Source organism: Candidatus Amarolinea dominans, from assembly GCF_016704685.1.
GTDB classification, from domain to species: domain Bacteria; phylum Chloroflexota; class Anaerolineae; order SSC4; family Amarolineaceae; genus Amarolinea; species Amarolinea dominans.
Window position 1 is genome coordinate 1 of sequence record NZ_JADIZS010000018.1, and the last position, 115,343, is coordinate 115,343.

Consider the following 115,343-nt stretch of genomic DNA (forward strand, 5'->3'; position numbering starts at 1 on the left):
GCCCGGCCGTGGCGAGGACGATGGCCGAGTCGGCGCTCTCCTCGCGCAGAACGATCACACCCAGCTCAGTCAGCTTGCGCTGCATGACAGCGTTGCGCCAGGTGACGGTGGTGCGATAGACGCCGGAGCCAGGCTGCTGTGAAGCCGCTGATGGCCTTGCCTCTCCGCGCTCCAGCGGCCAGGCGCCGGCCACCGGCTGCAGCGGGCTGAGCACAAGGACGATCAGAACGATGATGGTCAACGAACGGAATAGTGGATGATGCGATGACATGAGAAACCTCCTCAACATCCTCGACGGGTGGCGGTAACGCAGGCGCGTGTTTCAACGAATCCAGGCGATTCGTGAGCCGCCACTGTCATTCTACCACGCCCCCGCGCCAACCGTCAATTTTGCTGACTAAAAAACGATGTTGTACAACATTGATAACTATAATAACCTGTCTTCTCGCTCTGTGATCACATCCAGGCGCATATTGAACGATTACGTAACCGCTGGGCCTGCCTGGAATTCAGACAGGATTCACAGGATTGACAGGATATTCGAACTCTCGTGCCGATAGTTTTGCACACCACAGAGCAAGAATCCTGTACATCCTGTTCATCCTGTCCAAATCGGCCTGCAGGGTGAGCAGTTATTAGGATTCACAGGATTGACAGGATATTCGAACTCTCGTGCCGATAGTTTTGCACACCACAGAGCAAGAATCCTGTACATCCTGTTCATCCTGTCCAAATCGGCCTGCAGGGTGAGCAGTTACCAGGATTCACAGGATTGACAGGATATTCGAACTCTCGTGCCGATAGTTTTGCACACCACAGAGCAAGAATCCTGTACATCCTGTTCATCCTGTCCAAATCGGCCTGCAGGGTGAGCAGTTACACGATTACCGACAACTGTATGCATATGGTAAAATGGCGCTGCGGGAGGGTGACATAGTAAGATGTCTGGCAAAGGAGTGCAACCCATGAACCAAAACATCATGCGACGCGGCGTGGATTACATCGGCGTGGGCGTGGGCGCGGTCATTCTCGATGACGGCGGCCGCCTGTTCCTGGCCCTGCGCGGACCCGCGGCCAAGAACGAGCGCGGCCTGTGGGAATTCCCCGGCGGCAGCGTGGAGTTCGGCGAGCGCCTGGCCGATGCCCTGCGCCGCGAGATGATCGAGGAGTACGGCGTCGAGATTGAAGTGGGCGACCTGCTCGACGTGGTGGATCATCTCCTGCCCGCGGAAGGCCAGCACTGGGTCTCCCCAACCTTCATCTGCCGGCTGGTTTCCGGCGAGCCGACCATCCGGGAACCGGGCAAATGCGCCGCCATCGGCTGGTTCGCCCTGGATGAACTCCCCGCCAACCTCACCGTCGTCACGCAGGCCAACCTGGCCCACTACCGCCAGCGCCTGCAGCAGCGACCACTGGATTCGGAGGCCGCATGACCGACATCGTCACCCCTTCTGCGCGTGCGCAGGCAACCAGCCTGGCCCTGGCCGCGCTGACCAGCCGGCCGCTCTACCTGGACACCGAAACCACCGGCCTCGGCGCCTATGATGAGATTGTCGAAGTTTGCCTGCTCGAAGCCGACGGCAGCGTGCTGCTGACCTCGCTGGTGCGGCCGCAGCGGCCCATTCCGGCCGATGTCGTGCGCATCCACGGCATCAGCGACGCCGAGGTGGCCGCCGCGCCCGCCTGGCCCGAACTGTGGCCGCAGATTGCCGAACTGATCGAAGGGCGCCGCCTGGCCATCTACAACGCCGATTTCGATCTGCGCATGATGCGCCAAACCCATGCCGCCTACGGCCTGCCCTGGGAGCGCCACGAGCGCCAGAGCCTGTGCATCATGAAACTCTACGCCCAGTTTCGCGGCGACTGGAACGCGACCTACCGCTCCTACCGCTGGCACAGCCTGGAAAACGCCGGCCGTCAGTGCGGCATCCCCCTGCCCAACAGTCACCGCGCCCTGGACGACGCCCGCCTGACCCGCGCCGTCCTGCACGCCATCGCCGGCCAGGATTACCACACGAGCGACTCCCCCGCGTAAAGGCAAGGCTTTGACTCTCATCGAACACGCCGTCCGCAGCGGCAGCCTGGTGCTCTACAAGAACCGCCCGGCGCGGGTCGCGCAATTGGGCGACAAGCTCGACCTGGACCTGCCGGGCGGCGAGTCCGCGCATGTGCGCCCCAAAGACATCGTCCTGCTGCACCCCGGCCCGGTGCAGAGCCTGGGCGAACTGACCCCGCAGCGGGGCGACGTGCAGTCGGCCTGGGAACTGCTGGCCGGCAGCGAAACCACCCTGCCCGAACTGGCCGATCTCATCTACGGCGCGTTCACGCCCGCCACCGCCTGGGCGGCTTGGCAGCTCGTCAGCGACGGTCTCTTTTTCCGCGGCACGCCGGCGCAGATCACCGCGTGCTCGCCTGACGAGGTGGAGCACAAGCAGCAGGCGCGCCGCGCCGAGGCGGCTGAAAAAGCGGCCTGGGCCGAATTTGCCCAACGCGTGCGCCAGCAGCAGACCGCGCCCGGCGATGCCCGCTTCCTCAGGGAGGTCGAAGCCGTGGCCCTGGGACGCCAGCCCCGCAGCCGCGTCCTGCGCGATCTGGAGCGTGAGGAGACGCCGGAAAGCGCCCATGCCCTGCTCCTGGAAACGGGCTTCTGGCCGGTCACCGTCAACCCCTACCCGCAGCGCCTGACCCTGCCCACCGCCTCGCCTGACCTGCCGCTGCCCGCCCTGCCGGACGAAGCGCGCCGTGATCTGACGCACCTGCCCGCCTTTGCCATTGACGATGCGCGCACCACCTCGCCCGATGACGCCATCAGCCTGGACGCGGACGGTCGCATTTGGGTTCACGTGGCCGACGCGGCCGCCCTGGTGCAGCCGGATGATCCCGCAGACGAGGAGGCACGCGGCCGCGGAGCCACGCTCTACCTGCCGGAGTCCGTCATCTCCCTGCTGCCCTGGCGCGCCACCGAGCTGCTCGGCCTGGGCTTGCAGGACATCTCGCCCGCGCTCTCCTTTGGCATCGGTCTGGACGCCAACGGGCAGATCAACAGCCTGGAGATCACCCCCAGCCGGGTGCGCGTCACCCGCCTGACCTACGAAGCCGCGGACGCGGCCCTGGACGACGAGCCGCTGGCGTCCCTCTGGCGCCTGCTGCAAGGCTACCACGCCTGGCGCCAGGCGCAGGGCGCGGTCGAAATTAACCTGCCTGAAGTGGACGTTTTTGTGCAAGAAGGGACGGTTGTCATCGAACCGGTGCCTTCCCTGCGCAGCCGCAGCCTGGTCGAAAATGCCATGATCCTGACCGGGCACGCCGTCGCCCGCTTCGCCCTGCAACATGACATCCCCCTGCCTTTCGCAACGCAGGAAGTGGGGGACGAGGCCACGCCGGCCCTGCGCCGTGCGCACACCCTCTCGCAGATGCTGGCCCTGCGCAAGACCATGCGCCGCAGCCAGTACCGCACCGTGGCCGATCCGCATGGCGGCCTGGGATTGCCCGCCTACGTGCAGACCACCTCGCCCCTGCGCCGCTGCCTCGACCTGGTCGTGCATCAGCAGCTGCGCCGTCACCTGGCCGGGCAGCCGCTGCTCAGCCAGGCCGACATCCTGGCCCGCATCGGCGCGGTCGAAGCCGTCAACAGCAGCCTGCGCGAGGCCGAGAACAAGTCCAACACCCATTGGACCCTGGTGTACCTGCTGCAGCACCCGGACTGGCAGGGCGAGGGCATCCTGGTGGACAAGCGCGGCCTGCAAGGCACAGTCATCCTGCCCGAACTCGGCCTGGAGCCAACCGTTCACCTGCCGGGCGACCTTCCGCTCGACACCCGGCTGGTCGTACAAGTGCGCAGTGTGGATCTACCCAGGCTTGACGCAAGATTTCGTATAGCGAGGTAACATGACCACAACATCTCCATTTCCTGCCAAACGCGCTTTGTTGATCGGCATTGGCCGCTACGCGCATCTGCCGCCGGAGCGCCAACTGCACGGGCCGCCTGCGGACGTGGCCGCGCTGGCGGACCTGCTCACGAATGCCCATGCTTTCGATCACATCACCACGCTGGTGGACGAACAAGCCACCCGCAAGGCCATCCTCGACGCGTTCGCCGACCTGGTGGACGCCACGCAGCCCGGCGACCTGGTCCTGATCCACTACAGCGGGCATGGCTCGCGCGTGCCGGACATTCACGGCGACGAGGCGGATGGCTGGGATTCGTCCCTGGTGCCGCACGACGGTCGTGACCCGGACGGCCTGGCGCCAGACATCCTCGATGACGAACTGAACCCGTTCTTCGGCCGCCTGGTCAACGAACGGCAGGCCGGCGACCTGGTCTTGATCTTCGATAGCTGCCATTCCGCGGGCATGACGCGGGCCGATGGTGATGCGCCTTTTCCCGCCTGGTCGCGCAGTCTGGAACCGCCGACCCCCGTCGCAGGCTCACGCCTGGTGGAATCCGCCGCGGCCGCGTCCGCCGCGCCCGCGCCCATGTGGCAGCCGGCCGGCGAACAGTTCATTGCCTTCTATGCCTGCCAGGGCGCCGAATCGGCCTTCGAGCTGAAGCTGACCGCCAACACCGTGCATGGCGCGCTGTCGCACGCCTTGCTCACCGCGCTGGCCGGCGGCGAAGTGAAGACCTACCGTGATCTGTGGGAAAGCGTCAGCCTGCGCGTGGCGCAGATTTCGCCGCAGCAGCGGCCGCAGGTCGAGGGCCATCTCGATTACACCATCTTCGGCCGCGAGGCGGTGCGCCAGATGTTCTACGTACCGGTTCTGGGCATGACCCCGTCTGGGTTGGTGCGCCTGGGCGGCGGCTTGGCGCTGGGGCTGGATGTGGGAGATCGCCTGCGCCTGGCGCCGCCGGGCACGCGGCGCCTGAGCCAGGTCGGCAGCGGCGCGTTGGTCGAAATCGTCCCGCTGGGCCTGACGCTGCACCAATGTCAGGCCGCGATCGTCAGCGGCAGCGGCGGGCAGGCCGGGCAATGGGCGCTGCTCGAAACGACGCGGCCCGCCATGCAGCTCCGCGTGGCGGTCAACCCTGCGGCGGCCAACGCGCCGCTCATCGCCAAGCTGCAAAAACAGCCGCTCCTGGCCGTTGTGGATCGCGACGCCGCGGTGACGGTCGAGGTCAGCGCGGCCGAGACGCGTTTCCTGGATGACAAGGGTCAGCCGCTGCTGCCCGGTCTGCCGCGCAAGGATTTTCTCTGGCAGACCGACGTGGTTGAAAGGTTGGCCGGCCTGGCCTGGCAGCGCAATTTCCTGCGCCTGGCCAATCCAGACAGCCGCCTGGCCGGTTCTTTGCGCCTGGAGCTGACCGACGCGGCCGGCCGCGGCCTGACCATGAGCAGCCCGCAGCAGGCCGCCGCGGAGCCGGGCGCCGTTGTGCGCCTGTCTGTGACCAACACCTGGGCACGCGATCTCCATGTGGCGGTGCTCACCTGCCAGGAAGGCGCAGAGCCGGTGCAGTTCTGGCCGCCTGGGTCAGGCGCATCGCTGCCGTTGACGCCGGGCCGCCCGCTGACGCTCGAACTGCCGCCGGGCCAGGCGTCCGTGGTCATCAAGCTGTTCGCGGCCACCCAGCCGATCCCCTTCGAACTGCTCACGCACAGCCGCACGCGACGTGAGGCGCCCGCTGCACTCTCTGCGCTGGGCCGAGCGTCCCTGCAAGCGCAGGGTGTTCCCGCACCGCCGCCCCCGCCCTCTACTCCGCCTCCCGGCCAGACCCGCACCGTCACCGAACCAAGCCGCCGCCGCGACGACGATGACTGGATCGCCGTGCAGGTGGTGGTGGCGAGAGGGATGTAGAATAGACGGAGTGGATTGGAGACCGGAGATTGAGATGGGGATCGGAGACTATGCAACATAACGAACGCGTCTCGGGGCTGTTGAACGGCTTGATCTTCGGTCCCACCGGAGTAGCGCTCACCCAAGGCGCTTGCAGCCCGCACGAGGTATTTGCCTGTGGCACATCACCCCCCTGCCCCACCGCGTCAATCACTGGCAGCCAGATCGGCGTCAATCTCTGCGATCATGGCTTCGCAGAGCGCCAGTTCTTCCTGCTCCTTTTCCAGGTCATTCTCGGCCTCGATGACCAACATCTGGTAGACATCCACCTGGGTTTGCCAGGTTTCACGGCCGGCCTGGTCCTGCGCTTTGCTCAACAGGCGTTGGGCATTCATCTGTTCATACTGCCACCGCGCCAACTCAGGTTCGATGGTCTCCCAGATCTTCGTCTGCGCTTCGATGACGCGTTCTTCCCATGCCTGACGCACCTCTTGTTTCAATGCGTCCATCTTGTCCTCCTTGCTTTGCTTGCGATTGAAAGGGTTTACACTTCCACCCACACCAGCCGGTCGAACCCCAACGACACGACCGCGTAGGTTCGCAGGCGCAGGCGCTCGCCGTGACGCGCCAGCAGACCCGCGCGGGTCCGCGGCAGGATCGCCAGCGCTTCCGCCAGCCGGGCCTTGACCAGCGGCAGCTGAGCCACGGCATCTGCGCTGAGCGCGCGCGGCCGCGCCGGTCAGCTCCGCCTCTTTCAGGGGCACGTACTTGAACTCCAGCAGGATGTCGAGCAGCTCATACTGGCGCATCTCCGGCCGCACGATCATGGTCAGGTCCGCGTAGGTGCGCGCCAGCGCGGTCTCCGAATCCATGATGTAGGCGATGTCATTGAAGAGCAGGGTCAGGAACGTGGTCTTGACCGTCAACTCGTTCGCCCAGCGGTAGTCCCGGTTGTCGAACACGGGGTAATAACGCCGCTCGATGAAGTCGCACAGCGGCTGCAGATTGCCGGTTTGGCAGAACAACTCCGCTGCCTGCCGTCCTTCATCCAGGGCGCCGCGATCGGGCAGCAGCAGGTCCTGGATGCGCTCCACGTACAACCTGCGCGCCACCAGGTTTGGAATCGTCAGCATCAGCTGTCCGGAGGCCGTGCGTCCGCCGAGGGTGAGCACGCCGAAGTAGGTGAGGAACGAGGCCATGAACGGCGCGTCCTTGACCGCCATCAGCATGTCCTCCACCCCAAAGCGGTCAGCCAGGGCCGAAACCGCCAACACCGGCGCGCCGTTGACCGCGTCGAGAATGATCTGGCCGCCGCCGGGCAGGCTGGCGATGTACGCGATCTTGCCGCGATCCATAGCCAGGTTGCTGTCGAGCATGTTTTCGGGATAACCGCAGGCGCGCTGGAAATGTTTGAAGAAGTAGAGCGCCAGGGTGGGATTGTAGATGCGCTCGGCCGCCATGTTCGTGGTGAAACGATAGCCGTTGTAGAAGGTGCGCACCATCTCCAGCGCCTCATCCGCCTGCGCCGCGGCCCACCCGCAGGTCGCTGTGATCTGACGCAAGGTGGCGGCGATTTCGTCCTCACGAAAGCCGCACAGGTCGTTGAACTCCGGCTGCAGGGTAATCGTCTCCGAGACGTTGTAACCGCTGGTGAGATCGCTCAGAACCACGGGCGAGACGCCGGTGATGAAGACGCGGTCCACGCCAAAGCCGCTGGCCCCGCCCTTGACCGCCTTGAAGAGGGTTTTGAGCGCGCCTTCTCCGCGCAGCAGTGCGTCGTAGCGTGCCTTGCCAGCCGGCTGGCCGCCCATGGCCAGTTCGTTGGCGAAGTTGTCGTACTCGTCAATCAACAGGTAGAGCTTGTAAGGAGTGTGGCGCATGGCTGTCAGCGCCGACTGGAAAGACGCCACCGCATTGTCTGGATAGATTTCGATGGCTTGGGTTAGCCAGGATTGGTAGTAAACAGCAAAATCACGAATGCGTTCGTTTACATGATCGTGCAGCGACCGGGCGATCTCGCCAGCGCCGCCGTACGCGGCTACCAGCGAAAAATCCCAGCGCATGACAAAATACTGATTGTGTAGCGGGGTGGGCGCGCGGCCGATCGCCAGGCGACCGAACAACGACTCGAACTGATCGGCGTTGGCCACGTCGTAATAGTTCGCCAGCATGGAAAGCAGCAGCGACTTGCCGAAGCGCCGCGGGCGCAGGAAGAGAAGCTGGTCGCCCAGGTCTTCCAGCAGCGGGATGCAGTCGGTGCGATCCACATAGAAATAGCCTTCGCTCATCACCTTCACGAAATCACTGATACCATACGGAAACTTCATGGCTTCCTCCTCATCTCTCTCACCCCCATCACGTCTCATTTCCCTGGGGAAGCCGGGGTTTCTGGAATTATACCAGCCGCAGGAAAACGGTACCAAAATCGGGCGCGCTGCCAGCCTGACTCAAAATCGTCATGTGGACTGTTACGGATGGGCGTTATGCTTGAATTGTGTTTCCGAGACACAAAGAGAATCTACATGTTTTGGAGGGTACAAGTGAAGGGTTTCATTGCGTTCATGAACAAGTGGGGCGTGATCGGCCTTGCCATCGCCGTCATCATCGGCGGCAAGCTCAACGCCTGGGTGTCGGCGCTGGTTGAGGACATCATCATGCCGATTCTGACGTTTTTCATTCCCGGCGGCGCTTGGCGCGATGCCGTGTGGAACCTCGGCCCCATTGCGTTGAAGATGGGTCATTTCATCGGCGTTACCATTGATTTCATCCTGATTGCGTACTTGGTCTATTGGTTCTTCACGCACGTGCTCAAAGACGAGGCAGTGGCGAGCGCAGGCAAGAAGTAACCTGCACCGCCTCGTGTAAACGAGATAGCAGCCGAATCGCAGGTGCAGACAAGAACAGGGAGCGTCGCGAGACGCTCCCTGTTCGCGTGACGCGCCGTTGGATTCGCCACAAGGCGTGTTTTTCCTACGGTGCAGATGGACAGGGCGCTGCGGCCCGCTTGATGACCGCTCGGCGCTTTCCTGACAAATCTGTCAGCCTCATCCGCGCGTTTGTTATCTCAATCGTCATCTTGCGCTGGTACCATTCGAACTGTAGATTCCCTAATTGGAGCCCCCTGATGGATCAAGAAGCTCCCCGTATGATGTATCGTAAGCGAGAGGGTGCGCATATTGCGCACCCTCTTTCGTTTGCGTACGGTCCGTCCTCCCCTTGCGCAGGCTGGCTGCCGCTCGAATCGCCGGGCAAGCCGACAACGCCCTCCCCGGCACCCGCTCCTTACCCGGCGGGCCTGCGCAAGGTTGGGCGATTGTCCGGCCAACAACCCTCGCAGGGGCCAATGGACTTCACGACGTCAACCCGTGGCAGCGTCGCGTGCCTCTGAGGTCGTCATCTCGCCGCCGCCCTGCGAGGGGAATCCCCGCTGGATGCTGTTGCGCACCCGGTGGCCGATGCCGTCGCTGGCCGGCACCCACTCGCGGTGATTACATTCGAGACGATAGCCGAAGTCGGTGCTGAAGCTGGCGAAGGCTTTGCGCGGCCAGTCGCGCAGCGGATGGCGCATGAGCTGGCGCAGGCCGCGGCTGGCGATGCCGTTCCAGCCGTACAGTTTGCGCGACAGCCAGTCGTAGCCCTGGGCCAATTGCTGATGGGTCATCTGGGCCGGGTAATAGGTGACATGGTTGGTATCGTACAGTGACCAGGGCACGCCGGGAAGCAGGCGATTTTCCTCGATCCACTTGGCGCGCTGCGGCGTGCCCACGTAGGGCGTCAGGACGGTGATGCTGAAGCTGTCAAGATCGCTGCTGCGCATGAAGTCATAGGTGCTTTGGAAGATCTGCGGCGTGTCACCATCGAAGCCGAAAACAAAGAGGCCCACCACGCCGATGCCCGCGTCGTGGACGCTGAATGACCTCGCGGTAACGTTCGACGTTGCCCTTGGCCTTGCCGCCCAGTTCACGCCGATTGTTTGGATTGGCGCTCTCGAAGCCAATGAAGAACTTGTCCAGGTGCGCCTGTCGCGCCAGTTTGAGCAGGTCGGGATAATCGCCCACCAGCAGCTCGGCCTGGCAAGTCCAGCCGTGCAGCGGCAGCCGGGCCAGCGCCTTGAAAAGCTGTTCCATGTACTCAGGATGCAAGCGGAAGTTCAGGCCGAAGTTGTCATCGGTCAGGAAAAAGCGCTTGATGCCGCGGCGCTCGATCTCTTCGACGACTTGCTCCACCGGGCGCAGGCGCATGACCGCGCCCGAAACCCGGATGGCGGTGCAGAAGGTGCAACTGCGCGGACAGCCGCGCGTAATCTCCAGGTACGGCGTCCAGTAGCGACGTTTTTCGTCCACCTGGCGCAGCACTCGGTCGGCCAGGGGCGGCAGGAAATCGAGGTTGGCCCATTCTGTGTCCACGTAGGACGACTGCAGTTGGCCCCGGTCGAAATCGGCAATCATCTGGGGCCAGGTGCGATAGGCTTCACCCACGGCAACGCAATCGGCCCAGGCTGCCACTTCGTCTGGCGCCAGCGTGGCGTGCGCGCCGCCGATGATGACTTTGGCGCCGCGCGCTTGTGCGCGCGTGGCGATCCAGCGCGCCCGGTCAATCTGCAGGGTTTTGGCGGTGATGCCCACCAGGTCTTGCGGCCCCAGTTCGTCGAACGGCAGCGGCTGCAGGTCCTCATCAATGATCTGCACCTCCACCGCGTCCGGGACGAGCGAGGCCAGGCGCATCAAGGTGTACGGCGCCATGGTGCCGGCCCAAGAAGCGCCCATCGCGACCGGGCTGCACAAGATAAATTTTGCGGATTGGCATGAACGAATCTTCCTGTGGTATGAATTCCTGAACCGCCCACGGGGCTGGCGATTGTCTGTCCAGAAAAAGCTCGATCATCTGGACAAGCAGAGGATATCGCCCGATTATAGGCAGAGAGGGGCAAAAGTCAAACGAACCTGGCCGGTGACAGGCGAAGTGCTGGAGGGAGCAAAGTGAGAAGGTAGGATTACGGCTTCAGCCAGGAAGTCAAACGGTTGCGGATGCGCGCAAGTCGGTCAGGCGAGATACTACCCAACCGGGCTTCGATGATGGCAGGATCTACAGTGGCAAGACGGGCAAGGCGAATCACAGAACGTATTTTGAGACGGCTGAGGGGAAAATCGGGATCCGTGGGTTGAATGACCTCATCGAAGCCTGGAATGACCTGGTGCTCACGCGAGGTCACTAAAGCCAACAAAACGTCAGAGTACGGGCCAGGTGCCAACGCAACAACCAGGGCGGGACGGAGCTTTCCGGTCCGCAGGTCGGTTTGGGGAAAACGAACGAGCACGAGGTCTCCCGGTCTCATTGGACGTACACCTCTTCGGCGTCGTTGATCGTGTACTCAACGTCGCCGTCTGCATCTCGTAGAAATTGGCTAAGCGCCATCGCCCGCCATTGCCCCTCGGTCCACTCGAGGTATGGCATGGGAAGCCGATGCCTGGCCAGAATGAAGGCTGTGAAGTCAGCGATCTCAGCGACGATGTCGTCGGGCAGCTCGTTGAGTTTTCGGCTCAGTTGTTCACGGATGGAAGCTGTGCTCATGATAGACCTCGCATTGACACCCTGTTCGCCTTATTGGTGGGCATTATATCTGGTAGAGACGATTTTGGCAATGCTCTCGTCCGTCGCCGACGTGGCGCGGCGCAAGCGCACGGACGCGGAGATCGCTACTCCCAGCAGTTCCAAATGTAGCCATCCATGTGACTGGCCAGCGCCAGGCCGTCCTGGTGGGCGCGACGCGTCCCGTAGGGACACCTGACCTTAGCCATCATCGCACGAGCCGTATCCGTCCCGTAGGGACGGTTGAATCCATCCCCCGCGGTCGTGGTATGGCGACGGATTGCGCTCGGGGCGGCCTCATTCAATCGTCCCTACGGGACGACGGGTGTGGGGGGGGCATCGCTCGCTCAAGTCAAGGCGCCCTTACGGGGCGCCGCATTTCCAAATGTAGCTTTCCAACGCCCACAATCCCTCTTGCTGCCCACCTATCTCAGGGATTTTGGGCCAAAACCGCCCGAACGAGGAGCGCAGGCCCATTTACGGGCAGCCATTCCGGGTACATTTGGAATTCCTGCGCAAGCGCACGGACGCGGAGAGCGCTACTCCTGCGCCGTTCGCCGCGAGACGGTCAATATGGTATACTCTGATCGCTCGGTTGATGAGATATTGATGGTGATCAAGGTGAGGTGTAACAGTGCCACAGAATATTCTACCAGAGGTAAGCCAACCAACTGTCCTGGAGCGCCTGTTGCCCGTCTTGCACCAGGCACTCACCGATTCCCTGGGTGCTCGCCTGGATCGGGTGGTCCTCTTTGGCTCACAGGCGCGTGGTGATGCTGGTCCCGCGGCGGACGTAGATGTGCTCGTGGTCGTGAAGGATGAACCAGACTATGGCGACCTGATCCGCCGCACATCCAGGCTCATTGGTGAGCTGTCTCTTGGCTTCGATATCGTCATCTCGCGCGCCTTTGTCAGTCGCGAGCGTTTCGAAAACGAGCAGAGCCCATTCTTGATCAACATCCGGCGCGAAGGAGTGCCCGTATGAAACGAGAGGTCAAGCGGCCCTCCGGCGTGACGGCGCTCTCTGCTCAAGGTGCGCTGAGGCGACTGCGCACGTAGAGATTCTCAACCTCGGACCCAGTGCGCCGATCGCTCCACAAGGCATGCGGACGCCCGTCCGGCCCCACGATCAACGAGGGGAACTTGACCTCCACACTCTCCAGATCAGTCACGAACTCCTGCGCGCTCCAGGTCAGCCCGCCGTCGCTGGAGTATTTGCCGGCAATGTCCGCGCAGCGCTCAGGCTCCGGGCAGGCGGGCGTCAGGAAATCGCGCTCATCCTTCCAGAAAAGCCAGATCACGCCGTGCGGATTGTCCGGCGCCCAGAAGGGGAAACGGCTGCTGGCCTCGGACAGGGTGACGCTGGCGCTCCAGCTCTGCCCCTGGTCCGTTGAACGGCGGTAGTCCACGCTGGCGTGGGGGGGATGCGTGGTCATGATCCCCAGGTGAATCACTCCGCTCGTGTCCACGATCGCCTCCGGGTCCCAGTCACGCTCGGCCGTGGCCGCACCGACGCGCTCGGCGAAGGTCTGCCCGCCGTCCGTCGAAACCGCCACGTAGGTATCCCAGTCCGGGTTGGCGCGGTTGTCGCGCCAGGCAATCGCCAGCAGGTTGCCGTTGACGCCTTCCACAGAAAAGCGCGGGAACGCGGCATGGCCACTGCCCTGGTTGAGCTTTTGACGGGCGCCGAAGGTGCTGCCGCCGTCGGTGGAGCGCATGTAGTAAATCTCGGTGGGCGCCGTGTCGGTGCTTGGATCGCCGTAATGCCAGGCCAGGTGCAGGCGGTTCTGCAGATCGAGCGAGAAGCTGAAGCTGCCAACCTTGCGGGTGGACGCTCCGGTGAGGTCGCGCGGCGCCCCCCAACTCAAGCCGGCGTCGGTCGAACGGCTGTAGTACAGACGATCTGCGCCGCCGCTGCGCCGGTCGTGCCACATGCTGTGCAGTGTGCCATCTGGCCCGATGACCAGGTTGGGACCGGTGGCCGGGAATGTGCTGTTCGCCACATCCAGCGGCGATGACCAGGTGACGCCGCCATCGGTGGAGCGGCTGTAGAGCGCGTCGTAGACAGTGCCGTTGATCTCGCCCCACATGATGTGCAGACGATTAGCGGCATCTACGGCCAGGTTGCGCCCGACGACGCCGCTCGCGATGTGCGTGCTGAAGGTGGCCTGATGTTCCGGCCCCCAGTGCGGGTCCACGCCGTGACTGCCCGTCGGCGTGGGCGTCGCGGTAGAGCCAGGCGCATTGGTGGGCGTGCGGGTCGGCGTAGATGATGGCGTCGTCGTGGGGGTGGCGCCGGGCCAGGACAGGTTCCAGCGGCTGGCGACGATCGGCAGGTAGCTGTGACAGGCTGGATTGACCGTCGTGCCCATGATGTCCACGATGTCACCGATGCCGTTGCCGTTGACATCTACCACGCAGGTGGTTTCGTCTGGCGTGGCGGTTGGCGTGGCGGTCGGGCCCGGCGGCCGTGGCGGTGGGAGTACGCGTGGGCGTCGCGGTCGCTCCGGCGGCAGTTGGGGTGCGCGTGGGCGTGGCAGTTGGCGCTCCAACGGTTGCCGTGGGCGTGGATGTGGCCGCGGCGCCGTCCAGGCCGTAGATGTCTACCTCGGCCCGCTGCATGTAGCCGGCAATGAAGCGCTGGCGGCTGGCGTCGAGGCCGGTGTAGGGCGGCACATAGGTCAGGCTGCGCAGATCGGTCTGCGAGATCAGGCTGAAACTGCTGGCGTCAATCGTGTAGAGGCGCCAGACCGAGGCGGCCGCGCCGGCTGGCTGGCGCGGGCGGCCGGTCAACCGCGGGCCGCGGACGGCTGCCTGGGCGCTGGTTGTTGCGACGTCCAGGGTCAACAGCCGGTTGTTGGCTGCATCCAGGTCAACCACAATGCTGCCGCGGCCGGCCGGCAGCAGGCCGGTCACAGTGTCGGTGGTGGTGTCAATCAGGATGGGGCCGATGTGCAGGCGGTGACGGCTGCTGTCCGCGAAGATGACATGATCGGCGAACGCATTGCTCCAGCCCCATTGCTGGCTGCTCAGATCGAGGGTGCGCAGGTAGGCGTAGTTGGCGTTGCCGTCGAAAACATCCACCTTGTGCTGGCGTGACACCAGCACGTAGAGCTTGTTGAGGCTTTCGTCCACGGCCGGCTGCAGGTGCCCGGGGCCGGCGGTACCCTGCGGGCTGTAGGTGAAGCTCGGCACATCGCTGATGGTCGCGGCCACGCTCAGACTGCTGCCATCCACGATGACTACCCGGTCGCGCTCCGGATGCGTGGTGATGACACGGTGGTGCGTGCTATCCACAGTCTGATTGCTCAGCGCGTCCTCGGTGTCGGTCAAGCCCAGGTTGACGCTGCCCAGGAGCGTCGGGTTGAGCGGGTCCGGCGCCAGGGCATAGGCGGTGACGGCGCCGTCGTAGTGGCTAAGGACGAAGAGTCGGTTCAGCGCGGTGTCCACATCCACCGCGGTGGGCCAGCCGCCGGTGGTCAGTTCGTTCCAGGCGCCGCTGCCGGGCCGGTAGATCATCAGCGTGCTACCGCCCAGGCGGTTGGTCAGATAAACCGTGCCGTCGGTGGGCGCGACCGCGACATCTTCGACCGCGTTGCCGATGTCGAGCAGGCCGTTCAGGCTGACGGTCAGCGCGTTGACCACCGCGACCTGGGTGTACTCCATGCCGGCGGTGTAGATTTTGCCGGTGGTGCGGTTCAGCACCATGCGCTGCGCGCCGCCAGTCTGCAGGTCAAGCTGCTGTTCGAGCGCGCCGGTGCTGGCATCGAGCACGGACAGGCTGCTGCGAATGGGGGAGATGCCGTCGCGGGAAACGACGTAGACCTTGCCGGTGGCGGTCCAGAAGCGGGGCTGCTTGGCGTCCGCGGGCAGGAGCGTGCTGGCAAGCTGGACGCCGCTGCTGTTCAAGATGAACAGGCGGTTGGAGGTGGTGAGGAAGAGGCGGCCGCTGGCCGGGTCAACATCCACGAAGTTGAAGGGCGCGCCGCCGGCGTTGTTGACGGTGAGCGACGGTAGCTGCGCCAGGGTGGCGGTGTTGATGACATAGAGCGGAGTGGCGGCCGTGGGCGCGCTGCTGTGTACCACGTACAGGCGTTGGGCCGCGCTGTCCAGGGCCAGGCCGCCGATGCGATCGGCGCCCAGGTCAACCGTGGCGAGCAGGGCCAGGGTGGTGGCATCGTAGACGGCCACCTTGCCGGTGGTTTGCAGGCTGACGAAGACGCGGCTGGTGGCCGCATCCACGATCACGCCTACCGGATCAGCGGCCAGACTGGCCTCGGCCGTGACGGTGTTGGTGGCCGGGTCAATACGGCGCAGGATGTGGTTGCCATAACCGGCCATGTAAAGCATGCCGTTGGTGGGATGAACCGCCAGGTAGGGGCGATTGAAGTCGTTGTCGCTGCCGCCGCTGCTCAGGCTGCCGATCAGGGTGTCGGTAGCGCCGTCAATCACCGCGATGCCGGCGGTCAGAATGCCCTGTACGTAGATGCGATTCAGGTTTTCGTCCAGCGCGACATCGAAGAGCTTCAGATGATTGCCCTGCGCAGCGGTCCAGCCGTGCAGGCCGTTGATCGAAACCGTTTCGCTGAGGATCGGCGGCGCGGGTGGGGCCAGGGCCGGCGCGGGTCGCCCGGCAGCCAGGGTGGGGAGAAAAGTGAGGGAGAGGGCAAACAAACCGCAAGCCCAGAGAGAGATGCGCAACCTGGTCATGATGCTGTTCCTTGTTTCAAGTGGTGTACGTCTGGGCGCCCTGGGCGTGAGCACGCATCGTGGCAACAAAGAACAGCGAAGGGGAGGATTCTGGCAGAGGGCAGAGATCGGAGATTCGAGATCAGAGATCGGGTTTCGTGGAAGGCGAATGGTCTCCAATCTCCGGTCTCCAATCTCCGGTCTGCAGAGGGCAGAGATCGGAGATTCGAGATCAGAGATCGGGTACGTGGAAGGCGAATGGTCTCCGGTCTCCGGTCTTCAGAGACCAGAGACTTGTTGTAACCCCGAATTCATTCGGGCGCGGCCGTGCGCGAATCACCGCCAGTCTATGACGTTCTTAACGAACCGGCATTCTAACACCCGAACCTGCTTCAGCAGGTTTTTCATACCAGACGCCGAATTCATTCGGTGGAATGACAACGAGGCCGCGCCCGATTGCATTACCAAATTTCATCATTCGGGCGCGGCCGTCGGATCACCGCACGCCCCGTAACCCCGAATTCATTCGGGGGCAGCCTGGAGCAGGCTGAGCGGCTCGCCGTAGAGGACGTAGGCCAGCCAGGTGGGGTTGTTGGGCGCGGCGTCGCGGATGGCTGTGCGCGCGGCGGTAAATGCGTCGCCCAGGGCAGCGCCGCCAAACAGTTTTTCGTAGAACACGGCGGCGAATTGCGCGGCCAGGCGGTCGTTGACTTCCCACAGGGCGCCGACAAACGCGCCGGCGCCAGCCTGCACGAAGCGCTCGGCCCAGCCGCCCAGCCCAGCCAGGGCAAAACCGGTCCTGCCGCTCTCGCAGGCGTTGAAGAAGATCAGCGGGCGGCGCGTGTAGCGCGTGCTCCGTGAGATGTCCGTCGGTCGCAGCTTGCCATCACTGAGCGTAATGGTGGACTGGGCCGGGTCATCGCCGGCCGCGCCGTGACTGGCGACATGCACGATGCCTGCAAGCCGGCTGTCCTTCAGCCGGATGATCACGTCACGAGTCGTGGCGGCGGCGTCGGTCAGCGCGATCAGTGTATCATCCGGCCACAGGTCCTGCAGGGCCTCGTATTCGGCCCCGGTGTAGATCAGGTTCGTGCTGGGAATGATGGCCGTCATTCCCCGGTTGGGCAGCGTCGCGGTCATGCCGTCGCCGGCCAGCCAGCGCGCCACGGTGAAGCGGCTGCACAGGAAATCGCCTTCCGCCCGCGTCTCTGGGTCGAAGATGCGCGCCAGTTCCCAGGGAATCCACGGCTCGTCGGAGGTGATGATCAGGCTGGTGATCCTGGCCGGTATGGCCCACAGGGCGCGCTGCAAGGCTTCGGGAAGGCATCGAAAAAGAGGTTCTCGCCCAGGGTCTTCAACTCGGTCTGTTTGTCCTTGTCGGGCAGTGAGCCGCCCGTCTGCCGCGCCAGATCGTTGAGCCTCTTGAAGTAGCTCTTCATCTCCTCGGCCGGCTGGCCCGCGAACGTGTGCGTGCCCATGGATTTCCAGTTGAAGCCGGCCAGTTTGGAATGCAGAATGAACTCGAAGGTGGTGTGGGCCGAATCGGCGGCTTTGATGCGCAGTTCCAACTGCGGCGGCGGCAGGTCGCGATCCGGCATGGTCATCACCGCCTGGGTAGACAGCGCCTGCGCCGGCCCCGCGCCCAGTTCCGCGACAGTGCTGACCACCTCCACCTGCAGGCCAACCGTGCCCAGCAGGCGGTCGTTCTGGCGGAAGTCCACCGCCACCGATTTGGCGCCGGGCGACTTGGGCAGCAGATCGAAGATCAACGGGGCGGAATCGCCGCTGGCCTTGACCACCAGCTCGCCGGTGTGCGCAAGGTTCCAGTTGGCGTCGAAGATGACGAAATCGGGCGCCAGGACGACGGCCGTCACCGGGTGCGCCTCGCCCACCTGCACCGACATGGCGGTCGGGGTGCTGACTGCGCCCCTAGCCTGCTGTTCGGTCAGGCGCACGGTCAGGCGGGTGGCCAGCCGGTGCAGCACCCGGCCGGGGAACTCCACCGCGCCGTAGCGCTGCACGACGGCCACTTCATCAGCATCCGATGGCTCATCATCAGGCGGCATGGCAGTCGCCATCTCCCGGTCCGCGGCGCCGGCCCGGCGCAGGAGATCAACAAGCTCCGATGTATTTCTGTCGGGCAACACCCCCTTGCGCCAGGTAGGTTCCGCAGACTCGTCCGCCTGTCTGGCCGCTTTCTGCAGCAGCGGCGGCACTTCCGGCACATCCGGTGCAATCACATCAATCTGCTCCAGGAACCAGACCGCCGCCGCGCCGCGTTCTTCGAAAGTAGCCGCCTCTTCCAGGCGGCGGGCCGTCTCCAGGAACAGGCGGCCTAGATCGGCCTGAACCGCAGCGTCCAGGCGGTCCCGGCCGGCGAGAAGCGCCTCGACCACCGGGCGCAGGACGCTGCTCGCCTTACTCGGCCAGTAGGAGAACTGGCTGACCGGGTAGGGTTTGGAGTCATGAGTAATCTGCAGGATCTGCTCCAGCATCGTCCGGATTTCCTGCGCCCAAGCCGGATTGCTGAACGCGATGCCGCGCATGGCGTTCGTTTCACGGGCCGGATCGAGGATGGATGCCAGGAGTCGGCGGCCGCTCGGCGCCTGGTCGAGTGCGCCCAGGGCCGCGACCGCGGCGGTCACCGGCAGGAACCGGCCCGTGGCCTGGCGCAGTTGCTCGTAAGGCGCAGTCAGCGCCGCGCGGATGTCCGCCGCGCTGACCGCGTCCAGGGTGGGCCAGCGGGCAATCAGCATTTGCAGCGCGTCGCGCAGCGTTTTTTCAGCCGCAGCGGATGCGAAATTAGACATGGGACACCTCCTCGATCAGACTCTGACGGCCGGGTCGAACAGCTTGGCATGATCTTCCAGCGCGTAGCGGTCGGTCATGCCGGCGATGTAGTCGCAGATCACCCGGTGCAGGCCTTCCGGCTCGCTGTCAATTTTGACCTGGGTGCTGGCCGGCATCTGCAGGGGTTCCTGCAAGTAGGCGTTGAACAGGTTGGTCAGCACGCGCTGGGCCTTGCTGGCCATGCGGATCACGCGGTAGTGACGGTAGAAATTTGCCAGCAGAAAGCGCTTCATCTCCCGACTGTCCGCGGCAAACGCAGGGGTGTAGCCGGCCAGATTGCGCCCCTGGCCGCGCAGCGCCGCGACCGAATGAACGTGATTCTCAACCAGGGCGGCGGCCGTCGCTTCGATGGCGTTGCGGATGAAGATGCCCACCAGGCGGCGGATCACGCGGTGGCGCAAGAGATCATCCAGCGGCTGCTCTGGCGATTCGCCCAGGCTGGCCAGCGCCTGCTGCCACAACGGCTGCTGCCGCACATCTTCGATGCGCAGCAGCCCGGCGCGCAGACCGTCGTCCAGGTCACTGGTGTTGTAGGCAATTTCATCCGCCAGGTTGGCCAACTGACACTCCAGCGTACCGGCCAGTTCCGGGTCGTAGCCCGCAGCGTCGGTCACGTCGTAGTCGGTGTCATGCTTGACCACACCCTCGCGCACTTCATAGGTCAGATTGAGGCCGTCGAAGGCCGTATAGCGCTTTTCCAGCTTGTCCAGGATGCGCATCGTCTGGCGCTGATGATCGAAACCGCCAAAGCCCTGCATCAGGCCGTTCAGCACCTGCTCGCCGGTGTGACCAAAGGGCGGGTGGCCCAGGTCGTGCGCCAGGCAGATGGCCTCGGTCAGGTCTTCGTTGGCGCGCAAGGCCCGCGCCAGACTGCGCCCCACCTGCGCCACCTCGATCGAATGAGTCAAGCGGGTGCGGTAATGATCGCCCTCGGTGTTGACGAAGACCTGCGTCTTGTACTCCAGGCGCCGGAACGCGGTCGTGTGGATGATGCGGTCACGGTCGCGCTGGAAGACCGAGCGGTAGGCCGGTTCTTCCTCGGCCACGCGGCGGCCGCGGCTGGCGCCGCTCTGCATGGCATACGGCGCCAGGTGTTCGCGTTCCTGTTGTTCATACTCAGCGCGTGTCTGAATCATGCGGTCTCCTTACTTCACAGCAAACGCCGTTGAAATGCACCACGGTCAAACCACCAGGATAGTGCGCAAAAACCCCATTTGGTCCAGGGTATCATACGCATAGGCCTGCACCAGTTGATTTTCATCTTGCAGGTAACGGTAAAACACCTCGGCAGTCTCCAGGGTACGGATCTTGCTCAAGGCGTGGGCGGCGCGTGACCGTGCGCCCTGCGGCCCGGTGGCAAGCACGGTCGCGAGGGCCGGCACGGCCTTCTCCCCCATCAGCGCCAGGGCATCCGCGGCCGATGCCCGCACCCAGCCGTTGACATCGCTCAGGGTCTCAACCAGGTCGTCAGTGGCTTCGACCAGCCCAAGTTCGGCCAACGCCAGGGCCGCGGCGCAGCGGATGCTGGCGTCATCGTCGCGTAAACGCTTGCGCAGCGGGTCCAGCGCGGTTTCGCCATCGCCAGCCAGGCCGGCCACTGCAACAAGGGTACGCACCCCCCACCAGCGCCGGTCGGTATCAGGATCATCGAGCCAGGTGACCAGCTCGGCCACCAGCGCGCCATCAGCGGTTGTCAGCCGGCGCACGAAATGCTCCGCCAGGTCATCATCCTGCGCCTCGATCGCGCGGCGCAGGGAGGCCAGCAGATCGGAAGGAGTTGGGTTAGCTGTCATAGGTGTCCCCCAGGTTCAACGCGGTTGGAAAAAAACATGTTGCTCCAGATTATAACATCAGCTTCATGCGGAGACAATAATTCGTGAAAACTGGTGAAATTCGTGACAGAAAAAACCAGCCCCCGCCACGAATCGCACGAATGGCGCCATGTGTTGCCAGAGGCGAAAAAATGTGCTATCATCGCGCGTGCGCCGGTCAGTCCGGTGCGGATTCCTGAAAGCAATCGAGACCGATGACCACGCAGACAACCCACGCGCCAGTCCTGGCGCCTGTCACCCCAGCTATTCCGACAACGATCGCCCGCGCATTGGGTATCAGCCCGCAGCAGGTCAGCGCCACCATTGCCTTGCTGGACGATGGCAACACCATCCCTTTTATTGCCCGCTACCGCAAGGAAGTGACCGGCGGCCTGGACGAAGTACAACTACGGCAAATCGAGAGTCGCCTGGACTATTTGCGCAACCTGCACGCTCGCCAGGAGACGGCGCTGAAGAGCATTGCTGAGCAGGCCAAACTGACGCCGGCGCTGGAGCAGGAGATTCGGGCCGCGACCACCCTGCAGCGCGTCGAAGACCTCTACCTGCCCTATCGCCCCAAGCGCCGCACGCGCGCGATGCAGGCCCGTGAGCGCGGGTTGGAGCCATTGGCCGAGGTGCTGCTGCACCCTGAAAAGCTCAGCGGCCAACTGACCGCCCTGGCCACCACTTTCATCGCCGCGGAGGTGGCCGATGCGGAGGCGGCGCTGGCCGGCGCGCGTGACATCGTGGCCGAAGTGGTCAGCGAAGATGCCCAGGTGCGGGCGTTTGCGCGCAGCAAGACGCTGGGTCAGGGGCTTCTGGTGGTCAGGCTGGCCGCGGTCGGCGCTGACCCGGGCCAGAAGTACGAGATGTACCATGATTTTGCCATGCCGCTCAAGGATGTGCCCGCGCACCAGCTTCTGGCGATCAACCGGGGCGAAAAAGAGGGCGTGCTCAAAGCGACGCTGCATGGCCCGGATGAGGAAATCCTGGACAACATCGGCCGCCAGTTTATCAAGGACCGCCGCTCGGCCGTGGCGCTGCAGGTGCAGATGGCGATCGCCGATGGCTACGAACGCCTGATCCAGCCGGCCGTCGAACGTGACGTGCGCGGCGGCCTGACCGAAAAATCGGACGATCAGGCCATCCTGACCTTTGCCACCAATGTCAAGAGCCTGCTCCTGCAAGCGCCGCTCAAGCGCCGGCGGGTGTTGGGCATTGACCCCGGCTTTCGCAGCGGCTGCAAGGTGGCGCTGGTAGATGAGACCGGTAAGTACCTCGGCTCGTTTGCCATCTTTCCCCACGAACCGCAAAAACAGTGGAGCGAGGCCAAGCGTCAACTACGCGCCGTGATCGAGAACGGCCAGGTGGCGGTGATCGCGATTGGTAACGGCACCGCCAGTCGCGAAACGGAGCAGTTGGTCGCGGAAGTGATTGGCGAGTTGGGCGCCGCAGGCGGGAAGTCCGGCCGTGACGTGGCCTACGCCCTGGTCAGCGAGGCCGGCGCCTCCGTCTACTCGGCTTCACCGCTGGCGCGCGAGGAATTCCCCGATCTGGATGTGACCGTGCGCGGGGCCATCAGCATTGCACGGCGTTTGCAGGACCCGCTGGCCGAGTTGGTCAAAATTGATGCCAAGAGCATTGGTGTCGGTCTTTACCAGCATGACGTGGATCAGAAAAAATTGCAGCAAGCCCTGGATGGCGTCGTGGAAGATGCGGTCAACCTGGTCGGCGTGGACGTGAACACGGCGTCCGCGGCGCTGCTGCAATATGTGGCCGGCATCGGCAAGAAGGTTGCCCAGAACGTTGTCGAGCACCGCAATCAGGAGGGGTCATTCCGCAGCCGCAGCGATGTGAAGAAGGTCAAAGGGCTGGGGCCGAAAGCCTTCGAGCAGGCGGCCGGCTTCCTGCGCGTGCCCGACGGCGCCAATCCGCTCGACAACACCGCCATTCACCCCGAATCGTACGCGGTGGTCAAGCGCCTGCTCGACCTGCTGGGCATTGGCCTCAAGGCTAAGGACCTGTCCGGCCTGGTGACGCGCTACATGCAGCAGCACCGTATCGAGGAGGTGGCCGAGTTGCTCGAAGTGGGCGTGCCCACCTTGACCGACATCCTGGAGGCGCTGCGCCGGCCAGGACGTGACCCGCGTGAAGACCTGCCCGCGCCAGTACTGCGCAGGGACATCCTCAGCCTGGACGACCTGCGCGAGGGCATGGCGCTGCAAGGCACGGTGCGCAACGTGGTGGATTTCGGCGCGTTCGTGGACATTGGCGTCAAGCACGATGGCCTGGTGCATGTCAGCGAGATGGGGCCGCGCTATGTACGCAACCCGCACGAGGTGGTCAAAGTAGGCGATGTGGTGGACGTGCGCGTGCTCAAGATCGAACGCGAGCGTGGGCGCGTGAGTTTGACGATGAAGAAAGAGGAGCACGAAGGCGCGAAGTGACACGAAGGCGCGAAGCGCGAAGGCACGAAGGCGCGAAGTGAGGAGCACGAAGGCGATGAAGGGGACCTGACGCGGCTGGAGGTGGATGCGATCGTGAATGCAGCCAATGAATCGTTGTTGGGCGGCGGCGGCGTGGATGGCGCGATTCGCCGACCGAGGAGAAAACCATGAGTGAAGAAACCAAGAACCTGGTGCGGCAGCAGTTTGGGGCGTCGGCCGCGGGCTATGCCACCAGCAAGGTGCATGCGCAGGGCGCGAGTTTAGGCCGTTTGATCGAGTTGGTGCAGCCGCAGCCGCACTGGGAAGTGCTGGACGTGGCAACCGGCGCCGGCCACACCGCACTGGCGTTGGCGCCGCATGTGCAGCACGTGGTAGGCAGCGACCTGACGCCGCAGATGATCAGCCAGGCGCGCGCCCTGGCGGACGAACGAGGCATCGGCAATGCGACCTTCGAGCTGGGAGACGTGGAGAAGCTGCCCTTCCGCCCTGGCAGCTTCGATCTGGTGATCTGTCGCATCGCCCTGCACCATTTCCCGCAGCCGGAGCGCGCCCTGGCCGAGATGGTGCGCGTCTGTCGTCGCGAGGGCCTCGTTGCCATCATTGACAACATCGTCCCGGCTGATCCTGCCGTCGCCAAAGCCATCAACAGCTTCGAGAAGATGCGCGATCCCAGCCACGGACGCGCCTTGACGTTGCAAGAACTGGCCGATCTGTTTCAGGCGGTCGGTCTGCGGGTCACCCACACCGAAACCCTGCGTAAAACGATGGACTTCCACGGCTGGCTGCGCCGCATGGCGGTCTCCGCGCCCATGAGCGCCTACCTGGAGGCCTGGCTGCTCGACCCCGAGCGCAGCGTCTACGCCTTCTTGCAGCCCGTGCGCAGCGAGAAGAGCCTCTCCATGACCCTGACCGAAGGCATCATCATCGGCCGCCGTTAGGAAAAGCCCGAATCTCCGCCCTTTACCGCACCAGTGGCAGGGCAGCAGTTTCAAATGTAGCCTGGTTTTTAACCACAGAGATCACAAAGAACGCAGAGAAGTTGCCGATTTGCGTCTGATCTGCCGTTTCTTTGTGTTCTCTGTGCTCTTTGTGGTTGAATGTGTGCTACATTTGGAACTGCTGGTGGCAGGGGGTACGGTTTTGCATTTTTCTCAAAAGCCATTACAATAGCGTCTCTCCACGCCAACCCGCCTGTTTCGATCAACTTCATATTCGTGTTTCGTTCGAGGAAAGGAGCAGAACTCATGGCTTACAAGGGTAAGTCGCGCGAAGAGATGATCCGCGAGGACATGCGCGACCTGCACAAGATGGGCTACGCACAGCAGTTGTTCCGTGAAATGGGAGGCTTCTCCAATTTCGCCATCTCGTTTTCCATCATTTCCATTTTGACCGGCGCGATCCTTCTCTTTGGATACGGTCTGCAGTTTGCCGGCCCCATCATCAACACCTTCGGGTGGCCTCTCGTCAGTTTCTTCACCCTCTGTATTGCGGCCTCGATGGCCGAACTCGCCTCAGCCTACCCGACGGCCGGCGGCCTCTACTTCTGGGCGCACCGCCTGGGCGGCATCAAGTGGGCCTGGGTCACCGCCTGGTTCAACATGCTTGGGCAGATCATGATCACCGCGGGCATTGACTTCGCCGCCGCCATCTACATCGCCGGCGCATGCAATCGCCTCTTCGGCACCGCCATTGACACGACCAATACGATGACCATGATCGTCGTGATGATGGTCATCATGGTCCCGCAGGTGCTGATCAACGTCTTTGGTATCAAGCTGACGGCGCGCCTGAGTGATTTCAGCGTCTACTGGCACATCGGCGGCGTCTTGATCATGGCCCTGCTGTTGACCTTCTTTGGCAAGCACACGCAGCCCTTCAGCTTTCTCTTCCAGGGCGTCACCACCGTGGAACCGGCTAGCATAGCCAATACGTTCGTCGCCGGCACCTTGCCCCCCTTCAACTCCCTGATGATGAAAATACCGGGCATGATGGGGCTGTATGCCGGTGGCGGCATCGTCCTCGCCTTCGTGCTCGGACTCTTGCAGGCGCAGTGGACCTACACCGGTTACGACGCCTCGGCGCACGTGGCTGAGGAGACGGTCATGGCCCGCTTGAACAGCGCCTGGGGCGTCTTCCTCTCCGTCGCCGTTTCGTTCGTCGTCGGCTACATCATGCTCCTCATCCTGACCCTGCATATTCCTGGCGGCGACATTGCCAAGACCGTGGACGCGGCCAACGGCCCGGCTGTCCTCTACATCGTCTACGAGAACTTCGACAGGATCTTCTTCGGCCACATCATCGCCATTATCATCGGCGTCGCCATGTGGTTGTGCGGGCTTTCCTCCATCACCAGCATGAGCCGTATGTGGTTCGCCTTTGCTCGCGATGACGGCATGCCCGGCTATCGCCTCATCAAGCAGATTCACCCCACGCTGCGCACGCCGGTCTGGTCCATCGTCATCACCTGCACCCTGGCTGTGCTGCTCACGGTCTGGTCGGCGCTCTACACCGTCGTCGTGGCCGTCAGCACCACCGCACTCTACGTCGCTTACGGCCTGCCGATCTATCTGAACCTGCGCAACAAACTACGTAAACAGGGTGAGTTCACCACGCCCAAGACGGCTCCCTGGAGCCTCAAGAACTGGGGCGTCCTCATCAACGTGCTGGCCCTGGCTTGGATTGCCTTCATTACGGTGTTGTTCTCCATCCCGCCGAATGAGCTGGCCGGCTGGTCCATCATCCTGATGGCGGTCTTCATGCTGATCTACTGGCAAGTGGACGCCAAACGCCGCTTCAAAGGCCCCACGGCCTCCGATGAAGCAGCCTTGCGTAAGATCGAGACTGACATGGCCGCGGCCGCGCACGGGCACTCCTAGCCCGCGCCGCGCGTTGATCCCGCGGCAGCCGGCGAGCGTAGGCGGCGCTCTCCGGCTGTCGCAGGCCAACAGAACCTGAAATGTGGCCCGGCCTTCCCCATCAATGGCGTGGTGTGACAAGGTTGTCGCTGGGGTGCATTTCGATCTTGGGGCGAAGCCCACGCAGGTGGGATTCGCCAGTCGTTGCAGCGACTTGAGTGAGTCGCCGAACATGGCAATGGGGCGGGGCCTGCCCGCTGAAAGTGACGCTTCATGACCGAAACCTCCCGCACAATGCTCAGTGTCGGGCTGGACGTGGGAACGACCACCACCCAGATCGTCTTCTCGCGCCTGACCCTGGCCAATGCGGCCGGCGCCGCGCAGGTGCCGCGCGTGGGAATCACCGCCAAAGAGGTGCTTTACCAAAGCCCGGTGACCCTCACGCCGCTGGCCGATGCCGACACGATTGATGTGGCGCGGCTGACCGCCCTGGTCAAGGCAGAATATGCCCGCGCCGGCGTTGATCCGCGCCAGGTGGAAACCGGCGCGGTCATCATCACTGGCGAAACGGCCAAGAAGAAGAACGCCGAGCAGATTCTGCACGCCCTGGGCGGGCTGGCCGGTGAATTCGTCGTGACCGTGGCCGGGCCGCACCTGGAATCGTTGATTGCCGGGCGCGGCGCCGGCGCGGCCGCCTATTCGCAGAAGTATTTCTGCAAAGTGACCAACGTGGACATCGGCGGCGGCAGCGCCAATTCGGCTATGTTCCACGCCGGCGCGGCCGTGGCCGCGGCCGCCATGAACTACGGCGGTCGCATCATGGAGATCGAGCGGCGCAGCGGGCAGATTCGTCACCTGGCGCAGCCCGCGCTGGCTATTCTCGCTCACCTGGGCCTGAACCTGCACGTGGGCGATGCTCCGACGCTCGATCAGTTGCGCCGTTTCACCGACTGCATGGCCGATCTGACCATCGAGCTGATCGAAGGCGGCGCCTCGTCGCTGGCGCAGCAGCTCTACCTGACGCCGCCGGCCGCGACCTCCGGCAAGGGCGCCGTCCTCATGCTGTCGGGCGGTATCGGCCATTACGTCTACAACCCCGTTCCGATTCACGCCGTCAGCGATGTCACCATTCATGATGATGTAGGCCCGCTGCTGGCTGATTCACTGCGCCGCCACCCTGGCATCCAGGCCTATGACAGGGTGCAGCCGGCGGAAACCCTGCGTGCCACGGTGCTGGGCGCCAGTTCACAGACCGTTACCCTCTCCGGCTCCACGATCTGGGCGGAGCGCGAGATTCTGCCGCTGCGCAATGTGCCTGTCATCCGACCCGATCTCGATGTGACACTGGGCCTGGCGCCTGAGGTCATCGCACAGGCGGTCCTCGACGCGCTGCGCCGCTGGGACATCAACCTGGCCGTTGACGAGTTCGCCGTGGCATTTGATCTGAAGCGCGCTTTGGATTATACTTTGCTTCTGAAGCTGGCCACCGGCCTGGCCGAATTCTCCCGCAGTTTGCCTGATGATCGCCCGCTGGTCATCATCATCGGACGTGACTATGCCCAAGCCCTGGGGCAGACGATCAAGGCTATGGCGCCTACCCGCCCGCTGCTCGTGATTGACCAGGTTGGCTTGAGTGAAGGCGATTATATTGACATTGGCGCTCCCCTGATGGAAGGCCGCGTGGTGCCGCTCAGCGTCAAGACGTTGGTTTTTTATCATTGATGATGACTGTGTTGCGGGACGAACGAGAGCTGCGTCCCGTCAGACCAGAGAAGGAGTGAGAATGCTCCTGCGTACCAAATTATTTGGCAAGACCTATGAATTCCCCGACATGCGCCTCCTCATGGGCAAGGCGAATGAAGAAAAGTCGGGCGATCGCCTGGCGGGTGTTGGCGCAGAGACCGCCGCCGAACGCATGGCCGCGCGCTATGTCCTGGCCGAGGTGCCGCTGTGGGTGCTGCATGACACGCCGGCCGCGCCTTACGCCGAGGACGAGGTCACCCGTGTCATTCACGATGGCGTCAACCAGACCATCTACGGCGAGATCAAGGATTGGAGTGTGGGACAGTTCCGCGAATGGCTGCTGGCCGATACCACCGACGGCGCGATGATCCGCCGTGTTTCGCAGGGCCTGACTGCCGAGATGATTGCAGGCGTCACCAAGCTGATGTCCAATCTCGATCTGATCTACGCCGCCAGCAAGATTCGCGTTTCAGCCCACTGCAACAACACGATTGGCATGCCCGGCACCCTCGCCAGCCGCAATCAACCCAATCACCCCACCGATTCACCCGAAGGCATCCGCGCCGAAATCTACGAGGGCCTGGCCTACGGCTCCGGCGATTCCGTCATCGGCATCAATCCGGTGGACGACTCCTACGCCAGCGTGGCCCGTCTGCTCGACATGACCTACGACATCATCCAGACCTGGCAGATTCCGACGCAAAACTGCGTGCTGGCTCACGTCACCACGCAGATGAAGTGCCTGGAGAGCGGCTCACCGGTGGGCCTGATTTTTCAGTCGTTGGCTGGCTCGCAGCGCGGCAACGAGTCGTTCGGCATCTCCGTCGCCATGTTGGATGAGGCTTACGCGCTGGCGCGCAAGCACTGCTTCACGGCCGGGCCGAGCTACATGTACTTCGAGACCGGCCAGGGATCTGAGCTGTCGGCCGACGCGCATCACGGCTGGGATCAACTGGTGATGGAGGCCCGCTGCTATGGCCTGGCCAAGCGCTATCAGCCTTACCAGGTCAACACCGTGGTGGGCTTCATCGGGCCAGAGTATCTGTACGATGCGCGCCAGATTCAGCGCGCCGGGCTGGAAGATCACTTCATGGGCAAGCTCACTGGCATCCCCATGGGCTGTGATGCCTGTTACACCAATCACGCCCGCGCCGATCAGAACGCGATCGAGAATCTGGCCGTGATGCTGACGGCCGCGGGCTGCAACTACTTCATGGGCGTACCGATGGGCGACGACTCGATGCTCTCCTATCAGTGTACCAGCTACCATGATGCGCCCACCCTGCGCCAGCTCTTCAACCTGCGCCCCAATCCCGAATTCGAGGTCTGGATGGAAGAACTGGGCCTGATGCGCAACGGCCGCCTGACCGCCAAAGCCGGCGACCCGTCGTTCTTCTTGCAGCGACGCGTGGCTTAACCGGAGGGGAAACGATGGATGAAGCACAACTCAATGCGATAATCGAGTCGGTGTTGAAGGAACTGGCTACGGCTGGCGCCATCAGAGCGCCGGTGGCGGGTGTTGGCGTGGGCGCGGCGGCCGTCGGCGACCCAGGGGCGCGGCTGCACATTGACCTGCCCGACCCCACGACGCCGGAAATGCGCACGCGGCCGCAGGTCAAGGCGCCTTATGATGTGGACGGCCTCAAGGCGTTGATGGCTTCCACCACCTCGCGCATCGGCGTGGGCCGGGCCGGGCCGCGCTACACCACCCAATCGCTCCTGCTCTTTCAGTCCGATCACGCCGTCACGCAGGATACCCTCTATCGTGACGTGGATCAGCGCCTGCTGGACGACCTGGGGCTGTTCACGGTGCAGACGCAGATCACCGGCGGCAAGGAGGAGTATCTCCTGCGCCCTGACCTGGGGCGCCTGCTGACCGATGAGGCCAAGCGCACCGTGGCCGAACGCTGCGTCAAGAGCGCCAACGTGCAGGTCGTCGTGGGCGACGGCCTCAGCGCAGCCGCGGTGGAAGCCAACGTGCGCCAGATGTTCCCAGTGCTCAAGCAGGGCGTGCAGGCCGCAGGTTTGACCTTTGGCACGCCGTTCTTCATTCAATACTGCCGCGTCGGCGTCATCAATGACATCGGTGAGGTGCTCAAGCCCGACGTGGTGATCTTGCTCATTGGCGAGCGCCCCGGCCTGGGCCGCGCCGAAAGCATGAGCGCGTACATGGCCTATCGCCCCAAGACCGGCGATACCGATGCGGACCGTGACGTGGTCTGCAACATCTTCGAAAATGGCGGCACCAACCCGCTGGAAGCCGGCGCCTTTGCTGTCCAGATCGCGCAGCGGATGCTCAAACATCAAGCGTCTGGCGTCAAGCTGAAGTTGATCAAATAGGAGCAACCATGGGAATACTCGATCCATTATACGCAATACCTCTGGCGGTCAGGATGATCCCCAATGTGGACCGCGGTCTTGCAGAGCATCTGGGACTGCGGCCGGAGCAGCGTTCGCTGGGCCTGATTACGGCTGACAACGATGATGCGACTTACGTCGCCATTGACGAGGCCACCAAGATGGCCGAGGTTGAGGTGGTGTATGCTCATTCCTTCTACGCCGGGGCCAAACACGCGTCGGGCAAGCTGTCGGGCGAAATCATCGCCATTCTGGCCGGCGCCAATCCGGCGGAAGTGCGCGCCGGTTTGCAGGCCGCGGTGCAGTTCATGAAAAATGACGCCATCTGGTACTCGGCCAATGAGGATGCCTCTATCGCCTTCTTCCCGCATGTGATTTCGCGCACCGGCTCGTATCTGTCGAAGGTGTGCAACATCGCGGAAGGTGAGCCGTTGGCCTACCTGGTCGCGCCGCCCATCGAAGGCATGATTGCGCTCGATGCCGCGCTCAAGGCCGCGGCCGTGCGCATCGTGGCCTACACCGCGCCGCCCTCAGAAACCAACTACATGGGCGCCATGCTCACCGGCGACCAGCCCGCCTGCAAGGCCGCGGCCATGGCCTTCCGCGACGCCGTGCTCGAAGTCGCAGCCAACCCCCTGAAATACTAAAGCAAGATAGACATAACTCCAGGGGGACACACCTATGCCAGAAATTGCGATGACAGCCTTGGGCATGATCGAAACCAAAGGGCTTGTTTCGGCCATCGAGGCCGCTGACGCGATGGTCAAAGCGGCCAACGTGACCCTGATTGGCTCTGAATTCATCGGCGGCGGCTACGTCACCGTCATGGTGCGCGGCGACGTGGGCGCGGTCAAGGCCGCCACCGATGCCGGCGCCGCCGCGGCCCAGCGCGTGGGCGAGCTGGTATCAGTCCACGTCATCCCGCGCCCGCACGGCGACGTGGAAATGATCCTGCCGCAGAAGAGCAAGGGCGCTATGCCCGCGCGGGCGAAGTAGGCTGAGCAGTTGTTGTGGGAGAATTCCATGCGCCAGGTTTTTACCGCGGCTGACATTCGAAGATTGCGTGACCAGGGCACACGAGTGCTGGTGCTGGGCCAGGCTGATTTGATCTCGCCGGAGGCGCTCGATGTGGCGCGCGAGGCGGGCATCGAAGTCAAACGACCTGGCCCGGCGCCGGCGCCGGCGGCGCAGACGGCCGCGCCATCACCCCTGCCGCCGCTCAAGGCCGTGCGCCGCGCGGGCGTCAGCCTGGAGCCGTTCGGCGCAGGGCTGGCAACGCCAGGAACCGACGTGCAGTTGAAGGATGTTATCACCAGCGACGACCGCACGCCGATGGCGGTAGGCTACATGAGCCTGGAGCGCGGCGAGTTCCCCTGGACCCTGACCTACGACGAGATTGACATTGTCCTGGAAGGCGAACTGGTCATCACACGTGGCCGCGACGCGGTGCGCGGCGGGCCGGGCGATGTGATCTTCATCCCCAAAGGCTCCAGCATCACCTTTGGCACCCCCAGCCGCACGCGCTTCGTCTATGTCACCTATCCGGCCGATTGGAACAAATAGCGCATGAACCCGCATCTGCAGACGTTGCTCAAGCAGACCGACGCGGTGATGAGCGGCCGGCCCCCGCGGCTGCGCGGCCGGCCGGCGCATGTCGGCGTTGACCTGGGTACTGCCTACACCGTGCTGATGGTGTTGGACGACGCGCAACAACCCCTGGCCGGCGCCTACCAGTTTGCACAGGTGGTGCGCGACGGCCTGGTGGTGGACTTTCACGGCGCCATCAGCCTGCTCAAGCGTCTCAAGCAGCAGGTGGAACAGCGCCTGGGCGTCGAGTTGACCCACGCGGCTTCGGCCTACCCGCCGGGCGTGCCGCGCAGTGAAGTGCGGGCCACGGCCAATGTGCTGATTGCCGCCGGCCTGGAGTGTACCGATCTGATTGACGAACCGACCGCGGCCAACAATGTCCTGCAGATTCGTGATGGCGCCATTGTGGATGTGGGCGGCGGCACCACCGGCATCGCGGTGGTCAAGGACGGCCGGGTCATCTACACGGCCGATGAGCCGACCGGCGGCACCCATTTTACCCTGGTCCTGGCTGGTGGTCTGCGGTTGACATTCGAGCAGGCTGAGGAACTGAAGAAGGACCCGCGTGAGCAGGCGCGCCTGTTCCCGGTCTTGCGCCCGGTCATGGAGAAGGTGGGCAGCATCGTGCGTCGGCACGTCGCCGGCCATCCTGTGGACACGCTCTACCTGGTGGGCGGCACCTGCGCCTTTCCCGGCATGGCGCAGGTCATCGAAGAGTACACCGGAATCAAGACCCTGCTTCCCGGCAACCCGCTGTTCATCACGCCGCTCGGCATTGCCATGCACGACCGAGTCAGCCGCTAGGCACGCTTAGCCCCGCAGGAGGAACCGATGCCCAAGAAATTCTATACCGAACGTGACATTGATGCTCTGCATGTGCAGGGCGTGACGCGCCTGGACGTGGACACCAACACCGTCATCACCGCGCTGGCCAAGGATCGCATGACAAAGCTCGGCATGGGCATCAACGCCGCCGGCGCGGCGCAGACGCCAGGCGCCGCGCCGGCGTCCGCGCCGTCAGGCCCCAGCCCGGCGTCCAACCTGGCCGGTCAGGTCAAAGCAGCCGTCCTCGCCCGCCTGGGCGATCAGGTAGACGCCGCCCTGCTCGACGCCATCATCGCCCGCGTCCTCGCGCGAGCGTAGCCGCACAGGAGATCATTCTGGAGAAACGTGTGGTCACGGCCGACATTGCGCTGCGCCTCGCCCGGTATTTCGGCACTTCGGCGCATTTTTGGCTGGGCCTGCAGATGGATTACGACCTCGACGTGGCCGAAGATGCACTGGATGACCGTATCCGCCTGGCCTCCAGGTAATCGGTGTACCCGCCCGTGTAGTTCACCAACACCCCCTGGTCGGGATCGAGTTCCACGATGCGATCCACCGTCTGATCCAGGAAATAGCGGTCGTGTGAAATCACCAGCACGGTCCCTTCGAAGTCATCCAGCGCGCGTTCGAGTACCTCGCACGAGGCGATGTCCAGGTTGTTGGTCGGCTCGTCCAGGAGCAGGAAATTGGGCTGCTGCAGCATCAGCAGCGCCATCTGCAGACGACTGCGCTCGCCGCCGCTCAGGCTGCCGACCGTCTGCTCGTGTGCCCGCTTCCATTCGAAGAGAAACTGCGTCAGGAACGCGGCCGCCTCGCGTTCGTACATCGGCTTGACCTCACGCACCATTTCCACCAGGGTCTTGCTGTAGTCCAGGCTCTGGTGTTCTTGCGTGTAGACACCCATCTTGACGCTCGGCCCGATTTTGACCACGCCGCTCGTCGGCTGCAGCGCACCGATGATGCAGCGAAACAGCACGCTCTTGCCCGCGCCGTTGGGGCCGACCAGGCCCACGCGCTCACCGTGCCACAGCAGCAGGTTGGCCCCGGCCAGCACCAGGTCATCATCGAACGCCTTCACCAGGTCAATGATCTCCAGGACTTTGCTGGAGCCGCGCCAGCCTTCAAGCTCCAGGCCCATGGTACGCTGCTCCACCACCGCATCCACCTTGTCCATGCGCTCGATCTGGCGACGCTTGTTGCGCGCTTGAATGACATGGCGCCGGTTGGAGGCACGCGGGCTCACCAGGCTGGCCCACAGTTCCATTCTGGCAATCGAAGCCTCCAGCCGGCTGATCTCCTTCTGTTGCGCGGCAGCCATCTGCGCCTGGCGCAGGCGCCGCAGCTCGCGCTCCACCACATAGGCCGTGTAGTTGCCGATATAGAATTCGAGCTTGCCGCCTTCCAACTCCACGATGTTGTCAGCCACCTCATCCAGCAGATAACGGTCGTGCGAAACGATCACCACCGCGCCGGGATACGTGCGGATAAACCCCTCCAGGAAGGCCTTGCCTGCCAAATCCAGGTGATTGTCCGGCTCATCCAACAGCAGGCAGGCCGGCCGGTTGACGGCCAGCTTAGTCAGCGCCAGCAGCTTCTTCTGCCCGCCGCTCAAGGCTGCCGTCGGCAGATCGAAATCGCTATCGTCGAAACCCAACTGGCGCAGGGTGGCCTTGACGGTGTTGTCGTACTGCAAGCCACCCGCCTCCGTGTATGCGGCCAGCAGACGCTGCTGCTGTTCCAGCGTACGCGTCAGCGCCCCGCTCATCGCCATAGACGCTCGGTTCTTCCAGTCTTCTGGCAATCTGCTCCAGATCGGCTTCGATGGCGGCCAGCCGCGCCGACGCGGTCATCGCTTCGGCCAGGACGCTGCGCTGGGGATCCAGGCGCACCTCCTGCGGCAGGTAACCGACGCTGGCGCCTTTGGCCGTCACCATGAAGCCGCGATCCGGCAACAGGCGCCCGGCCAGCAGGTTGAGAATCGTGCTCTTGCCCGCGCCATTTGGCCCCACGAAGCCCAGCCGCGCATCATCAGCAATGGCCCAGGTTAGATTCTGCACGCCAGAAAAGGCTCTCTCGTGGCCGTTCAGTAGACAGACAATGAGTCCTGCCCTACTCTCGCTCCCCCACACTAGAGAGGCTGAACGGACACGGAGAGCCTTGCAGCGAATCCGCAGACAGTTGTCGGAGCACCCCGGGGTGAGTCGTATCGTCTGCGGATGAATGCTGGCGTTTTGACAGCCAGGTCGTTCTTCCCCAAAAAGACCTCGTCGCAGCGGCTTCTGGCGGTCCTGTGGGGGGGAGGAGCGCCCATCGTCGCTGCGACGAGGATTCCTGGTCGGGGTGAAATCAGCGGCTAGAAGGCCCAGCCAAAGTCGGCGGCAATCATCTGAATGTCTGCGATGCTGATGGAGCCATCGTCATTGATATCGTACAGACTGTCGTAGGCGTTGTGCCAGGCTGCCGCCGCGGCGCTCAGGTCGAGCACATCCACCGTGTTGCTGCAGTTCACATCGGTGCGTTTGCAGACCTGCACCGAGCCGGTGGCGCCTGTGTTCTCCACATCGAAGTAGGTGAACATGCCGATGTTGTTGAACTGGCGTTGATAGGTCTGGTCGCGATCCAGCAGGCCGGAGTCGAAGCCCCATGTGTTCGCGCGGGCGTCGAGGTCGCTGGTCGCGCTGTGGAAGTCGCCGTCCGTCAGTTCGGTGTTCTGCCAGGAAACCGTGGCGCCCTGCCACACCTGGATCGCAGACGGCTGGAAGCCGCTGGCGTCAACACTCACGGCAGCCTGCGCACTGGCAGATACCTTGGTCAGCGGAACGTCCAGATGCTGCGGCGTATCCACCACGGTGAGCGTCCAACTTCGGTACGGCTGGTAAAGTGCATCGCCGGCGACGGTAATGCGGTAGTTGCCAGGCGGCGTGAAGAAGCTGTAGTAGCCATCCACCCCGGTCACCTGCGGGTTGATCTGCGCCTCGTACAGCTCGGCCGGCCAGCGGTTCCAGTTGCTGCTGTCGTCCTCCTCCAGCGCCGTTACGGTGCGGCCCAGCAGATTGACGATGGGGTCAGTCTTGTCCACCCCGGTATCCACATCGAAGACGTAGCCGTCCGGATCAATCAGGCCGGTGCCGTCGCCTGTGGTGGTGGTGCCGTCGCACGTACAAGCCAGTGACATCGGTACACTGGGATTGGTGACGCCGGGGATCACCGTCTGGAACCAGCCGCCGCCGATGTGGCTCATCACGTAAGGCGTGATGCCCACGGTCAGCGTGACCTGCGCGGTGGCCGGGTCATCGCAGCAGACATGCACGTCCACGGTGTAGGTGAAGGGCGGGCGCAGGCGCACCGTCCATCCCGTGGGATCGGCCCGTCCCGACCCGTTCATGATGTGTTGCACATAGGGCGAGCCGCCATAGTAGGCCGTGAAGGTCAGGGAGAGCGGATCCCAGGTCAGCGTGCTGTCCACGATAACAACCACCGTGGGCGATGGCGGACTGGTGTTGGCGCCCAGGCGAGCCACCGCGTAGATGGCATGAGCGCCATCGGTCAGACCCGTCACCGGCAAGCTCCAGTTGCCACTCCCATCGGTTGTGGCGGTGCCAACCAGGCCGCCGTCCACGTAGACATCCACCACCGTGCCGAGGGCACTCGTGCCGGTCACGGTGATGTTGCCTGAGCAGGTGGTGCCAGCCAGCGGCCAGGTGATGCGCGGCGGCATCAGCGGGATGATGCCACTGGCGCTCGACGTATTGTTGGTTGGATCATCACCCGGGGTCGTCGTGCTGATCGTCGCCGTGTTCGTGATGATGGTCCCTGAGGGCATGCTTGTCGCTGGCGCGTACAGCCACAGATCAATGAAGCCGTTGTCGCCAGGCGCCAGGGTGCCGATGCTCCAGGTGGCGCTTGTGCCACCCACTGCCGGCGGTTCGTGATTCGGGTTCGAGGAACTGCTGGCATAGCTCATGCCGGTGGGAAACACGTCGGTGACGCCGACATTGTTCGCGGTGGCGGTGCCGCTGTTGCCATAGTCCATGTGCCACAGCGCGCGCCAGCCGCCGCCCGGCTGTCCGGGAACCGAGGCCTCGACAGGTTCGATGCGGCGCAAGGTCTTGATCACCCACACGTCTGGGTTGCCGTTGCCGTCGCCGTTGAAGTAGTCTTCCGTCTCGCCGAAGCGATAGCCACCGGCCGGGCCGCGACCATCAGGCCGCAGCGTGACCGAGTTGATGGGTGCGGGCACTTCCGACAGAGTCACCCGCAGCCACAGGGACTGATTGGGATTGGCGTTGAAGGGCAGGAACAGCGGCGACGTGATCGTATACACGCCGGGACCAGAGGCTATGACCTGGTTCTTGACCGCCCATTCATCGGCCGTGACCGCCATGCCGGCGCACTGGAAGAGGTCTTCCCAGTCGCCATCACGATTCCAATCGAACCACACATTGACATAACGGGCGCGGGCCGGGCCGACCACCGTCACCACGTAGCTGATGCGTGTGGGCTGGCAGTTGGGTAGGAGGAGAGGGCGCACCAGGCCATCGTCCATCCGGTCGCGGTTAGCCACGTTGGCCGGCGGGTCGAGGTTCGTCAGGCCATCCTGGTCAGGCATCAGGTCAGCGTCGCGCTCACCGGTCACGCCACGCCCCAGGAAGGCATCAGCCTTCGGCAAACGATGGCGCGGGCCTTGCACGGCGCCGGTCCCGGGGTCGAACACGGTGGGGTAGTTGGCTGGTACGGCGGGATAAGCGGTCATCGCCGCGCCGAAGTGGTTGGTGGTGTCCGGAGCATCACCCAGATCTGGGCAGATCAGGAAGAAGTGGACCGGGTTCGACGTCAGCGTGACGCCATCCGGCGAGGTCAGCGTGGCCCGATTGGTGATCTTTTGGTTACACTCGGGCGGAACGACAGGGTTGCCCACGACAGTCACCTTGAATCGGATTGTCACCTGGCCCATCGGCGGCAGGTTGCCCGTCCATTGGATGGCCGTGCCCGTGAAGGTGGCGGTGGGCACCGTGGAGGAGACGCTGCCGCTGACGTAGACCGTGCCGGCGGGGATCGGATCTTGCACGACCAGGCCATTGGCCGGCACATTGCTCAGGTTCTTCACCGTGATACTGTAGGTGATCGTGTCGCCAATCCAGCCATGCTGCACGTCCGCGGACTTCCGCAAACTCAGATGCGGCGGCTCGCCCGGACGGCCCGGCAGGAAATAGTCTTCAGTCTCGCCAAAGTGGTAGCCGGCGGCGGGACCGCGGCCATCGGCCGGGCCGCCGATGATGGTCGGCGCCGGCATATCGGACAGGGTGATGCGCATCCACAGCTTGGTGTTCGCCATCGGTGTCCAGGCAAAGTAAGGCGTGGTGGCGAACGGCAGGCTGGCGAAAGCGCCAGAGGCGGGAATGGGGACCGCCTGGTTCTGCACGGCCCATTCCTGGGCCAGCATGCCATTCGCGCACTGGAAGCTGTCTTCCCAGTCGCCGTCTTGGTTATAGTCGAACCAGACATTGGCAATCCGGCTGCGGGCCGCGCCGGGCTGGGCGGACACCATGAAGTTGAAGGTGTTGGGCTGGCAGGAGAGCAGGCTGATCGGCATCACGATGCCGTCATCGAAGCGATCCTGATCCGGCCGATTCAGGAGCGGCTCCAGGTTGGGGCGCACATCCTCGTCTGGCGTCAGATCGGCATCGCGCTCACCGCTGACCCACTGGCCGAGCCAGGCATCGGCGCGTGGCAGCCAGTGTTTCGGGCCTTCGGGCAAGCCGGTGGCCGCATCGAAGACCGTGGGGAAACGACCGAGCACGCCGCTGCTGTAGGCCTGCATCGTATTGGGGAAGTGATTGCTGCTGTCTGGTGCATCACCCAGGTCGGGGCACATGATCTGGGTGTGGGCCGGATTGGAGGCGATGATCGCGCCATTGAGGTGCAGTTCAGCCTTGTTTTCGATGCGACCGCCGCACTCCTGTGGGGCGGCGGTGGAGCCAACCAAGACGCTGAAGCCAAAGGTGACCGATCCACCGGCCGGGACATTGCCCGTCCAGACCACCTTGTTGGGGACGTAGGTGGCACTGCCACTGCTGGCCCAGGCGCTGGAGGGGACGTATGAGGTGCCTGCCGGGATCTGGTCCTCAGCCGTGGCGCCCACGATGTTGGTCGTCGTTGGATTGTTGATCGTGATCGTGTACATCAAGGTGTCGCCCACGGACGCATGCGTTGGGTTGACCACCTTCTGGATGGTGATTTGCGGCGGCGGGCACCAAATTTCTGTATAGACCGGGTTGGTGCTGAGGACTTGTCCATTGAACAGCACGGTACCCACGTTCTGCACCGTGCCGGGGCACTGGAAGTTGGCGTTGACGGTCACCTGGAAGGTGATGGTCACGCTGCCGCCGGGCGGAATGTTCCCGTTCCATTGGACCATGCCACCACCGTAGCTCACGCTGCCGCTGGTCGCGGTCGCGCTGCCTCCCACATAGGTTGTCCCGGCCGGAATCAGGTCCTGGAACTGCACCCCGTTGGCCGGCGCGTTGCCGGTGTTGGAGATGACGATGGAGTAGGTCAGCGTGCTGCCGGGCGTCGTCAGGTTGGTGTTGACCGTCTTGACCGCCTGCAGGTGTGGCTCGCCCTGCTGCTCGTTGATGAAGAAGTAATCCTCCGTCTCGCCGTAGACGTAGCCGGCGTCAGGGCCGCGACCGTCGGGGATGGAAGTAAACGGGTTGATCGGCGGCTGCTCATTACGCGTCAGCGTCATGCGCATCCACATTTTGTTGACAGCGGCCGGCAACGAGGGAGTAAACGCCGGTGTCGTAATCGTGTAGAATCCGGGGCCGAAGCCAATAGTCTGGTTCTGTACGGCCCACTCAGTGGCTGCCGTGCCGTCGGCGCACGGAATGACATCTTCCCAGTCACCGTCCTGGTTGTAATCGAACCAGGCATTGAAATAACGGGTAGCGGCCGGGCCAACAATCGTGACGGTGTAGTTGAAGTTGGAAGATTGGCAGTCTACGAGCGCACCGCCGAGCACGCCGTCATCGAACCCGTCATGGTTAGGCACGTCGGGCGGCGGCTCGATGTTGCGCATGCCATCGTTGTCCCAAAACAGGTCAGCATCGGCCTCGCCACTCACGTTATGCCCCAGCCAGGAGTCAGAACGGCTAAAGCGATGATAAGGGCCGCGCACAGAGCCGGGAGGGCCGCCATAGACCGTGGGATAGCGTGCGGCGATTCCAAGAGGGCCGCCCGGAGGATAGGCGGTCATGCTCACGCCAAAGTGATTGGTGTTGTCCGGCGCATCGCCCAGGTCCGGGCAGATGACCTGGATAGCGGCCGGCGGTGACTGCCCGACAAGGGTACCCACCCTGACGAAGGCGTGATTGATGATGATCGTCTTGCAGGCTACCTGCGGGCCAATTTTAGCGCGGAAGTAGATTTGCACCTCGGCCCCGCCTGGCACGTCGCCAACCCAGGTGATGTAATTGCCATCAACCGTGACGACGCCGGATGTGGCGCTGGCCGAGCCTGGCTCGTACATGACCAGCGAGGGCAGCGCGTCGGTGGCGACCACACCGCTGACCATCTGTGGACTGTCGTTGTGGAGTGAAACGGTGTAGGAGATCGTTTCGTTGACTCCCACCTCGGTTGGATCCACGGCTTTGGCGATAGTAATCACCAGGCCGCTCTGCTGTGCCGGCGCCGCATCACTGCCGGCGGCCACGATCAGGGCACCGCCAAGCAAGAGCGCCAGGGTAGCGAACAGCGCCAACAGCACTGCATTTGAGCGTGATTTCATGGTTTGCCTCCTGAGAACGGAAACTGGGAACGTGATTGTGATCCAGAACTAGGGATTCGCAAAAAACACGGCTTCTTGTGTTTGTCAGCCTACTCTCGGCACAATGCGGCAGGACGCCTCTTACGAATCCTAAGCGCACTCGCGATTGCACGCGTGCGGTATCAAAGAAGCGAACACGGAAAGCATCTTGCATCGCGAGGGGTTGGTGATTTTTCGTACAAACAAGAAAGCCCAGCGCGACCGGTGAGCGTCGCGTTGGGCTTTCTTCTGGTCTGCCTGTCATGGCAGCGGATCAAGCGGGTGTCGTGCTATACTGCAAGCGGGAATAGACTTTTCCGCCTAAGGAAACAGGCGCAATTCGTGCCCGCTTGCAGTAGTTTCAGGCTGCAGCCGCGTAATCCTCGTCTTCCAACTCGTCACTGGCGGCACCACCGGTATGGAAAGGCACGACGGCAGGCGTGTCGGTTGGCTCGAAGTTATGCACGCCGATGCCTGCCTTCCGACGGATTTCGCCCTCCATCTGTGCCATCAGCTCGGGGTGCTCGCGCAGGAACAGCTTGGCGTTTTCACGCCCCTGGCCCAGCCGCATGTCGCTGTAGGCAAAGTAACTGCCGCGCTTGTCCACCAACCCCATGGAGACGCCGAGATCGAGCGCATCTCCTTCTCTGGAGATGCCTTCATTATACATGATGTCGAATTCGGCCACACGGAAGGGCGGCGCCACCTTGTTCTTCTTGATGGTGACGCGTGTGCGGCTGCCCACCATGTCATTGCCGCTCTTCAGTGTCTCGATCTTGCGGATGTCCATGCGCACCGAAGCGTAGAACTTGAGCGCCATCCCGCCGCTAGTCGTCTCCGGGTTGCCGAACATGACGCCGATCTTCTGGCGCAACTGGTTGGTGAAGATCATGACTGTGTTGGAATGCTTGATCGCGCCTGACAGCTTGCGCAGCGCCTGGCTCATCAGGCGAGCCTGCAGACCCACGTGGCTGTCGCCCATCTCCCCTTCGATTTCGGCCCGCGGCACCAGGGCCGCCACCGAATCCACCACCAGCACGTCAATGGCGCCGGAACGCACCAACGCCTCGGCGATTTCCAGCGCCTGCTCGCCCGTGTCGGGCTGCGATACGTAGAGCGCATCCACGTTGACGCCGCAGCGTTCGGCGTATTTGGGATCCAACGCGTGCTCCACATCAATGAAGGCGCAAATACCGCCGCGCTTTTGCGCTTCGGCGATGATGTGTTGACACAGGGTAGTTTTGCCGGAAGACTCCGGTCCATAAATCTCGATGACGCGCCCGCGTGGCACGCCGCCAATGCCCAGGGCCAGATCAAGCGAGAGCGCCCCGGTTGGGATGGAGTCTATGTGTAGTTCCGTGGCGTCCCCCATCTTCATCACGGTACCCTCGCCGTAGCGCTTGGTCAGGCTGGCGATAGTGGTTTCCAGGGCTTTCGATTTGCCAGCCATAGGGTTTCGGCTGGAAGTGCTCTTGTCGGTCGGGGTGGTGCTTTTACTCGCTGCCATGTGTCAGGTCTCCTTATCCGGTGTCATGTGTAGAAAAACAAAGGTAGATCGAATGATAGCACAAATGTTCTTGGCTGTCAAAATAGCCGCGCGCGCGTCACGCGCGCTTAACGACGCCCCTGCGTCCACCAGCGCCGGCGGGCCGGACGGCGTTGGCGTACCTGCTCCTCGTAGATCTCCACGTAGCGTTGCGTGGTCGTGTGAATGTCATAGAGCGTACTGGTCTGGCGGGCGCCGGCTGCCAGGCTGGCGCGCAGTTCTGGCTCCGAGAACAGGCGCAGCATCTTCAGGGCCAACGCCGCGTAGTCGTGCTGCACCACGAATCCGTTGTGCCCATTGACAACGGTGTCGCTGATGCCCGGCGAGTCAATGCCAAGCACCGGCAGTCCGGAGGCCATCGCTTCCAGCACCGTCATCGGATGCACCTCGCTCACGCTGGCGGTCACGAAGAAATCGGCCAACGCCAGGTAGCCAGGCATGTGCTCATACGGGATGGGGCCGGTGAACAGAACCTGGGACGCGATGCCCATCTCCTGCGTGAGTTTGCGAAAGTCATCCAATTCAGGGCCGCCGCCAATCATGAGCAAATGGGCGTCTGGGCACTCGCTCGTCACCGGGGCAAATGCCCGCAGCAGGGTCTGGATGTTCTTTTCGCCGGACATGCGCCCCACGAAGACCGCCACCGCTCCTGTCTCGCTCAGCCCCAGCGCGCTGCGCGTGGTGTGCCAGTCTGGCGCGCGGAAGTGCTCCAGTTCGATACCATTCGGCACTACTTCGATCCGGCCCTGTACCCCCCAGCGGCGCAGAACCTCCTGGATGCCGGCCGACGGGGCAATGACCAGGCTGCAGCGTTGGGCGAACGCCGGGAAAAACGTCTCCAGGAAGGTGTCAGACATGGTGGCTGGTAAGATAGGGAGATACTGCTGCGCATAGAGGTCGTAGCGCGTGTGGCTGGTGAACAGTACCGGAACGCCATAGCGCGGTCCCAGAGTAGTCGCCATGGCGCCGCTGAGAAAGGGGTGGTGGACATGCAAAATGTCCATGGTGCGCAGCAGCTCGCGTATCTCACGGTTGTAGCCGAAGTTGATATGATAGCCGGTGTTCGACAAGGGTACTGCCTTTGAGCGCACAACCCGGAACTCGTCATCCTGGTAATCGGTATGTCCCAGGGTGATGATCCAGGGTTCGTGCCCGGCCTCTTCCAGCGCCCGCTTGTGCAGGCTGACAAACGTGGTGATGCCGTTGATGATCGGTTTGTAAGCGTCAAGTAGAAGTGCAATTCGCATAGTCAGGTAATGCTCCTCATCATCCGATCCGTTCCACCGGCGAGCGGCGTTGGCGACGGGGGCATCTCCAGGTCGGCAGCGGTGTCAATATCGCGCGGCGTCGGCTGCTTGCAGGCGATGATGGACAGCTCGTTGGCGTAGGTGTGCAACAGCGGGCGTCCGCCGACATCGCCCGTCACTGCCAACAAATCGCCGAAGGTGCGCCGGTCGAAGAGTACAGGGTTGCCGCGCTGCTCCTGGTAATAGGGAACCACCAGCGGCGCCAGGGTCGTGCGATGCCGGGCCACCAGGGCATCCACCAGCGCCGGCGTCACGTCCGGCTGATCGGCCAGCAGGAAAACGGCCGCGGCCACCGGCGCCTCGTGCGTGCCCAGGGCGTGGATCGCAGCATGAACCGAGGTGGACTGACCCTCGGCCCAGGCCGGGTTAGTGACGACCCGGATGCGCGTGCCAAATGGCGCCAACGTAGGCCGGATGATCTCCGCCTGGCAGCCGAGCACGACGATGATTGGGTCGAGGCTGCTGCTGGCCAGCGCCTGGCGGATGACATGATTGAGCAGGGTGGTGTCCTGCCAGGGCAGCAGTTGCTTGAGCCGGCCCAAGCGCTGCGCGGCGCCTGCCGCCAGGATGACGCCCGCCACGCGGCCAACCGCCTCGACGACAGGCACGGGCGTGGCAACCGCGCCCATGAGCACGTCACTGATCGCAGGCGTCTGCCGCAAGAGGCGCTGCGCGATCTGCGCCGTGACCGCCTCACGTTGATCTGGCGACAGACGGTCGAGCTTGTTGAGCAAAGGCACGACGCGTGCGCCTGGGGGACAGCCCTTCAATCCGCCCTGCTCGTGGCCCAGCAGCGCGGCGATGGCCTCCGCGCTGATCGTCTCGCCCGCGGCCAGCCCGGTCAACGCGGCAACGCGCGCCGGCCGATGCACATGAGCTTCTGTCAGCGGCTGTCCCAGCACATCCAGGCCAACCACCGGCACCAACAGCGTCGTGCTGGCCGGCACCACCGGCTCATGCGCGGCCGGCGCCTTCAGCGGGCGCATACGCGCGCCATCCGCTTCGACCAACACCGCATCCACGCCCGGCAGGCGGCTGATCGCCTCAACGGTGTCAATCGGCACTCCCGGTGCTTTGTCCTCGATGTCATCGGTGGGGCCTGTGATCAGCACATGGCGGTGGATAGCCAGGGCAGCGGTCAATTCAAACGGCAGGTAGGTCAGTTGATCGAGGCGCAAGTGGCACGGCGCCAGGCGGGTTTGAGTGGAAAAGATGCGCGTCGTGGACGTGGTGACCACGTGCCAGCCCGCAGCGGCCAACTCTTGCGCCAGGCGAAACATGGCCGTGGTCTTACCGCCAGCGCCGGTGAAGCTGACGAGTTCGCGGGGGGCAATTCGCAAGGCCACATGGAGATTCACAGGTGCGTGTTGCCGTTTATTGAGAGTGGTCCGGTGAGTGATCCGCTGCTAAGGATGGCTTCCAGGACGCCGCCCGCCACAGCCAGTGATTTTTCCGAGATGGTGAAACAGTAACTGACGTCATCCCGTGGATCCAGGTCGCCAATTTTGCGGCCGATCTGCACGAGCAGGGATGGGTGAACGAGGCCGCGTAACACACCCGGAAAGAGCGCTCGCACCGGGATTCCCTGTTCGCTGGCCGGCTGCGGACTGACGCGTGCCAGGATTTCGCCGGCTTTGATGTGTTCGCCAACCGCGCGCAGGGGAATGACATAGCCTTCGATGGGCGCACGCAGTACCCGGGTGGCTGTGTAGCCTTCGATTGGGCCGGGCGTGCCAGTGTCTGGCAGCGCCTGACCCTTCCACAGGACGCGGCCCAGGGTGTGGCCGCGGTGGGTCTCCACAATCGCGTGACAGTCATGGGCCGCCGTGAACCCGGGGCCGAGGGCAATCACGAGCGGAGCGTCCGTGATCTGCGTGCCGCTATTGGCTTTCGCCATGATGGCATCCACGACGACGGTCGGTGTCAGTTCTGCCAGCAGCCCAGGGTCAGGCGTCACGAGCAGCGGCAGCACATCGTCGCTCAAGGCTGCCCTGGCCGCGGCCAGGGTGGCCACTCGCCGTGCGGTGATCCCTTCCACCGTGGTTTCGCCTGCATACACCGCCTCAGCGAAGCAGACGGCCCGGCGCACGCACAAGGGTTGCGCCAACTCGGTCATGACGACCTGGAAGCCGCAGCGCCACAGCCGGTAGGCGACTCCCGATCCCAAATCTCCCGCGCCTTTGATCAAAACGATCCCAAACCGCCCTGGGGTGAGTGGGGTCTTACGCATGGGGTTCCACGCGGCGCAGCGCGCGCCATACCCGCTCTGGCGTCAATGGCAAGTCGTTGATCCAGACGCCGGTGGCCGCATGCACGGCCGCCACGATGGCCGGCGCCGTGGGGATGAAGGGCATTTCTGCCATGCCGCGCGCGCCCAGGGGGCCTTGCGGGTCGGGAATTTCCAGGATCACCGGCTCCACCACATCGGCCACATCCGCGATGGTCGGAATCAGGTAGGTGCTCAGGCGGCTGGTCAGCACCTGGCCATCCTTCTGCTTGAACTCCTCCAGCAGAGTCCAGCCCTGCGCCTGCGCCACCGCGCCCTCGATCTGGCCGGCCACCTGCTGCGGGTTGATGGCCTTGCCCACATCGTTGACCGAAACCAGGCGGCGCACGGCAATGTGGCCGGTCTCCATGTCCACCTCTACCGCGGCCGCCTGCGCGCAGTAGCCGTAGGTGATATTGGGATCAGATGCGCCCGTTTCCTTGTCGTAGGCGGTGGTGGGACGCGGCACGTAGCGCTGTCGCACGATCACCGGCCGATCTTCCTCAGCCTGCCATAAGGCCAACGCCTGTCGGGCGGCCGCGATGATGGCGTTGCCGGCCATGAACGACATGCGGCTGGCCGAGGTGCTGCCGCTGTTGTCGGTTTGCGCGGTGTCCGAAGCGATCAACTCGACCCTTTCCAGCGGCACCCCGATGACCTCTGCCGCCACCTGACGCATCAACTGATGCGCGCCCTGTCCCACATCGGCCCCGGCATGATAAACGACGACCCGCTCCACCCCTGTCTGCCCGTGCAGTTCCACGGTGGCAAAGCACTCATCCACGAAGCCCAGGCTGAAGCCGACATTTTTATACGACAAGGCCAGACCGATGCCACGGCGCCTGTTACCGTCATCAGCGGCGGCATCTAACGCGGTCTGAAAACGATCTGCTGGCGCCGTGGCCTGCGGGGAGACAGAGCCAGGCTGCCAGCCGCTCGCCATCCGCACCCAACCGGCCTCTGTGGCACAGCGTGCCAGCACCTCCGGCGCCGTACAGCCGGCCGGAACCCGACTGCGGGTAGCCAGGGTCGAACCTTCGTGCAGCACATTGCGCGCCCGGAACTCCACGGGATCAAGGCCCAGCGCCTCGGCCAGGTAGTTCATCTGCATCTCGGCCGCAAAATGTCCCTGCGGGCCGCCAAAGCCCCGAAACGCGCCGGATGGCACGTTGTTGGTGTAGACGGTGCGCGCATCCACGGCCACGTTGGGAATGTCGTATGGCCCCAGGCACATCAGCGTGACATTGCCCAGCACTTTGGTGCTGGTGTAGGTGTAGGCGCCGCAGTCGCTGGTCAGGTCCACACTGGCGGCCAGCAAACGGCCGTCGCGGCTTGCGCCCCAGCGCGCCTTGATGACCATCGGATGGCGCTTGTGGTGCCCGATGATGGACTCCTCGCGGCTCCAAACGATCTTGACCGGCCGCTGGATGCCGCGCTGATGCAGACGCCAGGCCGCCAGCGCCAGGACGATCTGCACCGACATGTCCTCACGCCCGCCAAACGCGCCGCCGATGGCCGGATAGATCACCCGCACCTGCTCCACGGGCAGCCCCAGCGCGTGCGCGATCTCCTTGCGGTCCTCATGCACCCATTGGCCGGCCACGACCACCGTGACAAGGCCAGACTCGTCCACGGTGGCGACGCCGGCCTCCGGCTGCAAATAGGCGTGTTCTTGCGCATGGGTGGTGTAGGTCTGTTCGATCACCACAGCGGCCGCGGCCAGTGCGGCTTCGACATCGCCGCGGCGGATGCGGTAGCTATGCACGACATTGCCGGGTCGCTCTGGATGAACGTTGGGGCTGTCCGGCCGCATGGCTTGCAGTGGATCGGTCACAAGCGGCAGGTCCTCATAGTCAATCTTGATCAAGGGCAGGGCCGCAGCGGCCTGTGCGGCCGTTTCAGCTACCACCACGGCTACCTGGTCGCCTACGAAACGCACAATGTCACTGCCGGCTTGGGTGTTTACGTCATCCAGCGGTCCGCAAAGCACGGGTTGGTCCGCAATGATCAGGCCATACGCGTTGTGCGGCACATCGCGGGCCGTCAGAACCGCGACGACGCCGGGTGCGGCCGCGGCTGCGGTCGTGTCCAGGGCGCGGATGCGGGCATGGGGTCGCCCGGCAAAGAGGATTTTCATCCACAGTTGATCTGGCAGGTCAATGTCGCCAGGATAGCGCGCCGCGCCCGTTACTTTCGACCAGGCGTCTGCGCGTGGATGACTGCTGCCTACTGCGCGCATGGGCACTCCGTGGTTGGTCGGGTAGGGTTGGACTGATAGCGCCTGCTTGCGGCGAATTTAGGATGGCTGTGACTGTTTGCTGACACTGAGAATCGCCTCGACAATTTTCGCATAGCCAGTACATCGGCAGAGGTTGCCGACCAAAGCCTGTTCGATCGCGCTGCGGTTGGGGGCCGGGTTTTCGGCCAACAGGCGGGTGGCAGACATCAGCAGGCCGGGGGTGCAATAACCGCATTGCACGGCGCCGGCCGTGACAAAAGCTTGTTGCACGGCGTGCAGTGTGTGGGGCGCCTCGGTCTGTCCGTCGCGCCCGGCCAGGCCTTCCACGGTGGTGACAGTGCAGCCGGCCGCGGCCGGCGCCGGCACCAGGCAACTCATCACCGCCGCGCCGTTGAGTAGGACTGTGCATGCGCCGCATTCGCCCTCTGCACAGCCTTCTTTGGTGCCGGTCAGGTGAACGCCGCCATCTGCGGCCGGCGCGCGCAGCACATCCAGCAGGGTCTTGCCGGTCGCATGGTGGACGCTAACCGGTTGTCCGTTGAGCGTAAAGTGTACCGGGCTGGCAGTCGTGAAGCCAGCCGACACCGTTGGCGCCGCGGCATGGTTTTGCGCTGCGTCCGGACCGAGTGTGACTGGGGTGGCCGGCCATCCGTCCCGTTCTCGTCGGGTGTGCAGCACGCTGAGGGCGCGCCGCGTCAGGACTTCCACCATGACCCGGCGGTAGTCGGCGCTGGCGCGTACATCATCAATGGGACGACTGGCGGCGGCCGCCAGGGACGCGGCGTGCTGAATGGCCGCTGCGTCCAGGGTTGAACCGACAAGCGCCTGCTCGGCCTCCGTAACGCGCAGGATGGTCGGCGCGACGGCGCCCAGGGCAATGGCGGCCTGACGCACCTGGTTGCCATCCCAGTGCAGCACGACCGCCACATTGACCAGGGAGATGGCCTGAGCGCGGCGCAGCCCGAGCTTGAGAAAGGCGCCGCTGGCCTGCGCAGTGAGGGCGGGGAAGGCGATGTCAAGCAGGAATTCATCAGGCGCCAGCGCGGTGCGTCGCACGCCCTGGAAGAACTGCGCGCATGTCAGCGTGCGCGGCCCGCGGTGACTGACCAGGGTCATGGTCGCGTCCAACGCCCACAGCGGCGTGATGGTGTCGTTGGCCGGGCTGGCGGTAATGACATTGCCGGCCACAGTGCCGCGGTTGCGGATTTGCGGCGCCCCAACCTCCCAGCAGGCACGCGCCAGGGGAAAGGCATGGTGTACCGCCAGGGGGGACGTGACAATCTGGTTGTGGGTGACGAGCGGGCCGAGGTGTAGCCAGCCGTCGTTATCCAGCCGCACAGTCGCGAGGTCGGGGATGCGCGCGATGTCAATCAGAACCCGCTGTGAGCGCACACCGCGCGCCAGTTCGAGCAGGAGGTCGGTGCCGCCGGCGATGATGCGAGCGTCGTCACCGTACTCAGCCAGGAGATCAAGCGCCTCAGCCAGGGTGGCGGGCGTCAGGTAGAGATTCCAGGTGGAAGAAGTCATAAGTTTGTTCTGAGGGGCGCCGCGCCTCAAGCGTAGCCGTCAGCAAAGGTGTCAATCATCAGTTTGACATCACCCATCGGGTACAGAATGGGACAGGTGCAGCCGTTGGCGACATACTCGCGCACCTTTTGTCGTGCCTCGTCGGGCGTTCCGGTGGCGCTGATGCGCAGGACCAGGTCGTCGGGGACGAATTTCATCGCTGCGCGCACCTGCTCATGCGTGGCCGGCCAGCCGAGGATGCTCTGGATCTGGGTCACCACCTCGGGCGCAACACCGCTGGCCTTGGCGATGTGGGGTTGCTGGGCCAGGTATTGCGTCAGTAATTCTTTGGCGCCCTCGATGGCCTGCCGGCGATCGGTATGCACGGAGCAAACCACCAGTTGCGGCCGGTCAATGTCTGCCAGGCTGCGACCGACGCGCTGCGCCCCTTCTGCCAGGGCGGTCAGGGCCGGTACGTTGTACTCTGGCGGCACGCAGTAGTTGAGCACGACACCGTCAGCTATCTCACCGGCCAGCTTCATCATCTCCAAGCCGGTTGCGCCGATGAACATCGGCACATGACGTGGTTCGTGACGCCCGTGTACGACATCGAGTTCGATGCCCGTCACGTGGTGAAACTCACCGTGGAAGGTGACCGTTTCCATACGCAGCAGGCGGCGCATGACTTCGATCGTTTCACGCATGGCCAGGAGAGGTTTGCGTCGTTCGATGCCGACATTCTTGGCCAGGGGATCCCACCAGGCGCCGATGCCGCAGATGATACGATCGGGCGCCAGGTCATCGAGGGTCAGGAAGGTGGCGGCCAGCAGGCCAATGTTGCGCGTCCAGTTGTTGATAACGCCGGAGCCGATCTTGATGCGCTTGCTGACCGCTGCGAAGGCGGCCATCGGCACGATGGCATCGCGTACCAGGCGGGATTCCGCCTGCCAGACGGCTTCGAAGCCGCGCTCTTCGGCGTACTTGACGTACTCCATTCCTTCACGAATATCATGTTTGTCTTGCAGGTAAAGGGCTACGCGATCTGGCATTGAATGACCTCCATTGGATGACCCCTAGCAGATGACTTTTAGCAGATGACTTCTCTCAGATGACTTCTCTCAGATGACTTCTATTGGGCGTGAACTCTATTCTACCAGCGAACCTTTGGCAAGTCAACCTGTATCGTTTGCGCGGGTGCATTTCAGTCCTGGGACATAGCCCACGCAGGTGGCTTCGCAGTCGTTGCAGCGACTTGCAGTCGCCGGGCCTGCGCCGCCGGCAAACAAACGTTGCCCGGAGATAGTCTCCGGGCAACGTTTGTTTGCTGTCACCTATGAGGGGATTTTCACGCTGATTACTTGCGCTACGTCGCTCATGAACGCAACTACCGATCAGGCGGGAGACTACTCAGGATCGTAACGGCGCGTGAGGCCAGGCGCAGCCATCAATTTGGCCAGGGCCTCTTTCTGGATTTGCCTGACGCGTTCGCGCGTCAGCCCCACGTGCTTGCCGATCTCAGACAACGTGTGTTCATGGCCGCCGCCCAGGCCAAAGCGCAGGCGCAGAATCTCGGCCTCGCGTCGATCGAGGTGGGCCAGTTCCCGATTGAGCGCCTCGTACAGGAGTGAGCGGTAGGCTTGATCCACCGGCTCGGCCGCGTGCGTGTCGCTGAGCCGATTCATCAGCGTCCACTCGCTCTTGTCATCGCCATCGCCAGCGACCGGCGCATTGAGCGATGCCGCCTGCATGTCTCCCAACCGCAGGGCGTAGCTGACCTGTTCGGCTGCCCAGCTCAGGCTCTCGGCGATCTCTTCGGTGGATGGATCGCGCCCCAGGCGCTGTGACAGGCGGTCGCGTGTTTGGTAGATTTTACTCAACTGTTCGACGCGGTAGGATGGCAGGCGAATGGTACGACTTTGGTTGGACAAGGCACGCGTCACGGCCTGGCGAATCCACCAGACGGCGTAAGTGCTGAACTTGGTGCCTCGACGCCAGTCGTACTTTTCCACGGCCTGCAACAGGCCGGCCATGCCTTCCTGCACCAAGTCCTCTGTTGGCAGGCCCAGGCTCTGGTAGCGTCGGGCGACACTAAAGACCAGACGCAGATTGGCCAGGACTAGATCCTGACGCGCCCGTTCGCCCTGGTGCTGTTGTGTCTCTAATTCGCACCGCTCTGCCTCGCTGATGGCCGCTCGGCTGTGCAGGTTCTGGCGGGCCATCTTCCCGGCCAGCATGTGCTGCGCCAGCAGGCGTTCCCTGTGAATATCGAGTAACGGGGTTTGGGCGATCTGTTCCGCATATAATCCCATGCAGCCACCTCTATCTCTTGCCCACAATTCAACGCTGCGTATCCAGGTCTACGATGGTGATCAGACAGTGGTTTCTGATCATTTTGCGCTGCTATCAGCAAAAATTGTAGCACATGTGGACAATTTCACTGTAGCATGTCTTCCAAAAGCAGAGAGGATGTAGCTTACGTGGTGTGTGACAGATGGTTGACGGATTCGGAAAACACACAGGCGCCCTCTTTGGGTGACCGAAGATGGGCGCCTGTGCAGCAATACTCGTAGACTTCCGAAGTCTTCAAGACTCCGGAAGCCTGGCTTAGTTTCTTTTAGAAGCTGTAACGCACGGTGTAGGTGATCTCCGTCGTGTCGTCGGCCTTCACCGGCACGCGCCATTCGATCGTCTGGGCGTTTGGCTTGCTGTAGCTCTTGTCGCTGGCTTGCACGATTTCCCACTGGCTCCAGCGGTACAGGTGCTCCACGACACGCACTTCGACGGCGCTCTCCTTGCGATTGCGCACGACGATCTTGAACGTCTCTTCGACGACCTTGTCGCCCAGGCGCTTGAAGTCGGTCTGCGTGCGTTCGCCGACAATGTCGAACGCATCGCCCACATACAGTTGGATCTTCTCGCCCTTGGGCGTGTGGTCAATGGAATCTTCGCCAATCAACAGCGCCGCGCCGTCCTCATCCGGCTTGAAGATGCGCACCACGCCTGCCGGCAGGGGTGCGTCCAGGTTGTTCTTCTTGCCGGTGAAAAACTCCAGCATGGCATTGACCTTCGTCTGCCCCGTGCTGCCGTAGGCCTGATCGAACACCGGGCCGTAACCGCCGAAGCTGATGCCAGAACCGTCGTAGACGAAGAACGTCGTCGTGGTGATGCCGGTGCTGGTAACAAATTCGATCTGCTTGGTCTGGTTGTTGCGCACCGTGACCGGACGGTTGACCTCGTACAGATGATATTCGAAGAAACCCCGCTCGCTGACCTGCGGGCCGGGGGCGGCGCGTGGCGCTTCCACCGCCGCGTAATCCATCACCTTCTGCACACCCATGTTTGCGGCCCGGGCAATGTCGCCGGCCACCAGTTTGAGCTTGGCATCCTGGTAGGTGATGCCGCTGCGGTTGTCCAACGTGACCCAGCCGTTGAGGTCGAGGGTTTTTTCGTTCTTGGCCAGCAACAGCACATAGTTGGCTCGCCAACTGATGCCGTGCGTCAAGTAGGTGACATCGGTTGTATGGATGCCGGCCTTGTCGGTGTCCACCGTCCACACCAGGGTGGGGCGGGTAATCAGGCCTTCAGGCAGAGCCGGGAAGGTGAAGGTGCGGATCTGTTCGCGACGTAGAACCGTCACCTTGCCGTCGTCCGCCATCAGGATGACGTCGCTGCTGCCATTGAGCAGCTTGCCCTGGTAGACGCTGCCGTCTTCGGTGATGACCTCGATAGGCTGGTCAATGTACTTTTCCAGAAGCTTTTCCGCGCCCACCAGATCATACTCGTAGTTTTGTTCCAACACGTGTGTGCCGGTCAGTGAAGTGCGGGAGGAGAAGCGGACACTGGTTGGGTCAATCAAAGCGGCCACATCGGTGTAGCGAATTTCGTTCAGGCCCAGGGTCAAGGTCAACGGTCGCGTCTCCTTGACCAGGGCTAGGTCCTGGTTGTACACAGTCAACTCAACGGCCCTGCTCCCGGTATCGGGGCCGCTGTTCTGCCAGGCCGGGGTCGGCATGACAGTCGCGAGGAGAAGCACAACGGCCAGGAGGGTGGCTGCGGTGCGTTGTCTGAAAAATCGTCTGCTTGGTGCTAACATGATGCACTCCTTTTGCTATTCGTGGCAATGACACGGGCGTCACGTGCGTCCGCGGCTGAAGGTCAGCGTTTGCTGCCTGGGAGACGGGCACGGCAGGTGAAAGGTTCCAGTGGGGCGCGGTCACCGCTTGTGGGCCGGGTTCCCTACTGCGGTGAGTTGGAGAGTTGAATGAGCAGATAGCCCACGCCAGGCTCGCTGCGGATGATCTGCGGGTGGGTCGAGTCCGTTTCGATCTTTTGGCGCAGGCGGTAGATGCTGGCGCGCAGGATGGTCACGTCTTCTCGATACTCCGGCCCCCAGACCGTGCTCAGGAGGTAGCTATGCAGCAAGACGCGGCCGGGGTGGCTGATAAATTCGGCTAACAGGCCATACTCGGTGGGCGTCAGATGTACCTCGCTGCCAGCGACCATGACCTGGCGCTTGCCCAGGTCAACGCGCAGGTGCCCACTTTCAAAAACGCCGGCCGCTGCCGGCCGCGGTTCTGGATGGTAGCGCCGCATGACCGCCTGAATTCTCGCCAACAGCTCACGCCGACCAAACGGCTTGGTCAGGTAGTCATCGGCGCCCAGTTCCAAGCCGCGCACCTTGTTGTCCTCCTCTTCCCAGGCCGTGATGATGATGACCGGGATGTCGCTCACCTGGCGCAAGCGCACCAACACATCAAAACCATTCAAGCCGGGCAGCCCCAGGTCTAACAGAACCAGGTCCACGCCGGGTTGCTGCGCGATCTGCAAACCTTCCAGGCCGTCACCGGCTGTCAGCACGTGATAGCCTGCTAACTGCAAAGTTGTGCGCAGTAGTTGTAGCACGCGCGCTTCGTCATCAACGGCGAGAATGGTCTGTTTGGTCATGGGATGACTCTCATCCTTTCTGGGCACTGATGCGAGATCAATCGTGTTTAACTCTCGTTCCTAACCACGCGTTCATTGTAATCCCAAATTGCCTGCGGCGCAACTCAATCGGCAGCACAGTCCGCTCGCTCGTCCAAGGCGCAGACACAAAAAAGAGAGCCGGCCCAAGACGACCGACTCTCTTCACCTACCCAGACTGCATGGTACCCCAGAGGCGGCTCGAACGCCTGGCCTTCTCCTCCGCAGGGAGACGCTCTAATCCACTGAGCTACTGGGGCATCTCGACTGACAGACAAAATTGTAGCACAAAGCCGCAGGGGCGCCAAATTTGCAGGGGCCGCCGGTATGGGCCGACAAGAGCAGCCGCTGGAACTGGTAGGGCTTGTTTCATTCGTGAACAGCGCGCTCACCACGACACCCGAAACGTACTTGTCCATACCTGCGTACTGAGAACGGCCGTCAGGTAGGATGCAATGCCAGGCTGACCGGCGCGCTGCCGGCGCAGAAGGTCAGCCACGGCTGCCGCTTGAAACAGGCCGTGCTGGCGCAGGGACCGACTGCTGATGGCGTCGGTTGCCCACGCGGGCAAGCGTGGCTGTTGCCACCACAGGCTGTGCGGCGATGCCAGGCCTTGTTTGCGACGCTGCACGATGGCCGCGGGCAGCAGTGGGGCCAGTGTCTTGCGCAGCAGCCATTTCTCCGGCTGTCCCCAGGCCTGGCGCCACATCTCAGGCCAGCCCATGACGGCCTCCCACAGGTGATGATCCAGGTAGGGCACCCGCGCTTCCACACTGTGTGCCATGCTCATGCTGTCCACTTCGGCGTTGATGAAATCAGGCAAGCGGGTTTGGGCCTCCAACGCCTGCATCTGCCCCAGGCGTGAGCTGGCCGGCGGGTGCAGCAGAGGCGCCGTCGCCTCTCCAGCCGTGTGCATATCTGGGTTGAGAAGGTCGGCAACATTCAGGTTGCCGATCTGTTGCCACGCCTGGTAACGTGCATGCAGGTCAGCCGTGGCCCCTAAGGCGAGGACGCGCCGTGCAGCGGGCGAAAGCCATGCACCGGGCAGGCGGCCGGCCCGACGGCGCAGCGGAGCCGGCAGGCGCTCCAGGCTATGCGCCAGGCGCTCGCCGCGGTACCAGCCATAGCCAGCAAATAGCTCATCGGCCCCTTCCCCGGTCAGGATTACTTCGATGCCGACCGCATGGCAGGCCGCGTAGAGCCGGTAAAGGGGCAAGAAGGTGGCCGAGGCCAGGGGTTGTTCCAGATGACTGACGGCAGCCGGCAGTAGGTCAAAATCGGCCAGGGTAAAGGTGATGGCGTGATGTTCGCTGCCGAGGTGGCGCGCGGCCAACTCAGCAAATGGCCGTTCGTTGTACTGCGGCGCGCCCGGCACCTCGAAGCCGATGCTGAAGGTGTGTACGGTCTGGCCGTGCAGCCTGCGCATCAGGGCCACCAGCCCGCTGCTGTCCAGGCCACCGCTGAGCAGCGCGCCAACGGGAACATCGCTTTGCAGGTGACTCGCCACCGCGTCGCGCAGCAACTCGAACAAGCGCGCGCTGGCCTCCGCCGTGGTGCGCGGCGCTTGACTTTGCACGGCGGTCGGCAAATCCCAGTAGCGTCGCTGCTGCACCTGGCCGGTTCTGGCTTGCACAATCACCAGGTGCGCCGGTGGCACCTTGAAGATACCGTGGAAGAGGGTTTGCGGGCCGGGCACAAAGCCCCAGATCAAGAGCTCATGCAGCGCGTCGGTGTTGAGCCGCCGCGGCGCCGTGGGGTCGGCCAGCAGGGCCTGGATGGTGGAGGCAAAGCGCAGGACGCCCTGGTGTTCGACATAATAGAGTGGCTTGATTCCAAAGCGGTCGCGGGCCAGCAGGAGCTGCGCCTGCTTGGCATCCCACAGCGCGAACGCGATCATGCCGCGCAAGCGACCAACCATGTCGAGGCCCCAAGCCCGGTAGGCATGCAGCAGGACCTCTGTGTCGCACGTTGTGTGAAAATCGCAGCCGGCCGCGGTCAAATCACGGCGCAGGGCAGGGTAGTTATAGATCTCGCCATTTTGCACGACGGCCAGGTGACCGCCGTCCGTGACCATCGGCTGATGTCCGCCCGTCAGGTCCACAATGCTCAAGCGCCGGGCGCCGAGGCCGCACTCATCGGTCAGGAAAATCCCGCTATCGTCCGGCCCGCGGTGCAGCATGGTGGCCAGCATCCTCTCCAGTTGTTCCTGGCCGACGGCTGGCCCGGGGCGCAGGCGCACAATCCCGGCGATCCCGCACATCTAGCTGAGACCTGACGCCGGTGCAGACACGTCCTCCGGCGGAAAGCGGAGCATCACGACAAAAGGTTGATAGTCCTCTGCGGCTTCGAAGTAGGGATGCTGATCGAGCGTCAGCCAGGCGTGGCCGCCCAAAGCCTCACCACGCCGGCGGGCGCCAAAGACAATGGTGACCGGTAGGCCGCAGCGGCGCAAGAAGTGGTAGCGCAGCAGCGAGCGCCGCAGGCAGATGCCCAACGGTGAGGCGATGTGCAGCACGGCGATGGCATCAGCCAGGCGCCGCACGCGCGCCGATGGCAGAGTCAGGTCAATTGCGGTCGGGGTCAGGCCAGCCAAGAACAGGGGTAATGGGGCGCCGGTCATCCGTGCATCGAGATGCTGACTCATGCGCCACATCTCCCGCCCCAGGCGCCATGCAGACGGTCGCGGCAGGGCCATGAGCAGCGTCAGCGCCACGTCGGCTGCGCGGCGCAGGCGACGCCCGACACGGCTGCGGTTTTCAGCGGGCAACAACAAGGCCCTCATTGGCCAGCCCCTGAGCCAGCTCGATCAGGTCTTGCGTCACCTCAGCGACCTGCTCCGGGATGTTGCAGGCTGCCGCCAGGGCCGTGCCCCACTGTTCCAGGGCGGTCTGGCCGTCCAGATGCTCCCAGAGCCAGGTTCCGGTTTGGTTGAGGGAGTAGTATTGCCCGCTGTTGAGATGGATCAAAATTGCCTCGCCGGCCACGACCTGGTGCGTGGCATGGGTCGCCCGCATCAGAACACTGCCAGACATAATCTTGGTCATGTGATATCCTGGTTACTTGATCTGTGAGTAACGCTGGGCCAGATTAGTGTTTGCCGTTGTCGGGCGATGCCGGTACCTGCAACATGAACTCGTCGAGCGACTCTGCCGCGAGCGCCACATCTACGAGCTGTTCAAGTTGGTCGGCGTTGAGCTGCTGCAGTCTGATTTGGATACTCGGTGGCGCGATCTGGAAGCGCACCCGCACCAGGCGCAGCAGTTGACGGAGAGCACCTTGCTGCATGCCTTGCTGCATGCCTTTCAGCATCCCTTGCTGCATCCCTTTCAGCATCCCTTTTTCCATGCCTTCGACCAGACCCTGCTCCAGGATCTCTTGATACCAGGGCGATTCGCGCAAGACGTTCATATCCCACCTCATGATCTGTTGTACTACCGGGATGTCTAACACAAAACTGGCGAAAAAGGCCAGGAGCGGCTCCAGATCGCTCAGTTTTTCATCTTGACGTAACATGTCCAATGCACGGATGACAACCTGCGGTTGGGCGCCATCACGCAGCACCGTAGTAAAGGGAAGCAGTGCTCAGGGGGCGCGGCCGGGGGGGGGGGGGGCCCCCCGCCCCCCCGGGGGGGGGGGCCGGGGCCCCCGGCCCGCGCCGCCCCCCCGGCCCCGGCCCCCCGCGGCCCGGGGGCCCCGCGGCCCCCCGGGGGGGGCGGGGGGGGGGGGCCCCGGCGGGGGCGGGGGGGGGGGGGGGGCCCCCCCCCCCCCCGGCCGGGGGGGGGCCGCCGCCCGGGGGGGGGCGGGGGGGGGGGGGGGGGGGGGGGCGGCGGGGGGGGGGGGCCGCCCCCCCGGGGGGCGGGGGGGGGGGGGGGGGGGGCGCCGGGCGGGGGGGGGGGGGGCCCCGGAAACCCGCCGGGGGGGCCCCCGGGGGCCCCCCCCCGGGGGGGGGGGGGGCCCCGGGGCCCGGGGGGCCGGGGGGGGGGGGGGCGGGGGGCTGCCGCCCATGTCCTCGGCTACTTTTGGCATGATGTCCCTCGAGTGGCTGGTGCATACCTGGCTGACAACGGAAGTATAGGACGTTTGCCATCATTCGTCAATCCCGCGGGGTCATGCAGCAGGGCTGTTGGCGAAGACGGAACACGGCGCACCGGAAGTGAGAGACGACCTTATTTTGCATGCCCTCTTTTCGTTGCTATACTGGCCCTCATGCATGCAAATTATCGTTTACGACATGTGATCGTCCAAATCCAGACCGCCGACGCCGGCATTGCTGAGCGCATCGGCGTCATTTTTGGCCCCTTTGCCAGCGCCGACGGTGCGCCTGATATCATGGTGACGCTGCACCGGGCCGCTGTGCTTCCGGCCATGCCGACAGGCACGCCCGTGACGTTCGAGGAAGGGCGCCTGGCCTATTTCCTGCATGACCAACGCCTGATCGCGCACTTCACGCAGTGGGGGCAACTGCGCATTGACCTGAACACCCTGCGCTTCGAAGCCTTTCTCAGCGAAGCCTGCCTGGCCACTTACAGCGTGCTTGAGGACATGGTGATCATCGGCCTGGCGCCGCTCTTGCGTCGGCGCCGATTGTTCACCGTCCACGCTTTTGCCGCGGCCCGTGCAGGCCGCGCCGTGCTGATCATTGGTGACATTGGCGCTGGCAAGACCACGACCGGCATCAGCCTGCTGCGCGCCGGCTGGTCGCTTCTGTCCAACGACAGCCCGCTCCTGGCCGCCGACGGCTCTGATCTGGAAGTGGTGGCTTATCCGGGCCTCCTGAGTGCCTTCGACGATAGCCTGGCGCGCTTTCCTGAGATGGCGCCCATCCTGGCCGATCCGCTTAGCCCATTGGGTCACAGCCGCCAGAAGCGCACCTTTGCGGCTGAGCGCCTCTATCCTGGCGTTTGGGCCAAGACCGCCGCGCCGGCCGCGCTCTGTTTTCCCCAGATCACACCGGGGCTGATGATCAGCGCGCTCGAGCCGCTCAGCGCACAGCAGGCGCTGCTGGCCATGATCCCACAGAGCATCGAGAACTGGGATAAGCCGCTCATTCCTCAGCATCTCTCCATTCTCGGTCATCTGGCCGAAGCGGCGCCTGCCTTCCGCCTGCTCCTGGCGCCCGATGTCGAGGCATTGCCGGCGCTGTTGAGTCGTATGCTGCCGGGCGCTTAGCAGGGGCCGGGAAGTCTGCAGACTTCCCAAGTCACTCAGGCGATGGCCTCGCCAGGTTTGCGTTTGTGGGTGTTGTCGTTGAAATTGACCACGCGGCGCAGTGCTCGATTGCCCAGGCGGCGTAACGTGTCTGAACGACGCAATGACCGGAAAATCTGGTCCTTGAGCCATCCTTCTGCGTAGAAATGAAAGAAATCGTGACGCCAGCGCCAGCGCAGCAGCGCGTAGTAGGGCGCCAGCAGCCAATGGCCCTGACTGCGTCCCACAAACAGGATGTTGCACACATCGGACATCACTTCGCCCTGGCGGGTATCAACCCAGGGCGTGTTGCCCTTGTGAATGTCGAACTCAGTCCAGCCCTCCTGCGTGGCAGGCGGCACGTATCCCCGCGCCAGGGCATCAGGCCACAGGGGAGTGTCGGGGTATGGCATGTAGATCGCCACTGAGCAGCGCGCTTTCTGGTTGATGCGCGCCACCTCGGCGATCACGCGGAATGTCTCCCGCCGCTCCAGCTTTTCTTCAGCTGGCAGCCCCAGGATGAAGCTCAGGTTCGCCTCGATGTGCGGTGCATATTCGGCCAGGTTGCGCATGCCCCACACGATCCATTCGGCCTTCTGGTCCTTATTGATCGAGTCGAGCACCGCCTGACTGCCGCTCTCTGCGCCGATGTTGACCCATTGACAGCCAGTCTGCTGCATCCACTGCACGAATTCGGGCTTCAGTAACTGCACACGCACCTGGCCACTCCAGGGCATGTGTACTTTTTCGATCAGGCGCTGCATCTGTTTGATGCGGCCGAACAGATAGTCATCGGCGTAATCAACGGCATTGACTCCGTAAGTGTCTCGCAGCCAGTTGATCTGCCGTACGATGAACTCATCCGAATGTTGACGCCAGGTGCGCTTCATCACCACTTCGTTGTAGCAGAAGCCGCAGCGGAAGGGGCAGCCCCGGCTGATGTAGACCGGAATCGCCTTGTCATACGGCCCTGATTGCAGGAAATAGGCCGGAATGTCGGCCACCAAGTCCCAGCGCGGCGTGAAGTCGTCCAGGTTCTGAATGAAGGGGCGCTCAGGATTGGTGACCACGCGGCCGTCGCTGTTTTTCCAGGCCAGCCCCCTGATCGTCTCCCAGGCTTGGCCGTTCTGCAGGGCATGCGTAAATTCTTGGGCTGTCTGTTCACCCTCGTTGACGATCACAAAATCCACGTAGGCTTCACGCAGCACATCTGCGGGCATGATCGTGGCATGGACACCGCCCCAGACCGTGGGAATGTTCAGGGCCTTGACCCGTTTGGTTGCCTCGATCGTCGGCTTGAGCTGCGGCCCGGTGATGGTGCTGAATCCGACCCACAGCGGACGCACCCGCGCCACCTCCTTGACAAAAATCTCCAGTCCATCTTCCGTCTCGTGCCAGATGCGCACCTCGCAGCCAATCTGCATCAAGGCATCGGCCACGTACATGATGCCAAACGGCGGATACATGTCACGCTGATTGCGGAAATTGATCAGGAAAACTGTCTTGGTCATAGCGTCTCCTTTTCAGACCGTGTTGGTGGACGCGGCCACGTTGGGTGAACCGGGCGGGGAGTCAGGCTGACAGGCGAATGCTCAGCCGAAAACCGGTGCCATGCGCATGATAGCGATCGCTGGTTGTGGTAATGCTGGCCGCGCTGCGTACGAAACATTGGGTATGATGCGGGCTGTAGCCCCATGAGCCGCCTTTGACCACGTGAAAGCCGGGCACGGCGGGGTCATACGGGCTGCGCGTCCATTCCCAGACATTGCCGGCCATATCGTAGCAGCCATACGGTGACACATTCTGTGGGATGGCTCCCACTGGCAACGGGGACCCGCAGCGAAAATACCAGCCCGAGCGTGCCCACTCTCGCTCTGGTTTGATGAACAGATTGTACGCGTAGTAGCGCAGCTTCACCCAGTTGCCCAAATGCGCCAGCTCCGGTCGCGGATGCTCCTCGCCCCACGGGTAGGTGCGACCGTCATGGCCGCGGGCCGCCTTTTCCCATTCCTCTTCGCTGGGCAGCGAGCAAACCTGGCCGATCTTGTCGCTCAACCAGGCCGCGTAGGCCAGGGCGTCCGTTTGCGTCACATCTGCCATCGGGTAGTCAGCCATCGCCGGCGGGTAATCGCGACAGGGTGCAAAGCGTCGCAGCCAACCGCGCGGTGGTTCCACCAGGTGATACCAGGTTCCGGGCCAGCGGTAGCCGGTTTCGTCTGCAAAGCGCTGCCACTGCGCCACCGTGACCGGATAGATGGCCAGGGCGAACGTCCCCAGGTTGAGCGTCTGGCGGGGGCGCAGGCTGCGCGTGCCCTCCAGCCGCTCGTAGACAAGCTCCGGGCCGTAGATGAACGGGCCAGCTGGCACCAGGGCAAAGGCGGAATGCCAGGCCGTTGCAGGCAGGTAGATGCGGGGCGGTGGCGCCGTCATACTTCAGTCTCCGCCCGTCCGCTTGATCCTGGCCAGGGTCAAGCCCCGCACGGCCGCGGCCAGCGTGTCCGCCAACGGCACGCCGCCCTGACGAAACGGCGCCAGCAGTGCCATGCTGCCCAGGGCTGCCAGCAATGCGGCGCCAGTGCGCTGCGGCAGCGGCAGGGCGTCTGCCTGACCACGCCCCAGGTGCGCCAATGCCAGGCCCGCGGGCAGCAGCCAGCCCCATTTGCTCAGCGGTTGCGGATTCAAGGCCAATTGCAGATCTCCCAGGCGCGCCTGCAGGGCTGACAAATGATGCGTATGGGTGAGCATGGGCACTGCCGCCCAGCGACCTACCAGATCTGCAGGCAGGAGACCGGCTTTGCCCAGGCCAAACGCAGCCGCAGCCGCAAGGCTGGCGCCAGCCAGACCGGCCAATGTCGCCTGCCGGTCGGCTGTACCTGGCCGGCCGCCGATGAGGCGACCCACCGTCAAGCCCAGCGGCAGCGCCCAGTCCAGATTCAGGCTGCGGAACTCTTCGACGCGCAGGGCATACGGCACATCGGCCACCGTGGCGGCCAGCGCAGCTGCGCCTGCGCCCTCAATCAGCGCCGCCAGCAGCAGGCCGTCGAGGCCTGGCGTCGCTTTGCTTCCCAGCAGGCCGGTGACAGCCAGGGCAGCTACCGGCGCCGCGGTTGCCACGCTCAGAGCAATCGCTTTCGGCGCATAGCTGGGCGGGAAGCGCTCCTCCAGGTGACTGCGCGGCCGGTCAAGCAGCGGCGTGAGGCTCCACGCGGCTGCCCCACTGGCCACGGTCAACAGCGACGCCCACGGCTCTGGCAGGTCGAGTGCGCCGGCGACGGCCATACTTGCAGCGCCGGCCGCGGCCAGGGCCAGCGCCGACGATTGGTTTTCAGCCCGGAGATTGCTGGCTATGTCATGCTCCTCAGGCTGATGATCGTGCTCATGCCCGTGCTCAGCAGATTCGTGCTGCTGCTGGTGCTGGTGCGTATGGTCGCGCTCGCCCTGTGGGGTGTGCGTACCGGCTGGGTGCTCATGTCCGTGCTCAGCAGACTCGTGCTCATGCTGGTGCGCATGGCCGTGCTCGTCTGGCTGGGTTTGCGTGTCGGCTGCATGGTCATGACCATGCAGGTGGGTGTGGGCCATCGGCCGGAAGTCGGGTCTGCCGGCCAGGCGCAAACCTCGTTCGTGGATCAGCTCGGTCAGCACCATGCCGATGTAGCCGCGCAGGCTGAGCGGTTCCGTGGCATGCACGCCGCGCATGGCGCGCAGGCTAAAGAAGCGCACACCGCGGTCGGCCATGCGTCCCCAGCGGTGGGCCATGCCGTGCTCGTCTTCCATATCCAGTTCGGGCGGTGTGAACTCATGCCCGATGACGACGTTGGGCAGTCGCGCCTTAGCGATGAACCAATCGCCCTTCTGATGGCGACTTTCGGCGAAGAAAACGGGGGTTAGATCGTGCTGCTGCAGGCTGGCGATGGTGGCCTGCATGAACATCTCGTGGCCTAACACATAATTGCCGGCAAACGCCACCAGGCGGGCGCCAAGCTCGGCCGCCTGCGCCAGTGAACGCTCGATGGCGTCCGCTGGCGGCCAGACCACATGACGCGGGCGTGCCACCGGCTCCAGCCCCGCGGTCTGCGCCTGCGCAAACGCCTGCGGGTCAAAACCAACCGTGAGGCCGGCCAGGGCGCGCAAATCGGCATCTATCTGCACATAGGATCGCCCGTCTATCTCCAGCAGACGCACCGGCAGCGCCGGTATGCGCGCGCTGAGTTCCTGGCTGACCTGCGTCAACCAGCGGGTGTCAAGGCTGGTCAACCAGCGGTGGGTTGGAGCGGTTTCGGCGACTGCGGGCAGCGCCACGCTCAGTTGCCCACTCGCCAGCAAGTCGCCCAGGGTCAGTTCGGTGATGGCGATGTGACTTGCGCCATCGTGCCAGAGATGGTGCAGCAGGTCGCTCAACGGCACGCCGCTGCGCATGCTAATCTCCACGCAGTCGTCGTAGTCCACACACAGAGAGATCGTGCGGTTTTGGGCATCCCAATGCCGTCGCTGTTGCAGCCGCGGCAGCGAACCGGCAAGGCTGCCAACCATCAAGGCTGTCCCCAAGAATTGATGTAGTTTCAAGGCATCTCCAGGTTAACGAATCAGGCCCAGGCGCCTGGCGAGCAGGCGCGCCGTGTCCGTGCGCGTGACCGCCAGCGCGCTGCGCCAGACGGCCCAGCGGCCGGCCGATGATGTGGCCCAGCGGGCGGTGGCGCGGCGTTCGCTTATCCCGCGCGCCACACGCTGGCGCATGGTGGTCAGGGGTGGGCGTTGCGAGAGTTGCATGACGCTGTCCGCATCGAGGCTGCCGATGGTCCGGCGAAGATGGGCGGGCAGACCGGCCAGTAGACGCGTTTGGATGTCGGCCGGCACCGGCGCGGCCAGAACCGTCTGCGCCAGGTGATTGGCCGCGGCCAGAAAAGGCGCGGCATGGGTCTGCTGCGCGCGTTGCAGCAGCCAATCCCAGTCCAATTGCGCGGCCAAACGCTGACTGACCACCAGCAGATCAACCAATTGCACCAGTGACGGTTTGCCCATGAGCAGGTGATAGATGAGGTGTACGGCCAGGTGCAGGTAAAGGTCGTTTGCACTCAACGCCTGCGCCGGCTGGCCGTTCACCGTGTGCGCCATCGCGCGCGGCCAGATGCCCGGCGTGATGTCGGTACAGAGGCCAAACCAACATTCCTCAAGCGAACCGTGAGGGTCTACGTGGCGGTCGCCGCTCGTGCTCAGGTATGGGTTTGGCGTGTCGGCGGCGGCCGTCGGCCGTTTGTAGGTACTGGTGTGTTTGGTGATGCCAGGGCCTTCGTCGGCCGCCTTGTGCTTGCCCAGATAGCCCAGGCTGGCGAGGGCCGCGGCGGCCTGTGGGAGGTCAGCGGGTTGGAAGAGCAGATCAATGTCGCTCATCCCGCGCAGGTCGGGGGCCGGATAAACGGCCGCGCTCAGGTAGGCGCCTTTGAGCACGATGGTGGGGATGGCGCGTGCAGCCGTGGCCGCCAGGATTTCGGCCACCTGGCGCTGAATGTCGAGGTTGCGCTGGGCGGTGGCCTGGCGTGTCAGTTGCAGCTTGGCGAGCGCCAACGGCGGGAGGTTGATCTGCCAGGTAGACAGGCGCTCGTGCAGCATGGGCGCCAGGCCCACGATGATGGCCTGCACCACGATGTCATTCCAGGCCAGGTTGGGGTCGTCGAAGGCTTGGGGCGTGGCATCGGTGCGCAGCGCCGCCAGCAGGTGGAAAATTGGACGGCTCATCTTTTCAGGTCGGTGTGAACGCTGAGACAACAAAAGACGAAAGTTGTCATACAGCTTTCGTCTTTTGTTGGTTGCTGATCCTGGATCAAGTGCTCAGAGAGACGCGCGAGCGGGGGAAAGCATACGGACTGGGTTTGCCGGCAACTTTGGTCACTTCTGGCATCGGTTTTGACAACGATGAAGCGACGACCACCGAGTGCCATCACAGCGCCGGCATCTCGAGCACGATTAATGGCTGCTGAAGGTAACGGACTTCAGTTCGTCGTGCTTGATGAGGGTGGGCTTGGTGTACGTCATAGAATGATCCTCCTGGCATGGCTAAGTGCTGGCCGTGACACAAGTCGCGCCCCGGCAGGGCCTGGCGCACAAGGCGGCAGGCAGCGAACTGATCGAATCCTGTGGATGATGGTCCGTGGCTGTGCAATACATCTGACGGATCACCATCATTTTGTTGGCTCAAACTCGTGCGCCGCTCAACGCGTCTCTCTGAGCACTCAATCACTGCGGTCGTACGTTAATCTGCGCAACAAAACTTCCTGAGGATGGGCGTAAGTATAGCGCACACCTTGCAGCCGTGCAAGTACACTATCTTCCGTTTGGGGCCTGCGTTGTGTTGGACAGATGCGCGGCTTGGTGGTATGGTTGCGCCTGATGCCACCCCGATGCCACCCCGATGCTACCCTGATGCTGCCCCGATGCTATCCCGATGCTACCTCATGGAGGAGTCATGCGCTTCGAATTTCATGAGCGGATCACAACCGCAGTCCTGCGCACGAGCGCCTTGCCGGTCGCCGCGCAGCGGGTTGTCTTGTGGGGTAATTGGTCGGTTGATTACTACAACATTTTGGCGGCCCATTGGCCCTCACCGGCGGTCAGGACACAGAACCTCCGTTTTCACTTCGCCAACCTGGCCGATGGGACTGAAGTTGCCGCCCACTGGGACTGGCTGACCACTTATGGTCGTCGCACGTTGACAGGCGAGAGATCCCCCGGTCACGCACTCTATCAGGTTGGCAGAATTCTGCATGCCGTACAAGATTTCTACGCGCACACCAATTGGGTCGAACTGGCGCTGGCCCAGGGCATCTCTGGGCCTGACTTGCCCACCTGGGAAGAGCGGCCGCCTGCATTGTTGCAAAATCTTTATAGCTTTGCTCTGCCTGACTCTGCCGGCTACGACCCGGCCCGCGATCACGCCGCGCTGCACAAAGATGAGCCTGGTTGCCCGGCCGGCCCCCTCGTCTTTGCCTGGACCGCGCAGCTCGCGTGGCGCGCCACCCAATTTTGGTGGTCTTCGCTGCTGTCCTGGCTGCCGCACACCACGCTCCACCGCCTGCCTGGCGCTCGGCCTGGCCCCTGGGCCTGGTTCAGCCGCCGCCTGGTGGAGCAACTCTACATCCGCGACGATCTCTTTCAGGCGCCCGTAGATGGTTTGCCATCCGTTTGAAATGCATCAACGCCTTTCCGCGTTTTGACATCCACCCCGGTTTGTGTAATAATTACACTTGATTCAAACATGAATCATGACGGTTGTTGGCCGCTCGTGCGACGTTGCGACATCGGGTGCAATGACACGGTCTTACAAAGGCGCTCAGTTTGCTGGACGCCTTGGTGGCTTGATGCCACCCTTGACCATCGTGCGAGCTTTCTCGAGGTTTTATGGACGCTTGCTCTACAAAGCGGGTACGTGACGCAGAAACCAATGGGATAGTGTACGACCGGTCCGGCAGGCTGGGTGGCTGAGACGCGTCTTTCTCTGAAAGCACGCGTTCCCCTCTCGCCAGCCCGCAGCCAACCGGTAGCGGGCTTCTTTATGCCCACAGTACCACTCTCCACATGATGATCGGCCCTCAGCGGGCGATCCTGTCTGCGCCAACCAAACCCGCTTAGTCAAGGTAGTCGAATAGTTGTTTGCCGAACGCGCCATACGGTGCGGCGGCGCAACGCTGGGTACATGAACCTGTGCCTGGCGTTTTCATCTGCGCGCACATAAATCATGGGCGCCAGGCAACGCAGCGGTTGGCTGCGCAGACAGAGCGTAGATCATTAGGAGGGCACTGGTCAAGTTGCAGACGTTCGCTTCATTCATGCAGTCCCGGTTCCATCGGTCAGCGGAAGGCCATTTGACCGATTTCATGTCCCGTCAGCAGGGCCACCTGATGCTGGGTGGTCGTGTTGACCTGAATGTACTGGCGGCACGCCACGGCACGCCCCTGGAACTCGCGTATCTGCCGCAGATCACGCGTCAGGTGCATGGCATGATGGGATGGGCGGCCCAGGCCGCGCGCGCCACTGCCTATGCAGGGACATTTTTGTACGCGTACGCCACCAAGGCCAATTTTGCGGCCGATGTCGTGCGCACAGCCCTGGAGGCCGGCGCTCACTACGAAACGTCGGCGGCTGCGGACGTGAAGATTGCCCATCACCTCTGGAAGCAGGGCATTCTGAAAGCGGACCGCTACCTGATCTGCAATGGCTCGAAGGAGCCGCATTACACGGACGCCATCCTGCGTCTGCGCCGCGCGGGTCATGCGGCGGTCATTTCAGTCTTGGATGACCTGGACGAATTTGCCGCCCTGCGCACCTGCCCGCTGCCCATGCAGTTTGGCGTGCGCGAGCGGGAGGCTGGTAATCGAGACGGCGCACACCTGGGCAACGATCGTTTTGGGCTGACCGCCGGCGAGATGGCAGACGTTGTCGCCGGACTGGCCGGCACGCCGCACACGCTGGTGATGTATCACGCCATGATCGGCAGCCAGGTTGAGGACGCCGACCATTTCCTGACCACGCTGCGCGCCTCCATTCGCAACTACTGCGAGCTGCGCCAGCGCGTGCCGACGCTGCGTTTCTTCAACTATGGCGGCGGCACGCCCACCTCTGGCTATCGGCTCGATTTTGAGTTCGATTACACGGGCTTCCTCACGCTGCTCATGGAAGAGATGCGCGCGCTGTGCCTGGAATACAGCGTGCCTATGCCCGACCTGGTGGGTGAATTCGGTCGCTACACCGTGGCCAATCACAGTGTCTACCTGTTCGATGTGGGTCAGGTCAAGCGCGGCGCCGAGGGGCAGCCCGATTGGTACCTGATCAACGGCAGCCTGATGGTGTCCATACCGGACAGCGTACTGGTGCCTGACCAGAAATTTGTCACCCTGCCGCTCGATGGCTGGGATCGTCCGCTGCGCGCCGTGCGCCTGGGCAGCCGTCGCACCTGTGACTCAGATGATGTCTACCCCAGGCCAGGCAAGGCGCCGCTCATGCTGCCCGACTCGGGCGTCGGCACGGTGATTGCCATCTGCGGCGTGGGCGCCTACCAGCAGATGATCTCCGGCCGCGGCGGCGCGCATCACTGCCTCAGCCCAGAGCCGCGGCGGATCATCTTCGAGGAGAAAGATGGTCAGTTGGTGCAGCGGGTGGAGGCGGCACAAACGCAAGCCGAACTGATGCGACTGATCGGCTATCAGTCGCCGATGCGTCAGCCGGCGCCGACCGTGCCGATGCATCCATCTTTGTGGCCGACGCCCGTGCCGCGCGCCGGATCAAGGCACTGAGTCTGCGCCAACGCCCGCAGGTGATACAGGCCGGCATCCCCACCTGACTGCGCGCCGCCATGCTGCCGCTGCGCAGTACCCATCTTGCAAAGAACCAGCCAGACGGCTGGTTCTTTTTCGCTCAGTCCCCACCTCGTCAAGAACCAGCCAGACGGCTGGTTCTTGCTTCGTTCAGTCCCCATCTCGTCAAGAACCAGCCAGACGGCTGGTTCTTTTTCGCTCAGTCCCAATAGGTCAAATAGGGGCGCTGCGCAGCCCACATCTCCGTGAACAAGGCGTCAATTTCGGCCGGTGAGCAAACTGCGGCGGTCAGGGGGTCAAGCAGCAGGGCATAGCGGGCAGCCTGCGCATCGCGGCCTAACAGCGCTTGCACCACCAGCTCATGCACTGCCATGTGCGCCCGATTCAGCGCGGCCAATTGGGGCGGCAAGGGGCCAAAATGGGTGGGGGTCAGGCCGTTACGGTCCACCAACACCGGCACTTCGACGCAGCCATCGGGCAGGTTATCAATCAGACCGTGATTGCGCACGTTGCCGTAGATGACCGCGGCCTTGCCCGACTCCTGTGCTTCGATGATGTCGGCCGCGTACTCTTCGCTGCGCGCCAGGCTGATCTCGCCCTGCCCGGCCAGCAGCGCGCGGACGGTTTCATCGTTGGCCTGACGCCAACGCGGCCAATTGTTGGCATAGAATCCGGTCTCGCCCCGGTAGCCGGGCCGCGTGTAGCGCTCGACCAAATCAGGCCGTTTGCGGAAGTATGGAATGTACTCCGAAAAATGGCCGCTTGACTCCGTGACAAAGGCGCCAAAGTAGCGCGCCATCTCGAAGCGCACAGGATCGCTCTCGTAGATCTCAGGATCGCGCGCGCGCGCTAACAGGCGGGGATATTGGTCTTCGCCGTTGTGCTCCAGCAGTGTAAACCAGGCGTTGTGGTTGATGCCCGCGCAACGCCAGCGCAGCTCGGCATACGGCAGGTCAAGATATTGGGCTAATTGGTGAGATGTGCCCTGCACGGAGTGACACAGCCCCACCACCGGCAGAACCGTGGTCTGCAACGCGGCCAGGGTGAGGATTGACATGGGGTTCGTGTAGTTGAGAATGGTCGCATGTGGGCTGAGGCGTTCGACGTCGCGCACAATGTCCAGCCACGCCGGCCCGGTACGCAAGGCCTTGAAGATGCCGCCGGGGCCGATGGTGTCGCCGATGCACTGATTGACCCCATATTTGAGCGGAATGTCAAAATCATGGCGCACATTGGCGAGTCCGGCCACTTCGATGGTGTTGATCGCATAGTCGCAGTCGCGCAAGACCTGGGCGCGCTCGGTGCTGGCGATGACCCGCCAGGGCTTACCGCTGAGGCCGACCAGGTATTCGCCGACCTGGTGCGCCAATGCCAGGCGTTCGGCATCAATGTCCACCAGGGCAAATATACCTTCGTGCAGCCGAGGCACTGCCAGGATGTCGGTCATCAGTTGGCGGGCAAAGACGGTGCTGCCGGCGCCAATGATGGCAACCTTCAGCGGACGCTGATCGGCCGCAGCCTCCGTCGCCTCACTGACCTCGACCCGCGTCGGGCGCCAGTTTGGTGTCTCGAGCGCAAGGGCTGCCGCCGGCGCCGTTGTATCGTTTGCAGCAACGGCCGTGTCTTCGATCGGAAGGTCCACATCGCCCACTTCGCGCGTCGATATGCTGAGCTGCAGGCGGTGTTTGGCTGCCAGTGTGAGCGGCTTGCCTTCCACGCGCACGCGCACTTCGGTACCACCGCCCAGGACAACGGGCGCCTGTGCCTCGATCGAGGCGGCTGATCGCTCATTGCCGCCACGCGCGCTGACAAAGATGACGCCAGCGTCATAGGTCTCACCGTCAGCCGTGAGCTGTGCGATCGCCACCACGGTTGCCGAGCCAATGTTATTTTTCAGGCTGAATTCAAAGCCATCATGGCGATTGTGCAGGCTGTGGGGGACGTAGAGTTTGCGTAGGATGAATTTTGGAATTGCGGACATAGTTCTCACCGAGATCGCTGGAAAAGCAGAATCCTCACCGTGTGGTGAGGATTCGCCTGCTACTTGGTACCCCCAAGGGGATTCGAACCCCTGTCTCCACCTTGAAAGGGTGATGTCCTGGGCCTCTAGACGATGGGGGCATACCATGTTTATTTCCAGGACGTGAACGATTCTACCAGAGAAGCAGGTGCCCGTCAAATTGTTGGGGCCGTTCTGGCGCCTTGCCGCCGAATGAATTCGGGGCGCAAGGGCGCGATTTCAATCGCTCTGCTTCAGCGCGCGGCGAGCCGGCATTGGCCGTCGCGCAAACAAACGCCGCAGGTCTCGCAGAAGTCTTCCGCCTGGCCGGGTTTCATGACGCCTTTGTCGTGGCGCCATTGCACCAATTTGCCCACTTCCTCCGGCGGGAAGGGGCTTGCTTGGCCGAGCTGCACCAACATGCGTGTGATGTTGGCCGCAGACTCCAGTTTCTCCAGTTTGAGATAGGCTTCGAACGGCGTCCTGGCGACCGTCACCGACCCATGACGCTGCAAGATCAGGGCATCATAGCGTTGGATCAGGTCGCGAATGATGACGGCGCCTTCGGTCGAGGCGGGCGTGGCGTAGTCGGTGGTGGGAATCAGACCCAGGGTCATGACGACCTCTGGCAACAGGCAGCGCGCCAGCGAGATGCCGGCAATACTCAGGGCAATGCCATGGGCGGGTGGGCATGAACCACCGCGCCAATGTCCGGCCGTTGGCGGTAGGCCTCCAGGTGCAAGAGCATCTCTGAGCTAGGCCGCAGTCCCCGCGCCGCGCCATGTTGCGGCCCAACCACCTCCAGTTGATCGTTGACGATGAGCAACTGATCTGGTTCGATGAAGCCCTTGCTGAAGCCGCTGGGCGTGACCAGGTAGCGCCCGGCGGCCAGTTTGACCGAGACGTTGCCATCGCTGGCAATGGCGTAGCCTTTGTCCCACAGCAGGCGGCAAATGAAGACCACCTCCTTGCGCCAGGCTAATTCGGTCATGGGCAGCGGCCGCCCGGCATTGGGCAGCGGCCGTTCGTAGCGTGGTTGAGCCATCCATCCTCCTGAGTCAAACGCAGATTGCGGTTCCTATCTTAACACGCAGGCGCAAGGGGCGTCAAAACCGGAGAGACAAAAAAGAGGCCGGGCTCCAGTGCTATTGTGCATGGAACCCGGCCTTGAGTGCTCTGTGCGCTGCTGTCGCCCGCTCACGTAGGTGACGGCCTGTGACCTTAGCGGAGCCACCCCTGTTGGCGCATCACCTGGCTGACGACAGGGATGTTGATTTCCTTACCCTGGTACGCCTGCCAGGCATAGTAGACGGCCATGATGTGCGGTACGAAGAAGAGTACCCACAGGAACAAGGCCCCACAGCCCAGGGTGACCACCGACCCGACGGTGAACAGGATGGCCGCCACGAACTCATACGCAATGGCCGCCACGAAGAGACCGATGGACTGTAAGGCATGGTGACGCTGAAATGGCCGATCCTTGTTACCTTCGGCCAGCAGGAGCACAGTGCTCACCAACGGAATCTGCAGGAGCACCATGCCCAGCCAGGACAACGCGGCCATCAACTTGTCATCCGACGTCACATCGTAGCTGGCCGTGGGGGCGGCTGCGGCGCGCGCGGATTGTGGTCGAGCCGGCTCTTCGATCGTGGGTAGCGTAAAGACGTTGTTCGGCGCGGCGGCTGGCGCTTGCGCCTGTTGGGCGGCGGCATACAGGTCGGAGCTGGCGGCTGTCACATCGGCGGCCGCGGTCTCTGCCGCCTGGTTGACAGCGTCCAACCACGTGGCGGCCGACTCCGCTGGCTGCAGCGGTTCGGCGACGCTCATTGGGTTTGTGTTCTCGTTCATGTCACTCATGATAAAACCTCCTCGGTTCGGTCCGGGAACTCCTGCCCGGAATGTCGTGATGTTCGGTACTGCCTGACCGGCTTCGATGCGGCCGGTGTTCAGCCTATTATACGCAGAGGGTGGCGGTTGGTTTCACGGTCTCACCCTGCAACTCCAACCGCTGCGACCCACGTCTGTCACGCTCAGGTTAAAAAAGAACACGGGCGTGACGGACCGCCAGAGGGGTCCCTACGGCGCCACGCCCGTGTTTGACGAGCCTGATTATCGCGTGCCCGACGAGATAGAGCATGACCGGCGACCGACGCATCGCTGACAACAGAGATTAGAGATCAGAGATTAGAGATTAGAGATCAGGTGTGTGGAAGGCGGGCAATGGTTGGTATTTGGTCTGCAATCTCCGGTCTGCAATCTCCGGTCTCCGGTCTCCGATCTCCGATCTCCGGTCTCGATTCTTCCTCCGACCCCTGATGTGCTACAATCTGGCGCGAAGCAGCAGACGCCAATTCGTGTCAATTCGTGAAATTCGTGGCAGAGATCTTTCTACCAGGTTCTGGTTCGTTGGGGGCGGGAGGGTGTAGATGAAACGACTGGTCTTCATGGGGACGCCGGAGTTCGCTTCGACGATGCTGCAGGCGCTGCGGGCGCCGAACCGTGCGTGGGAGGTGGTTGGCGTGCTGACACGCGCCGATAAACCGGTGGGAAGGGGACAAGAGGTTGCGGTCTCGCCGGTGAAGGCGTTTGCGCTGACGCATGACCTGCCTGTGCAGCAGCCGCGCACGCTGCGCCAGCCTGAGCCATTGGCCGACCTGGCCGCGCTGCAGCCTGACGTGATCGTGGTGGCGGCGTATGGTCTCATCTTACCCCAGACCGTGCTTGATCTGCCGCGACACGGCTGTCTGAATGTGCATGCCTCGCTCTTGCCGCGCCACCGCGGGGCCGCACCGGTGGCGGGAGCGCTCCTGGCCGGTGACTCGGTGACCGGCAGCACGATCATGTTGATGGATGCCGGCATGGACACGGGACCGCTGCTGGCCCAGGCATCGTTGTCCATCACGCCGGGGGAGACGCGCGGGGAGTTGATGGGGCGCCTGGCGCAGCAGGGCGCTGAGCTTCTCGTCAGCACGCTGCCGCGCTGGCTGGCCGGAGACATCACGCCTCAGCCGCAGGATCACAGCCGGGCCACCATGACCAGGCCCATCGCCAAGTCACAAGGACGCATTGACTGGCGGGTACCGGCCGTGCAGATTGCCCGCCAGTTGCAGGCTTTTCAGCCGTGGCCGGGCACATTTACAACCTGGCACGGGCGCTCGCTCAAGATCAACCTGGCGCAGGCCATTCCTGGTGACGCAGCCGAACCAGGCTTGGTGCTGGCTGACGCCCAGGGAGTGAGTGTCGTTTGTGGAGAGGGGCGCCTGCGCCTGCTCGAACTGCAATTGGAGGGCAAGCGCAGCCTCGATGCCCTCACCTTCGTGCGCGGTCAGCGTGGTTTCGTCGGCAGCGTGTTGGGCGCGGATGGCGACACGCCGCCGATGCACACGTGACCTGCGGGGCGCCGTCCCGCAGGTCACGCTTGTCTCTATCTGATTTTGCTCTGAGCATTCAGCCCTTATTTCAGCGTTTCCTGCAGCCAGTTCACAATCGTCTCCTCGATTCCGTTCTGGCGTCCCAACATCCGCGCTCCATGACCCTGACCTTCGACCATCTTGAGCGTGTGTTTGCCCAGGGCCAGTTTGTCCAGTGCAGTGACGGCGTCGGCGCTTTCTTTGTCTTCGGTGCTGGCGACGAGGAGCACAGGGCGCGGCCCGTAGGCCTGCATGGCGCCTTCTGTCTTGATTCCTTCGAAATCCAGGCCGGGTGAGAGCAGGACCAGGGTCTTGACCGCAGGCTGCGTGGCGGCGAAGTTCAGGCTGAGATTGGCGCCGATGCTGGCGCCGATCAAGCCGATGCGCGTCGCGTTGACCTCGGGGCGGCCGGCCAGCCAGGCATGGGCGGCCGCGGCATCCTCTCCCATCTTGTCCCACTCGCGCTGACCTTGACTGCCGCCGTGGCCGCGCAGGTCAAGCGTCAACACGCTGAAGCCGGCCGCCTGTAATTGGCGTGCCAGGGTGTCCCAATCGCCGCGTTGACCGCCGGCCATGTGCAGCATAGCCACCGCGGGGCTGCCCGCTTTGGGCGCCACGTAGAAGGTGCCGGTCAGGGTGACATTGTCAGCCGTGATAATCTCCACCGGCTTGACCTCGCCGGCCGGGAAAGCTTGGATGCCTCCCACCGTTGACTCATTGCCGGTGGGCGAGGTGCCAGGCTGCGGCGCCGGTTGGTTCGTTCCGCCTGCGGGCGCGCCACTGTTGACGCTGGGGATGGATACCGACGTGGTGGCCGAGGCCACCGCCGCTGGATTGCCGGTAGGGGTTGGCGTTTTTTCGCCGCCGCACGCCGTGAGGACGATCATGAGCAGCGTCAGCAAACCGGAGAGCGCCAGACGCCAGGCTTTTATTGTCATATTCTCGTTCCTTTCATTCGCTAGGTGCGCCGCGCAATGAGAATCATACGCGGGCTGACTGATGTGTACGGATCCAGATCATAGGAACCATAGACCATTTCCAGTTCGTAGCCACAGATCTCCAGCAGAAGCTCGGCCTCGGAGCGCCAGAGGAAACGCAGGTTGAATGGCACGAGCATGCGTCGCGTTTGTCCGTCTGGAAACACTTCATCGTAGACAATAATTGTTTCCTGAATTTGATTCGCCAGGTCAATTTTGCGCACGAGTTGCTTGATGACCATCGCGCCCGATTGAGGATCACGCCACTGGTTGTCCACCATCAAGCGGCCGTCGGCTTCCAGCAAGGTAGCGATGTCCGGGTTGAAGAGGTCAAGGATGAGCGGACTGCCGGGGCGCAGAAATGGATGCCAGCAGAGCAGCGCCTGGCGCTGATCCTCGCTCGTCTCCAGGTGCATGAAGCTGTTGACCTGGATGAAGCCCATGCCAAAGCGCTCATCGAGATGGACGCGGCGCATGTCGGCCTGTACCAGGTTGACCCGCTCGCTCAGTCTGGCCGCGGCCAGGCGCTTGCGCGCGAGGTTGAGCATGCCCGCAGAGCTGTCCACCCCGGTCAGACGAAAGCCGGCCTGGGCGAGCGGCACGGTGACGCGACCATTACCGCAGCCTAATTCGAGCAGCGGACCGCCTGCCTGGTCGGCATAGTACCGCAAGAGCGGCATGTCATCGGCGAAGGTGGCGAATTCGGTATCGTACAAATGAGCAATACGGTCGTAATCAATCATGCCGCTGCTGATTCTCCTTCAGGCCTTGATTATAACATCGCGCAGACGAAGATGCCAACTCGCTCCTTCACGCGGCAACTTCGGCCCCAACGGTGCGTATTGTGTTCAGGACTGGAAACAAGTAAGAACTCTCCCGAAGCCAAACAATCTGAGTGTGCTTGAAAGGAGCAAGATTAATTTTATGGAAGGCAAACGTTTGTTTCGCTCACGCAAGGAGCGCATGATTGCGGGTGTATGTGGCGGTTTGGCGCAGTATCTCGGCGTTGACTCATCTATCGTGCGGCTGGGATTCTTGCTGCTCGGCCTGACCGTCGGCGGCGGCTTCCTCGCCTATATGGTCTGCTGGCTCATTATTCCAGAGGAGCCGGAGGCCTAGCGCCAGCGGCCCCTTGTCCTGTCAATCGAAACCCTCGTCCACAGAGCTGCCAGGCCGCGCCTGGCAGCTCTTGTGTGAAACAGGCCGCGCAGAGTTGCGATTGTGCTTCTCGAATACGTCTGTTTGTGCTATACTCTCCCACGCATAGTCTACTCTTAACGTGTGGAGGAATGTGAGCATGGATCCCACTGCGTTCCGCATCGGGCCGTTGACCATCTACTGGTATGGGTTGCTGATCGTGATCGGCGCGGTCCTGGCGGCCGTTTTCGCGACCGCTGAGGCCCGCCGCCGTGGCCAAGACCCGGAGCATGTCTGGAATCTGCTGACCTGGTGCTTGTTGCTTGGCATCATTGGGGCGCGTCTCTATCATGTTTTCTCTTCGCCGGCCGGCGGCTTCACTGGCTGGGACTATTACCGCAGCCATCCGATCGAGATCATCGCCTTCTGGAAGGGCGGCTTTCGGGGCCTGGGCATCTATGGCGCTATTGCCGGCGGCCTGCTGGCCATCCTGCTCTATGCACGGGTGTCCAAGCTGAATTTTTGGCGCTGGGCTGACATCGTGGCGCCGGGCGTCTTACTTGCACAGGCCATCGGTCGCTGGGGCAACTATATCAACCAGGAATTGTACGGCCCGCCTACCACCCTGCCCTGGGGCATCACCATTGACGGCTTGCACCGTTTTGGCCCCTACATTGACCTCAACCAGTATCCGCTGGACATCAAGTTTCACCCGACGTTCTTATACGAGTCGCTGTGGAACCTGCTCGGCTTTCTGCTGCTGTTCTGGCTGGCGCGGCGTTTTGCGTCGCGCCTGCGTGACGGTGACATTGTCGCGATCTATCTCCTCTATTATTCGATTGGCCGCTTGTGGGTTGAGATTTTTCGACCAGACGCCTGGGCCATTGCCGCCATTCCTGCTGCACAGATCTTCGCCCTGCTCTTGATGGCCGCTGCGCTGGTTTTCCTGTTCATGCGTCACCGCGACTGGCAACCGCCGGAGACCTGGTACGCGGAAAAAGCCAGCGCGTCGAGCCTGCTGCCGCCCGCGACGCCCATGGTTGATGCCGTGACCGCGGACAGTGAGGACTGAAGAAGGCGCCCGCCATGCACCTGGTGCAGAGGGCAAGGGCGGCGAGGGGGATCAACGGAGGCCGGAGATGAACGTTCGAGGTCGTGTCTGGCGAGCGGTGCTGTTTGCGGTGCTGCTGGGCGCGCATATTCCACCAACGCTCGCCTGGCCCCTGGATGATGATGGGCAGGGACGCCCGCCGACCGCCGATGGGCAGATTCTATGGCTGGCTAACGGGGTCGGTTTTTGTACCGCGGACGGTGACCAGGGAATCCCGCACCTGGCGCCCGACGGCGCCGGTGGCATGATCGCGGTGTGGACCGACGCCCGCTCAACAGCCAATGGCGTGGACATCTACGCACAGCGCCTGAACGCCGTCGGGACGCCGCTCTGGGCCGCCAACGGCGTCGTCGTCAGCGACGCGCCCAACAATCAGCTTGAGCCACAAGCCATCAGCGATGGCGCCGGCGGCGTGCTGGTGGCCTGGGATGATGAGCGCCCTGGCGGCCTGGCGATCTTCGCGCAACGGCTGGATGATACGGGCAAAACCCTGTGGGCCGCTGACGGTATCAGCGTGACGACGGGAGCGGCCGACAATCTCCTGGCCCAACTGGTGCCCGATGGCAGCGGCGGTGCGTTTGTGATCTGGGAACAGCATGCCAACCCCGATCGCTTCGACACAAATCTCTTTGCGCAACGCATCAGCGCTGCCGGCTCCCCAATATGGACAACGCCGGTCACCATTACGCTGGCCCTCGGCGAACAATTCGATGCTGAGGCGACGCCCGATGGCAGCGGCGGTTTCATTGTGGCCTGGGCCGATCTGCGCGATGCGGGGGATCAGAATTTGTATGCCCAGCGCCTCTCGGCCAGCGGCGTTGCCCTGTGGGCGACCGACGGCGTGCCGGTGAGCAGCAATCCCGCCGTGCAGGGCATCGGGCCGATTGTCGCCGATGGCCACGGCGGCGTGTTTGTGGCCTGGTATGACTACCGCAGCACAGGGTACCTGGCGGACGCCTACCTGATGCGGCTGACGACCAGCGGCGACCGCGCCTGGCCCAACGACTTGCCAGTGGTGGCCGCGCTGGATCTGGCGGAAGGGCCAACCGATCTCATTCAGGATGGCAGCGGTGGTGTGATCCTGGTGGCCGCTGCGTCGGATGCCAGCGGCGTGCCGGGCACTGATGTGCTGGCGCAGCGCGTTGACGCCGCCGGCGTATTCCTGTGGGGCGCGCAGCCGGTCAACGTGACACCGTGGGCGGAGCAGCAGGATTTTGCCGTGGCCGTACCTGATGGCCGCGGCGGCGCCTATCTGGCCTGGGTGGACAAGTTCAGTGACCCACCGGGCTATGACATCATGGCTCAACATCTCAGTGAGCAGGGTGTGCCGCAGTGGGCCGGGCACGGCGTGGCTGCGGTCGCACTTTCGGGAGTACAGGACAACGCGCGCGTGATCAGCGATGGCGCGCAGGGACTGATCGTGGCCTGGCAAGATTACCGCAACGACCCTGACAATCCAGACCTGTTCGCGCAGCGCATCAGCGACCTGCACCAGCTCATCTTCCCGCTGATGCGCAAGCATAGCGGGCAGGCGCAAGGCCCTGCCCTTACTAATGAAGAGAAGTAGGGGCGCATCCTTGCGGTTGCCCACGCGGGCAGGCGCAAGGCCATGCCCTTACTAATGAAGAGAAGTAGGGGCGCACCCTTGCGGTCGCCCACGCGGGCAGGCGCAAGGCCATGCCTACTGAGGAGAGTGATTCATGAAGATCGCGATTGGCAGCGATGAACGCACGCATTTGACCGATTTTGTGGTTCATTACCTGCAGGCGCAAGAGCACGAGGTGCTGCTGTTTGGGCCGTTGGCCGAAGATGATCCCGATGGCGACTGGCCCCTTGTCAGCAGCCATGTGGCCGCCGCGGTCGCCAGTGGACAGGCCGACCAGGGTGTGCTTTTCTGCTGGACAGGAACTGGGGCCAGCATTGCGGCGAACAAAGTGCCGGGGGTGCGCGCCGCCCTGGTGCATGACGCCGAGACCGCGCGCGGGGCACGGATTTGGAACCACGCGAATGTCCTGACTTTGAGCCTGCGCTCGACGCCGGTGGGCGTGGCGAAAGAGATCCTCGATGCCTGGTTTTCAACCCCGATCGTCGAGGGCGAGGCGGTGAGTGAATGGAATTTGACCCAGATCGCGCGCGTGACGGCCATTGAAAATCGTTACCGCGGGGCGTGAACACGCCAAGACACCGGGTCTCTGCAAGAGACCCGGTGTCTGTCTTACTCGATTTCAGCCAGCACTTCGTTCAAGGTAACACCCTGGCCGCTGCTCACGTTGATCCTGCGCACGATGCCGCTGCGCGGCGCCTTGATTTCGTTTTCCATCTTCATCGCCTCTAACACCACCACCGACTGTCCGGCCTCCACCTCGTCGCCCACCGCTACCAGCAGGCGTGTGATGATGCCGGGGATGGGTGCTTTGATGCGACCGTCGCGACTGGTGGGGCGCGCAACGGCCGCCTCCAGGTCGCTCACGGTCAGGTCGCCGTAACGCCGACCATACACCTCAAGCCACTGCAAGTCCCTGTCTAACACAATTTCGTACGGCCGATTGCCCACCAGAATCCAGTCCAGGCTCTCCGGGTCCCGCAGACTCTGCACGCTGACGGGGATGGTTTTGCCATCCACGATGACGCGCAAGTCGGTGTTGGACTGCACAGCCGCCTCCACTTGGATTTCGTAGGTGCGCCCGCCGATCGTAACGCCAATCTTATGCATGGTCAACCTCCTAACTCGGCAGCCGCCGGCTGCTGCGGTGCCAACCGGTCTGGAAACGATCCTGTGTGACCGGACGCGCGGCCTGGTTGCGACTGATAAAGGCCACCGCGGCGGCCACTGCCATATCGCGCAGTTCGATGTCGGGCGTGCCCTCCAATAGAGGGCGATCCAGAAAATCGGTCGTGTAGTTTCCGGCCAGGAAATCAGCATCATTCAGGATGCGCTGATGAAACGGCAGCGTCGTATGCACACCCCGGATGGCGAATTCCTCCAGCGCACGCCGCATGCGATTGATGCACTCAGGCCGTGTTTCGCCCCACACAATCAGCTTGGCCAGGATGGGGTCATAGCGCACCGGCACGTCACAACCACTGTAGGCGTAGGTATCCACGCGCACATTGGGGCCGCCCGGCAGGCGGAACCGGTCCAATCTGCCTGGGCTGGGCATAAAGTTGCTCCAGGGGTCTTCTGCATTGATGCGGCACTCCATCGCCCAGCCGCGGAACTTGATGTCACCCTGGCAAAATGCCAGCGGTTCCCCGGCAGCAATCCGAATCTGCTCGCGCACCAGGTCAACCTGCGTGACCTTTTCGGTCACCGGATGCTCAACCTGGATGCGCGCCTTCATCTCGGCAAAATAGAAGTTGCCATCCAAGTCCATGATGAACTCGACGGTGCCGAGGTTGCGATACTTGAACAGGCGCGCAATCTCCAGCCCCATCTCGCACAGGCGCGTGCGCTGGGGCGCAGTCAGGTTGGGCGAAGGCGCCTCGGCGATGATCTTCTGACTGTGACGCATGATCGAGCCGTCACGCTCGCCCAGGTGGATCAGGCTGCCGAACTGGTCCCCCATCACCTGCACCTCCACATGGCGAGCCGGCATGATGGCCCTCTCCAGGTAGACATGGTCATCGCCAAAGACCGCCAGCGCTTCCGCCTGCGCCTGGCGCACGGCGCGCTCCAGCTTGGATGGATCACTCACCAGGCGCGTGCCGCGTCCGCGCCCGCCCCGACACGCTTTGACCACCAGCGGGTAGCCGACATCTTCCGCCAACGCCTGCACCCCTTCTATCTCACCCTGGCAGAAGCTTTCTGACAGGTAGTATGGCACAGGGTAGCCGGCGGCCGCGACCCGCTCACGCGCCCCCAGGTTGTCACGCAGCGCACTGACCACGGCGCTCGGTGGCCCGATGAAGACGATGCCGGCCGCTTCACAGGCCCGGACAAAGGCCGGGTCTTCGGCCAGGAAGCCATAGCCGGGATGGATGGCATCGGCTCCTGTGTCTTTGGCCGCCTGCAATACCACTTGATGATCCATGTAGCCGCGGCTGGAATCCAGGCGCACCACCTCATCGGCAAAGCGCACGTGCAGCGATCCCTGGTCCGATGGTTCGAACAGGGCCACACTCTGAATTCCCAGGTCACGACAGGCCCGAATGATGCGCACGGCAATCTCGCCACGGTTGGCGATCAGAACTTTCTTGAACATGGCACTCCCTCTGGCGCGTCGGCGCCTTACATCGGCGAGACGCCGTGCTTCTTGGGCACGTGACGTTCCTGCTTGGACAGGGTGACTTCCAGGGTGCGGATCAGCGCACGCCGCGTATCGCGTGGCTCGATCACGTCATCAATCAGACCCCGCGCGGCCGCCACATACGGGTTGTTGAACCTTTCCTCGTACATGTCCACCAGTTCCTTGCGCCTGGCCTCCGGGTCAGCCGATTCCTGCATCTGTTTGCGGAAGAGGATGTTGACCGCGCCGTCCGCGCCCATGACCGCGATTTCAGCATTGGGCCAGGCAAAGAGGTAATCACCGCGCAGGCCCTTGCTTGACATAACGCAATAGGCACCGCCGTAGCTCTTGCGCAGGATGACCATCAGCTTGGGCACCGTGGCCTCGCTGTAGGCGTAGATCATGCGCGCGCCGTTGCGGATGATGCCGCCATATTCCTGGTTGGTGCCGGGCAGAAAGCCGGGCACGTCCTGCAGGGTGATGATGGGGACGTTGTACGCATCGCACAGACGGATGAAGCGCGAGGCTTTGAGCGAGGCCTTGATGTCAATGCACCCCGCCAGCACCATCGGTTGATTGGCCACAATGCCGACGACGTAGCCGTTGAGGCGGGCAAAGCCGATGACCATGTTTTGCGCCCACAGTTCGTGAACTTCAGTGAAACGGCCATCGTCCACCACGCTGGCGATGACCTGGCGGACATCGTAGGGCTTGTGCCGATCGGTTGGCACCAATTCCTCCAGCTCAGGGCAGCGGCGGTTGGGATCATCCACCGGCGGTACGTAGGGCGGGTCGTTCTGGCTGTTCGAGGGCAGGTATGAGAGCAGGTTACGCACCTGGGCCAGGCATTGTTGATCGTCTTTGGCCAGGAAATGGCTGACGCCGCTCTCCTGGCTGTGAACCAGGCCCCCGCCCAGCTCATCCAGGCTAACCTCTTCGTTCATCACGGCTTTGACCACGTCCGGGCCGGTGATGAACATGTAGCTGTTGTCGGTCATGAAGATGAAGTCGGTCAGGGCCGGCGAATAGACGGCGCCGCCCGCGCATGGCCCCATGATGACTGAGATCTGCGGAATCACCCCAGACGCCTCGCAGTTGGCGTCGAAGATGCGGGCATAACCGCCCAGGCTGTCCACGCCTTCCTGGATGCGGGCGCCGCCGGAGTCGTTGATGGCGATGAAGGGGTAGCCGTCGCGCAGCGCCATGCGCATCGCCTTGACGATCTTGTTGGCATGCATTTCGCCCAGGGAGCCGCCCATGACGCCGGCGTTTTGTGACGCCACGTAGACATGGCGACCGTTGACCTGGCCGAAGCCGGTGATGACGCCGTCGCCGTAGCGTGAGGCACGCCCATCGAGGTAGGTTTCGGAACGGGGCAGGACCAGGGTGTCAATTTCGGTAAAGGTGTCAGGGTCGAACAGCAGCTCGACTCGTTCGCGGGCAGTCAGGCGCCCCTTCTTGTGCTGGGCGTCGGCCTCCTTGACTGTGCCCGCGGCAATGGCCTTGCGGTCGCGCAATTTCTTCACATACGATTCCACGGAAAAACACTCCTCTTGAATTTTGTGCCAATGTTGTCATGTCGTCAGGCCAGAGTCAGGCCATGTTCTGCGAAAACGCCAGCGTCAATACAAATCCGTCACGCGTGGTCCACCAGCCGGGCATGATTTCAGCGGCGGCGGCCGTCGCGGGATGATAGGTGACCTGGAGTGGGAGCCAGTCATCGTCGGGCGCACGGTCAAGGTTACACACACAGTCAACCCGACGTGTATCAACGGTCAGCCCTAGTTTGACCACCTTGAGCGCCGCTTCTTTGGCGCTCCAAATGGCCGTAATCAGAGTATCGCGCCAGGCCGGCGGCGCGGTCTGCACCTGCCGGATTTCCGCTTCGGTGAAGAATGTCTCCACGAAGTTCCAGTCACGCGGCCGCACGCGTTCGATGTCAACGCCGATGGCTGGGGGCGCCTGGCCTGCGCTCGCAGCCGGGCCGGATGTCGCTTGCCGGCTATCGAGCGCAATCACGGCGCACAGCGCCCATTCTTCACAGTGACTGATCGTCAGGCAAACCGGCAATCTGCCGCTACTTCCATTACTTCCATTACTTCCATTACTTCCATTACTTCCATTACTTCCATTACTTCCATTACTTCTATTACTCCCATTACTCCCATCGCCAGGAATTCCAATTGCAGCGTGCAGCTCCACGAACGGCGATCCATCGTCTTCATTCTTGATTTCGATGGTTGCCAGCGGCGCAGTCTGGTGCGTGGTCGCCAGCAGGAAGCGTTGCACCAGGTGTTTGGCGGTCCAGCGTCCGAGCAACCAGTCATGACGACGTTTGGGCGAACGCATGGCGTCGAAGCGCGCCAGCTCCGCTGCGCTGAGCAAGCCCAGGGGCGGCTGGCCGCGCGCCAGATCAGGATGCGCCTCGGTGGATTGAACGAGCCAGTGGATCATGGTGTGGCCAGTTTTGTCACGTTCATCACGCGGCAGGTTCGCCAGCAGCAACCTCGGCGAGATCGGCCGCGTGGGTCAATCATACGTCAGTGCCGTTGTCTCCGGCGCTGATGCCCAGCGCCTGCAAACGCATTTGTAAGCGTGCCAGGCGCGCTTCGGCCGCCTCAGCCCGCTGCCGCTCCGCCTCAGCCCGCTGCCGCTCCGCCTCAGCCCGCTGCCGCTCCGCCTCTGCCCGCTGCTGCTCGACTTCATCGTGACGGAGGACAAGCTCGCCATCCGTACTGTAGAAGCGCAACCAGGCGGTGTCGAGCGCGTGGTTGCGGCCGTGCCATTTACCAATCCACATCTTGAGGGCCTCACTCCAGAGCCAGCCCTGGGCGTTGGGGAGCAGCGCCACATAGTCATCGCCCTGCAAATGCCAGCCCATGAGCGCCTTCGTTTCTGGATCGTAGCAGAAGTAATCCTGCGTGTGGAAGGTGTGCGCGTACAGGTCCTTCTTGGTCGTCAGGTCGTTCTGGCGTGTCGAAACCGACATCAGCTCGAAGATGAAATTGGGATAGCGACCGTTTTCCTCCCAGACGACCCAGGCCTCGCGCCCGACCGAGCCATCCACGTCGAGCACGACATAGAAATCTGGCCCTTTGTAGTCCCGGTTGCGCACTTGCGCCAGGCTGTAGTAGATGAACATGTTGCCGCCGGCGTAGAAGTCGTTGCGCTCACGCCAGGCGTAATGAATGAGTTCAAGGAAAAAGGCGATTTGGGCCAGGTGCCAGGGAGTTTCCAAGGGTTCACCATCCTCTGTCGGCAATTCCAGCAGATCTCCATGGGTTCTCAGGAGATCGAGGAGTGTACGATTGCGAACGCCTGGCCGCGAACGGGAGGGAACCCAAATGAGCTTAGTGCCATTTCCATAGCCATTTCCATAGCCATTTCCATAGCCATCCCCGTAGCCATCATCCCCGCCGCCATCCCCATTCGTGGGCGTCGGCGTTTCTGTCCTGGTCATCACTTCAGCCGTCTGTTGCATGATCCCCCTCCGCTTGGCAGCGTGCTGCCTGGTGCAGATTGTGCTCGGCGGTGCATGACGCCACCTCTTGACGATCGTGCGTTTGCCGTGCGGCTACAGTATAGCCCCGCTATCGCCAATCGTCAATCCCTTTTGCGGGTGCAGGGGTGTCAAAGTCAGACTTCCGAAGTCTCACAGACTTCGGAAGTCTTTTCACCCCTGCACCCGCTTCGATGCTTATGCCAGAATGACCTGCAGCGGCGCCAGCAGATCAGCGCTGACGCTGCCCGGCATGCGCACGGTTTGGTAGCCGGTCATCTGAACGTAGACGTTACCGGTCTCGTCCACGACGACGGCGTCGAAGGACGTGCCGCCAGCCACCGGCGTCACCAGGGCGAACAGTCGTTGGCCGCTGGCCTGCTCTGGCTGCCGATAGGTGGTTACCCGTCCGATCGCCATGGGCAGCGCCATGGCGCCGGTCGTCGCCAATTCCCAGATGCCCGCGGTCTGGAAGCAGAACTCGATCAGCCGTGGCGCCATCAGCGTTTCCGCCGCGGATGGCGACGTATTCGCCGGCAGGTTGCCTGCCATGAGGCCCACCACCGTGCTGCCCACCATACCGACTTGATCCAACACCTGGTAGGCCGGGCCGTGGAAGTAGATCTTGTAGATGTCGCCTGCGCTCACGGTCTTGCCCATTGGCCCAGGCAGGCTGGCCGTCGGTTGATCGAGATCCGTCGTCGTCAGCCGCACATCGGCTGTGAAGTGTACCTTGACCTGCGGCGGCAGCTCCGGCTTGGGCGCGGGGACGATGCCGGTCAGCGTGGTGTGCGCCACGATCTCGCCGTTGGCGCCGGCGCTGGTGGTTGCCTCCAGGTACAACGTGCGCGGCAGATGGCGGAAGAACTTGAACGGCGCCAGGAACTGCTCATTCTCGATGGCTGCCACCCGGTAGCCGGGGAAGAGCAGCGTCGCCAGCTCGGCGAAGCTCTCTGTGCCCATCACGCCGGGCAGCACCGGGGTACCGTCAATCTGATGATCGAACAGGAAGGGCTGTATCTGCGGGTCGAGTGTGGTCTCCACCTCCAGCCCGCCGTACAGTCGCGCCGCCTTGACCGCGCCAATCATGGGCAGTGGGCGTTCGCGACTCGCCAGCAGGGCCTTGACCTTGTCCGTGTCCAGCCCGCCGGTGACATCTTGCTCGCTCATCAACGCGCCCAGCCGTCGGCCGACCACGATCTCGCCCTTGAACCCGCTGTAGGTCAGTTCACGACGGATCGTGGGCACGCCCACCTCTGGCGGCAGCATGTCAATGCCCAGCATCTCCATGATCTTCGGCACCGAGCCACGTGTGGCCATGCCAATGCTGCCCCAGGCGGTCCAGTCCAGGGCGATGCCACGCGTCTGCGGCCGCCAGGCCTTCATGCTGCTGCTGATCTTACACAACAGGTCGTTGGCCGCACTGTAGTCGCTCTGCGCGGCGTTGCCGAAACGACCTGCCACCGAACTGAAGACCACCGTCGCGCCGATCGGCATCCCGGTCGCGGCCTTGAGCAGGTTGAAGAACCCGTCCGCCTTGACATCGTAGACCAGGGCGAACTGATTTGGCTCCTTGTCCGGCAGCGGACGATCAATCAGCAGACCGCCCGCATGCAGGATGACATCAATGCGACCGTAGCGCCGACGAATGTCCTCGATCACCGCGGCCACTGACTCCCCATTCAGCAGGTTGATGCTGTGGTAGTACACTGTGCCGCCGGCCGCTTCCACGGTCTCGATGGCACGCAGGGCCGCTTCGTTGCGTTCGATGGCGATGATCTGTTTGTCAATCTCCACCGGTGTCGGCTTCTTGCCGGCCGCGCGTGCGCGTTCGATCAGCGCCTTCTTCAGCGCTTCCTTGTCGCTGCGGAACAGGCGAATGTCTTCATCATCCCGCTGCGGCGGCGGCACCACGTCCAGCAGATAGAAGATGCCCTCGCTTGCCACCGCCAGGTCGGTCGTGATGGCGCTGGTGATGCCACCGGCCGCGCCCGTCACCACGAAGACGGTCTCCTTGCCCAGAGTCAGACCAGCGCTGCCATCCCTGGCCGGGAGCACCCGCAGAGTCGGCGAGTAGCGCAGGCCATCCTTGTAGCCCACCTCGATCACGCCCGGATCGCTCAGCGTTTCCGCGATCAGCGCCTCAGCCGGCTCCACCGTCTTGCGACCGGCGTCGAAGTCCACGGCCTTGACCAGGACTTGCTCACGCTCGCGCTTGAAGGCCTTGCTGAAACCGACGACGCCGCCGCCGAGTGGCGCCAGCGCACCCTCAGAACCGTAGCCGTGCAATCCGCCCAGGCGCACGCCCGCGACCAGAAAGTTGGTCGGGCCGCTCACCGCGTCGAACAACGTGCGCATCGTGGCGTAGAGGTTCTTGACGCGCATCCGGTTGGCTTCGCGCCAGGTTGCCAGGTCCATCTCCTCCAGCCCCGGCTCCACATCGAGAGCGGGCAGCCAGTAGACGCCCTGGATGGGGCCGGCCGCCAGCCAGTTCTGCAACTGCCCGACGAGCGCTTCCATCTCCAGCGCTTCCTCCACTATGAGGGTCGTCACGCCCCGCTTCTGCAAGCGGCCAACCAGCGCCTTGCCCACGCCGCCCTTGTCCATCATCACCACGACGCGACTACTCGCATCGAGCAGCACACCGGTCGGCTTGCAAAACTCCAGCCCCGGACGCACCGCCGGCGCCACCACCCGCCGCGGCGCCTTTTCCGATTCTTCCAGCGTGCCGTAGGTCTTCACCACCACTTTGGCCGTTACCGGAGATCCGAGACCGGAGATCGGCTTCTCAGTTACCAGAGATCCGAGACCAGAGACCGGTTTCAGCGCCGCGACACTCGCAGACGCTGCCGCCATTCCCTGCCCCGTGACCCGATCTCCAATCTCCGGTCTCCGGTCCTCCGCTCTCTGTTCTCCTGCCAACTCCGGCCGATTCGACAGCACGAACTGAATCACACTCGCCAGCGTGGGGTAGTCGCGCAGCTTGATGTCTTCGCGCCGCGGGATGTCGAAGGCCTCGCGGATGGCCGCGAAGGTTTCGGCCTGCTTGACGGTGTCAATGCCCAGGTCGGCCTCCATGTCAAGCTCCAGGTCGAGCATGTCCTGCGGATAGCCGGTCTTTTCCGCGACCACCGCCAGCACCTTTTCAGTCACCTGAGATCCGAGACCGGAGACCGGTTTCAGCGCCGCGACACTCGCAGACGCCGCCGCCATTCCCTGCCCCGTGACCCGATCTCTGGTCTCTGTTCTCTGTTCTCCTCTCAGCTCCGGCCGGCTCTCAAGCACGAAATCCACCACCCGCTTCAGCGTCGGGTAATCGCGCAGCTTCACGTCATCGCGCCGCGGGATGTCGAAGGCCCGCGCACAGCCGCGAAGGTCTCGGCCTGCTTGACGGTGTCAATGCCCAGGTCGGCCTCCATGTCGAGTTCCAGATCGAGCATGTCCTGCGGATAGCCGGTCTTGTCGGCCACGATCGCCAGCACCTTCTCAGTCACCTGAGATCCGAGACCGGAGACCGGTTTCAGCGCCGCGACACTCGCAGACGCTGCTATCATCCCCTGCCCCGTGACCTGATCTCTGGTCTCTGGTCTCTGTTCTCCTCTCAGCTCCGGCCGGCTCTCAAGCACGAAATCCACCACCCGCTTCAGCGTCGGGTAATCGCGCAGCTTCACGTCATCGCGCCGCGGGATGTCGAAGGCCTCGCGCACAGCCGCGAAAGTCTCGGCCTGCTTGACGGTATCAATGCCCAGGTCGGCTTCCAGGTCCAGCTCCAGGTCGAGCATGTCCTGCGGATAGCCTGTCTTCTCGGCCACGATCGCCAGCACCTTCTCAGTCACCTGAGATCCGAGACCGGAGACCGGTTTCGGCGCCGCGACACTCGCAGACGCTGCCATCGTCCCCCGCCCCGTGACCTGATCTCTGGTCTCTGTTCTCTGTTCTCCTCTCAGCTCCGGCCGGCTCTCAAGCACGAAATCCACCACCCGCTTCAGCGTCGGATAATCACGCAGCTTCACGTCGTCGCGCCGCGGGATGTCGAAGGCCTCGCGCACAGCCGCGAAAGTCTCGGCCTGCTTGACGGTATCAATGCCCAGGTCGGCTTCCAGGTCAAGCTCCAGGTCGAGCATGTCGCTCGGATAGCCGGTCTTCTCGGCCACGATCGCCAGTACCTTGTTGACAACCTGAGATCCGAGATCAGAGACCGGTTTCGGCGCCGCGACACTCGCAGACGCTGCCATCGTCCCCTGCCCCGTGACCCGATCTCCAATCTCCGGTCTCCGGTCCTCCGCCGGAGCCACAGGCTCGAACGGTCGGGGCGCCGCTGGCGTAGGGATCACCGGAGTCGGCGCCGGTGCAGGAGTCTCCACGGGTGCAGGAGCGGGAGCCAGCGATGTTGGCGGGGCCGGCGGGGCCGTCATCGCGGCTGGGGCCGCAATGACTTGGGGCGCCGGTGAAGCAAGGGTCGGGAGCACCATCGGCGCAGGCAACAGATGGGTCATGCCGGCGCCATCGCCAGCGGCCAGGGCGCGCACGGTTGGCCCGGTGCCTGTGCGCCAGGTACTCGGCGCCGGCTGGCGAGTGGGGGCCGCTTCACTGCGGATGCGCAGCACACGTTTGATTACGTCCGTTTCCGCGCGATCGTAACCGCTGATATCTTCCAGCCAACGCTGGTAAAGCGCCTTGTTGTCGGTGCGATCCAGCGCGCCGGGGATGCGTCGTGTCAGGGTCATCGCAACCTGCGAGCCGAAGCCGGCCGCGAGGTGCAGCGCGTACTGCACCGGGTAGCGGCCGCCGCGGCTGAGATTGAGCATGCCCAGGTCGGGGTCCACTTCTTTGAAGTTGGGCACCGGCGGCACAATGCCGTATTCCAGGATTTTGACCGCAATCACGTCCTCGACGCCAACGCCCATCGGGTGGCCGGTGAAGCCCTTGGTGTTGGCCATGATGATTTGATTAGTGACATCGCCAAAGGTGCTGCGCAGGGCGATGACCTCGGCCGCGGCGCTGCCGCCACGGGCCGGCGTAAAGGTCTCATGCGACATGAAGACCATCTGCGGCGCCATCGTGCGGCGATCCACGCCGAAGCGGCGCTCGGCCGCCGTCACCAGGTTGTTCATCACCATCGCAATGTGATCCACATCAAGGCGGGTGCCGTGGAAGGCGCTGTTGCTGGTCTCGCTGCTCAGTAGTTCGACGATGCCGCGCATGCCGCGCTCGCGCACGGTGTCTTCGCTTTCGATCACCAACGCGCACGCGCCCATACCCATCAGGGTGCCATGGCGACGGCGGTCGAAGGGCAAGGCGGCTTCTTCCACCTTGGCATCGGTGGCAGCCGCGCCGGTCGCCAGGAAGCCAGCGCCCACCCATTCCATCAGGTTGTCGCCGGTCACATTGTCCGCGCCGATCACGATCACGCGGCGGCAGCGGCCGCTGCGAATCCAGTCCTCGGCGATGGACACGCCTTGCGCGGTGCTTGCGCACGCGGCGTTGACCTGGGTATTGGGGCCGCGCGCACCGATGTACTCGGCGAACTGGCTGTGGCCCATGGACAGAATGCGGAAGAGGAAGCGACGGTCGAAGGCGTACGGCTCACGCGCCAGGTCGTCACGCACCGCGTTGATGCGTCGGTCCACTTCCAGCAGGGCCTGGCTTTCGGTGATGGCGCCACGCACGCTTTGCAGCATCTCCAGATGGTGCAGGCGTTCCTGCCAGACGTAGTAGCGCTTCATCTCGTCAGCGAAACGGTCGCCGCCGGGGAACGCGCTGGCAAAGACGACACCGGTTTCGTCGCGCAGACTGTCCGGCAGCATCCAGCGATCAGGCAGGAAGCGGCCGGTGCTCGTGCGCTTCCAGGTCTGAACCAGGGGAAGGCCGGCCTCGCGCAGCGCGTCCAGGCCGGCGGCCATCGCCAACTGCGTGGTGATGTCCAGCGCCTCGACCAGTTTGTCGGAGATGCCGTACTCTTCACTGAGGTTGAAGGCGCCGGCGCGGCCGGCCAGTTTGATCACATCGCCCGAATCGGTAATCGTCTCGAAGCTGCCGCTGCCATCTGCGGCCTTGACCACACGGGTGACGTGCTTCTCGGCTATCAGGCGGCGGTAGCGCTCTGGGATCAGGTCCACAAACTGCTCGCCACGCAGGATGCGCAGCGCATTGTCAGGGTCCATGACGGCTTTGTTGACGCCGGGCAGACCCAAGCCGGTGCCGCTGATCACGATGGAGCCTTGCGGCACGTCGTTGCGGTCGAATGTCTTGGGCGCCGGCTGGGCCATCGTTTGCATCATCTGGGCAAACATCTGACCCATCATCTGAAAGGCTTGTGCCGGAGGTAGGGACGGCAGGTTTGGCATGGCAAAATCCTGTTCGGCTGGCATGGTCGCGGCAGCGACAGGCGCAGAGGGGGCTGCTATCGCACTGACCGACGACGCCGGAGTTGGTGTTGAAGGGGCTGCCGCGGCTTGCGACGGCGGCGGCTTGATTTCCCAGGCCGGTTGGCTGGCGGTCAAGCCGTAGCCGGCGGCGTAAAGGCCGCACAGCGCCTGGTTGAAGCTCGGCAGCTCGCCGGTCTTGGGGTGATTGGTGAAAAGCGAGACGACATCGGGCTTGCTGCCCAGGACATCGTCTACCAGGCCCTTGAGCGCCTTCTTGGCGCCGACTTCGACGAAGGTACGCACGCCGGCCGCGTACAGCGTTTCCAGGCCCTTGATCCACTGCACCGGCGAAGCGATCTGCAGTTCGAGCAGATCCTTGATGCCTTCGACATCGTTGGGATAGAACTCACCATAGACGTTGCCCACCAGTGGTAGGAGCGGCGGGGAGATACGCAGGCGATTGAGCACCTGGCGCAGCGGCTTGCTGGCCGGGGCCACGATGCGGGTGTGGAAGGCGTGGCTCACCGGCAGGCGCACAGCCTGGTAGCCCATGCCGTTGAAGAGGCCGATCGCCTCCTCCACCGCCTTGCTCTCGCCGCCAATCACCGATTGGTTGTAGCTGTTGATGTTGGCCGCGACCACATAGCCCTTGATTTTCGGCAGCGTCTCTTCGATCACCTTGTAAGGCGCCATGACCGCGGCCATCCAGCCGTTGTCGCCCATGCTGACCTTGGTCATTTCGCTGCCACGCGCCGCGGCTGCCTCCAGCGCATCGGCAAAGGGCATGATGCCCGCGGCAATCAGCGCGCCATATTCGCCCAGGGAGTGCCCCATGACCATGTCGGGGTATTGGCCGTAGGTTGCCAGCAGTTTGTAGATCGCGGTGTCAATCGTCAGCATGGCCGGCTGCGTGATGGCGGTCTGCATCAGATCGCGCTCCACACGCTGCATGGCCTGCGGGTCGTCGCCGTTGACGAAGATGAAATCGGTCAGCGGCTTGCCCAGGATCGGCGTCATCACGCGGTCACCTTCGGCAAACACTTCGGCCACCACCGGATCAGCCGCGGCCAGTTCGCGCCCCATGTTCGCGTACTGGCTGCCCTGACCGGGGAAGAGGAAGGCCACCTTGCCTGGCTTAGGGCCGCTGCCGCGGAAGATGCCCCGACCTTGCAGGGCCTTCCAGGCCGCGGCGTTGCCAAAACCGGCCGCTTTGCGTGCATTGCCTAGCCGGTCGAGCAGTTCATCAGGCGTGCCAAAGTCAATCACCAGGCGCTCGTTGGCGGCCAGATCAGCCGCGGTCGGCGGCGCCACGGGCGGCATCCAGCCGTCTTCCACGCGGCCCCAGATTGCGTCCAGTTTGTCTTTCAGCTCGACGGGCGACGCCGCGCCCACAGCCAGAATGCCGCGCAGCGGCGCCTTGGTTGACGCGCTGAGGGTGACAGGCAGGGTGGCAGGTGGCGAGGCCGGCGCTGTTTTGGCGCCGGGGATAGTCACTCCCGCATAGGTTGCTATCTCACGAGCCAGCGCGCCCGGCACGTGCTCTTCCACCACCACATGGAAATTGGTGCCGCCAAAGCCATACGCGCTGACCCCCGCCCGCCGTGGGCCCTGGGCTGGCTGTTTCCACTCCTGCAGATCATGATTGACGAAGAACGGCATCTGATCAAAGTTGAGGTTGGGGTTCGGTTTTTGCGCGTTGAGCGTGGGCGGCAGTACCTTGTCATACACCGCCATCACCGCCTTCAGCAGACCGGCCGCGCCGGCGCCTGCCTTCAGGTGGCCGATGTTGCTCTTGGCCGACCCCAGGGCGATGCTGCCGCGCGGCGCGTTGCCGAAGATGGTGGCCAGGCTTTCCACTTCCACCACGTCACCCACCTTGGTGCTGGTGCCGTGCGCCTCGACCAGGGTGGCGCTGGCCGGATCCAGCCCGGCGTTTTCCCAGGCCCGCTGCGTGGCTAACTGCTGGCCGATCGGGTTGGGGGCCGTGATGCCTTTGCCCCTGCCATCGCTGGAACCGCCGACGCCGCGAATGACGGCATAGATCTTGTCGCCATCGCGTTCGGCATCGCTCAAACGTTTGAGGAGAAACGCGGCCGCGCCTTCGCCCATCACAAAGCCATCGGCGCCATCGCCGAACGGCCGGCTGCCGGTCGCGCTGAGCGCACCGATTTTGCTGAATTTCACGAACGTGGTTGGCCCCATGTTGCGGTCCACACCGCCCGTCAGCACCGCATCGCAGCGGAAATTGATGAGGTTTTCCACAGCCGCTTCGACCGCGGCAAAGGTGGACGCGCAAGCCGCGTCGGCGATAAAGCTCGGCCCGCGCAGGTTGAAGACGTTGGCGATGCGACCGGCCACGATGTTGGCCAACTCGCCGGGCATCGTGTCTTCGGTTATATTGGGGAAGCGCTCCTGCACCATCTCGCGTGCTTCGGCCATCAACGCCGCGCGCACGTCGGCTGGCAATTGCCTGAACGCGACGGTATTTTCCAGGGCGTGCGCATATTCGGGGAAGAAAATGCGCAGCGCGGTGAAGTAATGCAGCTCGCCGCCCATGGCGGTGCCCAGGATAACGCCTGTGCGCTCCGTATTCAGCGGTCGCTTGGGATAGCCATAGTCGGCCAGGGCCTCCGCGGCCGTGGCCAGCGCCCATTGCTGACTCCCGTCTATGGCTGCGGCCACTTTGGGCGGGATACGAAATTGCTTCCAATCGAACTGAAACCCACGCACCCAGGCGCCAATTTTGCTGTAGGTCTTGTCGGGTGCGCCGGGGTCAGGGTCATAATAATCGGCTACGCTCCAGCGCTCCGGCGGCACGTCGGTGATGCTGTAGCGCTTGGTGCGGATATTTTTCCAAAACGCGGGGGCGTTGAGCGCATCTGGCAAGACGGCGCCCACGCCCACCACCGCAATGGCACGGTCTGCGGTTTGTTCCATAAGTCGTACTCCTCATGCCAGCGGCGAGCTTCATCACTCGCCGCCTCACTTGCTTTACGCGGCCGGAAACGCCTCATTGAGCTTCTTGCTGACGAAATCCATGTCCTCGATCAGCCCCGCCTGCGCCTGGTAGATGCCTGGCAAATTGAGCGATCCGGCCAGGTTGGGGTCGGTCTGCCCCGCGCCGATGGTCCAGCGCAAGCCGTCATCCGCCACCTTGAGCGCCGCGTCACGCGCATGGATACGGGCCATGGCCTGGCGGGTCGTCACATCCAGCGGGATAGCCGTGGTGGGATGCGACTGCACCCGCTCGGCGAAGATGGCGGCCGTCTCCGCGTAGGCGATCAATTCACCCAGGCGAAAGAGGATGTGCTGATTGCGTGTCAGGCGGTCAACGCGGCAGCGTTCCAACACCACGGCCAGCGCGCGCAGGGCCAGGGCGGCCGTCCCTGCGCCGTTGTTCGGCTCAGTGCGCTGAATTTTGTCCAGGCGCGCAGCCCAGTCGTTGTAGTAGGCGCCGCGGGTCTTCAGGTGCAACTGCCAGCGGTCGCGGGCAATCGTCCATTCCATGATTTCCGAGGTGCCTTCGTAGATGGTGGTGATCTTGACATCGCGCTTGATCTTTTCCACCATGTATTCCTTGGTGTAGCCGTAGCCGCCGTGCGCCTGGATCGCATCTTCGGCCGCCTTATTGCCGGCCTCGGTCGCCAGGTACTTCGCCACCGCGCCTTCGGTCTGCAGGTCGGGTTCGCCGCCATCGAGGCGTTCGGCTGTCCATTCGATGTAGGCACGAGCCGCTTCCAGGCGCACCGCATTGGGCACGATCAGCTTGTGGGTATAGCCCTGCTTCTGGCTGAGCGGCGCGCCGCCCTGAATGCGCACCTGCGAGTAGGGAATGGTGCGTTTGAGCGCGGCCCAGCCGCCGCCCAAACCGAACGCGGCCACCATCAGGCGGGTGTAGCCAAAGACCGCCTGCGCCTGGATCAACCCCTGACCTTCCACCCCGCCCACCAGGCGGTCGGCTGGCACATACACATTATCCAGGAAGAGCGCCGCCGTGTTGCTGGCGCGAATGCCGTGCTTGTCCTCCGGTTTGCCCTTGGTGAAGCCTTCGGCGTCATGCTCCACCACAAACCAGGTTGCGCCACCTGGCGCATTGGCCAGGATCGTGTAGACTTTGGCGACGCCGCCGTTGCTGATCCACTGCTTGCGGCCGGTGATGCGATAACCGGTCACCTTGCCGTCTTCGATCACCGGCTCGGCCTTGGTTTTGAGCGAGCCGAGATCGCTGCCAGCCTGCGGTTCGGTCGCGCCATAGGCCACCAGCAGACCCTCGTTCGCGATGCGGCCCATCCAGTAGGTTTTCTGCTCTGGCGTGCCGCCCACCGTGATGGGGTCGCTGCCCAGGAAAGTGGCCAGCACCCCGGTCGCGATGCCCAGGTCAATGCTGGCCATGACCTCGGAGACGCGGTAGATGTCATAGGCGCCGCCGCCCATGCCATCGAACTCTTCGGGGATGAAGAGGAGATGCAGGCCCACGTCGCCATAGAGCGCTTCCAGAACGGCATGAGGGAATTCGTCCTTGTAGTCAAGCTCAAGCAAGTAGGCATTGGTCAGCTCACGCTCCGCATACTTTTGCAGCGTGGACAACACCATGTTGAGGGTTTGGGTATCCAGTCCGGCCATCGAATGGTTCCTCCTAAATTTAACTCACTATCCTCAGGGCACGGGCGCAATCTGTGCCATGCCTGTGACAAATTGAACAAGCAGGATTATAGGCGTCGAGTCACGGCGGTCATATGCGCCATATCATAATGCGTTGGCCGATTTCATGACCTCCTATGGCGCAACGCGTCACTTTTCGACAAGTCGAGGACTCCGGAGCGTCCGGAGTGCCGAACTCGTTCGGCGTATGTTCAGGCCAGGTCAGTTGCCCATGCGCCGGGCGCACAACCGTGCATGAAAATGTGACGCAAGCCGCCGGCTTGCCTCCGTGGCGCGGGCGCTGCAATCCGGCGGATTGCGCCACAGGGCTATTTTCAGGTCAGTTTCCATGCCAGGGGGCACAATCGTGCATGAAAATGCCTTTGCGTCTTTGCTTCTTTGCGTCAGGATATTTTCAGGTCAGTCAGCGGTTGGGTCATTCTATGCAGGCGGCGTGTCCTGTCAACTTTGCGCGGTGCAGAGCAGGCGACTGCCAGTCGCGGCAACGCGTGACCAATCCAACCTGCGTTGACTGGAGACGAGTTGCGCGCCGGTTTGATGTTTCGACGGTTGTGGCGTACAATTTCCCGCGCGTACTCTGCACCTGCCCATGAAGGAGGAATCCCACCATGACCACTCGCCCATCACGTCCCTGGCTGCTACCCGCCCTGATTGCGCTGATCCTGGCGATCGGCAACCTGGCCGCCAACTGGGTGGCTGCCGATCTGCAGGAAACGCTCGAACCGGTGCGCTGGCTGGTTTGGGCTGCGTTTGCCATCTCATTGGTTGCTGCGATCGTGATTGCCGTGCGCGAGGCGCGGCGACCGGCCGATCCTGCGCCAGGCGGCCGCCAGGCGGCAAAGCAGTACGAAGAGCAGCGCCGGCGCTACCTTCAGCGCATCGCGGCCGATCTGCGCTTCTTGCCGCTGACCGCGGTGGACATCAAGGCGGCCAGCGCGGAGACGCCGGCGGAAGAACGCCTGCCGCTGGCCGATGTCTACGTGGCGCTCGATACCAAGACCCGCGTGCCGACCGAAGACCCTTCCGGCCGCAAGCGCGGCCAGGAGGAGATGCTGGGCCGGCCGGATGAGCGCCCCTGGTCCGCGCTGGAGGCCGTGGCGCAGACCCCGCGCCTGGTGTTGGTGGGCGAACCGGGCGGCGGCAAATCCACCTTTGTCAATCACCTGGCCTACTGCCTGGCCAATGCCGCGCTGGACGCCCGCGGCGGCTGGCTGGAGCGCTTGCCCACCTGGCCGGCCGACGCCAGCCAGGTGCTGCCTGTGCCGGTGACGCTGCGCTACCTGGCGGCCTGGCTGGGCAAGGCGACCGATCCCCCACCGAAAACCGGCCTGCTGCTCGCCTATCTCGCATCCTGGCTGGGCGAGAATGGCCTGGGCGACTGCCTTGAGTTTTTGACCGATCATCTGCAGGACGGCGCCGCCATCTTGCTCCTGGATGGCCTGGACGAGGTGCCTGTCCATGCGGCCGTGCTGGGGCGCATCAAAGAGATGATCAATGACCTGTCCACCGCCTACCCAAGCCTGCGTGTGGTCGTGACCTGCCGCGTCTTGAGTTACCAGGACAGGCGCTGGCATTTGCCCGACGCGCGCTGGCCCACGGTGGTGGAGCTGGCGCCGCTGGACGATGAAAAAATGGACGCGTTCATCACCGCCTGGTACCGCCAGCTCGCTTCCATGCGCGAGCGCACGTTCAAGGATGCGGAGACCTCGGCCGCCAAGCTGAGCCGCGCGGTGCGCCGTGAGGACTTACGCCGGCTGGCGCGCAATCCGCTGCTGCTGACCACGATGGCCGTGGTGCATACGCGCAGGGACGAGCTGCCTGACGCACGCGTGCTGCTCTACCGTGACGTGGTGGACCTGCTGCTCTCACGTTGGGAGGCGGTCAAGCTCAAGGGAGAAGTTGGGGAGACGACCTGGCGCCGCCTGCTGACTGAAGCCGGGCTGCAGGACAATGATGTGCAGCAGGCGCTGTGGCGCCTGGCTTACGAGGTGCATGCCCAACTGCCGGCAGGGGCCGACCGTGAGACCACGGCCGACGTGACGATGATAGCCCTGGAGCAGGCCTTGAGCGACTTGCATCCGCAGAAAAGCAAGGATTGGGCCGACCAGGTGGTGGCGGTGATGAACGAGCGCGCGGGCCTCCTCGTGGAGGTGGTGCCGGGTCAGCTCTATCGTTTTCCGCATCGCACCTTCCAGGAATACCTGGCCGCCTGTCAGCTTAGCAGCCAGGGTGACTTCGTCGAGCAGGCCAAACAACTGGCGGGCAGTGGCGCCCTTTGGCGTGAGGTGATTTTGCTGGCGGTAGGCAACCAGGTGCAGGGCAATCGCAATGAGCCGCTCCTGTTAGTGGACGAGCTGTGCCCTAAGGCGCTGCCTGCATCTGACGCGGGCTGGCGTCAGGTGTGGCTGGCCGGACAGGTGCTGTTGGAGATCAGCCTGCCGCGAGCGCAGCGTCGCGACCTGGGTTCCGAACTGATCGGCCGCGTGCGCCAGCAACTGACCCATCTCATCACGCACGACTGCCTGACCCCACGCGAGCGGGCCGAAGCCGGCTCCGTGCTTAGCGTGTTGGGCGATCCGAGAGACTTCGATGTTCTGCTGCCCGTGCCGGCCGGCGAGTTTACGATGGGGAGCAACGATAGTCAATGGGAAGACGAGAAACCGGCGCATCCGGTCTGGGTGGGCGATTTTCGTATCGGCGCCTATCCGGTGACCAACGCGCAGTACGAGGAGTTTGTCCTGGCGACCCAGCGCGAGCCGCCGCTGCACTGGCGGGGGCCGCGCGCGCCGGTCGAGCTGCGTAATCATCCCGTGGTGTATGTCGGTTGGGATGACGCCAACGCCTACTGCGCCTGGCGCAGCCGGCAGGAGGGGCGTGAGCTGCGTCTGCCCACCGAGGCGGAGTGGGAGAAGGCTGCGCGCGGCGCAGACGGCCGCACCTGGCCGTGGGGCAATACCTTCGATGCCACGAAGTGCAACATGAACCAGACCGGCATTGGCGACACCAGCCCCGTGGGCATCTTTGCGGCCGGCCGCAGCCCTTATGAGGTCTTCGATATGGCCGGCAATGTTTGGGAGTGGACGCGCAGCGCGTGGGGCGAGGACCTGATGAAGCCAGAGTTTGGCTATCCCTATCGGGCCGACGACGGGCGCGAGGATCAGAGTAGAACAAATGTTCGTCGTGTGGTGCGTGGCGGCTCTTTCATCAACGACGATGACGTCGTGCGCTGCGCCTCTCGTTACTGGTACCCGCCTGGCGCCCGTAGCCTCGATGTGGGTTTCCGGGTGGTCGCCCCCGGCCTCTGAACCTCTGCCTCTGTTTGCTCTGACCTCTGATCTGCGCTCTGTGGGCGTGCGTAGCGGTGGGGGAAGCAGGTCACGACCGCGGAGTGGGGGGCGCTGTCGCCGCAGTGTCCACTTGACACGGCCGGCAGTTCCAAATTTTACCGCAAAGACAAAAAGGGCGCAAAGAGACCGCCCTTTTACGACCCACCCCGCCGTTTCTTTGTGTGTTGTGTGTGTTGTGGGGGGGTGTCGGGCTAAACCGGAATTTCTGGACAACGACTGCGCGCCTTGCTGGTTGCCCATCATGGCGGTAAAATACCACGGAGGTACCATGCCACAAACGCTGCCGATTCCACCCGAAAAGATGGCCGTTTACCGGGCGACGGCCCAACGGCGTGAGCAGGAGCGTCGGGCGATGGTGGAAGCGCGGCGTGTACGCGCGCTGGCCCTGGCGCAGGCGGCCGCGCAATTGCTCAAGGAACAGTTTGGCGCGCAGCGTGTCGCGCTGTTTGGCTCCATCCTGACGCCGACCTTCTTTCACGAACGCTCTGATATTGACCTGGCGGTGTGGGGCCTGGACGAGCGCCTCTACCTGCGCGCCCTGGGCCGTCTGCTCGATCTCGATCCGAACTTCGAGTTCGACCTGGTTGAATTCGAGGTGGCTCCGCCGCGCCTGCAGGCATCTATACAGAAGGAGGGACAAGAACTGATTTTAGCGTAGGGAAAGCGTAGGGTTGGCGTCCAGTTTGGCGCCTTCCCCGGTGTTATTCTGACACCAGAAACAAGCGAGCAAACAAAGATGTGAATCTCTTCTTTCTTCTCCTCCTTTTCGATGAACATCCCAGGTCGGGCAGCCTGGGATGTTCGATTTTCTGGCCGATTTTCGATTGCCAATCTCCAATCTCCGGTCTCTCCCCCCTCAATACGCCCGCCCAAACAGCGCCACCCTCTCCGCCGGCCGGCCGGTGTAGAAGCAGGTTCCGCTCCCCTCTGGCTGTTCCAGCGGGAAGCAGCGGATGGTGGCCTTTGTCTCTTCCTTGATACGGTCCTCATCCTCACTGCTGCCGTCCCACCAGGCGCGACAGAAGCCGCCCGGCCCATCCAGCACTTCTTTCAACTCTCCGTACGAGCTGACATCCACGATGTTGGCGTCGCGGAAGGCGGTCGCGCGCGCCAGCAGGTTGGCTTGAATCTCTGTGAGGGCTTGCTGAACGGTGGCCGCGGCGCCGGCCCGTTCGATGCCGCGTTTGCCATCCCGACCGGGGATGTCGCGCCGCGCCAGCACGAGCTGTCCGTTCTGCACATCGCGCGGTCCAATCTCGATGCGCAGCGGCACGCCGCGCATCTCCCAGTCGTTGAACTTGAAGCCGGGCGAGTAGTTGTCGCGCAGATCGAGCTTGGCGCGCAGACCCGCGGCCTTCAGCTCTCGCTCCAGCGCGATGGCTGACTCAGTCACCAGCACCTGCTCCTGCTCCTTGCGCCAGATCGGCACGATGACCGCCTGATACGGCGCTAACTTCGGCGGCAGTACCAGGCCCTGGTCATCGCCGTGCGTCATGACGATGGCGCCCACCATGCGCGTGCTCAGGCCCCAGGAGGTGGTCCAGCAGAGCTGCAACTGGTTGGCCTTGTCCAGATACTGAATGTTGAAGGCCCTGGCGAAGTTCTGTCCCAGGTTGTGCGACGTGCCCGATTGCAGCGCCTTCTTGTCGCCCATCATCGCTTCGATCGTGTAGGACTTGTCCGCGCCGGCGAACTTCTCTCGCGCCGACTTGATGCCGCGGACGACCGGAATCGCGGCGTCGTTGATGGCAAAGTCCGCGTAGACATTGAGCATCTGCAGGGTCTCCGCCTCCGCCTCTTCGTAGGTGGCGTGCGCGGTGTGTCCTTCCTGCCACAGAAACTCGGTGGTGCGCAAGAAGAGGCGTGTGCGCATCTCCCAGCGCACCACGTTGCACCACTGGTTGATGAGCACCGGCAGGTCGCGGTAGGAGCGAATCCACTGTGCGTACATGTGGCCGATGATCGTTTCCGATGTGGGGCGCACCACCAGCGGCTCCTCCAACTCCTTGCCGCCGCCGTGCGTCACCACGGCCAGCTCGGGCGCGAAACCTTCCACGTGCTCGGCTTCTTTTTGCAGAAAGCTCATGGGAATCAAGAGCGGGAAGTAGGCGTTCTGATGACCGGTTTCCTTGAAACGGCGATCCAGTCCATCGCGGATGGCTTCCCACAGGGTGTAGCCGTAGGGTTTGATGACCATGCAGCCTTTGACCGGCGAGTAATCGGCCAGGTCGGCGCGTAGCACCACATCGGTGTACCAGCGCGAGTAGTCTTCCCCGCGCGGGGTAATGCGTAGTTCTTCTGCCATGACGAAACTCCTTGGATTAAGTGCAAAGCGCAGAGTGCAAAGTGCAAAGCGCAGAGTGCAAAGTGCAAAGTGCAAAGTACAAAGTGCAAAGTACAAAGTGCAATGCGTTTTCGGAGAAAACGCAGAGAGCATAAAGCGCAACGTGTGAAGTGCAGGGCAATGCCATACACGGCGTGAGTGTTTGCGAGATGAAGTTGTGCAGCCCCCCGTGCGTGCGCCAGGCGCTACGCCAGGGGGCGAGGCGGGGATGGGAGGGTGGCTTGCAGGCGGGTGAGGATTTCCTGGGGCGAGGCGACGACTTCGGCCAGGGCCGCGACCGACGAGCCGATATGGCTGTGGGCGAGGATGGCGCCGATGATCGGCTGCCAGGCGTCGCCCAGGAGCAGGAAGGGGCGCGGGGTCATCGCCCCAATTTGGAGGAGGTTCCAGACGTAGGTGACCTCGGCCAGGGTGCCGACGCCGCCCATCACCGCGACGATGGCATCGCCTGCGTCGGCCAGGGCGGTCATGCGCTGCATCAAATCAGCCGTGCGACGTTCTTCATGCACCCAGGCGTTGGTGGTATGGCGTTCGAACACGTCGCAGGTGACGCCGATGACATGACCGCCGGCCTCAGCCGCGCCGCGACTGGCCGCTTCCATGGTGCCATTGTAGCCGCCGGTGGCCACGGCGTAACCGGCCCGCGCCAGAAGTTTGCCCAACAGGCGTGCTTCTTCGTAACAAGCCGCGCCGGCCACGCAGCGTGAACTGCCAAAAATGGTAACGGTTGTCGGTGTATCCATGCGAACTTGTCGGTCCTTGTTGCTTTGCTTGCCAGATTTCTGCTGCGGCCTTTGTCAAACCTCAATGACCCGGTGTGGGTAGACATTGATGACATCGGTCTGATGGTAGCGTGTCGCCACCACTTGATTACGATTGTACACATGAATGTGGCCGTGCAGCAGGTAGCGCGGGCGAAAGGTGCGCAGCAGCCACAGAAAACTCTTGAAACCGGTGTGCGCCCGGTCGGGCTGATCGTGTATGCCAAAGGCCGGCGCATGGGTCACCAGCACATCAAGATAGCGCCCGTAACGCAGGCGATTCATCATCAGCCGGGGCGCCAGGTTCAACGCCTGCAGCCACATGTCGTTTTCGCTGTACTGGAACCACGCACTGGGGTTGTAGCGCATGCATCCTTCCAGGCCAGCCAGCAACAGGCCATGTTCGTTGATGGTGATGCCGTGCAGGTTGGTGCCTACACGTGGATGGGCAATCGCAATCTCGTCGGCGCGGTGCTCCAACTCGAAGCCGTGGTTGCCAAAGATGAAGTAGCTGGGGACATTCAGGGTGCTAGCCAGGTATTCCAGGTAATAGAATGGAAGGTCACCACAACTGATCAGAACATCTGTGGTGCTCTGTAGCTTGAATGCTCCCGGGCCGTACAGATGCGGCTCAACTTCATCGCTGACAACCAAAATGCGCATAGGCCTGCACTGGGTTCAGGGTCATTAAAACCCGGTCTCTGTCAGCGGCGGGCAAAGGCTGCTGCACTTACCAGAACGTCGAGCTGTCTCCTCGCAAATCGATCAAGACCCGTCCCCGTCCCGCCGCGGTCAGGGGTGCGAGTATACCATAAACGACCATGGGTGTCAACGCCCTTCGACGAGGGTCAGTAGTTCCAAATGTAGCCTGGTTTTTACCACAGAGATCACAAAGAACGCAGAGAAGTTGCCGATTTGCGTCTGATCTGCCGTTTCTTTGTGGTTGAATGTGTGCTACATTTGGAACTGCTGGACGAGGGCCTTCAGTTTTGCACTTGACAGCCATCGCGTCCCGTGCTACAATGTTTATGACGCAGTGCGTCACAAGAATAAGGAGAAAAACTATCCCAGGACAGCCAAGCCGGCAACCATCTATCGTGCCCTGGTGCATGAAGAGGATATCTACGTCCTGATGTAGCCGCGACGGCGCGTGGCGTGTTTGCGAAGCGTCCAAAAAAAGGCGTGCCACGCGATTGACAGTTGTGAAGCGGTGTGCTATAATGCCTTATGACGCAATGCGTCATAGAGGATTGAATCGAAAGAAAGATAACCAGACCCGCTCTTGTCGGGCAGTGTGTTAGGCTGACGGGATGTGTTGTGATAGAGAAATGACAAAGGGAGGCCAATCATGGCTGAGATGACGAGACTCGAGAATGTGCGCAAGCAGGCGGAAACGCGCATGCACGATGCGCAGGAAACCATCAAGAAGTGGAGTGGCACCGCGACGCACGATGTGCGCGATAGCAGCCACAAGGCGTTGCTGGTGAGCTTCGGCACCGTGGGTACATCCCAGGATGCTGTCGCGGACCTCATCAAATGGACGACCGATTTTTATGAGAGATCGGTCAAGCGTGGCCAGGAGATGGAGGATTGGGCGCTGAAGGAAGCGCGTCATTACTGGAAGGAAGGTCGCCAGCGCGTCGAAGCAGCGGAAGACGACCTGGAGGGGCGGGTCAAGCACCTGGTCGAGCGCATCGAAGTGCCGACGCGCGCCAGGGTGCAGAATCTGGTCGAGGAAATTGATCAGCTAGAGAGCAAGGTTGAGGAGCAGGTGACCAACCTGCATGAAACGACCATGCAGCACCTGCCGCTTGCCAACTACGCCAAGCTGAATGTCAAGGAAATTGTCAACAAGCTGGCCGACCTGACGGTCACTGAGATGCAGGCCATTCGTGACTTCGAGGCGTCCGTGGGCAAGCGGGCCACGGTGCTTCGTGAGCTGACGCGGCGCATCGAGGCGATGCCGATTGCCGACTACGATGACCTGGCCGTCGAGCAGATCACCGCCAAGATGGATAGCCTGAACACGGCCCAGTTGACGGTGATTGCGCAGTACGAGCGCGCACACGGCAACCGCGTTGGCGTGCTGCAGAGCATTGATGCCCGTCTGCACAACTCGGAGATGATGCCTGCGTAAGGCTGCATCTCGTCCGCAAACCTCCGAAAGGTTCTTGGCACCGCGTTTGCGCAAGGTTTTGACACTGCGCGAACGCGGTGCTATAATTTGGAGCGGCAAGGCGTGGGTCCATAGCTCAATAGGTAGAGCAGCTGACTTTTAATCAGCGGGTCGCTGGTTCGATTCCAGCTGGACTCATAAGACACGCGAAAACGATCAACTGAACCTGTGTCAGTTGATCGTTTTTTTGTAACTGCTCAGTCACCTGGCGCCGACTGCCAGTGTGAATCCGTGTTGATCCGTGTACTAATCCTACGGCCCGGCGGTACGCCCATCAGGCGCGATTTCAATCGCTCGCTGCGGTTATTCCACCCTTGCGCGCCACTCCCGCGCCGCGACTGCGGTCTCGGGCCACAGACGGGCGCCGGCGGGCGTGCCATCTTCTTCCTCGAAGATCACTAACTCGTTGACCGCCGCCAGCCAGGAGGCTGGCGCTTTGTAGAACTCCTGCGGGCCGATCTGCCAGTAGCGCCCCAGGCTGCGGCCGTTGAGCCACAGATGCCCCTTGCGCAGACTGCCCAGGCTCAGTTTGAACGGCCCCAAGCCGTGTAGGGCCGGGTCATAGGCAAAGCGGGTGCGGAAGAAGACGGGGCGCGGCGGTCGCTCTGATGACCCGCCCGCCAGGAGCGCCGAACTGGCCGCAGGCTCGTCTGCGCGCGCCCGGGCTGAGCCTGGAACGCCCGTACCGGCGAACACAGCCGGGTGAACGCCGGACCGGTATTCCCACACGGCGTCCAGCGCCTGGTCGGCGTCGTAGGTCAACAGCCAGGCGCGCCAGGGCTGCCCGGCGTAGTCACGAATGTGCAGGGCGATGACGTTGGCGCGGTCTGGCTGCAGCCGCTCGCTGATATCGAACTTGAAGAAACCACCGCCAAAATGCCGGCTGAAACGGATCAGCGGCTGGCCGTTGATGAAAAGCGCGCCGGGATTACGGTCCCCGGTCAGATAGAGCAGCGCCCGTCGCCCGGCCGGCGCGGGCAGCTCGCGCAGCAGCCAGATGTCGCTGCCCGCGCCCTCGGGCGGTGCAAAGTGTGCCAGGTCAACGTCGCGGGCATCCGGCCGCACGTGGGCCGGACGCGCGTTGGCCAGCGCCTCGCCGGCGAAGGCTGCCTCCTGCCAGAGGGCCGTCCAGCCGCTGGTGATCTCTTCCTGCTGTCCGCCCAGGTAGAGGGTGTCGGTCAGTCCCTTGATCTCGCTCAGGCCGCTGCCGTAGTTGAAGCGCCCCAGGTCATCCACCAGTAAACGCAGGTCATGCGCGCCGGGCGTCAGGGTCAGAGGCAGGGCGAGCGTCGGACCGTCTGGCCCGACACCGAAGGCGCCGACAAAGGCGCCATCCACGAACAGATGCCCGCGATCGGCCAGGCCAGGCGCGGCCAGGGTGGTGACCTGGGCCTGCGCTGCCTGGAAACGGCCGCGATACCAGGCGTAGCCATGCGCGTTGGGCGCATTTACGCCCGGATTGCCCAGCGGCTGCCAGCCCTCGTTTATTTCCAACTCCAGGCAGGTTGCGCTTTCCCAGGCGCCCAGCGCCGGCGCCGCGGTCGGCGGCAACGCCTGCGGACCTTGAGCGGGCGACATTTCACTGATGCGGCCATCTGCGGCGACCCAATACCACGGCTGGCTGCCGCGCGGATCGAGCCGGGCGCGCAGGGTTCCGTCGGCGTCCAGCACACCCTCGGTGACGACTTGGGGGCCGAGCAGGAAACCCGATTCGCCCACAGGCCAGCAGCGTTCGGCGTAGGCTTGCGTCAGCAGGATCACGGTCAGCGTTTTCGTGGCGTTGGGCGACGATGGGCGTGTGGCGCGTAGGACAGTCGGCGCTTCGTGTAGCCAGTATTCAACCCGTAACTCGCGGGCAACGATCTGGCAGGTGACGCCGTGCGTTTCTTCGTGTAGTTCCCAGTCTCGCGGCCCGTTTCCGGTCACGCCGTGGTTTGGGGTCGCGGCATTGGGGATTTCTGCAAGCGCCAGGCGGCCGACTTCGCCCGCGCAACCGTAGATCACCAGCACATCCTGGTCAGGCCAGCGCCAGAAGCCCAGGATGCGGCCGGTGTGGTAGCGCAACTGCAATCCGCTGTCGGCCAGGGGCAGGTTCATGAACAGCGGTTTGACCGCAAACGCTTCGACCTCGACCGCCAGGTGAACGGGGTTGGCGTCCGTAGCGGTGAGTTTGTGAAAAACCTGGTAGACCTGGCGGTCCGCGGTGTCATTGCGCAAATAGGCTGCGGCGAATTCGCCGTTGCGCACGCTGCGCAGCGGTTCGCCGCCGCCGCCGGCGCGGCCCGCCACCGCTTTGGCGCTGACGACGCGCGGCCCGCCCGCAGCGGCCGCGACCAGCAGGGGGGCCAGCGTTGATCCCAGGGTGCCCAGAAACAGGTGATGGCGCCGGGCCACGAAATACTTGGCGGTCAGCTCGCCGTATTCCGACACGGGCGCGTCGTAGTCGTAGGAGGTGGTCATGTGGATGGTGTCGCCGCCCACGGTACGTCCGCCCCAGAATCCGAAGTTGGTGCCGCCCGCCCACATCCAATGGCTGAGGCCGCTGGCGCCTACCGCTGTCAATTCGTGTAGTCGAGCATCCAGCCCGGCCGCTGATTTGCCATTGTGACGGCTGGCGCCCCAGTTGTCGAACCAGCCGCTCCATAACTCGCTGACGATCATGGGGTTGTCAGGCCAGGCGCGGCGGGTCTCCTGCAGCTTGCGGTCCAGGCCGGTCCAGCCATTGCGGAACTCGGCCACGCCGGGCATGGCGCCCATGCAGGTGTAGAGGGGAACGGTGATGCCCCGCTCGTTCAGCGCCTGCGCCAGGGTGGCCTGATGGCCGTCGTGCCCGTAGACGCCGGAGGCCCAGTGTTCGTTTTCGATTTGGACGAGGATGATGGGGCCGCCGCGGTCGGCCTGGCGGTCGGCCAACAGCGGGATCAGGGTGTCGAACCAGCGCAGCGTCGCGTCCAGGAAGGCCGGGTTGTCCAGGCGGTAGGCGATGCCTGCCCTGGCCGCCAGCCAGTTGGGGATGCCGCCGTTTTCCCATTCGGCGCAGATGTAGGGGCCGGGGCGGGCGATGATCTTCAGGCCGAGATCGTGACACAGATCCATGAATGCCGGCAGGTCGGCCATGTCGCTGAAATCGGTGTGCCCTTCCTGCGGCTCATGCAGATTCCAGGGAATGACGAAATCAATCGTGTTGAGTCCGGCTGCACGCGCCGACAAGAGCAACGATCGCCATTCGGCTCGGGGATAGCGAAAGTAGTGAACCTGGCCGGCCAGCAAGTAGAAAGGCCGGCCGTCCAGCGTGATGCCATCGCGGGAACAGGCGACGTGTGTCATGCGGTTGACCTCTTGGACAAAGTACAAAGCACAAAGTACAAAGTGCAAAGGGGCTGCGACGACCTGCCGTAAGCGCCTCTCTCTCATTCAGCACTATGTACTATGCACTTTGCACTATGCGCTCTTTCACGCCTGGCGCTTGCCGTTGCCGTTGCCGGGCGATGACAGTAGTTCGGCCAGTTGTTGGGCGCCCTGGGAATCGGTGACGGCCAGCACCTCGTCGCCCACTTCGAACGCGGTGACGCCGCGCGGCAGGACGATTTCGCCGTGGCGCACAATGGCCGCGATGACGCAGTGCTCCGGCAGGGCCAGGTCCTTGAGGGCGATGCCCAGCGCCCTGGCGCCGACCGGCACTTTCTGTTCGACGATGGCAAAGTTGCCGCGGCGCAGCTTGAGCAGCGTCATCATGTCGCCGAGCGACATTTCTTCCTCGATGAGGCCGGAGAGGATTTCGGCAGCGTTGAGAGCCACGTCCACATGGAACTTTTGATCGAAGAGCCAGGCTGAGCGCGGGTTGTTGACGCGCGCGATGGTGCGGCCAACTTTGTAGCGCGAGCGCGCCATAAAACAGAGCGTCAGGTTGTCGGCATCGTTGTTGGTGACGGCCGCGACCACATCGGCGCGCTCGATGCCGGCCTGCTCCAAGATCTGCGGGTCGGTTGCTTTGCCTTCGTAGATGGCTTCGGTCGGTAGCTCACGGTGGATACGAGCCAGGATGTCGGGACGGCTTTCGACGAGACGAATGTCATGGTTTTGGGCCAACAGCAGCGTGGCTAACTGAGTGCCGGTGCGACCGCCCCCGGCAATTAAAACAAACATATTATTTTTCTCCCTGCGCCGCCAGGCGCTGACGCACCGCTTCGATACCGGTTTGGGTGGCGCTCAGGTGCAGGATGTCGCCCATGCGCAGAGGAGTATCTACCGCGGGCTGCGTCGCGCGGCCGGCGCGGGTCAGGGAGACGATCATGCACTGCCCGCCTGGCACGAGGTCTCGCAGGGCTCGACCATCCCAAGCCTGCTGGACCAGCATTTCATAGACTTCGATCTCGCCGTTGCCGGCTGAGAAAACAGTGCGCAGTGCTCCGGGGGCCAGCATCTCTTCCATGCGTTGCGCGCCCCAACTGCTGGAGCTGACGATTTGCAGGCCAAAGGCCTCGTGCATGGGGCGGTAGCGCGGATCGAAGTTGCGCACGACGACATTTGGAATGTGGTAGACGGTGCGCGCCACGTGCCCGATGACGGCGTTGATGGTGTCAGCACTGGTGACGGCCGCCAGGGCCTGGGCGCCGTCAAGGCCGGCCCGGCTGAGCATGTCGCTGGACAGCATGTCGCCTTCTAACATGCGGCCCCGAAAATCGTGCGGCAGGTTGAGAAAGGCCTCACCGCTTTGATCCACAACCGTGACCTGAGACTTATTTTGGTAGAGTCGGTAGGCGAGTTCTGCACCCATACGGCCACAACCGACGACAACGACGTTCATGATGTTGCCTCTTATTGCCTGCTTAAAGTGTGGTTTCGTCCCGATCGAGTTGATAGGGCACATCGGTAATCACGATGCCTGGCTGAGAAAGGAAGGCCTGGCGCAAAAACCAGGCGGTTTGCGTGTGCAGTAAGTTTTGCCACCCGTGTCGCGGGACGAACTGCGGCACCACCACGGTGATGATTTCGTTTGGCTGGCGCTGCGCAGCGATGGTGGCGATGTAGTCCATCATCGGTTCGATCAGCAGACGATAGGGGGAATCAATGATCTGCAGGCGCACGCCTCCGCCCCAGATCTCCCATTTGCGCTTGACCTTATCCACGGCGTCCGGGTCAATGGAGACATGCACGGCAGTGATGTCGTTGGACAGCGTGCGCGCGTAGCTGAGCGCGTTCAGGGTGCCGCGATGGACGCTGCTCACCGGCAAGATCACGCGATGACGACGGTCGGTGCGGGGTGCGGCGCCGTAGCGCTCCAGCGACAGGCGTTGGGCCAGGTCCTGATAGTGATGATGGATGCGGGCAAACATGACGACCAGGATGGGGATGAGGATCAGCACCAGCCAGGCGCCATCCCGGAACTTGGTGATGCAGAAAACGAGCATCACGATGGCGGTGCAGAGGGCGCCAAAGCTGTTGATGACCATCTTCATGGCCCAGCGGCGGTCGAAGTGCAACAACGAACCGCGCTCGCGCACTTCCTGGTCCGGCTGCAAGCGGCCGATCTTGTACCAGCGGCGGGCCATGCCGGCCTGCGAGAGGGTGAATGACAAGAAGACGCCGATGGCGTAGAGTGGAATCAGCCCGGTGACGCTGGCGTTGAAGACCAGGATGAGTACCGATGCGATGAAGGCCAGGGCGACGATGCCGTTGGAATAGACCAGGCGGCTGCCGCGAAAGGCCAGTTGGCGTGGTACAAAGCCATCTATGGCCAGCAGTGCGCTGAGACTGGGCGCGCCAGCAAACGACGTATTGGTTGCCATAATCAGGATGATGGTGGTGGCGGCAATCGTGAGCAGGTACAGAACTCCCTGGCCTCCATGCACGGTTCGGGCAAACTGGGAGATGACCGTTTCCGTTTCTGACGGAATGGCGCCGATTTTGCCGCTGAAGAAGGTGATAGCCAGAAACAGCGTGCCAAGAATCGCCGACATCCAGAGCAAGGTGATGCCGGCGTTGCGGCTGCGCGGTTCCCTGAAGGAGGTCGTGCCATTGGAAATGGCTTCGACGCCGGTGAGCGCCGTTGTGCCGCTGGAAAAGGCGTGTAAGATCAGGAACAGGCCGATGGCTTGAGTTTCATGCAGCATCTCAAGGGGCGGCGGGTTGACCACCATCCCCAGGGTGCCGCCGAGGTAGCGTACCAGGGCGGTCCCGACGGTCAAAACCATCATCGTCAGGAAGAAGTAAGATGGAATGGCGAAGGCCGAACCGGACTCCTTGATGCCGCGCAGGTTGATCAACATCACGAACGCAACCAGTGCAACTGCCAGGTAGGCCCGATAGCTGAGCAGGCCAGGAAAAGCTGAGACGATCTGCGCAACGCCAGACGAGACAGAGACGGCGACAGTGAGGATGTAATCGGTCAGGAGTGCGGCGCCGGCGATCTGCGCGGGCAGTTCGCCCAGGTTGTCGCGCGAGACGATGTAGGCGCCGCCGCCGCCAGGGTAGGCGTGAATGGTCTGTTCGTAGGACAGAGTGACGATGACCAGGAGTCCCACAATGGCCAGCGCGATGGGGAAAGCATAGCCAAATGCGGCTGTTCCTGCTGCAGCCAGAATGACCAAAATTTCTTGCGTGGCATACGCTGTAGATGATAGCGCATCGGACGCAAAGACAGCAAGGCCCACCTTTTTGTTGATGGTCTGATGGGGAGCATCCGCGGTGGACAGTGGATTGCCAAAAAGCCAGGTGCGCCATGTCCGCGGCGGCTTGAAGGTCGTCGGTCGGTGTAGAACCGTTGTTTTTGTGTTTTCTTCGATAATCGGCATAGAAAGAATCGGCTTTGCTGCTGTCCTTTGCACTGAAATGGGCGCCTAAGCATTCAGGCGCCCCGCTGACGCACGCTTTGTTGTGCCCGCGAACATCATTGCCCGCTGCGGCACAGACACAACCTCATTATACTCACTTTTTACACAAGTGTGAAAACGGGCGCGCAGGAATCCGCGGCCTCCGCCACGAATTGCACGAATTGACACAAAAAAACAATTCGTGAAAATTGGCAAAATTCGTGGCAAGAGAATCCTGACGCTCTCTGCCACGAATTGCACGAATTGACACGAAAAAACAATTCGTGAAAATTCGTGTCATTCGTGGCAAAAAATCCTAACGCAGCCCGCTGTCGTAGGTAATCCCGACGGTGGTCACCTGTCCCGCGGTGACGGTGACGCTTACATCCGCGGCCCGGGCGATGCCTTTGGCGGGCTTTTCCGGTCGCAGGGTGTAGTTTCCCGGAGGCAGCGCCAGGCGAAAACGTCCCTCCGCATCAGAGCTGACCTGGGAAACGACCCGATCAGCCTGATCGAGCACGGTGATGCTGGCCTGGTAGGGCGCGGTGCAGTCCTGCCCTGGGCGCACCGGCCCGCCGCAGGTGGGGCTGATGGTCACCAGGCCCTCGATCCCGCTGTCGCCTGGCTTGATGATCGCAGGCGTGGCGATCGGGCTGGGCGTTCCTGCTGGCAGCAACCCGGCCGCGCGGAACTTCTGCCCGCTGCGATCGGTGTGGTACGCGTAATCGCCCTTGGGTGTGTGGAAAATGATGCGGTAGCCGGGCGTGATCACTTCCAGGCACACGTCTTCGGGTTTCATGAGACCCAGGCAGGAATTGGGCCAGTCCACCGTCTCGACCGTGCTGGCAACCACCTCGGTAGACGGCAGGTCGAGCTTGCGCATGAGATCAGCCTGCGCGGGCACCACGTAGGCCGGCAAGGGGTTTGGGTCCAACGTGGGGGGCAGCGGCGGCACCTCGCGCGTGGCTTGCGTCATCACCGGCGCACACGCGGTTAGAATCAGCAGAGCACTGCCGGTGAGTATGAAAAGACAAAACACGATAAATTTACGCATTGAACCCTATCTCCTTTTGTCCTGCATCTTATCCCGCGCCGCTGCCGCCGCCGCCGGCCGCGCCGCCCCCGGCGCCCCCGGCGCTGGCGCCTGCCGAGCTGGCCGAATGGGTCATGGCGGCAAAAATGGCGATTTCACTGCCGTCCGCCGTGACGGCCAGGGGCGCAAACCAGGCCGGCACGGTCAAGTCGCCCTTCTTCTGGAAGAAATCTACCCAGTCCTTGAGCAAGCCAAACGCGGTGGCCCAGGGCAGCAGCGTCTGAAACGCGCCGGCCAGGTTGACCGGTTCCTTATCCTCGGTGATGCGGCGCAGATACTTGCCAAACGCCTCCCATTGGCGGCGCTCGGCCGCGCCGGTCTCCGACAGCGGCGAAACGACGCTGCCCGCAATGAGTAGCGCCAGGTCAACCAGGCCAAGCGCTATGAGCGGTAGCATGAAGGCCCAGATCGGGTTGGCGGCGGTCACCACCAGGCAGGCAAAGGCCAGCAGCACGCCAAAGAGAAGGCCGGAAGCGATGAAGAGGCCGCGTCTGATTTGCTCTCGGCCCGGGTCGAACCAGCCCCGATTCACAGCATCCTGTTTGAGCGTTTCCTTGAAAGCCTTCAGCCGCGAGGAAATCCAGCTCTGCAGCGCCGACAGTTTGACACTGGTCTGCCTGTCTGCGCCAGTTGAAAACACCAGGTCGAGCGCGGTCTGCTCGAATGGCCGCAGGTCGGACGGCATGGATTGCAGGCGGAAAACGAAATCATGCCGGCGATGCCACTTCTTTTCGGGCGACTCTTCGATCTGCACAACGCCGCGGCCGCTCAGATCGAACAGGGTGGCCAGGGCTTGATCCCAACCGGGCGCGAAACCGCCGGCATGGCCGATGGCGCCGCCCAGCGCGGGTGGGAGAGACCCCGGCGGCGCTGTGGGGCGCATGTCTGCCTCCACGGGCGAGGCAGAGGGACGGCGGTAGCGTCGCACGTAGGCGATGATCGCGCCGACGCCGAGCAGGGTCAAAGCTCCCGATGCGAGGGCGAGGGGCTGCGCCAGGCGGTTGGATTCGATTTCAACGGCCTGCCACTGCGGTGGCTGTGTGACCAGGCTGCCTGGCGCAAAGCCTAGTTCTACGATCAGGTGCGAATCTGGCTCCAGGTTCTGCGCCACAAAGCGCACCTGGCCGTCGCCCGTTTCCACGCTGGCCTCGCCAACGGTAACGCGGGGGACCGCCACGCGTTGGATGGCCTTCGGATAGCTCACGGTGACGGTGCTCGAGGCGATGGTGTACTCATAATCGTCGGGCAGCGCCTGCCAGGCCAGCACGTCGGCCTCCGGATTCATGCGAATCACGCCCAGCGCGCGGTAGACCAACACGAAGGTGTGCGCGGTGTCTGACGTGGGCGCAAAATGCCAGCGCACGTTGATGGTGTCACCACCGTCAATTTCAACCTGACCGGCGTCCTCACCGGGCGGCAGGGTCTGGCCGTCCATGCCTGCGCTCACGATCGTGATGCTGTCGGTGTAGCTGGTCGGCAGATCGCGGTAGACGTAGGTGAAGGGGTCGCCGCTGAAGCGGAAGACCACCGTCTCGGTGACAAGCAGCGCGCCATCGTCCTGGACGACAATGTCCACATCGAAGCGCTCCGCGCGGTACGATTTGGCGGCTCCGACGCCGGGCGCGGCCGCAGCCAGAATCAACAAACCGATGATGAAAATCGCAAAACGGGTACGCATAGCTCACTCTCCGTTGCTGTGACCGGGGGATATGCCTGGCGCCCCAACAGCGCAGGCAACCATCCTAATTGTAGCACATCCAGGAGAATGCTGCCTGACGCCTGGCTGATACTGTCATTACAAGTTCATGCGTTGTCCTGTTCGATGGCGCTGTGCGTCGCGGCCATGACTTCATCGAGGGTGGCCCCGCGAGCGCGTTCGATGCGATCCATGCGCTTTTGGAACTGGCCGAGCGCGTAGTCAGTGAACATGTCGAGCGTTAAGCCAAACGGCACGGGGTCGTAGCTGGCGAAGGTGTCGCCGATGACGCCCAACGCCAGGGGGAGCAGGTCGTTCATGGTGTCTTCCACAATCGGCCACAGGCCAGGGTGCTGCGCCAAGAGGCGCGAGATGAGATAGACGCCGTAGGCGATGTGGCGTGATTCGTCTTGCTTGAGCAGGCCAATGCCTTTGACCTGACCCGGCATCAGGCCCTGCTGCTTGAGCACGGTGAAGTAAGCGTGGTAGCCGGTTTCTGCCAGCACCCCTTCCACGATCATGTTGTAGGTGACGGAGGCGCGCATCTGGGCCGCGGGCGACGGATCACTGAGCAGGGCGTTCATGGCCGCGGGCAGCGCCTGGTAGATGAGGGTGTGATAAGCGGGGGTGTGAAAACGCTCCAGGTTGTCGTTGCGCTGCACCACTTCGTCCAGGAAGCGGCGGAAGAAGTCGGTATGCTTGGCCTCCTCCCACAGGAAGGTGGTCAGGTACATCTCCTCTTCCAGGCGCCCTTCGCGAGCGATGACCATCAGCAGCGGCAGCAGGTCGAGCGTGACGGCCTCTTCGCCGGCCTGGAACATGCAGGTGAGGCGCAGGAGAATGTCCTGCTGATCGGGCGCCAGGGTGAGCCAGTCGCGGCGGTCCTGGTTGAAGTCAATGTCACTTGGGTTCCAGACGCCGAAACGCTTGGCTTTTTCGAAAAGGCGCATGGGCGGAAGGTCGCGGTGCAGGCCGCGTGTGGTTGTGGCGAACGTTGTGTGGTTCATGAGATCGAGTTTCCGTGGTTGATTTGCGGGTTGGCGCTAGCGATAAAACTCGCTGCGCTTGAGCTTGATG

The 115,343-nt window shown here is 63.2% G+C and carries 88 protein-coding genes, 3 tRNA genes and 2 pseudogenes (1 of these 93 running past the window's edge); 33 read left to right on the plus strand and 60 right to left on the minus strand.

Annotation, left to right across the window (positions count from 1 at the left end; translation table 11 throughout):
* Positions 1 to 271, minus strand: a 271-nt coding sequence (locus IPF85_RS13300; protein ID WP_343408569.1) for a hypothetical protein, incomplete at its 3' end; no start/stop codon positions are given.
* 694 nt (positions 272 to 965) lie between these two features.
* Here IPF85_RS13300 and IPF85_RS13305 point away from each other — a divergent pair.
* From IPF85_RS13305 to IPF85_RS13320, 4 genes are read left to right on the plus strand one after another with little or no spacing between them, the layout of a single operon-like run.
* Entirely contained in the window at positions 966 to 1,433 is a 468-nt protein-coding gene (locus IPF85_RS13305) for an NUDIX domain-containing protein (protein ID WP_343408570.1), read from the plus strand.
* Positions 1,430 to 2,035: a 3'-5' exonuclease gene (locus IPF85_RS13310; RefSeq protein WP_343408571.1), complete on the plus strand. Its 606-nt coding sequence runs from the start codon at positions 1,430 to 1,432 to the stop codon at positions 2,033 to 2,035. Before IPF85_RS13305 ends, IPF85_RS13310 begins: the two co-directional genes overlap by 4 nt.
* A 10-nt stretch (positions 2,036 to 2,045) precedes the next feature.
* Positions 2,046 to 3,887, plus strand: coding sequence for an RNB domain-containing ribonuclease (locus tag IPF85_RS13315; RefSeq protein WP_343408572.1), 1,842 nt, complete (start codon positions 2,046 to 2,048; stop codon positions 3,885 to 3,887).
* Between the two features lies 1 nt (position 3,888).
* Positions 3,889 to 5,793: a caspase family protein gene (locus IPF85_RS13320; protein ID WP_343408573.1), complete on the plus strand. Its 1,905-nt coding sequence runs from the start codon at positions 3,889 to 3,891 to the stop codon at positions 5,791 to 5,793.
* Between the two features lie 185 nt (positions 5,794 to 5,978).
* Here the strand turns inward: IPF85_RS13320 and IPF85_RS13325 are convergent, their stop codons facing one another.
* Complete coding sequence (locus IPF85_RS13325) at positions 5,979 to 8,099, minus strand: AAA family ATPase (RefSeq protein WP_343408574.1); 2,121 nt, start codon at positions 8,097 to 8,099, stop codon at positions 5,979 to 5,981.
* Positions 8,100 to 8,312: 213 nt separating this feature from the next.
* Between IPF85_RS13325 and IPF85_RS13330 the strand changes: the two genes are divergently transcribed.
* The gene (locus tag IPF85_RS13330; RefSeq protein WP_343408575.1) at positions 8,313 to 8,618 is read left to right on the plus strand and encodes an MscL family protein; all 306 of its coding nucleotides are present in this window, start codon (positions 8,313 to 8,315) and stop codon (positions 8,616 to 8,618) included.
* A 512-nt stretch (positions 8,619 to 9,130) separates the two neighbouring features.
* On the opposite strand, the gene IPF85_RS13335 is transcribed toward IPF85_RS13330, so the two are convergent.
* Both IPF85_RS13335 and IPF85_RS13340 read right to left on the minus strand, forming a co-directional pair.
* Positions 9,131 to 9,658, minus strand: a complete 528-nt coding sequence (locus IPF85_RS13335) for a hypothetical protein (RefSeq protein WP_343408576.1) — start codon at positions 9,656 to 9,658, stop codon at positions 9,131 to 9,133.
* Positions 9,624 to 10,514 carry a radical SAM protein gene (locus IPF85_RS13340; RefSeq protein ID WP_343408577.1) on the minus strand — a complete coding sequence of 297 codons (891 nt, stop codon included), beginning with the start codon at positions 10,512 to 10,514 and terminating at the stop codon, positions 9,624 to 9,626. The genes IPF85_RS13335 and IPF85_RS13340 overlap by 35 nt, the downstream gene beginning before the upstream one ends.
* Here IPF85_RS13340 and IPF85_RS13345 point away from each other — a divergent pair.
* Positions 10,513 to 10,755 (plus strand): hypothetical protein, encoded by a 243-nt coding sequence (locus tag IPF85_RS13345; RefSeq protein ID WP_343408578.1) that lies wholly within the window; start codon positions 10,513 to 10,515, stop codon positions 10,753 to 10,755. The genes IPF85_RS13340 and IPF85_RS13345 overlap by 2 nt on opposite strands.
* A gap of 10 nt (positions 10,756 to 10,765) precedes the next feature.
* Here IPF85_RS13345 and IPF85_RS13350 read toward each other — a convergent pair whose 3' ends face one another.
* The gene (locus IPF85_RS13350; RefSeq protein WP_343408579.1) at positions 10,766 to 11,089 is read right to left on the minus strand and encodes a type II toxin-antitoxin system PemK/MazF family toxin; all 324 of its coding nucleotides are present in this window, start codon (positions 11,087 to 11,089) and stop codon (positions 10,766 to 10,768) included.
* A gap of 14 nt (positions 11,090 to 11,103) precedes the next feature.
* The gene (locus IPF85_RS13355; RefSeq protein WP_343408580.1) at positions 11,104 to 11,343 is read right to left on the minus strand and encodes a hypothetical protein; all 240 of its coding nucleotides are present in this window, start codon (positions 11,341 to 11,343) and stop codon (positions 11,104 to 11,106) included.
* A gap of 652 nt (positions 11,344 to 11,995) precedes the next feature.
* Between IPF85_RS13355 and IPF85_RS13360 the strand changes: the two genes are divergently transcribed.
* Positions 11,996 to 12,346, plus strand: a complete 351-nt coding sequence (locus IPF85_RS13360) for a nucleotidyltransferase domain-containing protein (protein ID WP_343408581.1) — start codon at positions 11,996 to 11,998, stop codon at positions 12,344 to 12,346.
* Positions 12,347 to 12,389: 43 nt separating this feature from the next.
* On the opposite strand, the gene IPF85_RS13365 is transcribed toward IPF85_RS13360, so the two are convergent.
* The 6 genes from IPF85_RS13365 to IPF85_RS13390 all read right to left on the minus strand — a co-directional run bounded on the left by IPF85_RS13365 (position 12,390) and on the right by IPF85_RS13390 (position 20,693).
* Entirely contained in the window at positions 12,390 to 13,778 is a 1,389-nt protein-coding gene (locus IPF85_RS13365) for a sialidase family protein (RefSeq protein WP_343408582.1), read from the minus strand.
* Positions 13,747 to 16,071, minus strand: coding sequence for a hypothetical protein (locus tag IPF85_RS13370; protein WP_343408583.1), 2,325 nt, complete (start codon positions 16,069 to 16,071; stop codon positions 13,747 to 13,749). Before IPF85_RS13370 ends, IPF85_RS13365 begins: the two co-directional genes overlap by 32 nt.
* Positions 16,072 to 16,572: 501 nt before the next feature.
* A complete protein-coding gene (locus IPF85_RS13375) occupies positions 16,573 to 17,361 on the minus strand; it encodes a CHAT domain-containing protein (protein WP_343408584.1) in 789 nt (262 codons plus the stop codon).
* Positions 17,316 to 18,860, minus strand: coding sequence for a hypothetical protein (locus tag IPF85_RS13380; protein ID WP_343408585.1), 1,545 nt, complete (start codon positions 18,858 to 18,860; stop codon positions 17,316 to 17,318). Before IPF85_RS13380 ends, IPF85_RS13375 begins: the two co-directional genes overlap by 46 nt.
* Before the next feature lie 15 nt (positions 18,861 to 18,875).
* The gene (locus IPF85_RS13385) at positions 18,876 to 20,036 is read right to left on the minus strand and encodes a deoxyguanosinetriphosphate triphosphohydrolase (protein ID WP_343408586.1); all 1,161 of its coding nucleotides are present in this window, start codon (positions 20,034 to 20,036) and stop codon (positions 18,876 to 18,878) included.
* A gap of 45 nt (positions 20,037 to 20,081) precedes the next feature.
* Complete coding sequence (locus IPF85_RS13390; protein WP_343408587.1) at positions 20,082 to 20,693, minus strand: HEAT repeat domain-containing protein; 612 nt, start codon at positions 20,691 to 20,693, stop codon at positions 20,082 to 20,084.
* A 233-nt stretch (positions 20,694 to 20,926) separates the two neighbouring features.
* On the opposite strand from IPF85_RS13390, the gene IPF85_RS13395 reads away from it, so the two are divergent.
* The 13 genes and pseudogenes from IPF85_RS13395 to IPF85_RS13455 form a co-directional block, all read left to right on the plus strand.
* On the plus strand, positions 20,927 to 23,158 hold the full coding sequence (locus IPF85_RS13395; RefSeq protein WP_343408588.1) for a Tex family protein: 2,232 nt from the start codon (positions 20,927 to 20,929) through the stop codon (positions 23,156 to 23,158).
* Positions 23,159 to 23,224: 66 nt separating this feature from the next.
* Positions 23,225 to 23,311, plus strand: a pseudogene (locus IPF85_RS13400) (macro domain-containing protein); the annotation flags it as partial.
* 14 nt (positions 23,312 to 23,325) lie between these two features.
* On the plus strand, positions 23,326 to 24,096 hold the full coding sequence (locus IPF85_RS13405) for a methyltransferase domain-containing protein (protein WP_343408589.1): 771 nt from the start codon (positions 23,326 to 23,328) through the stop codon (positions 24,094 to 24,096).
* A 306-nt stretch (positions 24,097 to 24,402) separates the two neighbouring features.
* Positions 24,403 to 26,034 (plus strand): amino acid permease, encoded by a 1,632-nt coding sequence (locus IPF85_RS13410; RefSeq protein WP_343408590.1) that lies wholly within the window; start codon positions 24,403 to 24,405, stop codon positions 26,032 to 26,034.
* A 252-nt stretch (positions 26,035 to 26,286) separates the two neighbouring features.
* A complete protein-coding gene (locus IPF85_RS13415; RefSeq protein ID WP_343408591.1) occupies positions 26,287 to 27,735 on the plus strand; it encodes an ethanolamine ammonia-lyase reactivating factor EutA in 1,449 nt (482 codons plus the stop codon).
* Between the two features lie 61 nt (positions 27,736 to 27,796).
* Positions 27,797 to 29,173: an ethanolamine ammonia-lyase subunit EutB gene (locus IPF85_RS13420; RefSeq protein ID WP_343408592.1), complete on the plus strand. Its 1,377-nt coding sequence runs from the start codon at positions 27,797 to 27,799 to the stop codon at positions 29,171 to 29,173.
* 14 nt (positions 29,174 to 29,187) lie between these two features.
* Positions 29,188 to 30,096: an ethanolamine ammonia-lyase subunit EutC gene (eutC, locus tag IPF85_RS13425; protein WP_343408593.1), complete on the plus strand. Its 909-nt coding sequence runs from the start codon at positions 29,188 to 29,190 to the stop codon at positions 30,094 to 30,096.
* 8 nt (positions 30,097 to 30,104) lie between these two features.
* Positions 30,105 to 30,761 (plus strand): ethanolamine utilization microcompartment protein EutL, encoded by a 657-nt coding sequence (gene eutL, locus IPF85_RS13430; RefSeq protein ID WP_343408594.1) that lies wholly within the window; start codon positions 30,105 to 30,107, stop codon positions 30,759 to 30,761.
* A 43-nt stretch (positions 30,762 to 30,804) separates the two neighbouring features.
* Positions 30,805 to 31,110 (plus strand): ethanolamine utilization microcompartment protein EutM, encoded by a 306-nt coding sequence (gene eutM / locus IPF85_RS13435; RefSeq protein ID WP_343408686.1) that lies wholly within the window; start codon positions 30,805 to 30,807, stop codon positions 31,108 to 31,110.
* A 27-nt stretch (positions 31,111 to 31,137) separates the two neighbouring features.
* Positions 31,138 to 31,677, plus strand: coding sequence for a cupin domain-containing protein (locus IPF85_RS13440; RefSeq protein WP_343408595.1), 540 nt, complete (start codon positions 31,138 to 31,140; stop codon positions 31,675 to 31,677).
* Between the two features lie 3 nt (positions 31,678 to 31,680).
* On the plus strand, positions 31,681 to 32,505 hold the full coding sequence (gene eutJ, locus IPF85_RS13445; RefSeq protein ID WP_343408596.1) for an ethanolamine utilization protein EutJ: 825 nt from the start codon (positions 31,681 to 31,683) through the stop codon (positions 32,503 to 32,505).
* A gap of 27 nt (positions 32,506 to 32,532) precedes the next feature.
* Positions 32,533 to 32,844 carry a hypothetical protein gene (locus tag IPF85_RS13450; RefSeq protein WP_343408597.1) on the plus strand — a complete coding sequence of 104 codons (312 nt, stop codon included), beginning with the start codon at positions 32,533 to 32,535 and terminating at the stop codon, positions 32,842 to 32,844.
* 8 nt (positions 32,845 to 32,852) lie between these two features.
* Positions 32,853 to 33,014: pseudogene (locus IPF85_RS13455) on the plus strand (HigA family addiction module antitoxin); the annotation flags it as partial.
* Here IPF85_RS13455 and IPF85_RS13460 read toward each other — a convergent pair.
* The 18 genes from IPF85_RS13460 to IPF85_RS13545 form a co-directional block, all read right to left on the minus strand.
* Positions 32,954 to 34,279 (minus strand): ABC-F family ATP-binding cassette domain-containing protein, encoded by a 1,326-nt coding sequence (locus IPF85_RS13460; protein ID WP_343408687.1) that lies wholly within the window; start codon positions 34,277 to 34,279, stop codon positions 32,954 to 32,956. The pseudogene IPF85_RS13455 and the gene IPF85_RS13460 sit on opposite strands and share 61 nt — an antisense overlap.
* A complete protein-coding gene (locus tag IPF85_RS13465; RefSeq protein ID WP_343408598.1) occupies positions 34,164 to 34,583 on the minus strand; it encodes an ATP-binding cassette domain-containing protein in 420 nt (139 codons plus the stop codon). The genes IPF85_RS13460 and IPF85_RS13465 overlap by 116 nt, the downstream gene beginning before the upstream one ends.
* A 296-nt stretch (positions 34,584 to 34,879) precedes the next feature.
* Positions 34,880 to 40,312 carry a GEVED domain-containing protein gene (locus IPF85_RS13470; RefSeq protein ID WP_343408599.1) on the minus strand — a complete coding sequence of 1,811 codons (5,433 nt, stop codon included), beginning with the start codon at positions 40,310 to 40,312 and terminating at the stop codon, positions 34,880 to 34,882.
* Between the two features lie 379 nt (positions 40,313 to 40,691).
* The gene (recA, locus tag IPF85_RS13475; RefSeq protein ID WP_343408688.1) at positions 40,692 to 41,780 is read right to left on the minus strand and encodes a recombinase RecA; all 1,089 of its coding nucleotides are present in this window, start codon (positions 41,778 to 41,780) and stop codon (positions 40,692 to 40,694) included.
* 164 nt (positions 41,781 to 41,944) lie between these two features.
* A complete protein-coding gene (locus IPF85_RS13480; RefSeq protein ID WP_343408600.1) occupies positions 41,945 to 43,123 on the minus strand; it encodes a glycosyltransferase in 1,179 nt (392 codons plus the stop codon).
* A gap of 2 nt (positions 43,124 to 43,125) precedes the next feature.
* On the minus strand, positions 43,126 to 44,529 hold the full coding sequence (gene yqeC, locus IPF85_RS13485; RefSeq protein ID WP_343408601.1) for a selenium cofactor biosynthesis protein YqeC: 1,404 nt from the start codon (positions 44,527 to 44,529) through the stop codon (positions 43,126 to 43,128).
* 8 nt (positions 44,530 to 44,537) lie between these two features.
* The gene (yqeB, locus tag IPF85_RS13490; RefSeq protein ID WP_343408602.1) at positions 44,538 to 45,413 is read right to left on the minus strand and encodes a selenium-dependent molybdenum cofactor biosynthesis protein YqeB; all 876 of its coding nucleotides are present in this window, start codon (positions 45,411 to 45,413) and stop codon (positions 44,538 to 44,540) included.
* Positions 45,406 to 47,688: a xanthine dehydrogenase family protein molybdopterin-binding subunit gene (locus IPF85_RS13495; RefSeq protein ID WP_343408603.1), complete on the minus strand. Its 2,283-nt coding sequence runs from the start codon at positions 47,686 to 47,688 to the stop codon at positions 45,406 to 45,408. Before IPF85_RS13495 ends, yqeB begins: the two co-directional genes overlap by 8 nt.
* 57 nt (positions 47,689 to 47,745) lie before the next feature.
* A complete protein-coding gene (locus IPF85_RS13500) occupies positions 47,746 to 49,215 on the minus strand; it encodes an FAD binding domain-containing protein (RefSeq protein ID WP_343408604.1) in 1,470 nt (489 codons plus the stop codon).
* Between the two features lie 26 nt (positions 49,216 to 49,241).
* Complete coding sequence (locus IPF85_RS13505) at positions 49,242 to 50,243, minus strand: LLM class flavin-dependent oxidoreductase (protein WP_343408605.1); 1,002 nt, start codon at positions 50,241 to 50,243, stop codon at positions 49,242 to 49,244.
* A 354-nt stretch (positions 50,244 to 50,597) separates the two neighbouring features.
* Positions 50,598 to 51,503, minus strand: a complete 906-nt coding sequence (locus IPF85_RS13510) for a sigma-70 family RNA polymerase sigma factor (protein WP_343408606.1) — start codon at positions 51,501 to 51,503, stop codon at positions 50,598 to 50,600.
* Positions 51,504 to 51,808: 305 nt separating this feature from the next.
* Complete coding sequence (locus tag IPF85_RS13515) at positions 51,809 to 53,287, minus strand: DUF4139 domain-containing protein (RefSeq protein ID WP_343408607.1); 1,479 nt, start codon at positions 53,285 to 53,287, stop codon at positions 51,809 to 51,811.
* A 143-nt stretch (positions 53,288 to 53,430) separates the two neighbouring features.
* Complete coding sequence (locus tag IPF85_RS13520; RefSeq protein ID WP_343408608.1) at positions 53,431 to 54,138, minus strand: response regulator transcription factor; 708 nt, start codon at positions 54,136 to 54,138, stop codon at positions 53,431 to 53,433.
* Positions 54,139 to 54,339: 201 nt separating this feature from the next.
* A tRNA-Arg gene (locus IPF85_RS13525) sits at positions 54,340 to 54,416 on the minus strand.
* 128 nt (positions 54,417 to 54,544) lie between these two features.
* Positions 54,545 to 56,416: an asparagine synthase (glutamine-hydrolyzing) gene (gene asnB / locus IPF85_RS13530; protein WP_343408609.1), complete on the minus strand. Its 1,872-nt coding sequence runs from the start codon at positions 56,414 to 56,416 to the stop codon at positions 54,545 to 54,547.
* Positions 56,417 to 56,923, minus strand: a complete 507-nt coding sequence (locus IPF85_RS13535) for a lasso peptide biosynthesis B2 protein (RefSeq protein WP_343408610.1) — start codon at positions 56,921 to 56,923, stop codon at positions 56,417 to 56,419.
* Entirely contained in the window at positions 56,913 to 57,200 is a 288-nt protein-coding gene (locus tag IPF85_RS13540; RefSeq protein ID WP_343408611.1) for a PqqD family protein, read from the minus strand. Before IPF85_RS13540 ends, IPF85_RS13535 begins: the two co-directional genes overlap by 11 nt.
* Positions 57,201 to 57,243: 43 nt before the next feature.
* Positions 57,244 to 57,717 (minus strand): DUF4351 domain-containing protein, encoded by a 474-nt coding sequence (locus IPF85_RS13545; protein WP_343408612.1) that lies wholly within the window; start codon positions 57,715 to 57,717, stop codon positions 57,244 to 57,246.
* Between the two features lie 645 nt (positions 57,718 to 58,362).
* Between IPF85_RS13545 and IPF85_RS13550 the strand changes: the two genes are divergently transcribed.
* Positions 58,363 to 59,325, plus strand: a complete 963-nt coding sequence (locus IPF85_RS13550) for a hypothetical protein (RefSeq protein ID WP_343408613.1) — start codon at positions 58,363 to 58,365, stop codon at positions 59,323 to 59,325.
* A gap of 35 nt (positions 59,326 to 59,360) precedes the next feature.
* Here IPF85_RS13550 and IPF85_RS13555 read toward each other — a convergent pair whose 3' ends face one another.
* The 4 genes from IPF85_RS13555 to IPF85_RS13570 all read right to left on the minus strand — a co-directional run bounded on the left by IPF85_RS13555 (position 59,361) and on the right by IPF85_RS13570 (position 65,076).
* Positions 59,361 to 60,854, minus strand: coding sequence for a radical SAM protein (locus IPF85_RS13555; protein ID WP_343408614.1), 1,494 nt, complete (start codon positions 60,852 to 60,854; stop codon positions 59,361 to 59,363).
* A gap of 61 nt (positions 60,855 to 60,915) precedes the next feature.
* A complete protein-coding gene (locus IPF85_RS13560) occupies positions 60,916 to 61,773 on the minus strand; it encodes an SUMF1/EgtB/PvdO family nonheme iron enzyme (RefSeq protein ID WP_343408615.1) in 858 nt (285 codons plus the stop codon).
* Positions 61,774 to 61,776: 3 nt separating this feature from the next.
* Positions 61,777 to 63,906 (minus strand): DUF5693 family protein, encoded by a 2,130-nt coding sequence (locus IPF85_RS13565; protein WP_343408616.1) that lies wholly within the window; start codon positions 63,904 to 63,906, stop codon positions 61,777 to 61,779.
* A 12-nt stretch (positions 63,907 to 63,918) separates the two neighbouring features.
* Positions 63,919 to 65,076 (minus strand): nucleotidyltransferase family protein, encoded by a 1,158-nt coding sequence (locus tag IPF85_RS13570; protein ID WP_343408617.1) that lies wholly within the window; start codon positions 65,074 to 65,076, stop codon positions 63,919 to 63,921.
* On the opposite strand from IPF85_RS13570, the gene IPF85_RS13575 reads away from it, so the two are divergent.
* The 3 genes from IPF85_RS13575 (at position 65,064) to IPF85_RS13585 (ending at position 68,627) form a co-directional block, all read left to right on the plus strand.
* Positions 65,064 to 65,318 (plus strand): hypothetical protein, encoded by a 255-nt coding sequence (locus IPF85_RS13575; protein WP_343408618.1) that lies wholly within the window; start codon positions 65,064 to 65,066, stop codon positions 65,316 to 65,318. The two genes, IPF85_RS13570 and IPF85_RS13575, sit on opposite strands and share 13 nt — an antisense overlap.
* A 485-nt stretch (positions 65,319 to 65,803) precedes the next feature.
* A complete protein-coding gene (locus IPF85_RS13580; RefSeq protein ID WP_343408619.1) occupies positions 65,804 to 66,523 on the plus strand; it encodes a hypothetical protein in 720 nt (239 codons plus the stop codon).
* Positions 66,524 to 67,199: 676 nt separating this feature from the next.
* Positions 67,200 to 68,627 carry an arginine decarboxylase gene (locus IPF85_RS13585; RefSeq protein WP_343408620.1) on the plus strand — a complete coding sequence of 476 codons (1,428 nt, stop codon included), beginning with the start codon at positions 67,200 to 67,202 and terminating at the stop codon, positions 68,625 to 68,627.
* A 220-nt stretch (positions 68,628 to 68,847) separates the two neighbouring features.
* Here IPF85_RS13585 and melA read toward each other — a convergent pair whose 3' ends face one another.
* The 5 genes from melA to IPF85_RS13610 form a co-directional block, all read right to left on the minus strand.
* Positions 68,848 to 70,629: an alpha-galactosidase gene (melA, locus tag IPF85_RS13590; RefSeq protein ID WP_343408621.1), complete on the minus strand. Its 1,782-nt coding sequence runs from the start codon at positions 70,627 to 70,629 to the stop codon at positions 68,848 to 68,850.
* Positions 70,630 to 70,693: 64 nt separating this feature from the next.
* Positions 70,694 to 70,769, minus strand: a tRNA-Glu gene (locus tag IPF85_RS13595).
* Positions 70,770 to 70,901: 132 nt separating this feature from the next.
* Positions 70,902 to 71,279, minus strand: a complete 378-nt coding sequence (locus tag IPF85_RS13600; RefSeq protein ID WP_343408622.1) for a class II aldolase/adducin family protein — start codon at positions 71,277 to 71,279, stop codon at positions 70,902 to 70,904.
* A 32-nt stretch (positions 71,280 to 71,311) separates the two neighbouring features.
* The gene (locus IPF85_RS13605; protein WP_343408623.1) at positions 71,312 to 71,692 is read right to left on the minus strand and encodes a class II aldolase/adducin family protein; all 381 of its coding nucleotides are present in this window, start codon (positions 71,690 to 71,692) and stop codon (positions 71,312 to 71,314) included.
* Between the two features lie 176 nt (positions 71,693 to 71,868).
* A complete protein-coding gene (locus IPF85_RS13610; protein ID WP_343408624.1) occupies positions 71,869 to 72,504 on the minus strand; it encodes a hypothetical protein in 636 nt (211 codons plus the stop codon).
* 569 nt (positions 72,505 to 73,073) lie between these two features.
* Here IPF85_RS13610 and fmt point away from each other — a divergent pair.
* Entirely contained in the window at positions 73,074 to 74,036 is a 963-nt protein-coding gene (gene fmt, locus IPF85_RS13615; RefSeq protein ID WP_343408625.1) for a methionyl-tRNA formyltransferase, read from the plus strand.
* Positions 74,037 to 74,101: 65 nt separating this feature from the next.
* Here fmt and IPF85_RS13620 read toward each other — a convergent pair whose 3' ends face one another.
* Both IPF85_RS13620 and IPF85_RS13625 read right to left on the minus strand, forming a co-directional pair.
* A complete protein-coding gene (locus tag IPF85_RS13620) occupies positions 74,102 to 74,995 on the minus strand; it encodes an alpha/beta fold hydrolase (protein WP_343408626.1) in 894 nt (297 codons plus the stop codon).
* Positions 74,996 to 75,015: 20 nt separating this feature from the next.
* Positions 75,016 to 75,777 carry a class I SAM-dependent methyltransferase gene (locus IPF85_RS13625; RefSeq protein WP_343408627.1) on the minus strand — a complete coding sequence of 254 codons (762 nt, stop codon included), beginning with the start codon at positions 75,775 to 75,777 and terminating at the stop codon, positions 75,016 to 75,018.
* A gap of 181 nt (positions 75,778 to 75,958) precedes the next feature.
* On the opposite strand from IPF85_RS13625, the gene IPF85_RS13630 reads away from it, so the two are divergent.
* The 4 genes from IPF85_RS13630 to IPF85_RS13645 all read left to right on the plus strand — a co-directional run bounded on the left by IPF85_RS13630 (position 75,959) and on the right by IPF85_RS13645 (position 79,453).
* Complete coding sequence (locus IPF85_RS13630; protein ID WP_343408628.1) at positions 75,959 to 76,153, plus strand: PspC domain-containing protein; 195 nt, start codon at positions 75,959 to 75,961, stop codon at positions 76,151 to 76,153.
* A 178-nt stretch (positions 76,154 to 76,331) separates the two neighbouring features.
* On the plus strand, positions 76,332 to 77,243 hold the full coding sequence (gene lgt, locus IPF85_RS13635) for a prolipoprotein diacylglyceryl transferase (protein ID WP_343408629.1): 912 nt from the start codon (positions 76,332 to 76,334) through the stop codon (positions 77,241 to 77,243).
* 67 nt (positions 77,244 to 77,310) lie between these two features.
* Positions 77,311 to 78,849, plus strand: coding sequence for a hypothetical protein (locus tag IPF85_RS13640; protein WP_343408630.1), 1,539 nt, complete (start codon positions 77,311 to 77,313; stop codon positions 78,847 to 78,849).
* Positions 78,850 to 78,982: 133 nt separating this feature from the next.
* A complete protein-coding gene (locus tag IPF85_RS13645) occupies positions 78,983 to 79,453 on the plus strand; it encodes an RpiB/LacA/LacB family sugar-phosphate isomerase (protein WP_343408631.1) in 471 nt (156 codons plus the stop codon).
* A 44-nt stretch (positions 79,454 to 79,497) separates the two neighbouring features.
* Here IPF85_RS13645 and IPF85_RS13650 read toward each other — a convergent pair whose 3' ends face one another.
* The 8 genes from IPF85_RS13650 to IPF85_RS13685 form a co-directional block, all read right to left on the minus strand.
* Positions 79,498 to 79,995 (minus strand): biotin/lipoyl-containing protein, encoded by a 498-nt coding sequence (locus IPF85_RS13650; RefSeq protein ID WP_343408632.1) that lies wholly within the window; start codon positions 79,993 to 79,995, stop codon positions 79,498 to 79,500.
* A gap of 10 nt (positions 79,996 to 80,005) precedes the next feature.
* Complete coding sequence (locus IPF85_RS13655) at positions 80,006 to 81,484, minus strand: biotin carboxylase N-terminal domain-containing protein (protein ID WP_343408633.1); 1,479 nt, start codon at positions 81,482 to 81,484, stop codon at positions 80,006 to 80,008.
* Between the two features lie 26 nt (positions 81,485 to 81,510).
* On the minus strand, positions 81,511 to 83,046 hold the full coding sequence (locus tag IPF85_RS13660) for an acyl-CoA carboxylase subunit beta (protein WP_343408634.1): 1,536 nt from the start codon (positions 83,044 to 83,046) through the stop codon (positions 81,511 to 81,513).
* A 55-nt stretch (positions 83,047 to 83,101) separates the two neighbouring features.
* Complete coding sequence (locus IPF85_RS13665; RefSeq protein WP_343408635.1) at positions 83,102 to 83,962, minus strand: 4'-phosphopantetheinyl transferase superfamily protein; 861 nt, start codon at positions 83,960 to 83,962, stop codon at positions 83,102 to 83,104.
* Between the two features lie 79 nt (positions 83,963 to 84,041).
* Complete coding sequence (locus tag IPF85_RS13670) at positions 84,042 to 84,989, minus strand: Uma2 family endonuclease (protein ID WP_343408636.1); 948 nt, start codon at positions 84,987 to 84,989, stop codon at positions 84,042 to 84,044.
* 216 nt (positions 84,990 to 85,205) lie between these two features.
* Positions 85,206 to 88,337, minus strand: a complete 3,132-nt coding sequence (locus IPF85_RS13675; RefSeq protein ID WP_343408637.1) for an SDR family NAD(P)-dependent oxidoreductase — start codon at positions 88,335 to 88,337, stop codon at positions 85,206 to 85,208.
* Entirely contained in the window at positions 88,334 to 94,312 is a 5,979-nt protein-coding gene (locus IPF85_RS13680; RefSeq protein ID WP_343408638.1) for a beta-ketoacyl synthase N-terminal-like domain-containing protein, read from the minus strand. Before IPF85_RS13680 ends, IPF85_RS13675 begins: the two co-directional genes overlap by 4 nt.
* Positions 94,313 to 94,366: 54 nt before the next feature.
* Positions 94,367 to 95,998, minus strand: coding sequence for an acyl-CoA dehydrogenase family protein (locus IPF85_RS13685; RefSeq protein WP_343408639.1), 1,632 nt, complete (start codon positions 95,996 to 95,998; stop codon positions 94,367 to 94,369).
* Between the two features lie 647 nt (positions 95,999 to 96,645).
* On the opposite strand from IPF85_RS13685, the gene IPF85_RS13690 reads away from it, so the two are divergent.
* Positions 96,646 to 99,342 carry an SUMF1/EgtB/PvdO family nonheme iron enzyme gene (locus IPF85_RS13690; protein WP_343408640.1) on the plus strand — a complete coding sequence of 899 codons (2,697 nt, stop codon included), beginning with the start codon at positions 96,646 to 96,648 and terminating at the stop codon, positions 99,340 to 99,342.
* Between the two features lie 310 nt (positions 99,343 to 99,652).
* Positions 99,653 to 100,042 carry a nucleotidyltransferase domain-containing protein gene (locus IPF85_RS13695; protein WP_343408641.1) on the plus strand — a complete coding sequence of 130 codons (390 nt, stop codon included), beginning with the start codon at positions 99,653 to 99,655 and terminating at the stop codon, positions 100,040 to 100,042.
* Between the two features lie 198 nt (positions 100,043 to 100,240).
* Here the strand turns inward: IPF85_RS13695 and proS are convergent, their stop codons facing one another.
* From proS to IPF85_RS13710, 3 genes are all read right to left on the minus strand, one after another.
* On the minus strand, positions 100,241 to 101,689 hold the full coding sequence (proS, locus tag IPF85_RS13700) for a proline--tRNA ligase (RefSeq protein WP_343408642.1): 1,449 nt from the start codon (positions 101,687 to 101,689) through the stop codon (positions 100,241 to 100,243).
* A 224-nt stretch (positions 101,690 to 101,913) separates the two neighbouring features.
* Positions 101,914 to 102,471, minus strand: a complete 558-nt coding sequence (locus IPF85_RS13705) for an LOG family protein (RefSeq protein WP_343408643.1) — start codon at positions 102,469 to 102,471, stop codon at positions 101,914 to 101,916.
* A 54-nt stretch (positions 102,472 to 102,525) separates the two neighbouring features.
* Positions 102,526 to 103,152 carry a metallophosphoesterase gene (locus IPF85_RS13710; RefSeq protein WP_343408644.1) on the minus strand — a complete coding sequence of 209 codons (627 nt, stop codon included), beginning with the start codon at positions 103,150 to 103,152 and terminating at the stop codon, positions 102,526 to 102,528.
* 685 nt (positions 103,153 to 103,837) lie between these two features.
* Between IPF85_RS13710 and IPF85_RS13715 the strand changes: the two genes are divergently transcribed.
* Positions 103,838 to 104,626 (plus strand): hypothetical protein, encoded by a 789-nt coding sequence (locus IPF85_RS13715; protein ID WP_343408645.1) that lies wholly within the window; start codon positions 103,838 to 103,840, stop codon positions 104,624 to 104,626.
* 104 nt (positions 104,627 to 104,730) lie between these two features.
* Positions 104,731 to 104,803, plus strand: a tRNA-Lys gene (locus IPF85_RS13720).
* Between the two features lie 165 nt (positions 104,804 to 104,968).
* On the opposite strand, the gene IPF85_RS13725 is transcribed toward IPF85_RS13720, so the two are convergent.
* From IPF85_RS13725 to IPF85_RS13760, 8 genes are all read right to left on the minus strand, one after another.
* Positions 104,969 to 107,992 (minus strand): beta-galactosidase, encoded by a 3,024-nt coding sequence (locus tag IPF85_RS13725; RefSeq protein ID WP_343408646.1) that lies wholly within the window; start codon positions 107,990 to 107,992, stop codon positions 104,969 to 104,971.
* Between the two features lie 126 nt (positions 107,993 to 108,118).
* Positions 108,119 to 108,811, minus strand: coding sequence for an NAD-binding protein (locus IPF85_RS13730; RefSeq protein WP_343408647.1), 693 nt, complete (start codon positions 108,809 to 108,811; stop codon positions 108,119 to 108,121).
* A 1-nt stretch (position 108,812) separates the two neighbouring features.
* Positions 108,813 to 109,472: an NAD-binding protein gene (locus IPF85_RS13735; protein WP_343408648.1), complete on the minus strand. Its 660-nt coding sequence runs from the start codon at positions 109,470 to 109,472 to the stop codon at positions 108,813 to 108,815.
* Between the two features lie 22 nt (positions 109,473 to 109,494).
* On the minus strand, positions 109,495 to 111,459 hold the full coding sequence (locus IPF85_RS13740) for an APC family permease (RefSeq protein ID WP_343408649.1): 1,965 nt from the start codon (positions 111,457 to 111,459) through the stop codon (positions 109,495 to 109,497).
* Between the two features lie 334 nt (positions 111,460 to 111,793).
* Entirely contained in the window at positions 111,794 to 112,531 is a 738-nt protein-coding gene (locus IPF85_RS13745; RefSeq protein WP_343408650.1) for a carboxypeptidase-like regulatory domain-containing protein, read from the minus strand.
* Positions 112,532 to 112,559: 28 nt separating this feature from the next.
* Positions 112,560 to 114,248 carry a DUF2207 domain-containing protein gene (locus tag IPF85_RS13750; protein WP_343408651.1) on the minus strand — a complete coding sequence of 563 codons (1,689 nt, stop codon included), beginning with the start codon at positions 114,246 to 114,248 and terminating at the stop codon, positions 112,560 to 112,562.
* Between the two features lie 125 nt (positions 114,249 to 114,373).
* Positions 114,374 to 115,273: a R2-like ligand-binding oxidase gene (locus tag IPF85_RS13755; protein ID WP_343408652.1), complete on the minus strand. Its 900-nt coding sequence runs from the start codon at positions 115,271 to 115,273 to the stop codon at positions 114,374 to 114,376.
* A 36-nt stretch (positions 115,274 to 115,309) separates the two neighbouring features.
* Positions 115,310 to 115,343 carry the 3' portion of a hypothetical protein gene (locus IPF85_RS13760; RefSeq protein WP_343408653.1) on the minus strand. The gene runs 1,226 nt beyond the window's last position, so 34 of the gene's 1,260 nt are visible here — the last part of the coding sequence; its start codon lies beyond the right edge, outside the window — the gene reads right to left on this strand; it ends in the stop codon at positions 115,310 to 115,312.

What these genes read in the sequence shown, in the direction of transcription:
- IPF85_RS13305 (WP_343408570.1), top strand. Translation starts at nt 966, where the DNA reads ATGAACCAAAACATCATGCGACGCGGCGTGGATTACATCGGCGTGGGC.
- IPF85_RS13310 (WP_343408571.1), top strand. Translation starts at nt 1,430, where the DNA reads ATGACCGACATCGTCACCCCTTCTGCGCGTGCGCAGGCAACCAGCCTG.
- IPF85_RS13320 (WP_343408573.1), top strand. Translation starts at nt 3,889, where the DNA reads ATGACCACAACATCTCCATTTCCTGCCAAACGCGCTTTGTTGATCGGC.
- IPF85_RS13325 (WP_343408574.1), bottom strand. Translation starts at nt 8,099, where the DNA reads ATGAAGTTTCCGTATGGTATCAGTGATTTCGTGAAGGTGATGAGCGAA.
- IPF85_RS13345 (WP_343408578.1), top strand. Translation starts at nt 10,513, where the DNA reads ATGGTGCCGGCCCAAGAAGCGCCCATCGCGACCGGGCTGCACAAGATA.
- IPF85_RS13340 (WP_343408577.1), bottom strand. Translation starts at nt 10,514, where the DNA reads ATGGCGCCGTACACCTTGATGCGCCTGGCCTCGCTCGTCCCGGACGCG.
- IPF85_RS13355 (WP_343408580.1), bottom strand. Translation starts at nt 11,343, where the DNA reads ATGAGCACAGCTTCCATCCGTGAACAACTGAGCCGAAAACTCAACGAG.
- IPF85_RS13370 (WP_343408583.1), bottom strand. Translation starts at nt 16,071, where the DNA reads ATGACCAGGTTGCGCATCTCTCTCTGGGCTTGCGGTTTGTTTGCCCTC.
- IPF85_RS13380 (WP_343408585.1), bottom strand. Translation starts at nt 18,860, where the DNA reads ATGTCTAATTTCGCATCCGCTGCGGCTGAAAAAACGCTGCGCGACGCG.
- IPF85_RS13385 (WP_343408586.1), bottom strand. Translation starts at nt 20,036, where the DNA reads ATGATTCAGACACGCGCTGAGTATGAACAACAGGAACGCGAACACCTG.
- IPF85_RS13390 (WP_343408587.1), bottom strand. Translation starts at nt 20,693, where the DNA reads ATGACAGCTAACCCAACTCCTTCCGATCTGCTGGCCTCCCTGCGCCGC.
- IPF85_RS13395 (WP_343408588.1), top strand. Translation starts at nt 20,927, where the DNA reads ATGACCACGCAGACAACCCACGCGCCAGTCCTGGCGCCTGTCACCCCA.
- IPF85_RS13405 (WP_343408589.1), top strand. Translation starts at nt 23,326, where the DNA reads ATGAGTGAAGAAACCAAGAACCTGGTGCGGCAGCAGTTTGGGGCGTCG.
- IPF85_RS13410 (WP_343408590.1), top strand. Translation starts at nt 24,403, where the DNA reads ATGGCTTACAAGGGTAAGTCGCGCGAAGAGATGATCCGCGAGGACATG.
- IPF85_RS13415 (WP_343408591.1), top strand. Translation starts at nt 26,287, where the DNA reads ATGACCGAAACCTCCCGCACAATGCTCAGTGTCGGGCTGGACGTGGGA.
- IPF85_RS13420 (WP_343408592.1), top strand. Translation starts at nt 27,797, where the DNA reads ATGCTCCTGCGTACCAAATTATTTGGCAAGACCTATGAATTCCCCGAC.
- eutC (WP_343408593.1), top strand. Translation starts at nt 29,188, where the DNA reads ATGGATGAAGCACAACTCAATGCGATAATCGAGTCGGTGTTGAAGGAA.
- eutL (WP_343408594.1), top strand. Translation starts at nt 30,105, where the DNA reads ATGGGAATACTCGATCCATTATACGCAATACCTCTGGCGGTCAGGATG.
- IPF85_RS13440 (WP_343408595.1), top strand. Translation starts at nt 31,138, where the DNA reads ATGCGCCAGGTTTTTACCGCGGCTGACATTCGAAGATTGCGTGACCAG.
- eutJ (WP_343408596.1), top strand. Translation starts at nt 31,681, where the DNA reads ATGAACCCGCATCTGCAGACGTTGCTCAAGCAGACCGACGCGGTGATG.
- IPF85_RS13450 (WP_343408597.1), top strand. Translation starts at nt 32,533, where the DNA reads ATGCCCAAGAAATTCTATACCGAACGTGACATTGATGCTCTGCATGTG.
- IPF85_RS13470 (WP_343408599.1), bottom strand. Translation starts at nt 40,312, where the DNA reads ATGAAATCACGCTCAAATGCAGTGCTGTTGGCGCTGTTCGCTACCCTG.
- recA (WP_343408688.1), bottom strand. Translation starts at nt 41,780, where the DNA reads ATGGCTGGCAAATCGAAAGCCCTGGAAACCACTATCGCCAGCCTGACC.
- IPF85_RS13480 (WP_343408600.1), bottom strand. Translation starts at nt 43,123, where the DNA reads ATGCGAATTGCACTTCTACTTGACGCTTACAAACCGATCATCAACGGC.
- yqeB (WP_343408602.1), bottom strand. Translation starts at nt 45,413, where the DNA reads ATGCGTAAGACCCCACTCACCCCAGGGCGGTTTGGGATCGTTTTGATC.
- IPF85_RS13495 (WP_343408603.1), bottom strand. Translation starts at nt 47,688, where the DNA reads ATGCGCGCAGTAGGCAGCAGTCATCCACGCGCAGACGCCTGGTCGAAA.
- IPF85_RS13500 (WP_343408604.1), bottom strand. Translation starts at nt 49,215, where the DNA reads ATGACTTCTTCCACCTGGAATCTCTACCTGACGCCCGCCACCCTGGCT.
- IPF85_RS13505 (WP_343408605.1), bottom strand. Translation starts at nt 50,243, where the DNA reads ATGCCAGATCGCGTAGCCCTTTACCTGCAAGACAAACATGATATTCGT.
- IPF85_RS13510 (WP_343408606.1), bottom strand. Translation starts at nt 51,503, where the DNA reads ATGGGATTATATGCGGAACAGATCGCCCAAACCCCGTTACTCGATATT.
- IPF85_RS13515 (WP_343408607.1), bottom strand. Translation starts at nt 53,287, where the DNA reads ATGTTAGCACCAAGCAGACGATTTTTCAGACAACGCACCGCAGCCACC.
- IPF85_RS13520 (WP_343408608.1), bottom strand. Translation starts at nt 54,138, where the DNA reads ATGACCAAACAGACCATTCTCGCCGTTGATGACGAAGCGCGCGTGCTA.
- asnB (WP_343408609.1), bottom strand. Translation starts at nt 56,416, where the DNA reads ATGTGCGGGATCGCCGGGATTGTGCGCCTGCGCCCCGGGCCAGCCGTC.
- IPF85_RS13540 (WP_343408611.1), bottom strand. Translation starts at nt 57,200, where the DNA reads ATGACCAAGATTATGTCTGGCAGTGTTCTGATGCGGGCGACCCATGCC.
- IPF85_RS13550 (WP_343408613.1), top strand. Translation starts at nt 58,363, where the DNA reads ATGCATGCAAATTATCGTTTACGACATGTGATCGTCCAAATCCAGACC.
- IPF85_RS13555 (WP_343408614.1), bottom strand. Translation starts at nt 60,854, where the DNA reads ATGACCAAGACAGTTTTCCTGATCAATTTCCGCAATCAGCGTGACATG.
- IPF85_RS13560 (WP_343408615.1), bottom strand. Translation starts at nt 61,773, where the DNA reads ATGACGGCGCCACCGCCCCGCATCTACCTGCCTGCAACGGCCTGGCAT.
- IPF85_RS13570 (WP_343408617.1), bottom strand. Translation starts at nt 65,076, where the DNA reads ATGAGCCGTCCAATTTTCCACCTGCTGGCGGCGCTGCGCACCGATGCC.
- IPF85_RS13580 (WP_343408619.1), top strand. Translation starts at nt 65,804, where the DNA reads ATGCGCTTCGAATTTCATGAGCGGATCACAACCGCAGTCCTGCGCACG.
- melA (WP_343408621.1), bottom strand. Translation starts at nt 70,629, where the DNA reads ATGTCCGCAATTCCAAAATTCATCCTACGCAAACTCTACGTCCCCCAC.
- IPF85_RS13605 (WP_343408623.1), bottom strand. Translation starts at nt 71,692, where the DNA reads ATGGCTCAACCACGCTACGAACGGCCGCTGCCCAATGCCGGGCGGCCG.
- IPF85_RS13610 (WP_343408624.1), bottom strand. Translation starts at nt 72,504, where the DNA reads ATGAGTGACATGAACGAGAACACAAACCCAATGAGCGTCGCCGAACCG.
- fmt (WP_343408625.1), top strand. Translation starts at nt 73,074, where the DNA reads ATGAAACGACTGGTCTTCATGGGGACGCCGGAGTTCGCTTCGACGATG.
- IPF85_RS13620 (WP_343408626.1), bottom strand. Translation starts at nt 74,995, where the DNA reads ATGACAATAAAAGCCTGGCGTCTGGCGCTCTCCGGTTTGCTGACGCTG.
- IPF85_RS13625 (WP_343408627.1), bottom strand. Translation starts at nt 75,777, where the DNA reads ATGATTGATTACGACCGTATTGCTCATTTGTACGATACCGAATTCGCC.
- IPF85_RS13630 (WP_343408628.1), top strand. Translation starts at nt 75,959, where the DNA reads ATGGAAGGCAAACGTTTGTTTCGCTCACGCAAGGAGCGCATGATTGCG.
- lgt (WP_343408629.1), top strand. Translation starts at nt 76,332, where the DNA reads ATGGATCCCACTGCGTTCCGCATCGGGCCGTTGACCATCTACTGGTAT.
- IPF85_RS13640 (WP_343408630.1), top strand. Translation starts at nt 77,311, where the DNA reads ATGAACGTTCGAGGTCGTGTCTGGCGAGCGGTGCTGTTTGCGGTGCTG.
- IPF85_RS13645 (WP_343408631.1), top strand. Translation starts at nt 78,983, where the DNA reads ATGAAGATCGCGATTGGCAGCGATGAACGCACGCATTTGACCGATTTT.
- IPF85_RS13650 (WP_343408632.1), bottom strand. Translation starts at nt 79,995, where the DNA reads ATGCATAAGATTGGCGTTACGATCGGCGGGCGCACCTACGAAATCCAA.
- IPF85_RS13655 (WP_343408633.1), bottom strand. Translation starts at nt 81,484, where the DNA reads ATGTTCAAGAAAGTTCTGATCGCCAACCGTGGCGAGATTGCCGTGCGC.
- IPF85_RS13665 (WP_343408635.1), bottom strand. Translation starts at nt 83,962, where the DNA reads ATGATCCACTGGCTCGTTCAATCCACCGAGGCGCATCCTGATCTGGCG.
- IPF85_RS13670 (WP_343408636.1), bottom strand. Translation starts at nt 84,989, where the DNA reads ATGCAACAGACGGCTGAAGTGATGACCAGGACAGAAACGCCGACGCCC.
- IPF85_RS13680 (WP_343408638.1), bottom strand. Translation starts at nt 94,312, where the DNA reads ATGGAACAAACCGCAGACCGTGCCATTGCGGTGGTGGGCGTGGGCGCC.
- IPF85_RS13685 (WP_343408639.1), bottom strand. Translation starts at nt 95,998, where the DNA reads ATGGCCGGACTGGATACCCAAACCCTCAACATGGTGTTGTCCACGCTG.
- IPF85_RS13690 (WP_343408640.1), top strand. Translation starts at nt 96,646, where the DNA reads ATGACCACTCGCCCATCACGTCCCTGGCTGCTACCCGCCCTGATTGCG.
- IPF85_RS13695 (WP_343408641.1), top strand. Translation starts at nt 99,653, where the DNA reads ATGCCACAAACGCTGCCGATTCCACCCGAAAAGATGGCCGTTTACCGG.
- proS (WP_343408642.1), bottom strand. Translation starts at nt 101,689, where the DNA reads ATGGCAGAAGAACTACGCATTACCCCGCGCGGGGAAGACTACTCGCGC.
- IPF85_RS13705 (WP_343408643.1), bottom strand. Translation starts at nt 102,471, where the DNA reads ATGGATACACCGACAACCGTTACCATTTTTGGCAGTTCACGCTGCGTG.
- IPF85_RS13710 (WP_343408644.1), bottom strand. Translation starts at nt 103,152, where the DNA reads ATGCGCATTTTGGTTGTCAGCGATGAAGTTGAGCCGCATCTGTACGGC.
- IPF85_RS13715 (WP_343408645.1), top strand. Translation starts at nt 103,838, where the DNA reads ATGGCTGAGATGACGAGACTCGAGAATGTGCGCAAGCAGGCGGAAACG.
- IPF85_RS13725 (WP_343408646.1), bottom strand. Translation starts at nt 107,992, where the DNA reads ATGACACACGTCGCCTGTTCCCGCGATGGCATCACGCTGGACGGCCGG.
- IPF85_RS13730 (WP_343408647.1), bottom strand. Translation starts at nt 108,811, where the DNA reads ATGTTTGTTTTAATTGCCGGGGGCGGTCGCACCGGCACTCAGTTAGCC.
- IPF85_RS13735 (WP_343408648.1), bottom strand. Translation starts at nt 109,472, where the DNA reads ATGAACGTCGTTGTCGTCGGTTGTGGCCGTATGGGTGCAGAACTCGCC.
- IPF85_RS13740 (WP_343408649.1), bottom strand. Translation starts at nt 111,459, where the DNA reads ATGCCGATTATCGAAGAAAACACAAAAACAACGGTTCTACACCGACCG.
- IPF85_RS13745 (WP_343408650.1), bottom strand. Translation starts at nt 112,531, where the DNA reads ATGCGTAAATTTATCGTGTTTTGTCTTTTCATACTCACCGGCAGTGCT.
- IPF85_RS13750 (WP_343408651.1), bottom strand. Translation starts at nt 114,248, where the DNA reads ATGCGTACCCGTTTTGCGATTTTCATCATCGGTTTGTTGATTCTGGCT.
- IPF85_RS13755 (WP_343408652.1), bottom strand. Translation starts at nt 115,273, where the DNA reads ATGAACCACACAACGTTCGCCACAACCACACGCGGCCTGCACCGCGAC.